This window comes from Streptomyces sp. NPDC033270 (assembly GCF_055576575.1).
The window spans coordinates 8,617-99,230 of the sequence record NZ_JBVIRA010000031.1 but is presented as its reverse complement, the minus strand read 5'-3'; the positions used below and the strand labels follow the sequence as shown (position 1 = coordinate 99,230).

Here is a 90,614-nt window from a genome sequence, read left to right as displayed (position 1 = left end):
GGGGGGGGGGGGGGGGGGGGGGGGGGGGGGGGGGCGGGGGGGGGGGGGGGGGGGGTGGGGCGGGCCCTCCCCCCCCCCCCCCCCCCCCGCGCACGCGTATGCCGCCCTACTCCGCCAGGCGGCGCACCGCGGCGTCGACCCGCTCGTCGGTGGCGGTGAAGGCGATCCGTACGAACCGCTCCCCCGCCGGGCCGTAGAACTCGCCGGGGGCGACGAGGATGCCGCGCTTGGCGAGCTCGCCGACGGTGTCCCAGCAGGGCTCGTCGCGGGTCGCCCAGAGGTAGAGCGACGCCTCGCTGTGCTCGATGCGGAAGCCCGCGGCCTCGAAGGCGCCGCGCAGCGCGGCGCGGCGGCGGGCGTAGCGCGCACGCTGCTCGGCGACATGGGCGGTGTCACCGAGCGCGGCGACGGTGGCGGCCTGGACGGGCGCCGCGATCATCATGCCGCCGTGCTTGCGGATCTGCAGCAGGTCGCCGAGGACCGCGGCGTCGCCGACGAGGAAGGCGGAGCGGTAGCCGGCGAGGTTGGAGCGCTTGGAGAGGGAGTGGACGGCGACGATGCCGTCCGGCGAACCGCCGCAGACGTCCGGGTGGAGCACCGAGACCGGGTCGGCCTCCCAGCCCAGTTCGAGGTAGCACTCGTCGCTGAAGAGCAGCACACCGTGCTCGCGCGCCCAGGCGACCGTGCGGCGCAGCTCGTCGGCGCCCAGCACCCGGCCGGTGGGGTTGGACGGCGAGTTCAGCCAGAGCAGTCGCAGGCCGTCGGGGTCCAGGTCCCAGGGGTCGTCGTAGACGACCGGCTCGGCGCCGGCCAGGCGGGCGCCGACCTCGTAGGTCGGGTAGGCCAGACGCGGGTAGCCGACCTTGTCGCCGGCGCCCAGACCCAGCTGGGTCGGCAGCCAGGCCACCAGCTCCTTGGAGCCGACGACGGGCAGCACGTTGGTGTGCGCCAGGCCCTGGGCGCCCAGGCGCTCGGCGGCCCAGCCGGTGAGCGCGTCACGCAGCTCGGCCGTCCCCCACACCGTCGGATAGCCCGGGCTGTCGGCCGCCGCGGTCAGCGCCTGCTGGATCACGGCGGGAACCGGGTCGACCGGGGTGCCGACGGACAGGTCGACGATCCCGTCGACGTGCGCGGCGGCGGTGGTCTTGTACGGCTCCAGCCGGTCCCACGGGAAGACGGGAAGCCGGTCGCGGAGCGACTCCCGGGAGGATTCGGGCTGGGGGGTGGAGGCTGCGCCCACGGTGCTCTCTTTCTCGGTGGTGCCGGGACGCCCGGCGCATACGCCTCGGTCCCGTACGGCGGAAGGCCGTACGGGACCGAAGCAGGTCGAAGCCGTGCGGCCGGGGCCGTACGGGTCCGGGGCGGCGCCGTGCGACCGCTGACGACGTCGGAGGCCGGAAGGGAGCGGCGAGGCTCCCTTCTGGGCCCTCGGGTCGTTACTGGTTCTGCGGCGGCAGCCCGGCGATGAAGGGGTGGTCGCGCTCGATCAGGCCGAGCTTGCTGGCGCCACCGGGCGAGCCGAGCTCGTCGAAGAACTCCACATTCGCCTTGTAGTAGTCCTTCCACTCCTCCGGGGTGTCGTCCTCGTAGAAGATCGCCTCGACCGGGCAGACCGGCTCACAGGCACCACAGTCGACGCATTCGTCCGGGTGGATGTACAAGGACCGGGAGCCCTCGTAGATGCAGTCGACCGGGCACTCCTCGATGCACGCCTTGTCCTTGACGTCGACACAAGGCTGCGCGATGACGTAGGTCACGCTGTCGTTCCTCCTCGGTAGGGCCGGCGGGACCGATTGGCGGTACCGCCGCTGGGCGCGCGGGAGCGCGGCGTCGTCGATGCCCGCCACCTAGTATCTCCGTTCCCGGGCACGAGACGAACAAGAGGGGCGGTTTGAGCGATGGAATTCCTGGCCGGCGGTCGCGCGGAAGTCCGTATCACCCGTGCTGACGTGGGCAAAAGGGTATCCGTCCGGCGTCGGACGGGGGGTGGGCCCGGGGAGGCGGCGTTCACGGACGCGGTCGGCGTTCTCACATCGTGGGACCAGGGTGTGCTGAGCATCACACGGCGCAGCGGCGAGTGCGTGCGGATCGAGGAATCCTCGCTGGTCGCGGCGAAGGTTGTGCCCGCCGCACCGGCCCGCAGAAAGGTGCCGGCGGCCGGCACCCGGGAGCTCCAGCAGGTCGCGGCCCGCGGTTGGCCGGCTGTCGAGACCGAACGTCTCGGGGAGTGGACGCTACGCGCCTCCGGAGGATTCACCCGCCGGGCCAACTCCGTACTGCCCCTCGGAGACCCCGGCCTCCCGCTGGACGAGGCCCTTCAGCGGGTCGAGCGGTGGTACGGCGACCGCGGGCTGCCGGCGGTGATCGTGGTCGCCACCGGGCGGGCGGACACCGACGAGGAGCTGGCCGCGGAGCTGGCCGGGCGCGGCTGGCGCGACGAGGCGCCCACCAGGGTCCTGATCTCGGCGCTGGCACCGCTCGCGGACACCGAGGCCGACACCACCCGCGTCACGCTGTCGCGGGAGGCGGGCCCGGAGTGGCTGGCCCTGTACAACCGGACCGGCGACGGCGGCGCTCCCACCGAGGCGGCGCGGGCGGTGCTGACCGGCGGCCCCTCGGTGTGGTTCGCCACGGTGCGCGGCGCCGACGGCCGGACGGCGGCGATCGGCCGCCTGGTCGTCGACGGGCGCTGGGCGGGGTTCGCGGCGCTGGAGGTGGACCCGGCACTGCGGCGGCAGGGGCTGGCCACACTGGTGATGGCGGCACTGGCCGAGCGGGCCCTGGACGAGGGGGCCTCCGCGGCGTATCTGCAGGTCGAGGCGGACAACGCGGGCGCCCTGGCGTTCTACGACCGGCTCGGCTTCAGCGACCACCACGGCTACCACTACCGGCGTGCCCTGCCGGGCGGCCGCGACTGACGGAGTACCCCCTATGCCCCAGGAACCCGAGCCGGAACAGGCCGCCCGGGCCGCGCGGCGGCGGCTGTTCGCCGAGGCCGCGCGCGCCAAGGCGCCCGACCTGGCGCTGCTGTGCCTGCTGATCGGCGCCGAGGCCGACCCCGGGCTGGACGAGCGCGGCATCGACGACGTCCAGATCGAGCTGGACCGCCTGGCCGGGCTGCTGCCGTACGCCCCGACCGGTGGCCCGGGCGCCTGGGCCCGCAACCTCGCCGAGCTGCTCGGCACCCGCTGCGGCTTCGGCGGCTCCCCGGCCGACTACCGGCGGCTGGAGTCCTCGCTGCTGCACGAGGTGGTGCGGCGCCGCCGGGGCCTGCCGATCCTGCTGTCGGTGGTGTGGATGGAGGTCGCCCGGCGGGCCGGCGCACCCGTGTACGGGGTGGCGCTGCCGGGGCACTTCGTCGTCGGCTTCGGCGACCCGTACGGGGCGCACGTACTGGCCGATCCGTTCGCGGGCGGGCGGCCGCTCACCGACGACGACGCGGCGCTGCTGGTCGCGGGGGCGACCGGTGGGCGGCTGACCGAGCAGCTGATCGAGCCCGCCGGCCCGCTGGACGTCGTGCTGCGGGTGCTCAACAACATCCGGGCCTGGGCGCAGGCCCGCCCGGAGCACAGCGCGGTGCAGCTGTGGGCGCTGGAGTTGTCGCTGCTGCTGCCGAGCCATCCGGCGCGGCTGCGCCATGAGCGGGCCCGGCTGCTCGTCCAGCGGGGCGAGTTCCTCGCCGGGGCGGCCGAGCTGGAGGAGTACGCGCGGGTGGTGGACGCCGTCGAGCCGGCCGGTGCGGACGCGATCCGCCGCGAGGCCGCCGCGGCCCGCGCCATGCTCAACTGAGCTGCGGCGGCAGGCCCGGCGTGAGCTGGGGAAGCTCCGCACCGGGGGCCCCGGCCGCGAGTCCCGTAAGACGCGTCCGGCGCCGGACGACCAGTACGGTCGCGTCGTCCAGCAGCTGGCCGCCGGTGAAGGACTCCAGGTCGGCGCGGAGGGTGCGGGCCAGCTCGGCCGGTTCCAGACCGGTCCAGCCGGCCAGGCGCTCGGCCAGCGGGTAGAACTCGCCGTCCGCGCCGCGTGCCTCGGTGACGCCGTCGGTGCACAGCACGACCCAGTCGTCCGGCTCCGGGAGGACCCGTGCGGCGCGGCGCGGCTCGCCGCTGAGCGGGCCCAGGCCCAGCGGCAGCCCGCCCTCGCCGTCCCGGCGCTCGTACACCCTGCCCGCACGCACCAGGTAGAACGGGATGTGGCCGCAGGACAGCACCCGGCCCCGGGGCCGGGTGGGGGTGTCGCGCATCTCCATCAGCAGCGCCGTGACGAAGCGCTCGTCGGTGCCCTGCTCGACGGAGCGCGTGTTGTAGCGGGTCAGCGCGCTCTCCATGCGCTCGGCCACCGACTCCAGGGAGCCCTGGTACTGCGCGGCCTCCCGGAACGACGCCAGCACCTCCAGGCCGGCGCCGATCGCCGGCATGCCCTTGCCCTGTACGTCGCCGATCATCAGCCGCAGCCCGTGGGGGGTGTCGATGGCCTCGTAGATGTCGCCGCCGACCCGGGCGCCCTCCTGGGCGGAGACATAGAAGCCGTACGCCTCGACCGGTCCGGCGCTCAGCGGCAGCTCGCGCAGCATCGCCCGCTGCACCGTGTCGGCCACCAGGCTCGTGCGGGCGTGCAGCGCCTCGCGTTGCAGCCGGGTGCGGCACAGCACCAGGGAGAAGACCGCCACCAGGACCGCGCCGAAGATGCCGACGACCCGGCTGGCCGGGGCCCAGTCGGGCACCGTGAAGATGTCGACGTAGGTCAGGCACACCACGAAGACGGCCGCCACCAGGCGCGTGTGGCGGTAGGAGCAGCGCAGCGCGGCGTACAGCGGGGCGATGCCCATGAAGGCCGAGATGTGCAGCTCCGGGCCGGTCGTCGCGTCCAGGACGGTGACGACGAGGATCGCGAGGATCAGCAGCGCGGTGGCGCGGCGATCGCTCGTTGTGCCTCGATTGGCGGCCGTCACACCTCCAGCCTGCGCGAAGCCACCCGGCACCGCACAGGGACGAAGGTCCCGCGCCCGGGGGACGGCCGGAGGGGGCGGGATCGGAGAGGGGGTGTCGTCCCTAGAGCCAGCCCTTGTCGCGTGCCGTGCGGACCGCCTCGGCGCGGTTGCGGGCGCCGGTCTTCTGGATGGCGGTGGAGAGGTAGTTGCGGACCGTGCCCTGGGACAGATGCAGGGCGTGGGCGATCTCGGCGTTGGTGGAGCCGTCGGCGGCCGTCCGCAGCACCTGCCGTTCGCGCTCGGTCAGCGGGCTGGCCCCATCGGCGAGCGCGGCCGCCGCCAGGGCCGGGTCGATGACCCGATCACCGCGCAGCACGCGGCGTACCGCGTCCGCGAGCCGGGCCGCCGGGGCGTCCTTGACCAGGAAGGCGTCGGCGCCGGACTCCATGGCGCGCCGCAGATAGCCGGGGCGGCCGAAGGTGGTGAGGATGACGATCTTCACGGCGGGCAGCGCGGCACGCAGCGCGGCCGCCGCGTCCAGCCCGCTCATGCCGGGCATCTCGATGTCCAGCAACGCCACGTCGACGTCCTGCGCCCGCGCCGCCGGGAGCACCTCGTCCCCGCGGGCCGCCTGTGCGACGACCTCCAGGTCCTCCTCCAGCGACAGCAGCGCGGCCAGCGCCTCCCGGACCATCGACTGGTCCTCGGCCAGCAGCACTCTGATCATGACGGCCAGCTTAGGGCCTGTCCGATGGGTCATCGCCGGGCCCGACCCTGACCCCTCGGACAGGCCCTAGAGCTCCCGGTCCACGGCCCCACCTGTGCCCCGTACCCCCTCGTCGGCTGCAGTCCCGGTCCCGGTCGCGGTCCCGGAAGGCGCGGGGGTGGCCAACGGGACGTAGGCGCGCAGGGCGAAGCCGCGGCCGCGGGGGGCGGGGCCGGTCTCCAGGCGGCCGGCGGCCAGGGCCAGGCGTTCCCGCAGGCCGCTGAGGCCGTTGCCGTCGTGCTGGGCGCGGGGCGGGCCGGCGCCGTCGTCGAGCACCGCCAGGCACAGGGAGCGGCGCTCGTCGGCCTCCCACTCCTCGGTGAGCAGCAGCTCGCAGTGGCGGGCACCGCTGTGCCGTACGACGTTGGTGACGGCCTCGCGCAGTGCCCAGGCCAGCGCGCCCTCCTCGTCGGCCGCGAGCCCGCGGTGCTCGCCCTCCAGCGCGGGGTCGACGGTGAGCGTGACGTCGGCGGTGCGCAGGGCGGCCCGCGCGCCCGCCAGCTCGACGGCGAGCCGGGGGCGGCGGTAGCCGGTGACCGCCTCGCGGACGTCGACCAGCGCCTGTCTGCTGACCCGCTCGATATCGGCGACCTGCTGGGCCGCGTCGGTCGGTTTGTCCGGCAGCATCCGCCCCGCCAGCTCGCTCTTGAGCGTGATCAGGGAGAGCGAGTGGCCCAGGAGGTCGTGCAGATCGCGGGCGAGGCGCAGCCGCTCGTCGTTGGCGGCCAGCCTGGCGACCTCCTCGCGGGCCTCGCGCAGCTGCGCGGTCGTACGGATCAGGTGCTGGACGCCGACCATGGCGAAGCCGCTCAGGAGGCAGGGCAGTGCGTAGGCGAAGAGGTAGATCCGGGTGTGCTCGTAGCGCAGGCCGATCGCCACGAGGGCGGCCGTCAGCGCCGGGATGGCCCAGCGCGACAGCCGGAACGGCAGCGTCACGGCGCAGGCCACACAGACGAAGGTGAACAGCACCAGCCAGTTGGGGCCCAGGGTCGACGACAGCAGCCCGGCGAGCAGCGCGAGGAAGGCCACCATCGCCCGCACCACGGTCGCGCGCAGCGGGGCGTGGACCATGTGCCGGAAGACCAGGGCGAAGTAGACGGCGATGAAGGCCGACAGGCCCGTCCACCCCAGGGCCTCGTCCCGCGCCGACAGCTCGCCTTCGAGCAGCTGGCCGACGGGCCCGGACAGGTACAGGAACCAGATGACGATCCACAGCGACTTGGTCATCGCCTGCCGGCGGTTGCGCGGCGGGGACCCGATCATGACGGGGTTGCGCTCGGTCCCCGGCTCAGTCATCGCCCATCCGGCCTGCTCGCCCCACCATCTACTCATCCGTGATCACGCCGCGCGGGCGTCCTTGCGGTACAGCCAGGCCGCACCACCGGCAAAGAGGACAAGGTAACCGAGGAGGATGGCCATGTCCTTCCCATGGGGGGCGCCGCCGGCCTCCACCGCCGTGCCGAGCGCGGCGTAGGCGTGGGTGGGCAGCCACTCGGCGATGTTCTGCACCCACTGCGGCAGGATCGTCAGCGGCATCCACAGACCGCCGAGGAAGGCCAGCGCGAAGTAGACCAGCATCGATATCGGGCGGACCGCGTCGCCGGTGGCGAGGTAGCCGATGGCGACGCCGAGCGCGGCGAAGACGAAGCTGCCGAGCCAGGTGCCGAGCACGATCGCCGCCCACTGCCAGACCTCCAGTCGGACGCCCTTGACGGCCGCGCCGGCGATCATGACGAGCACGATGGAGGGCAGGCTGACCGTCGCCGCCGCGGCTATCTTCGCGGCGACATAGCCGCGGCCGGGCAGGGCCGTCAGCCGCAGCTGCCGCACCCAGCCCTTCTCGCGCTCCTTGGCGATGCGCTCGCTGTTGCCCAGCAGCACGGCGGTCATGGCGCCGAAGGCCGCCATGGAGACCATGTAGTAGAGCCCCATGTCCAGCTTCATACCGGGGATCGGCTTGCTGTCCGCGCCGCCGGCGATGATCAGATACAGCACCGGCGGATAGATCACCGAGAAGAACATGAACTTCTTGTTCCGCAGGGCACGGATGATCTCCAGCTTGATCAGGGTGGTCATCGGGCCGCCTCCTCGGCGGTGGTGGGGGTCGCGTCGGAAGCCGAGGTGAGGGCGAGGAAGGCCTGCTCCAGGCCGAGGCCGGAGACCTCCAGATGCCGCGGGTAGAGGCCGAGGGCGTACAGGGCGTGGACGGTGGCGTCGGCGTCCTGGGACTGGAGGCGGACCGTCCGCCGGCCGGAGCCCGCGGCCGAGCCGCTGTCGGACATCGCCAGTGAGGTCAGGAACGGCAGGCCGGAGAGGGCGTCGACCTCGACCGGCTCGTCGAGGTCGAAGGTGACCCGGCGGGCACCGGCCCGGGCCTTGATCTCGGCGGCGGTGCCGTCGGCCAGCACCCGGCCGCGGTGCAGCACGATCACCCGGTCGGCGATCTCGTCGGCTTCTTCGAGGTAGTGCGTCGCGAAGAGGACCGTACGGCCCTGCTGGGCCTGCCGGCGCATGGCGCCCCAGAACGTCTGCCGGGCCGAGACGTCCATGCCGGTGGTCGGCTCGTCCAGCACGATCAGGTCGTTGACACCGGCGGTGGCGAGGGCGAAGCGCACCCGCTGCTCCTGGCCGCCGGAGAGCTTGTCGACCATGCGGTCGGCGATGTCGGCGATGCCGGCGGTGGCCATGATCTGGTCGAGGGGGTAGCCGCGCGGGTGCAGATCGCGGGCCAGCCGGACCAGCTCCTTGACCTTGACGCCCTCCATCAGGCCGCCGCTCTGCAGCATCGCGCCGACCCTGCCCTGCTCTATGGCGCGCTGCGGGCTCGTGCCGAACAGGGTCACGCTGCCGGAGTCGGCGGTGCGCAGCCCGAGGAGCAGGTCGAGGGTGGAGGACTTGCCGGCGCCGTTCGGGCCGAGCAGGGCGACGGTCTCGCCCGGATACAGCTCCAGATTCAGGTCGGCCACCGCGCGCACCGCGCCGTAACTCCGGCTGACCTGACGGAAGCTGACCACGGGCGCCCGGCCCGCCTCCTCGGCGGTGGTGGCTGTGGTGGTCGCTGCGGTCGTCATGCTCTTCAGCTTCCGGGATCCGCCCGGCGCGCGGCAGTGCCGATTGTCCGCACTCCGCCATGACATCTGTCATGGGTGAGGCCCCCTAGGGGTCTTTCTCGGGGTGCTGCCGAGAAAACCCCCAGGGGGCCTGTTCACCTGCGGTTTCACGCCGTGGGGCGGTCGGCCGGCGCATGACCGTCGGCCGGTGTGCGGCCTCCCGTCGGCCGGCGGGCGGCCGGCCGCCGGCCGGTGCGTCAGCCCGCGTCCGCTCCGATGGTCTGGATCCGCTCGGCCGGGGTGGTGCCCTGCAGCGCCTTGCCGACCGCGCTGGCCACCTCCTCGACGGTGACCGGCTTCTTGGACCCGTCGCCCTTCGTCAGCAGTACGCCGTTGAAGGTGTCGCCGTAGAGCTCCTTGAGGGCCGGCCGGTCGTAGTACGGCACCAGTTCGCCGTTGCTGCCGATCTTGAAGGACAGGAACTTCGGGATGGACTTCTGCGGGCTGAAGGAGACCGTGTGCGCCGCGTCCGTACGGACCGTCACCAGGCCCAGCATCGCGGGCTCGGCGTACTGCTTCATCGCCTTGTCCACCGCGGCCTTGCTGACCTGCGGCTGCTGGGTGCTGGCGGCGAGCACGACCGGCGTGTCGGTGCCGGTCTCGATGCGATGGCGATAGGCGTCAGCGATCTTCTGCTGGGACGCCTTGACGTCGACGGCCTTGTGGGGCGCGCCGTAGTGCGGCACCGCCTTGCCGTTCTCGAAGGTGATCCCGCCGTCCTCGGCGGCGCCCCCGGCCCCGGCGGCGTTCGCCAGCGCGACCTGCAGCTTCTCGTCATCGACGATCATCGCCGGCTTGGCCGTGCGAGTGCCGCCGAACAGCGACCCGATGACGGAGACCGGGTTGTAGTCCCGGCCGGCCGCGTCGCGGACCGTGGCCTGCGTGTCGACGTCCAGGCCCGCCTTGGCCGGCTGGAGGGTGACGGCCTTGCCGTCCACGGTGAGCTTGAGCGGCGCGGTGCGGCTGTTCTTGAGCGCCGCGTCCAGCTTCTTGACGGCCTCTTCCTTGGTGGTGCCGCCGATGTCGACACCGAGCGCGGTGGTGCCGTTGGGCACGTCGGCGTGGTCGAGCAGCAGACCGGCGCCGTAGGCCACGCCGGCCAGGACCACGACCGCGACACCCACGAGGACGAGCTTGTTGCGGCCCTTCTTGGGCGGGTTGATGGGCTCGGGGATCTTGGGCCGCGGCTTCGGTGCGGCGCTGTCGCCCTCACCGGGCGGGGTGGCCGCGAACGGCGAACGGGGCGACGGACCGTCGGCCCCGGGGGTCGCCGGGATGCCGCTGACCAGAGTGTCGCCGGACACCCGGTCGCGGCCGGCCGGGGCGCCGCCCTGCGGGCCGCCCGCGGGGGCGCTCTTCGCCCCGCGCTTGCCCTTCGGGCCACCGGGCACCGCGGCGGACTGCCCGCCGGGCAGCCCGCCCGAGATACCGCTGCCGGCGCCGAGGCCGCTGCCGGGCCCGGCGAGCGGCGCGGGCGGCTGCGGGGTCAGCTCCGCGGTGTCGTCGCCGATTCCGGGCCTGGCGCCGGTGCCGGCCAGCGGATCGCTGAAGCCGGGCGGGAGGTTGAGCGCGGAGCTGCCGCGGGCCGGGCCGGTCGTCGGACCGCTGGGGCCCGCCGGGGCGTCGAACGGGCTGTGGTCGCGCGCGCGTCCGGTGGGGGCGTCGAACGCCGGCCCGTCATCGGGGCTCGCGCCGTCGAACGGCGAGCCGCCCCGAGGGCCGCCGTGCGCGGCGCCGTCGAACGGCGAGGAGGCGCCGCGCGGACCGCCGTCGAAGGGCGACGCGCCACTGTGCCCGGGACCGCCGTCGAACGGTGCCGCACCGCCCTGCGGGCCCGGCGCGTCGGAGAAGTACGGCAGGTCAGGACGCTGCGGAGACGTGGCGCCCGGGGTTCCGTGCGGCGGGGTGCCACCGCCCGGGGCGGTCGGCGCCGCATGGGACCCGGTGGTCGAGGACGAACCGGACGGACCGCCCTGCGTCTTGCGCGGCGCGAACCAGTCGCTGGTCTTCTCGGACGGACCGCCCGCGGTGGCCTCGTCCGCCGGGGCGTCGGGCCTGGGGGTGTTCGCCGTGCGCTCCGCGCTCCGCTCGGCGCCGCGCACGGGGCGGGTCACTCCGCGGGGCGCGGCGGCACCTCCGGAGGCGGCCGGTCCGTTCCTGCCGGACTCCTCGCCGACCGGCTTGCGCACGACGACCGGCGGGATGGGGCGCGACCCCGGAATGTTGATCTTGATCCGCGTCGTCAGCGTGGTCTCGGTTTTGGGCTCCTCCGGGCGCGCCGCGGCACCGGGCGCCAGCGCCTCGTCGGCGTCTCCCCTGGGCGAGCCGTACGGCGGCGTCCCAGACGGGTACGCGGCTGCGCCACGGCCCTGAGGGCCGGAGGACGAACTGTCAGATTCACGACTCAAAGCAGGTTCTCCCGGTTGGCTCCGCCGCTCGTCAGAGATGTTCCCCGGCCCGAGGCCGAGGGGTGCCCCCAGGGCGGCGCGACGGCGCGCACCACCATACTGTCCGCCGCGGGCGGACACCCGGGGAGCGTACGAAGACCGCCGCCACGGGCGATACCCCCGCGCGCGGGCCGTTCACCCGGACCGGCATGGCATCCGTCCCGGTATGTGCCACGTCATCCGCCAACTCGGCCGTGCCGCAGGCCCGTAGCGCGCACCTGGGCGGCGGTGGCGCAGATCACAGCGGCGAGGATGCCGCCCAGCAGGAAGATGTACGACCCGGCCCCCGGGCTGAAGAGGAAGTCGCCTTCCGGCCGTACCTCGCCGAGCAGCAGGAACACCGTCACCAGCCAGGCCGCACCGGGCGCCAGCACACCGGCCGGCGTGCCGGTCGCCCTGGCTCCCCCGTAGAACAGCCCGCCAACACCGGCCAGCGCCAGCACCAGCCCGCCGGGGAACCAGGCCGCCTGCACCAGCGTTCCGGCGATCGCGACCAGCACGCCGGCGACCAGAAGCAGCACATACAGGCCGATCCGACCGGGTGTCAGCGGTGCGGTCGACGCGGAACCGGCGGTCGGCGCCACGGGGCCGCCGGACCGCGCCGGGGGCCGGGCGCCGGACGTACCGCCCGAACCCGCCCGGGACCGCCGCGCCTTGCCGGCGGACGCGTCGGCGCCCCTCTTGCCGGCGGACGCGCCGCCGTCGCCACCCTTGGCCGTGCTCATTCGGCCACCTCCTCAATCCGGGCACTCTCCTGCATACCCACCATTTCGCCGATACCCGCGAAGAGATCGTCCTCCCTCGCGCCGGCCGGGGCGCCCGCAGCGCCGTGCACCAGCCGATAGTGCTCCGTGGCGAACAGCGGCTGCCCCAGGTCGTTGGAGAGCGCGAAGAACGGCCCGTCGACCGCGATCTGGGTGTAGTGCGCCCGCATCGCCGCGGTCTTCGCGGCCACCTGCGCGGAGTCGCCGGCGATCGACGCGGTGACCTCGGCGTCCGGCACCACGCCGGGCACATCGTCGACGGCGGCGATCCCCGGGAAGCCGCGACCGGCCGCGCGCAGCCGCTCGAAACCCTCCTCGACCACGGAACGGGGGTTGCAGTTCCAGTAGATCTTCGCGATCGCGTGCGCGGCGCCCAGCTCCGGCCGGAAGTCCGCCCGCGCGGCGAGCTCCGCACCCCGCATGGCGACGCGGTGCGCCTGGATGTGATCGGGGTGCCCGTATCCGCCATCCGGGTCATAGGTGACCAGAACCTGCGGACGGACCTCGCGGATGACGGCCACCAGGTCGGCGGCGGCCTCGTCGAGCGGGGCCTGCCAGAAGGAGTCCGGCCGCTCGTTCTGGGGGGCGCCCATCATCCCGGAGTCGCGGTAGCGGCCCGGCCCGCCGAGGAAGCGGTGGTCGCCGACGCCCAGGGCCGTCATCGCGGCGGCCAGCTCGTCCTCGCGGTACGGGCCGAGGGCGTCGTCGCGGTCCGGTGCGAGAGCCGCCAGCTCGGGCGGGATGACCTCGCCCTCCTCGCCGCGCGTGCACGTCACGAGGGTGACCAGCGCGCCCTCGGCCGCGTACTTGGCCATGGTCACGCCGTTGTTGATCGACTCGTCGTCCGGGTGGGCATGGACGAGCAGGAGACGGCGGGCGGGGGCGTCGCGGCGAGGCGCGGTGTCCCTGCCGGAGGCGGTGAGAGGCGACGGGGCGGTCATGCCGACAGCCTACGAGCCGACCGGCCCGCCCCCACCATGCGATCCCGCCCGCCCGCCAGGCAGCCGGGCGAAGCGCGGGCGCGGTGGCGGCGAGCCGGCCCGGAGACGGCTCAGAACTTGATACCGCCGATCATGCTGGCGACATTCGTCGTCAGCGACTTGACCGTCGGCGCGACGGACGAGCTGGCCAGATAGAAGCCCAGCAGCATGCAGACAAAAGCATGCGCGGCCTTCAGTCCGGACTTCTTGACCAGCAAGAAGACGATGATCGCCAGCAGCACCACCGCCGAAATCGAGAGTGCCACGGCGGCTCACCTCCAAGTACACACGGTCCGGTCAGAGTTGATGGTGCACGGACCGTGTCCACGGACCCGTCCACCGGGGTATGCCAAGGGCTCTTTACCCCGTACCCACTACGCGCAAGGGATCATAACTTTCCGCGCTAGCGCATAAGTCGGAGCACAGGAGCAGAGTGGGGGCGCACACGATCTTCACGAGCGCGACCTCGGTGAGCCCCGGCATCCTGCGGCCGGTCCAGCCCTGACCCATCGGACAGGCTTTGGGGCCTGCCGCCGGTCCGACCCCGACCCATCGGACAGGCTCTAGGCTCGGCCCATGACCGGACAGCCTTCGTTTCCGCGGCAGTATGCCCGTACGCAGCGCTTCACCCTGGGCGCACCGCGCGGCTACAGCATCTCCCCCGACGGCACGCGCGTCGCCTTCCTGCGTTCCGCTTCGGGCACCGACCGCAGCCAGCAGTTGTGGGTGCTCGACCTGGAAGAGGGGCGGGAGTTCACGGCCGCCGACCCGCGGGCCCTGTTGGCCGGCGCGCAGGAGAAGCTTCCCCCGCAGGAGCGGGCCCGCCGCGAGCGCAGCCGGGAGAGCTCGGCCGGCATCGTCGGCTACGCGGCGGACTCCGCCGTGGAGTTGGCGGCGTTCTCACTGTCCGGCCGGCTGTTCGTCTCCGAGCTGCGCGCCGGGACCACCCGCGAACTCCCGGTCCAGGGGCCGGTGGTGGACCCCCGCCCCTCGCCCGACGGACGGCATGTCGCCTTCGTGGCCGAGAGCCGGCTGCGGGTGGTCGCGGTGGACGGCACCGCGACGTCGGACGACGGGGCCGCGGCCGGCGGCGCGCGGGCGGACCGGGTGCTGGCCGAGCCCGACGGCCCCGAGGTGACCTGGGGCCTCGCGGAGTTCATCGCGGCCGAGGAGATGGGCCGCTACCGGGGCTTTTGGTGGTCGCCGGGGAGCGACGCGGTGCTGGCCGCGCGGGTCGACGAGGCACCGGTGCGGCGCTGGTGGATCTCCGATCCGGCCCATCCGGACCGTGAACCGGCGCAGGTCGCCTACCCCGCGGCGGGCACCGCCAACGCCGAGGTCACCCTCGCGCTCTTCGGCCTGGACGGCTCGCGCACGGACGTCACCTGGGACACCGGGCGCTACCCCTATCTGGCGCGCGTGCACTGGTCCGCGGCCGGCCCGCCGGTGCTGCTGGTCCAGGCCCGCGACCAGCGCGACCAGCGCTATCTGACCGTCGACACCGCGACCGGCGCGACCCGCACGGTGCACGAGGACGAGGACGAGGCCTGGGTCGAGCCGTTCCCCGGCGTGCCGGCCTGGACGCCGGACGGCCGGCTGGTGCGGATCGCGGACGAGGGCGGCGCACGCAAGCTGTTCGTCGGCGACCGGCCGCTGACCGGGGCGCCGCTGCATGTGCGGGCCGTACTGGACATCGGCGAGGAGGACGTGCTGTTCTCCGCGAGCGGGACCGACATGCACGACATCGGCGTCTACCGCGCCTGGTTCCGCGGCAGCGGCGACCAGGGCGGCTGGGAGCGGGTGGGCCGGCGCCCGTATCCGACGGTGTCCTCCGCGGTGCGCGGCGGCGCGCTGACCGTGCTGTCCCAGACCTCGCTGGAGCGCCCGGGCACCCAGGTGGACGTCATCCGGCTGGATCCCGACGGCGGGGAGAAGACCCTCGCCACGATCGGTTCGTACGCCGAGGAGCCGACGCTGACCGCCCGGCCCCGCCTCGTCCTGGCCGGGGAGCGGGAGATTCCGTGCGCGGTGCTGCTGCCGGGCGGGTATGCGGAGGGCGACGGTCCGCTGCCGGTCCTGATGGACCCGTACGGCGGTCCGCACGGTCAGCGGGTGGTCGCCTCGCACCACGCCCATCTGACCTCCCAGTGGTTCGCCGACCAGGGGTTCGCGGTGATCGTCGCGGACGGCCGGGGCACCCCGGGCCGCTCCCCCGCCTGGGAGAAGTCGGTCTCCCGGCGCCTCGCGGAGTGCGCGCTGGACGACCAGGTCCACGCCCTGCAGGCGCTGGCCGGATCCTTTCCCCTCGACCTGGACCGGGTGGCCATCCGCGGCTGGTCCTTCGGCGGCTACCTCGCCGGGCTCGCCACGCTGCGCCGGCCCGACGTCTTCCACGCCGCGGTGGTGGGCGCACCGGTGACCGATCTGCGCCTGTACGACACCCACTATCAGGAGCGGTACCTCGGCCACCCGGACGAGGAGCCGGCGGTCTACGCGGAGAATTCGCTGATCACGGACGAGGGACTGTCCAAAGCGGTGGAGCCGCACCGTCCGATGCTGATCGTGCACGGCCTCGCGGACGACAACGTGGTCGTGGCGCATTCGCTGCGGCTGTCCTCGGCGCTGCTGGCGGCGGGCCGCCCGCACGAGGTGCTGCCGCTGTCCGGGGTGACCCATATGACACCCCAGGAACAGGTGGCCGAAAACCTGCTGCTGCTCCAGGTCGACTTCCTCAAGCGGTCGTTGGGGATGCGCGTCTGATCACCAGCCGGGCGGGAGGGTGGACGGCGGGGGCGGGGCGTGCGGAGGCCGCGCCGCATCGGGCGCGGAGCCGTACGCCCGTACGCCGTCCGCGTCCGCGGCGGCCTCCGGGACGCCGGGGCGGGCCGCCGCGATCAGCGCGGTCAGCCCGGCGGCCGTCACGAACGCCGCGGTGGCCAGCTCCAGCCGGGCCCCGGCGGGCAGCGCGGCGAGGCGGCCGAACTGCCCGGTGCGTCCGGCGAAGGCGAGCGCCGTGGCGCCGTGCACGGACAGCAGCGCGGCGGCGGTGAGCGCCGCCGGCCGGGCCCAGGACGCCTGGCGCAGCGCGGCGGCCGCGGCCCCCAGGGCCAGCAGCGCGAGGGCCAGCGCATGCCAGTGCACGGGGGGCTGCAGCAGGGCGCCGGAGACCGACGCGTCGCCGAGCAGCCCCTTGCGGTAGACGTCCCCGCCGATCCGCGCCCACCAGTGGACCTCCCATCCGGCGACGGCGGCCCCGGCGGTCCCCAGCAGGACGGCGGCGGCGGTGGCCGCCCCCTTGTGCGGCCGCCCGGGCGGCCCGGCGTCGGCCCCGTGCGGCGCCGTGTGGACGACCCCGTATGCCGAGGAGGCCACCGCCGCCAGCCCGCGCGCCGGGCGCCTCGTATGTCGGCCGGCCCGCCCGCCCCGCCGTCGGTCCGCCGCGACCACCGCGAGCAGCGCGACGGCCAGCGCGAGTTCGACCAGGGCGCTCGCCCGCGCCTGCGCCGTCAGCCCGCCGTCCGGACCCGGCAGCCGGCCCGCGCCCAGGGTCCAGGTCAGGGGGGTGCGCAGCAGGGCGGTGGCGAGGGCGAGGGAGAGCAGCGCGCCGGAGGCCACGGACGAGGGGACCGTGCCGCGCCGCACCGCGACGGCCGTGGCGAGGGCGCCGAGCGCCAGCAGCGGGTCGAGCGGCGAGGTGGCCCAGGCGGTGGACTCCCGGGGCCGGCGGGCGTCCCCGAGCCAGGTCCACCACACGTCCGCGCCATGCCGGGCGACGGCGAGGTCCCGGACGATCCAGCCCGCGCTGAACAGGGCGAGCAACAGGCAGACCAGTGCGCCGGCGCGGCGCGCGCCGTGAGTGAGATCGCGATCCCGCACTGTGGACACGGCCCGCCCCCCGTCCGTGTCGAAGTACCAGGGTCGTCCACGGCGCCCGGTATACGAGGCGTCCACCGCAGGTCTACTCGACTCCCGGCGCCGGGACAACAGCCCCGAACGGAGCAGTGGGCGAAGGGGGACAAAACAGCGACCGGCCGGGGCGCCGAGTGGCGTCCCGGCCGGTCTACGGCACCCGCACGGCCGTACGTTGTTCATCATGGCGCGTCCGTATATCGGTGCTGCGACAGTGAAGTTGCCTTCATGTTAAAGAGGTTGATGGGTATATGTCCCCCATGCCGCATATCCCGCCCATCTGTCAAGCACGCCCTTGCGTCGATCTGCGCAATCTTCGCTCAAGAAGTAGACGACCTGTTCGTAAGCGCACCCGATCCCCTTGACTCCGCCATAAATCACTTGCGAAAGTCCGCTCATCCAGCGGTGCGACTCGGCGCCGCTTCACGTTCCAAGAGAACTCGGCGCGGGGGCACTTCGCGATGACTAGTCCATCCCAGACCGCGGCTACCAGGTCCGACACCCCGGGACCTGGACCCAAGGGTCTGAAGAAGGAAAAGAAGAGCAAGGGCGGTGAGCTCGTCGGCCGATCCCCCGGCCAATTGATGTGGATGCGCTTCAAGCGCGACCGCACGGGCATGATCTGCGGGATCGTCGTGCTGGCTTTCTTCATCATCGCGGCCCTGGCCCCGGTGATCGGCTCGCTGTACGGCAAGGACCCGTACACGCTCTACGGCAACGAAGATCCCAATCTGCTCGACGAGTTCGCCTATCCGGCGGGAGCCAACGGCGGCATCTCACCGGAGCACTGGTTCGGTGTCGAGCCCCAGCTCGGCCGCGATGTGTTCATGATGCTGATCTACGGCATGCGGATGTCGCTGGGCATCTCCGTCGCGGTGACCATCCTGACCGTGGTCACCGGCATCATCATCGGCGTCACGGCGGGCTACGTCGGCGGCAAGGCCGACTACTTCCTCAGCCGGTTGATCGACTTCCTGCTCGCCTTCCCGAGCCAGCTGACCTTCGTGGCCTTCACCCCGATCGTGGTGGCGCTCTTCGTGCCGCCGGGCGACGAGACGCCCACATACGTACGGGTCTGCGCGCTGATCATCGTGCAGTGGTTCCTGGGCTGGATGGGTCTGGCCCGGCTCCTTCGAGGCCAGGTGCTCTCCCTGCGCGAGCGGGAGTTCGTCGAGGCCGCGAAGATCACCGGCGCCTCGCCCTGGCGGATCATCCGCAAGGAGCTGCTGCCGAACGTCGTCACGCCGGTGCTGGTGCAGGGCACGTACATGCTCCCGCTCTTCGTGACCGCCGAGGCGGGTCTGTCCTTCCTCGGTGTCGGCATCATCGAGCCGACCCCCGACTGGGGCCGGCTGTTCCAGGCCGGCGCCCGGTACTACGAGAACGACCCGACCTTCCTGCTCTTCCCCGCCGCGGCCATGCTGATCTTCGTGCTCTGCTTCAACCTTCTCGGAGACTCGGTCCGCGACGCCTTCGACCCCAAGTCCGGGCGCTGATCGTCCACTTGCGGGGGGCTCGCTGTCACCCCCACCTCCCGGGCCTGCCCCGGTTGCTTCGGACAGCACAACTGGACCCCAACTGACAGGCAGGTGCTTGGAACTCATGAACGCACTTTCTACGCGCAGAGCTCGCGCGGTGATCGTGGCCCTCGCGGCCGGATCACTGGCGCTGACCGGCTGCAGTGGCGGCAGCGGCTCCAACAAGGGCAAGGCGCAGTCGGACGCGGACGCCGCGGCCCAGGCCAAGGCGATCCCGATGGGCACCGCCGCCGACTCCGCCGGCCCCGCGGTCGCTGTCAAGGGCGCCCACAAGGGCGGCACCATCCGCGTGTACCAGCGTGACAGCTACAACCACCTCGACCCGGGCCAGATGTACGTCAGCGACATGAAGGCCCTGTCGCAGCTGATCTTCCGCGGCCTGACCTCCTTCAAGCAGGACGACAAGGGCAACACCAAGGTGGTCGGTGACCTGGCCACCGACGCCGGCCAGATGTCCGACGGCGGCAAGACCTGGAAGTACACGCTCAAGGACGGCATCAAGTTCGAGGACGGCAAGCCGATCACCTCGAAGGACATCCGTCACTCGATAGAGCGGCTGTACGCCAAGTTCATCACCGACGGCCCGACCTACGTCCAGACCTGGCTGTCGGGCAGCGGCACGACCTACCGCAAGGCGCTGCCGGAGGGTCCGTACAAGGGCGACCACCTGCCCAAGAGCGTCCTGGACACCCCGGACGACAAGACCGTCATCTTCCACTTCAAGCAGCCGAATTCGCAGCTGCCGTACGCGCTGACGATGCCCGGCTACAGCGTGGTGCCGGACAGCGCCAAGGACACCAAGGACGCCTACGACGTCAAGCCGGTGTGCGCCGGTCCGTACAAGATCGCGTCGTTCAAGTCCGGCAAGTCCATGCAGCTGGTGCGCAACAAGAACTGGGACCCGAAGACGGACCCGATGCGCACCGCGTACCCGGACGGGTACAACATCACCTTCAACCACCAGCCGTCGGACTCCACCAAGCGCCTGATGTCCGACCAGGGCGAGGCCAAGAACGCGGTCAGCTTCACCAACTCGGTGGACCCCACGCTGACCAAGGACGTGCTGACCAACGCCAGCGCGAGCAAGCGCCTGGTGCAGGGCTACCAGCCCTACGTCTGGCAGATGAACATGAACATGGACCGCCTCAAGGACAAGAAGATCCGCGACGCGATCACCTACGCCATGCCGGACCAGCAGATCGTCCGGGTCAACGGCGGCAGCTACGGCGGTGAGATCGCCGGCGGTCTGCTCGCCCCGACCGTGGCGGGCTACAAGAAGGGCTACGACCCCTACGGCAAGCTGTCGCACCCGAACGGCGAGCCGGAGAAGGCCAAGAAGCTTCTCAAGGAGGCCGGCAAGGTGGGCATGAAGCTCGTCTACGCCTACTCCAACACCGAGTCGCGCCAGAAGGAAGCCGTCGTCATCGAGGACGCGCTGACCAAGGCCGGCTTCAACGTCCAGAAGAAGGAGGTCGAGGCGGCCTCCTGGTACGAGCAGATGGGCAAGGTCGACAACGGCTTCGACATCTACATGACCGGCTGGGGCCAGGACTGGGCCGACGCCTCGACCGTCATCCCGCCCTCGTACGACGGCACCACCATCCAGGACGGCGCCTCGAACTACTCCCACATCAACGACAAGCACGTGAACTCCGAGATCGCCCGGATCTCGAAGATCGCCGACGTCAAGAAGGCGACCGAGGAGTGGGAGAAGCTGCACAAGTACATCGTGGAGAAGGTCAACCCGGCGGCGCCGGCCTTCTACACCAAGGTGCTCCAGCTCTACGGCTCGAACATCGGCGGCGCCCGGTACAACCTGGACGTCAGCTACCTCGACCCCAACACGCTGTACCTGAAGAAGTAGCGGTAGCCGCTCAGGCGACCACCTGACGAAGGCACTCCGGACGGCGCGCACACGGCGGAACGCGCGCCCTCCGGGGCCTTTGTCCGCCACCCCTCACGCCCACTGCCGCCGCCGTCCTGAGAGCAGCGAACTGCCATGCTTCAATTCCTACTTCGCCGGACGTTCGGCGCTGTTGTCATCCTTCTTCTGCTCAGTGCCTTCACGTTCTTCGTGTTCTTCGGTGCCGGTGACCCGGCGACGATGTCCTGCGGAAAGAACTGCACCGCGGACAACATCGCACTGATCCACCAGAACCTCGGTCTCGACAAGCCACTGCCGACGCAGTACTGGGACTTCCTCGCCGGCATCTTCACCGGCCGCGACTACACCATCGGGCACTGCGACGCCCCGTGCTTCGGCTACTCGTTCGCCACGAAGCAGGACGTCTGGGCGACGCTGATGGACCGGCTGCCCACCACCGCCTCGCTGGCCATCGGCGGCGTCCTGGTCTTCCTGACCGTCGGCCTGGGTACCGGCCTGCTCGCCGCCTGGAAGCGCGGCTCGTTCGTGGACAAGACGCTCACCTCGATCTCGATGGTGCTGAGCTCGGCGCAGATCTACATCCTCGGCCCGATCGCCCTCGGTCTGTTCGTCTACAGCGGTCTGATGGACTCCCCCAAGTACGTGGAGCTGACCTCGAACCCGGCCGGATGGTTCATGGGCCTGCTGCTCCCGTGGCTGGTGATGTCGACGATCTTCACCGCGCAGTACACCCGTATGTCCCGCTCGACGATGATCGAGCAGCTGCAGGAGGAGCACGTCCGGACGGCCAAGGCCAAGGGCATGTCCGGCTCGTACGTCTTCCTGCGCTATGCCTGGCGCGGTTCGCTGATCCCGATCGTGACCATCCTCGGCATGGACCTCAGCTCGCTGTTCGGCGGCGCGATGATCACCGAGTTCACCTTCCAGCTGGCCGGCGTCGGACGGCTCGCGATCGACTCCGTCACCACCCTCGATCTGCCCATGATCATGGGCGTGCTGATCTTCAGTGCCGCCCTGATCCTGGTGTTCAACATCATCGTGGATGCGACGTACGCCTTCATCGACCCGCGCGTGCGCCTGTCCTAGGAGAGCCTGAAGTGACCACACTCACCAAGACCGAAGGCGCCACAGCGCCGTCCGGGTCCGACCCCTTCCTGTCCGTTCGTGACCTGCAGGTGCGGTTCTCCACCGAGGACGGCATCGTCAAGGCGGTCGACGGTCTCTCCTTCGATCTGGAACGCGGCCAGACGCTCGGCATCGTCGGCGAATCAGGCTCCGGCAAGTCGGTGACCAACCTCTCGATCCTGGGGCTGCACAACCCCAAGGCCACCGAGATCTCGGGCGAGATCACGCTGGACGGCCAGGAGTTGACCGGAGCCAGGGAGAAGACCCTGGAGAAGCTCCGCGGCAACAAGATGGCCATGATCTTCCAGGACGCGCTGACCGCTCTGTCGCCGTACTACACCGTCGGCCGGCAGATCGCCGAGCCGTTCATCAAGCACACCGGCGCCAGCAAGCGCGAGGGCCGGCAGCGCGCCATCGAGATGCTGACCAAGGTCGGCATCCCGCAGCCGACCCTGCGGGTGGACGATTATCCGCACCAGTTCTCCGGCGGTATGCGCCAGCGCGCCATGATCGCCATGGCGCTGGTCTGCAACCCCCAGCTGCTGATCGCCGACGAGCCGACCACCGCCCTCGACGTCACCGTCCAGGCGCAGATCCTCGACCTGCTCAAGGACCTCCAGCAGGAGTTCGGCTCCGCGATCATCCTGATCACCCACGACCTCGGCGTGGTCGCCAACACCGCGGACGACCTGCTGGTGATGTACGCGGGCCGGGCGGTGGAGCGGGGCTCGGTCAAGGAGATCCTCACCCAGCCCCGGCACCCGTACACCTGGGGCCTGCTGAGCTCCATGCCGCGGCTCTCCTCGGACGTCAGCGAGGCGCTGCACCCGATCCCGGGCAGCCCGCCGAGCCTGCTCAACCCGCCGTCGGGCTGCGCCTTCAACCCGCGCTGCGGTTTCACCGGCGAGGTCGGCGGCACCCGGTGCACCGACGAGCGGCCGCTGCTGGAACTGGGGCGGGCCGCGGCCTGCCACCTGAGCGCCGAGCAGAAGCAGACCCTCTTCACCGAGCAGATCAAGCCCCGGCTGGGCTAGGGAGCGACCACCATGGCAGACAACGTCACCCTCCCGGCGCCCCGCGACGCCAAGCCCGCTCCGGGCGAGCCGCTGCTCACCGCCGAGGGCCTCACCAAGCACTTCCCGATCTACGGCGGCTTTCCGTTCAAGCGGAAGGTCGGCGCGGTCCAAGCGGTCGACGGCATCGACCTGACCGTGCACGCCGGCGAGAGCTTCGGCCTGGTCGGCGAGTCGGGCTGCGGCAAGTCCACCACCGGACGGCTGCTCACCCGGCTCATGGAGCCGACCTCCGGCAAGATCACGTATGCGGGTCAGGACATCACCCACGCCAAGCGCAAGCAGCTGGCGCCGGTCCGCTCCGAGATCCAGATGATCTTCCAGGACCCGTACGCCTCGCTCAACCCGCGGCAGACGGTCGGCACCATCATCGGCGGCCCGATGGAGATCAACGGGATCAACCCGCCCGGTGGGCGGGAGAAGCGGATCCGTGAGCTCCTGGAGACCGTGGGTCTGAACCCGGAGCACTACAACCGCTTCCCGCACGAGTTCTCCGGCGGCCAGCGGCAGCGCATCGGTGTGGCCCGGGCGCTGGCCCTGGAGCCGAAGCTGATCGTCGCCGACGAGCCGGTCTCGGCCCTGGACGTCTCCATCCAGGCCCAGGTCGTCAACCTGCTCCAGGACCTCCAGCGCGAGCTGGGCATCGCGTTCCTGTTCATCGCCCACGACCTGGCGATCGTGCGGCACTTCAGCGAGCGGGTCGCGGTGATGTACCTCGGCAAGATCGTCGAGGTGGGCTCCCGCGACGAGATCTACAACCGGCCGCGCCACCCGTACACCCACGCGCTGCTCTCCGCGGTGCCGGAGGCCAAGCTGGTGGAGAGCGAGGAGGAGGAGCGCGAGCGCATCCGGCTCGCCGGCGACGTGCCCTCCCCCGTCAACCCGCCGTCCGGCTGCCGCTTCCGCACCCGCTGCTGGAAGGCGCAGGACAAGTGCGCCACGGAGCCGCCGCCGCTGATCCAGCTCTCCGGCAGCGAGGCCGGCCACCTGACGGCCTGCCACTTCCCGGAGGAGCCGACGACCGCGGCCCGCGACGAGGACATCATCCTCGACCCGGCGCTGGCGGCGATCGAGGACGCTGCTCAGGTAGAGCCTTCGGAGGAGAACGGGCAGACCACCTGACGGATTCACACCGCCGGAACCAGCACAGCCCGGAGTCCGTATCCCCGACAACACACTGTCGGGGATACGGACTTCAGTGCTTCTCCCGCGTTTGTGCGGGCCTCCTCGCACCTGACCCACTGTCAAGAGGAGATGGGTGTAAGAGTCCAGAAAGACCTGTCGGAGACGATATTCACGCAGGCGACGAGAAGCCGGCAGGCCCAACGCAATGTGATGGAGGATCACCATGCGACACCCGAAGATACGCATCAGTGTGCTGACTGCTACTGCAGCCATCGCCTTGCTCTCCGTGCTGACAGCCACCACCGACTCGCCGGGGAGCGGGGTTGAGGCCCGGAAGCACACTCCGAATAACGTCATCGCCTCGAAGTAAGTAAGAGAAAATATTCAAGGGTCCTTGCCTCCATCGGCAAGGACCCTTTTTATGGAACACCACACGGCCACAAGGAGGAAACGTACTCCCGAGAACCGACGGGGAATCTCATGGCATGGTGAACTCCTCGAAGGGTGCGGAGAACTCTTGGGAAGGCAGTTCATCGACTCGTCCGGTCGACACAAGCACTTCACCCGAACCATCGCACAGGACGAAGCTGGGCCAGACACTGACCCCCACATCTCGAACCAGCCTGGACCCGTAGCGCACTGGGACCACGTCACTGAAGGTGGCTACTTCTTCAGCAAATTTCTCGGCAGCTTCTCCCTCTCCGAGGACCACAGAGACGAGACGGGGGCCCGGCACTCGAATTTTCCCCTTTTTCAATTCTGCAGCCTGCGCCCGACATCCCGAGCATTCGGAGGACAGGTAGGCCACAATAAATGGACCCTCCATACCCTCACGAACACCTCTCCCGGAACTGTCTACGAGTTCCGCAACCGGCAGGACGGATCCGGCAGAAACCGCACCCTGTCGCCCCGGAAGACCCTTTTCCTGAATATGCTTGAGAACCACTGTCACCCTGCGGGCGACCGCGAACGAAAACACCAGGGAAGCGAGAGAGAAAAAGAACGCCACGCCCGCCATAGTTTCCATCACACCAATTCCCTCCCAAAGATATTAATCAGGTGGTCGACACAGTAGGCAGCGCTGGCCAGCAGCAGAGCGATCGGAACCCTAATCCAGTCCTGCACCCCGAAGGTCACCGCATGTAGCTGCAATGAGGAAAAGAGGCCGATGATTGCGAGACAGAAGAGCACCACGTTCCGTACCACGTGCCAGACCGTGACTGGATTTTGCGTATCTCCGCCACAACCGCATGACTCCCCGCGCCCCCTAGCCAGAAGCAGGCCAAGGTATGCCGTGAAGACAACCAGCAGCCCGGCAAGGAGCCCGAAGCCGGCCGCGGACGTCGAGTACCAGAGCAGACAACCGCATGCCGATAGCTCGATCACTACGACAGCAACGGCGATGCAGAGAGACCACCCTGAGGCCCTCGAGACGGTGTTGTGCACATGCGACCGAAAAGATGCGAATCCAACGATTTTACTGGTCACGAACGCCGCAAACGTAAGGAACAAGCACACTCTGGCGAAATTAAAAAGGGCATCCATGGCAACCTCGGGAGAAACTCAACAACAGGGAGTCGCGGCCTCTCCGCACTGAGGCCGCGACCCAGCTTCCCTACTCAGCAGGTGCCGGCTCCACACACCAGCCTAGTACCCGTGTCGATGCAGTGGCAGTTGTACTCCATAGGCGTCGGATTATTGGGCATACAGGGAACGTTTTCACACCGCTCCGCACTGGCCGACACGGAAGGGAGCACGGCTCCCGCAATGCGCGAACAGGCCGCACGAATCTTACGCGTCATGAGATTCTCCATTTCTCTTTTGATGAAACCAGTCCGCATATCCTGAATGCGGAAGCTGGAAAGTTCTTGAGAAAGCCTCGAGAACTTCCGAGTGCTCACTCCGCTAACCCATCCGGAGGGCGCGATGTAGCCCCGGAAGGAACCCCTCTCGAGACCGTGGGATTTGTGTCCTCAGCAGCGCCCCCAGTTACACTCGAGGTGCCTCCCTGTATCAATGCAATGACACATGTATGGGAGTTGATGCTGCGGATCGCCAGGGCAGGGAATATTCTGGCACTGATCAGCATAGGCTAATGCAGAAGGCAGTACCGCATTAGCCAGGCGCAGGTACAAGGATCGAATCTTCGCCGGCACGACACTCCTTGAGTGAATTATCCATCCCAGCTGCACGTTTATGAATCCGTGCGACGTTTGAAATATTTCACGTCGACGATTCAGAGCGCAAGGAGTGCAACATGCAGAACACAGACAGATCGGGGAAAGACCACCAGAGGACGCTTGTTGCAGTACAGCGGCATTCCAACGACAGAGAGACGCGATTCCGGATTGCCAGGGTCCGGCCAGTGCGTGATTCGAGAGCATGAGAGCGTGTGCAATCCATCCTGCTGCGTTCACAGGGTGGCTGAGAACGGCGACGCCGCAGTTCCCCGGGCAAGAGGTACGGGTCGCACGGTCATAGTGGCGCTGCGGTGACCGTGAAGCCCACGTCAGCCGCCGACATGGTGACGAAGCTCAAGCTCTCTTCGGGACGGCATCCCCTGTGCCCTCTGAGCTAATCTGAGCAGATGCGAATGCCACGCGTTGAGTACAGTCTCCTGGGGCCCGTACAAATCTGCATGGACGGTGCTGCGGTCGCCCTGACTGGAAAGCAACGTGCTCTGGCCGCAACGCTCTTGCTGGACGCCAATCGCGTGGTGTCCAGCGACCGGATCGCCTTCTGCCTCTGGGGAAGCGCTCTGCCTGCGGCCCCAGCCCCCCGCGTGCGATCGCTGGTAGCGGAGCTCCGGCGCGTCCTGCCTGGGCTCGGGGCTGACCGCATTCGCACCACGAAGCCTGGATACTCGTTGCATGTACTGCCGGGGGAACTGGACATCCTGTCCTTCGACGCAGAGCTCGAACGTGCGAAGAAGTACGTCCGAAGGGGCAGGACAGCCGACTCATTGCAGTCCTACAACAGCGCCCTCTCGCTGTGGCGCGGCGCTCCGCTGGACAACGTCGAGGGTGTGCACTTCAGCACTCAAGCCCAACGGCTCGAAGAGCAATACATATCCGCGTTGGAGGAGCGAGCCCAGGTCAAACTGACTCTAGGGCGAGTCCAGGAAGCCATCGGCGAACTGCGCCAAGTCACCGAGGCAGCGCCTTTTCGTGAATCACCGGTACGCCTGCTCATGCTCGCCCTCCACCGATCGGGGCGAACAGTCGAGGCACTCGAGGTGTATCGGGCGTTCCGGGAATGCCTTGTGCGGGAGCTCGGCATAGAGCCAACTCCCGCGCTGTCAGACGCACAGCAGCGCATCCTTCGCGGCGAGAGCAGTCGGGACGGCATCCCCGCAACGGAATCGGACACCGTCATGCGGCGGCCCACTCCTCGCAATCTTCCCATGGGTCCGCCTCGACTCATCGGTCGCGCCGACGAACTGTCCGTCCTCAACGCTCCGAGTGCTGGGGCTGGCCGTCTCGTGCTGCTCGTCGGTCCCGCCGGGGTTGGCAAGAGCGCGCTGGCCGTCCACTGGGCTCACCGGGTTGCCGAACAGTTCGAGGGTGGGCAACTCTTTCTCGAAATGCGGGGTTTCGATGCCGGACAGCCTTGCTCGCCGGCGGAAGCACTACCGCAACTGCTGCAGTTACTCGGCCATCAGAGCGCAGACATCCCGCTGCACTTTCAGGAACAACTCGCTCTGTACAGATCGAGCCTGGCAGGTAAGAAGTGTCTGATTTTGCTGGACGACGTCGCCGATGCCTCTCAGGTCAGGCCGCTCATACCTGGCAGTCCCGGATGTGTTGTCGTGGTCACCAGTCGGGACCGACTGGGCAGCCTCGTGGCACTGGACGGCGCCGAGCGGCTGACTCTCAAGGTGCTGGGTCCCGACGAGGCTGTCCAGCTCATTGCCCTGCGGGCGGGCTTCGCTCGTGTGCGGCAGGAGCAAGAAGCGACAAGGGGGCTGGCTGACCTGTGCGGAAGGCTGCCACTCTCTCTCTGCATCGTCGGCGCGCAACTGGCGGACCACCCGCATCGCACCATCCAGCAACACACAAGAGAACTTCTTGCGGATGGGCCCCTCAACCGTCTCCAGGTGGATTCCGACAGCCGCGCCGCCGTTCGCCCCGCGCTTGAGATGTCCTACGCCGCTTTGAGTGGAGCAGCTCAGCGCATGCTGCAGTTGTTCTCGATCGTGCCCGGCAGCGACTTGTCGGCTGCCGCAGCTGCAGCACTCGTGGGAACCTCATCAGCCAGAGCTACGGAGCTACTGGACTCCATCGCACGCATTCACCTCGCCACGGAAATCGACGCGCAACGCTACTCCTGTCATGACCTGGTCCTGGAGTACGCACGCGACAAAGCCCAGGAAGCCGGCGCTTCGGACGATGCCGAGGCGGTGCGCCGGCTGTATGACTTCTATCTTCACAGCTTGATCAACGCGAACCGCGCGAGCAGTCTGCATGAGCTGGCGGTACCCTACGGGCCTCCCTCGGACGGTGTGGTACCACAGCGGTTCGAGAACGAGTCTTCGGCCCGCGCATGGATCACTTCCGAGTGGGACAACATTTCAGCAATCATCACCAGCGCGGTCGAACACGGGCCTTATCGCTACACATGGCTCTTCGTCTCGGCCCTTCAGGACGTGTTCCACCACTGGCGCCCGCGGTCCGAATGGATCCATCACGCCGCCCTGGCCCGGTCGACTGCTGAGCGTGAGAACGACTCGATAGGGCAATCTGCGATGCACCGGGCTCTTGCGTCCGCTCTTTGGCGGAACGGAGACCTCCAAGCGGCACTCACCGAATACGATCAGGCTCTGAAGTTCGCCAGGCAAGCAAACTGGCGACAGGGCGAATGTGCCGCCTTGCTGGGATCGGGTGTGGCCCGTAAACAATTGGGAGGCGCTGCGGCCGCTCTGCCGCAGTACCATCAGGCCCTCGAGATCAGCGTGGAGCTTGATGACCGACGCTCCCAGGCAATCGCCCTGAGCAACCTCGCCTCAGCCCACCTGACACTCTGCCGCTTGCAGGAGGCGGAGCAGTTCTTGATGGCCGCCCGCCCCCTCGCACACGCCAGCGGTCACCGTCACCTCGAGGCACTTGTCCTCTCGACCTGGGGCCACGTCCAACAGAAGCTGGCCCTGCTCGAAGAGGCCGCGTGCACCCTCGAGGAGTCGATCGCGGTTGCCCGCAGCATCGGGTCTGCCTACGCCGAAGCTGCCAGTCTCGAGACTCTTGGCCGCGTCCACCATGACGCCGGCCGCTACGATGCAGCCGTGGTCTCATTTGAGCAGGCCCTGGAGATCACCCGCACGGTTGGCAACCTCAACTGCGAAGTCGATGCGCTCGTAGGGCTCTCGGCGACGCGGATGAAACTGGGGGCTCAAACCGCAGCGGCGAAGTGTCTGGCAACCGCTCAGGAGACCGCCGAACGCACTGGCCATGCCACCGGACTCGTAGAAACCCTTCTGGGCCAGGCAGAACTCGCCGAGCACAGCGGCGCCCTCGAAGAGGCGTGGGTACACGCTTCTGAGGCTCTAGCCCTGGCAACCGCGTCGCTGCCACTCGCGCAGCCTCGGGCGCACTACGTCATGGCCCGGGTCCTGCTGGCTCGGGGGGACCCCAACGAGGCGCTCCAACACTGCGAGGCAGCGTTGGCTCTCTGTCGTCGATCACGGCAAAGGCTTTTGCAGGTAAGGGTACTGATCGCTGCCGGCCGGGCTCTGCGGACGCTCGGGCGAACCCCGGAAGCCCGAGCTGCCTGCCACGAAGCTGAAGGCTTGGTCGCCACCCTGGACACTCCAGAACGAACCGAGGTCAAGCACATACTGGACTAGCTGCCCCCCGTGCGCGATCCGTGCGGTTTCCATGCGCATGCTCACGATTCTGAACAGGAAGGAAGAAATACCTGGACCAGCTCAGGGAGATCGCACATGAAGATCCGGGTGCTTGGCTCGGTGAACGTCACATTCCATGGCCGACCGGTGGGGCCGTCGTCGTCGCGAGCCAAGTTGCTGCTCGCGGCCCTCGCATGGCAAGCCAACGAGTTCGTTTCCGACGAGGTCATCATCGATCGGATCTGGGGTGATGACCTCCCTCAACGGCCCAGGGACACGCTCTACACCTGCGCGACCCGACTGCGTAGGTGCCTCGACTCGGCCAACGGCCCAGCCGTAGAAGGGCGGGTGGTACGACACAGAGGCGGCTACTTGTTGGAATGTGACCCTGAAGCGATTGACCTGTATCGGTTCCGACAGTTGGTGGCCGGCGCCCAGTCGGCCGTGCACCAGGGCGATGATCGCGTAGCGTCCGACCTGTTCGGCCGGGCCATTGCCGCCTGGTCCGGAACTGCACTGTGCGACGCGGAGTCCCCTTGGGCTGACCGGGCACGTAGAGCTCTGGAACAGGAGCTCCTGACAGCCCGTATCGGTTGGGCGAAAGCCGGTCTCGGACTGGGACGACAGGCGGAGTTGCTCCCTCACCTCGCCTCCCTTGTCGAGGAGAACCCCTTCGACGAAGCAATAGTCGGCCTCTACATACTGGCGCTGCATCGCGCTGGGCGGCAGAAAGAAGCATGGGAATCCTATTCACTGCACCGATCCCGTCTGATCGAGCAGCTCGGTGAAGAACCGGGTAACGAACTTCAGGAACTGCACCGAACCTTGTTGCTGCGCGAGGACAGCCCCATCGCTCCTCAACGGGATGCCCTGCCGCATCCCCGCCAACTCCCTCCTCCGGTATACCGACTCGACGGACAACGGGACGTCCTGGCTCAGCTGCAGGCAGTACTGCCCTCGGTCTCCCAGGCCGTTTCCCCCGTCGTGATCCAAGGGCCGACAGGGGTGGGGAAGACCACGCTTGCCGTCTATTGGACGCACGAGGTCGTACACCACTTTCCGGACGGACAGCTGTACCTGGATTTCCACGGACACTCCGCGGGAAAGCAAACGACGCCTGGTGATCTGTTGCCCGGACTGCTCATGTCCCTCGGGGTGGCACCCGGTTGGGTGCCTCGTGGGGAACAGGCACAGGCCGCTCTCTACCGGTCGCTGCTGGCGGACCGGAGAATGCTCGTCCTCGTCGACGGTGTGGCGAACCACGCCGACGTACTACCCTTCCTGCCCGGTACCCCAGGAACCATGGTCGTGGTCACGTCGCGCGCCGCCCTTCCGGAGCTAATCGAACGATACGGCGCTCCTCACTTTTCTCTCCTCAACCGCGATACGCCCATACGGCACCGACGTGACACGCGGGCCGACACCATCCAGCAACATGCACTTGGCCAGGCCGACTCCGCGCTCGTCTGAAGACCTAGTCCCGGAATTGCTGGATGGCCGGTGCAGCCGCTCCTGTGCGAAGCGCGGTTCCTGCCCGGCCTCCGGCCACCGTGCCAAGAACCCGACTCAGAGGGAAGTATCCGACCTGCCGCGAGTCGAAGCTGACTGAAAAGTTGTCACCAACTACCACGATTTTTCCAGCTGGGACTCGTCCGCTGGCAAGCGACGACAGGATCGGAACATGCTCCACCGGAATAGGGTCTCCCGGCATCGCCAGCACCCGTTTGATCATCCAGTTTTGTGCCGTGATTCTTCTCCTGCGGTGCATGGCCACGGGCTGGCCCGGCCATACCCCTCGCACCGCAAGCGGAACATTCGCGCACTGCTGCGCCTCGTCCTCGGCGACGACAGACGGGGGCCCGCCGGGTGCCGGGACGGGGATCCCCCAGCGCACCGGCCTCTCGATGACAACCACATCTCCCTTGGAGGGAACAACGCCACGGCGGACGATCACCCTGTCCCCGTGCTCGTAAGCCGGTTGCATACTATTTCCACTCACTGACACGGAAATGAATCTCCTGGACAGATACGTCACGCACCCAGATACCACCGCAAGTGAGATGACGAATGCCCTCATTGACACATCGGGAAACCGCTGGCCGAGAAGTGTCATCAGAAATCGGCTCCCAAAGCCCTGCCCTCACTTGAGCTTCGGTAGCCCGAAGCCTGAAGATTGAACAAGCGGGAGTATTCACCCTTTCGCCTCATCAACGTCGCGTGATCTGCGAATTCGGTCACGCGTCCATCCTCTATCACCGCGATGCTGTCAGCATCTCGTACCGCACCCAACCGGTGTGAGATGAGAATCGTGGTGCGGTTACGCCGATGCCGCTGTAGCGAGCGGTGAACTTCAGCTTCCGCTGCGGCGTCAAGGCCCGACGCCGGCTCATCCAGAATCATCAGATCACGACCCTCCCTGAAAAAGGACCGCGCCAGAGCAAGTCTCTGCCACTGCCCCCCGGAGGGAACAACGCCAGTTTCTGGGTTTTCTTTGTCCGATTCCATGTAGAATACTCTTGACAACAGGGTCGCATATCCACGGGGGAGCCCAGAAAGATATTCGTGGATTCCTGCACACTTAGCCGCCTGTCGGATTTTACCGTCCTCGGCGGCCGCCCCGATATCCCCGAGCGAAACGTTCTCCGACGCTGTCATATCGTACCTCATGAAGTCCTGGAAGACCGCCCCAATCCGCTGACGCAATTCCGCAGGATCCGCGTCCTTTATGTCAACACCGTCCCAAAGAACCGATCCCTTCTGCGGATCGTAGAAGCGGCACAAGAGCTTCACCACAGTTGATTTTCCGGCGCCATTCAAGCCGACCAGTCCGACCGATGCTCCTGCGGGAATGAAGAGGTTGATTCCTCGAAGGATCCAGTCGTGTTCCTCTGAGTAACGGAACCATACGTCTCTCAGTTCGATGCCCTTGCGCAGCGGCGGCAATTGACTGGGGGCCTCTGCGAGCGGAAGGTCGACGGCCGAATCGAGCACAGACCGGTACTGACCGAACATCAACAGAGCCTCATTGATCCTCGCCAGATCGCCTGCCAATGCCGCTAGTGCACTCTGCACCCCAGCCAGGGCTGCCACGAACATCGTCACGCCACCCACCGAAACGGAGCCTGTCCGCGCAGCTTGCACCGCCCAGAGCACTCCGCACCCCGCAACACAAGCCGTAAGTACTGCGATGGCGCCCTCGAGTCTGACCTCGTAGCGATCGACCGCCTTCTTCCTGGCATTCGCACTGCCCCGCTCGACCAGCATGCGGCGTCTCATGAACTCGCCGATTCCGAAGATGCGGACCTCTTTCGCAGCTTCGATACCACTCAGCAGCTGACTGTAGAAGAATTCACGACGCTCGATTGGGCCTACTTCCGCCGCCATCCTGGCGCGCCTCTTGGAAAGAGAAATCTGTCCAATCAAAGCGGGCACGGCTGAAGCAATCACCAATCCTGGAAACGTCGGGTCAAGCATCGCGATTGAAGCCATGAATCCCAGTGAAGTGACCGAATCCCTGACGGCGAACAGACTTCCGTCTACCACCTCGATGGATGACCCTGTGCCAGGCTGTTGTGCCAAACGGAGCCGGTCGAGAAAATTCGGATCCTCGAACCTCCCGACGCCGATAAACTTATTCACTGCGAAGAAGAGTCGAGCACGCGCAAATAGAGGCACCTCTCGGGCAAGGCTGTTGCGCAAATAGCGAATTATATGTGGCGCCAGACCTGCCAGCAGCCCCGCCCCAGCCAGCATTAGGGCATATTTTATCAATTCGCTCCATGGCGCCCCGGACACCAGCCCGTCCAGGACCGCTTTTGTAAACCATGCGGTCAGCACAGGAGCCAGACCTATCAGCAGCGTAATCAGAGCATAAAGACACAATGTACCCGGAGCGGCCGCAAACACGAGAGAGTACGCCCTGGGAATGTTAGCGAAAACATCCGGGACCCGCCGATTCAAGTGCATCATCACCTTCCGGGCGGCTAGCGCCCTCCGCCTTTGCTACCGGAATTCCCGGTCTGTCCACAGAGGCACCCAGAGAATGAAGTGAATCTCTCACCGCGCTTCCCCTTCGACAAGTGGAGCCGCCGGCAGACATCGGATAGATGGGCGTGGTAACCGTCGCCGGAACAATAGGGTGCGCCATCCGGGTTCCAACTGGCTCGCCGGCTGGCCGCCACTTGAGGAGGCTCCTGCCGGCCCGGCCGAGCAGGTGCGAGAGACGCCGCCGTGGCGGGGAATGTTCCCGGCCGCGGCGGCGCTGTCGTTGGCGGGGAGGTGGCGTGGATGCGGATCGGGGAGCTGTCGGCGCGTACGGGTACGCCGCGGCGGCTGTTGCGCTACTACGAGGAGCAGGGGCTGATCGTCGCCGAGCGCTGCGCCAACAGCTACCGCGCCTATGACGCGTTCTGCGTCGACCGGGTGCTGCAGATCCGGGGGCTCCTCGACGCCGGGCTGCCGACCCGGCTCATCAAGCAGATCCTGCCCTGCCTGGACAAGCCCCGGGCCATCCACTTCCCCGACGCGACACCGGAGATGCTCGCCACGCTGGAGCGCGAGCGCGACCGGATGACCGAGCGCATCGAGACGCTGATGCGCAACCGGGACGCCATCGGGGAGTACCTGGAAGTGGTGCGCGGCACGGCTGAGGCCCGGCCCGGCAAAGCGGCCGGGGCACCCCCTGGTGAAGCGGCCTAGGAGGTGTCCGGCGGGTCAGGCCCTAGCGATGCGCCACCGGCCCCGGCTCCGGCCCGTCGGGCAGGCGGTGCTCGCCGTCCGCTCCGTCGGGCAGCCGCCCCTCGCCCGGCACCACCTGGCGCTCCTGTGCGAAGTGGCAGGCCGAGGGGTGCCCCGCCGGGCCGGTCGACTCGCGGAAGTCCGGGGGGACTTCGAGCGGGGGGACGACCTCGGCGCACAGGTCCCGGGCCTTCCAGCAGCGGGTGCGAAAGGGGCAGCCGGACGGCGGGCTGGCGGGTGAGGGCACGTCGCCGGTGAGCAGGATGCGGTCGCGGGCGGCGCGGGAGTCGGGGTCCGGTACGGGCACGGCGGAGAGCAGGGCCTGGGTGTAGGGGTGGGTGGGGTGGTCGTAGATCTGCTCCTCGGTGCCGATCTCGGCGAGCCGCCCCAGGTACATCACCGCGATCCGGTCGGAGATGTGCCGGACGACGGACAGGTCGTGGGCGATGAAGACGTAGGAGAGGTCGAACTCGTCCTGCAACTGCTCCAGGAGGTTGACCACCTGGGCCTGGACGGAGACGTCCAGCGCGGAGACCGGCTCGTCGGCGACGATGATCTCCGGGCGCAGGGCGAGGCCGCGGGCGATACCGATGCGCTGGCGCTGGCCGCCGGAGAACTGGTGCGGATAGCGGTTGATGTACTCGGGGTTGAGCCCCACCACGTCCAGGAGTTCTTGGACCTTGCGGCGGCGGTCTCCCTTGGGGGCCACCTCCGGGTGGATCTCGTAGGGCTCGCCGACGATGTCGCCGACCGTCATCCGGGGGTTCAGGGACGTGTAGGGGTCCTGGAAGACCATCTGGATGTTGCGGCGCACCGCCCTCATCGCCCGGCCCGACAGACGGGTGATGTCCTCGCCGCGGTAGCGGATCCGACCCGCCGTGGGGCGCTCCAGGCCCACCAGCAGCTTGGCGACCGTGGACTTGCCGCAGCCCGACTCCCCGACGATGCCCAGGGTCTCGCCCTTGCGGAGGTCGAAGGAGACCCCGTCGACGGCCTTGACGGCGCCGACCTGCTTCTTGAAGAGCACGCCCCGGGTGAGGGGGAAGTGCTTGACCAGATCGCGGATCTCCAGGAGGGGCTCGCCAGGCGCCGGTCCGGCGCCGGCCGCGGCTCCGCTTACCTCATCGCGCGCCACCGAGGGTCTCCTTCCAGAAGTGGCAGGCACTGGCCCGGCCGGGGCCGGCCTCGTACAGCGGCGGCAGGTCCGTGCGGCAGATGTCCTGCGCCAGCGGGCAGCGCGGGTTGAAGGGGCAGCCCGGCGGGATGGCCGTCAGATTGGGCGGCAGGCCCTTGATCGCGTACAGCCGCTGCCCCTTCTGGTCCAGCCGGGGGATGGAGTCCAGCAGCCCCCGGGTGTACGGGTGGGCGGGCGCACGGTAGAGCTGGTGGACGGGTGCGGTCTCCACGATCCGCCCGGCGTACATCACCGCGATGGTGTCGGCGACATCGGCGACCACGCCCAGGTCATGGGTGATCAGGATCAGCCCCATGGTGAACTCGCGCTGCAGCTCCGCGAGCAGGTCCATGACCTGCGCCTGGACGGTGACGTCCAGCGCGGTGGTCGGCTCGTCGGCGATGATCAGGTCGGGGCCCAGGGCCAGCGCCATCGCGATCATGATGCGCTGGCGCATCCCGCCGGAGAACTGGTGCGGATAGTCCCCCACCCGCGCCCCGGCCGCGGGAATGCCCACCCGCTCCATCAGCTCCACCGCCCGGCCGCGGGCCTCCTTACGGGACATCCCCTCATGGACCTGGAACATCTCCCCCAGCTGCGCCCCGACGCTGAGCACCGGATTCAGCGAGGACAGCGCGTCCTGGAAGATCATCGCCATCTTGGCGCCACGGACCCTGCGCCGCTCGTCCTTGCGCAGCGTCAGCAGATCACGGCCCTGGAAGATGATCTCGCCGCCGGTCACGAAGCCGGGCGGCGAGTCCAGGATGCCCATCACGGCCTGCGCGGTGACGGACTTTCCGGAGCCGGACTCGCCGAGCACCGCCAGCGTCTGGCCCGGCGCGACGCCGAAGCTGACACCGTTGACGGCCTTCGCGATCCCGTCCCGGGTACGGAACTCCACCCGCAGGTCCCGCACGTCGAGCAGAGCGGTGTCGGTGACCGCGCCCGCGCCACCGCCCCCGGCCTCGCCGGCACTGTTCGTCATCTGCCGCCTCCTCAGCGCAACTTGGGGTCGAGGGCGTCGCGCACCGCGTCGCCGAGCATGATGAACGCCAGCACCGTGACGCTCAGCGCGCCCGCCGGCCACAGCAGCATGTGCGGCGCGCTGCGGATGTAGGTGGAGGCCGTGGAGATGTCGATGCCCCAGGAGACGGTGGGGGGCTTGAGGCCCGCGCCCAGGTAGGACAGCGTCGCCTCCAGCGCGATGTACGTACCGAGCGCGATGGTGGCGACGACGATGACCGGCGCCACCGCGTTCGGCGCGATGTGCCGCAGCAGCATCCGCCCGTTGCCGGCGCCCAGCGCGCGGGCGGCCTGGACGTAGTCGTGCTGTTTGGCGGTGACGACGGAGCCGCGGGCGATACGGGAGATCTGCGGCCAGCCGAGCAGCACGATGAAGCCGACCACCGGCCAGACGGTGGTGCTGGTGACGACGGAGAGGAACACCAGGCCGCCGAGGATCACCGGGATGCCGAAGAAGATGTCGGCGAGCCGGGAGAGCAGGGTGTCCGACCAGCCGCCGAAGAAGCCGGCCAGCCCGCCCATCAGGCTGCCCAGCAGCGCGGCACCGGCGGTGGCGCAGACACCGACGGTGATGGAGGCGCGGGCCCCGTAGACCACGCGGGTGTAGACGTCCCTGCCCTGGGTGTCGAAGCCGAAGGGGTGGCCGGGCTGGGAGCCCTGCTGCGCCTTGGCCAGGTCGGCGCGGTAGGGGTTGCCGGTGGCGATCAGCTGCGGCCAGATCGCGATCACCACCAGGAAGAGGATGACCAGCGCGGAGAGCACGAAGACCGGGTTGCGGCGCAGATCGTGCCAGGCGTCGCTCCACAGGCTGCGCGGCTTGCCCGGGGGCACGGGGGCGGGTGGCCCGGCACCGGGCGGCGCGGCGCCCGGCCTCCGTTCCAGCGACTCCGCCTCGCCGATGGCCAGCGCGGCGGAGCCGCCGTCGCCGTGGCCGATGGCTTCCTTGGGGACGTAGGACTCAGGCATAGCGGATCCTCGGGTCGAGGACGGCGTAGAGCAGGTCGACGAGGAGGTTCGCGACGAGGAAGACCAGCACCAGGATCGTCACGAAACCCACGACGGTCGGCGAGTTCTGCCGCAGGATTCCCTGATAGAGCTGGAATCCGACGCCGTGGATGTTGAAGATGCGCTCGGTGACGATCGCGCCGCCCATCAGGGCGCCGATATCGGTACCGATGAATGTGACGACCGGGATCAGTGAATTGCGCAGCAGATGGCGGGTGATGACGCGGCGTTGGGGCAGGCCCTTGGCGACGGCCGTACGGACGTAGTCGGCGCGGGCGTTCTCCGCGATCGAGGTGCGGGTCAGCCGGGTCACATACGCCAGCGAGACCAGCGCCAGCACCAGGCCCGGCAGCAGCATCTCGTTCAGCGGTGCTTCCGGTGCGACCGACGGCGCGGCCCATCCCCACCGCACGCCGAACACGAACTGCAGCAGATAGCCGCTCACGAACGTCGGAATGGACACCACGACGAGCGAGAGCAGCAGCACCGAGGTGTCGATGCCCCGGCCCCGCCGCAGACCGCTGAACACCCCGAGCACGATGCCCACCACCATCTCGATCACGACGGCGACCACCGTCAGCCGCAGCGTGACCGGAAAGGCCGAGGCCATCAGCTCGGTGACCGACTGGCCGTTGAAGGCGGTGCCGAAGTCCCCCCGGAAGATCTGCCCCATGTAGTGCAGGTACTGCTGCCACAGCGGGTGGTCGAGGTAGAGGTCGCGGCGGATCTGCGCGGCGGTGGCGGGGTCCGGCGCCCGGTCGCCGAACATCGCCGCGACGGGGTCGCCCAGCGCGTACACCATGAAGAAGATCAGGAACGTGCTGCCGACGAACACCGGGACCATCTGCAGCAGCCGCCGGATCACATAGCGTCCCACCGGCCCCAACCTCCCTCATCGCGCGGACAGTACGGACGGCGCGGGCGGCGCCGGCAGCGCCCGCGGCTCGCTCAGTTGACCTTGATCTCGTTGTAGACCGGCACGCTGAACGGATTCAGCGACACATTGCTGATCCGGTCCGCATAGCCGCCGCTGCCGTTCTGGTACCACAGCGGAATCGCCGGCATCTGGCGGGCGAGTATCCGCTCCGCGTCCTGGAACTTCGCGACGGCCTCCTTGCTGTCCGTCGCCGCGTTCGCCGCGTTCACCAGCTTGTCGAAGCCGGCGTTGCTGAACTTTCCGTCATTGGCCGAGGAGTTGGTGTAGTACAGCGGCTGCAGAAAGTTCTGGATCAGCGGATAGTCCATCTGCCAGCCGTTGCGGAACGGTCCGGGCATTCCGTTCGCCGCGATCTTGTTCCGGAAATCGGCGAACGTGCCGATCGGATTTCCCACACACGCCTTGTCGTCCCCCAGCGACTTGTTGATGCTGTTGCAGATCGCGTCGACCCAGTCCTTGTGCGATCCGGTGTCGGCGTTGTACGTGATCGTCATCCGGCCGCCGGGCAGCCCGCCGCCTTCCTTGACCAGCGCCCTGGCCTTCGCCGGGTCGAACACGCAGACCTCACCGCACAGCCCCGCCTTGTACCCCCCGTCCGCCCCGAGCACCGGCGAGGTCCAGTCCGTCGCGGGCGTCCGCGTCCGCTGGAAGATCTCCCTGGTGATCTGCTCCCGGTCGATCGCCATCGACAGACCACGGCGCACCTTGTCCTTGCCCGGCTCGCCCCATCCCTTGACGTACATGGGGAAGGCGAGGGTCTGGATGATCCCGGCCGGCTGGTTGATGTACCGCTTGCCCAGATCGGCGTGGACGCTCTTGAGCTGGGCGGCCGGCACATCGTCGACCAGGTCGAGGTTCCCCGCCTGCAGATCGGTGTAGGCGGTGTTGCTGTCCGTGTAGACCCGCAGGTCGATCCCGGCGTTTCGGGCCGGATCGTCACCCGGGTACTTCGCCCATTTCCGCATGCGCAGCACGGACCCCTTGTCGTAGGAGTCCACGACGTACGGGCCGTTGCCGATGGGCCGCTCCAGCCAGGCGTCATGGTCGGTGAAGAACGCCCGCGGCAGCGGCATGAAGGCCGCGTAGCCCAGCGTGTCCGGCCAGCTGGAGAACTTCTGACGGAGTTTCACGGTGAAGGTCCGGTCGTCCTTCACCGCCAGCCCCGACAGGGTCCGGGCGGTGGCCACGCCGTTCTCCGGATGCACCCGGTCGAAGCCGTCGATGTACTGGAAGAACGGCGCGTTCTTCTGCTTGTTGTCCAGCAGCGCCCCGTAGTTCCAGGCGTCCACGAACGACGCGGCGGTGACCTTCTCCCCGTTGCTGAAGGACCAGCCCGGCTTCAGCGTCACCGTGAAGTTCTGCGAATCCCTGGTCTCGATGCGCTCGGCGACGACGTTCTGCGCGGCCCCGGTCCTCGGGTTGTACCGCTTGAGCCCCCGGAACAGCATCTCCAGGACCTTGCCGCCCTGGACCTCGTTGGTGTTCGCCGGCTCCAGGGGATTCTGCGGATCCCCCCACGAGGCGCTGACCACCCCGGCACGGGCCGCGCTCCCCCCACCACAGGCCGTGGCCACGAGGACGACCGCGACGGCGCACGCGCCCCACGTCGCGCGCGTGGCTCCACCCATGGTGCCTCCTCAGCTCCGCGATCAGGCGTAGCCCACATAAGATCGCAAAGTGGGGCGTATCGCACGTTGGGGCTGCTCCGTTTGCGGGGCGCTGCGCTTGGGCTTGCTTCCCACGTTGTCGGCTTTCCCGCCGTGGGGGTTTCGCCTTTTTCGCCTGCGGCGGGCTGGTTGCCGCTGCGCGGGGCGTTTTCGGCAGCGGGTGCGGCCCTCCGGACTCCGTCCTGCGGTCCGCCCCCTCCCGTGAGTGGGGGGAGAGAAGACCGGTGGGGGTGGACGTCAGTGTTCGTGTGCCGGTAGTCGACGGATCAGGTGTGCCCCCACCGGGCCCGTCTTCCCACCCACCCACGGGAGGGGACAGACCGTAGGACGAAGTCCGTAGGGCTGTCACCGCAGCCGACAAACAACCGCCCGCCGCAGGCGCAACGACGCGAAAGCCAGACAAGTCAGCCGCAGCAAAGCGCAGCGGAGGGGCCCGCCGCAGGCGACACGGCGAACAACCACCACGGCGGGAAGGCCGACAACGCGGGAAGCCAACACAAACGCCGCGGGGCGCCCCTCGCATAGAGGGACGCCCCGCGGGAGCCGGACAAGGCCAGCGCCCAGCGTTACCGCTTGGCGCGCGAAGCGGTCCGGCCGCGCTCCTTCTGGTCCAGGACGACCTTGCGGATGCGCACGGCCTCCGGGGTCACCTCGACGCACTCGTCGTCGCGGCAGAACTCCAGGGACTGCTCCAGGGAGAGCTTGCGCGGCGGGACGATCGCCTCGAAGGAGTCGGCCGAGGCCGACCGCATGTTGGTGAGCTTCTTCTCCTTGGTGATGTTCACGTCCATGTCGTCGGCGCGCGAGTTCTCGCCGACGATCATGCCCTCGTACACCTCGGTGCCGGGGTCGGTGAACAGCACGCCGCGCTCCTGCAGGTTGGTCATCGCGAAGGCGGTGACCGCGCCGGAGCGGTCGGCGACGAGCGAGCCGTTGTTACGGGTCGCCAGCGTGCCGAACCACGGCTCGTGGCCCTCGTGGATCGAGTGGGCGATGCCCGTGCCGCGGGTGTTGGTCAGGAACTCCGTACGGAAGCCGATGAGGCCACGGGACGGGACGACGAACTCCATGCGGACCCAGCCGGAGCCGTGGTTGGACATGTTGTCCATGCGGCCCTTGCGGACGCCCATGAGCTGCGTGACGGCGCCCATGTGCTCCTCGGGGACGTCGATGGTCATGCGCTCGACCGGCTCGTACGTCTTGCCGTCGATCTGCTGCGTGACGACCTGCGGCTTGCCGATGGTCAGCTCGAAGCCCTCACGGCGCATCTGCTCGACCAGGATCGCGAGGGCCAGCTCACCGCGGCCCTGCACCTCCCAGGCGTCGGGGCGCTCGGTGTCCAGGACCCGGAGGCTGACGTTACCGATCAGCTCGCGGTCCAGGCGGTCCTTGACCTGGCGGGCGGTGACCTTGCGGTCCTTGACCGCGGCCTTGGCGTCCGCGCCCTTGCCGGTGCCGCCACGGCCGACGAGCGGCGAGGTGTTGGTGCCGATGGTCATCGAGATGGCCGGCTCGTCCACCGTGATCAGCGGCAGCGCGATCGGGTTCTCCGGGTCGGCCAGGGTCTCGCCGATCATGATGTCCGGGATACCGGCCACGGCGCAGATGTCACCGGGGCCCGCGACCTCGGCGGGCTTGCGGGTGAGCGCCTCGGTCATCATCAGCTCGGTGATGCGGACGTTGGCGACCGAGCCGTCGCGCTTGATCCAGGCCACGGTCTGACCCTTGCGCAGCTCGCCCTGCTCGACGCGGAGCAGCGCGATACGGCCGAGGAAGTTGTCCGCGTCGAGGTTGGTGACGTGGGCCTGCAGCGGCGCCGTCTCGTCGTACTCGGGGGCCGGGACGTGCTCCAGGATCGTGGAGAAGAACGGCTCCAGGTTGGTGGAGTCCGCCGGGACCGTGCCGTCCTCCGGCTTGGTCAGCGAGGCGATGCCGTCACGGCCACAGGCGTAGACGATCGGGAACTCGATCTGGTCCTCGTCCGCGTCCAGGTCCAGGAAGAGGTCGTACGTCTCGTTGACGACCTCGTCGATCCGGGAGTCCGGACGGTCCGTCTTGTTGATGCACAGGATGACGGGCAGACGCTGCTGGAGGGCCTTGCGCAGCACGAAGCGGGTCTGCGGGAGCGGGCCCTCGGAGGCGTCCACGAGCAGGACGACCGCGTCCACCATCGACAGACCGCGCTCGACCTCGCCACCGAAGTCGGCGTGGCCGGGGGTGTCGATGATGTTGATCGTGATGACGTCGCCGCCGTCCTTGGGGTGATACTTCACCGCCGTGTTCTTGGCGAGGATCGTGATGCCCTTCTCACGCTCCAGATCGTTCGAGTCCATCATGCGGTCGTCGAGGGACTCGGCGGCGTGCGCGGCGAAGGAGCCGGCCTGCTTGAGCATGGCGTCGACGATGGTCGTCTTGCCGTGGTCGACGTGGGCGACGATGGCGACGTTACGAATGTCGTGGCGGGTGGGCATACTGGCGGCGCTTCTCCCGGAATCGTGGATGGCGACACGTCCATCCGGTACGCGCGCCTGCCGGGCATGACACGCCACGGCCTCACCCCATGGTACGTGGCCGCGGCGGTTATGGCCGCCGCAGCCCAGGTCCACACCATCTGACCTGCGGTTTTTTACCGATTGTTAGCTTTGGGGTGGCCCTTACTTCTTGTAGCCGATGTCCTGGAACCGCGGTGTGGCGAACCCGAAGGCGCCGACGTTGGCGAGCGACTCCTTGGTGGCCACCAGCTCGGGCCGCTGGTAGAGCGGGATCGACCCGGCGGCCGCCCAGATCCGGGCGTCGGCCTGCTCCACCAGCGTGCGCGCGGCGCCCTCGTCCAGCTCGGAGGCGGCCTGGTCGAAGAGCTGGTCGATGTGGTCGGTGCCGACCCGGCTGTAGTTCTGCTCGACGGTCAGCGAGCCGTCGGGCGCCGGCTGCGGCTTGGCGTAGATCGGGCGGGCGTCGGTCGCCGGGTAGGCGGTGCCGGGCCAGGAGTACAGCGCCAGGTCGAAGTCGCCGGAGGCGATGTGGTCCTGGAAGTAGCTGGCGTCGGAGACCCGCTGGAGAGAGGTCTGCACGCCGATCTTGTCGAGCATCGTGGCGATCCGCCGGGCGACGGTGCGCAGCGGCTCGGCGGCCGCGCCGTCGGGCAGGACGAAACGCAGCGTGAGCGGCTTGCCGTTCTTCTTGACGGTGGTGGTGCGGGCCGCCGCCGTGCCGCCGGCCGGGTCCCGGTCGGCGCGGGCGACCGCCGCGCCGTGGGCGTGCCCGGCGTGCCCGGCGACGACGTGGCGGGCGCCGGGGTGGCCACCGGAGCCCGGCAGGTCCACCGGCCGGCCGGTCTCGACCAGCTCGGCGGCGCTCAGCGTCTGCGCCGCGCGCTTGCGGTACCGCTTGTACCTGGCGTACGCGGCGGAGTCGCGGTCGCCGTCCGCCTTCTCCTTCTGCCGGGCGGCCGCCTCCTTGTAGATCGAGGCGCTCTGTCGCAGCAGGGCGGCCCGCTGGATCTCGGAGCCGACCGCGCCGGTGAAGGACAGCGGCGCCTCGGCGGCGGCGGGCCGGGCGCCCGGTTCCTCCGCGCCGCGGGCGGGCGGGCCGGCGTGGCCGGGAGCGGGGCGACCCGGGTTGCGGCCGTCGTTGGCGCCGTCGGCGTCCTCGTCGTAGGCGTCGGTTCCGGCGTCCCGGTCGTCCTCGTAGCCGTCGCGCCCGGGCCCGTCCCCCACCCGGTCGCCGGACGCCGCGCCGTCCTCGTCCCCGGGGCCGTCCGCGCCGCGCCACGCGCCGGGCGCCGGTGCGGCCGCCTTGCCTCCGGCCTGCTGCCGGTCGCCGTCGGACTTCCAGCCGGCGTCGGCGAGCAGCGCCTTGGCCGCCCCGGCATCCTGGTCGCCGAGCGCGTCGCTGTGGTCCTCGTAGCCGCGCTGCCCGGCCATCAGCAGATGGCTGCCCAGCGGCTCGGACGGCAGGTCGAGCGGCTTGAGGACGACATCGGCGAGGGCCTGCCGGTCGATGGCGCGGGCCACCGCGCGGCGCACCCGGTCGTCGGCCAGCGGGCCGCTGCTGCCGTTGAGGGCGAGCTGGGTGTAGGCGGGCTCCAGGGCCTTGTGGAGGGTGTAGCCGCTCAGCGCCGCGCGCTCGGCGGCGTTCTTGGCGCGCTGCCGGTCCTGGGCCCGGCTGCCGTCGGCCTGGGGTCCCGCGTTGCCGGCCGCGGGCTTACGGAGGAAGCCGGGCGCGGCCGGGCCCCGGGCGGAGGCGACCCGCTTCGCGGCGATCTGGTCGACCGCGGCGACGTCGATGGCCCCGGCGGCCAGCGCCGCCGACCGCTTCTCCCCGGGCAGCACCGCCAGCACGATCTTGTCGAGCTTGGCGGGCGCGCCCCACCACGAGGGGTTCCGCGCCAGGACGACCCGCCCCTTGGCGGCGTCCCGCTTCTGGACCAGGAACGGGCCCGCGCCCACCGCGAGCCGCTCGCGCGCGGAGTCGTTGAAGGCGTTGGCGTCGCCCATCACGCTCTTGGGGTAGAGCGGGGTGAACAGCGACCGCCAGTCGGCGTAGGGGCGGGCGAAGGTGACCTTGACCTCCCGGCTGCCCGCGCCCTGCTCGACCTTGCCGATCCGGTCGTAGCCGGCGTTGCGGGCGGTCCAGTACGCGTTGTCCTTGCCGCGCAGCGCCGTCCACTGGGCGACGAAGTCCGCGGCGGTGATCGCGGTGCCGTCGCTCCACCGCGCCTTGGGGTTGATCTTGTAGGTGACGACCTGCTTGGGGTCGCGGGCGCTGACGTCCGCGGCGTCGAGGTAGTCGGCGTTGCGCTGCGGCGCGCCGCCGGCGTCGACGGTGAACATGCTGGGCAGCACCGCACCGGTGATCCGGCTGGTGGTCGCGTCGGCGTCGGCCTGGAAGGCGTTGAGGGTGCCGGGCATCGCGTCGACCGCCCAGCGCAGGGTGCCGCCGTCCCTGAGCTCGCCGCGGGGCGCCGGGGCGATGTCCTGGGACGCCGGGGAGGACGACTGCCCGCCCTCCCCGCTGCATCCGGTGAGGGCCGGCAGCGGGAGCAGCACCCCCGCGGCGGCCAGTGCGGCGATGCGGCGTCCACGGGCCGCGCGGGCCGAGGGGTTGTCGTGGTGGGTCATGACTGTTACCTCCGGGCTCGCCCGCGCGGCGCCGCCGGCGGGCTGGTTCCGGCACACCACGTTCGGCCGACTTTGCGGCTCATCACATCTATGAGCCCCTACTGAAAGCGACCGTTCGGCGCCCGGCCACCCGACACGTCCAAGCCCGCACGAAGGCCACCCGCCCGGCGCAACACGACGGGCCGACAAGGGGTCAGCGGCCGTGCGTACGGCCGTATTTGTCGCCCGCGCCCGTATCGGCGTTCGATCCCCGCCGTCGCACGTGGTAGCCGAAACGCACCGGTTCGAGTCGTAATCGCGCCGCACCCCTTCCCAACGCCTACTGTGACGCGCGACACTCTCGGGCGCATGAGATCGCCCACCACACCTTCAAAAGTGAGGGCACGTTATATGTCTCATCAGGACGAACTGACGGCGGTTGAACGCAGCCTGGACGACCTGGTCCGGTCGGTGGGAAGGCTGGAGGCGCGACTCGGCACCGGCCTGGACGTGCGCCGGGTGCGCAGCGATACCGACCACCTGCGCGAGAGCCTCGCCCTGCTGAAGCAGAGCGCGGCGGCCGGGCCGTCCCGCCGGGGCGGCGCTCCCCCCGCCGTCGAGATGGTGACGATCTCCGACGCCCCCTACGACGCAGCGCTGTGGGCGGGCGCCGAGGACGAGGGACTCGGCTGCCGCAACGGTCATGCGCCCTAGGGGGAGACCCCTGGTGGATGCCCCTTAGGGGGTGTCCTCGCCCCACTCAGACCCCTACCCCGTTGCCGCCCCGACGGAAAGCGTTTGCGGAACCAGCATTTCCGGACGGGGCGCCCTTCCCGGAGACCGACGTTGGCCACTGGCACCGAACCCTCATCGCAAACGGGCGCGAGCGGTGTGCACACTGCCTCGCGCGCCGCCATTCCCGCCCGCCATCTGCGAACCGACCGCTGGTGGCTGGCGCCGGCCGGCACCGCCGCCGGACTGCTCGCGTTCATCGTCTACTCGACCTGGCGGGCGTTCGCGAACGCCGACTACTACGCCGCGCCCTATGTCTCGCCGTTCTACTCGCCGTGCCTGGCGCAGAACTGCCACACCATGCGCGGCGGCCCCAACTGGGAGATCGTCGGCAGCTGGTGGGGCCTGTCCCCGGCACTGCTCATCCTGATCTTCCCGCTGGGCTTCCGGCTGACCTGCTACTACTACCGCAAGGCCTACTACCGCGGCTTCTGGGCCTCGCCGCCGGCCTGCGCGGTCGCCGAACCGCACAAGAAGTACACCGGTGAGACCCGCTTCCCGCTGATCCTGCAGAACGTCCACCGCTACTTCTTCTACTTCGCGGTGCTGGTCGCCGGGGTGCTGACCTACGACACCGCGCTGACCTTCCGCGACGCGCACTACGAGTGGGGCCACATGGGTCTGGGCACCCTGGTCTTCCTCGCCAACATCGTGCTGATCTGGGCGTACACCCTCTCCTGCCACTCCTGCCGGCACATCATCGGCGGCCGGCTGCGGCACTTCTCCAAGCACCCGGTGCGCTACCGGATGTGGGGCTGGGTCGGCAGGCTCAACGAGCGGCACATGCTGCTCGCCTGGTCCTCCCTGATCAGCGTGGCCCTGGCGGACTTCTACGTCTTCCTGCTGGCCAGCGGGGCCTTCTCGGACCCCCGCTTCTTCTGACCGACTTCTGCGACGGCGGCTGCCCCTGCGGCAGCCGTCCCGACGGCAGCTTCTCCAAGGAAAGGTGTGCCCCCGATGGCGCATGTGGACCGGCAGGCATGGGACGTGGTCGTGGTGGGCGCGGGCGGCGCCGGGCTGCGCGCCGCCATCGAGGCCCGCGAGGCCGGTATGCGGACGGCCGTGATCTGCAAGTCCCTGTTCGGCAAGGCCCATACGGTGATGGCCGAGGGCGGTATCGCGGCCAGCATGGGCAACGTCAACGAGCACGACAACTGGCAGGTCCACTTCCGCGACACCATGCGCGGCGGGAAGTTCCTCAACCACTGGCGGATGGCCGAGCTGCACGCCCGCGAAGCACCCGACCGGGTATGGGAGTTGGAGACCTGGGGCGCGCTCTTCGACCGCACGCCCGACGGCCGGATCTCCCAGCGCAACTTCGGCGGCCACGAGTACCCGCGCCTCGCGCACGTCGGCGACCGTACGGGCCTGGAGCTGATCCGCACCCTCCAGCAGAAGATCGTCTCGCTGCAGCAGGAGGACGAGCGGGAGTTCGGCGCCCACGACGCCCGGCTGAAGGTCTTCCAGGAGTGCACCGTCACCCGCGTCCTCAAGGAGCGCGGCCCGGAAGCGGACGGCCGGGTCGCCGGGGCCTTCTGCTACGAGCGGGAGTCCGGCCGCTTCTTCGTCCTGGAGGCCCCCGCGGTGGTGCTGGCCACCGGCGGCATCGGCAAGTCCTTCAAGGTGACGTCGAACTCCTGGGAGTACACCGGCGACGGGCACGCGCTGGCGCTGCTCGCCGGGGCACCGCTGATCAACATGGAGATGGTCCAGTTCCACCCCACCGGCATGGTCTGGCCGCCGTCGGTCAAGGGCATCCTCGTCACCGAGTCCGTACGCGGCGACGGCGGGGTGCTGCGCAACAGCGAGGGCCGGCGCTTCATGTTCGACTACATCCCCGACGTCTTCAAGGAGAAGTACGCCCAGACCGAGGAGGAGGGCGACCGCTGGTACGAGGACCCGGAGACCAACCGCCGCCCGCCCGAGCTGCTGCCCCGCGACGAGGTCGCCCGCGCCATCAACGCCGAGGTCAAGGAGGGGCGCGGCTCCCCGCACGGCGGGGTCTATCTGGACGTCTCGACCCGGATGCCGGCCGAGGTGATCAAGCGCCGGCTGCCGTCGATGCACCACCAGTTCCTGGAGCTGGCGGACGTGGACATCACCGCCGAGCCGATGGAGGTCGGGCCGACCTGCCACTACGTGATGGGCGGGGTCGATGTGGACCCGGACACCGCGGCGGCGACCGGCGTACCGGGCCTGTTCGCGGCCGGTGAGGTCGCCGGCGGGATGCACGGCTCCAACCGGCTGGGCGGCAACTCCCTGTCCGACCTGCTGGTCTTCGGCCGCCGGGCGGGGCTGCACGCGGCCGAGTACACGGCGGCGCTGACCGAGCGGCCCACCGTCGACCCGCTGCAGATCGACGCCGCCGAGGCGGAGGCGCTGCGCCCCTTCAGCGCCGAGGCCGGCGAGGGCGCGGACGGCACCGGGCACGCCAAGGGCCCGGCGGAGAACCCGTACACCCTCCACCAGGAGCTCCAGCTGGCGATGAACGCCCTGGTCGGCATCATCCGCAAGGAGGGCGAGATGTACGAGGCCCTCAAACGGCTCGCGGATCTGCGGGTGCGGGCCCGGCGGGCCGGCGTCGAGGGGCACCGGCAGTACAACCCGGGCTGGCATCTCTCCATGGACCTGCGGAACATGCTGCTGGTCAGCGAGTGTGTGGCCCGGTCCGCGCTGGAGCGCGAGGAGAGCCGGGGCGGGCACACCCGCGACGACTACCCGGCGATGGACCGCAGCTGGCGCAACATCAATCTGGTCTGCCGGCTCGCGGACCCGCAGGGCGACTCCCGGGCCGCGGACCCGGCGCTGGGACAGATCCGGCTCTCCCGGCGGGAGATGCCGCCGATCCGCCGCGATCTGCTGGAGCTGTTCGAGAAGGACGAGCTGGCGAAGTATCTGACGGACGAGGAGCTGAGCCGGTGAGCGAGCAGCAGACGGTATCCGAGGCGGCGGAGGGGCCGGGGAAGTCCGGTGCCTACCAGGCGCACTTCCGGGTGTGGCGGGGCGATACCGGCGGCGGAGGCCTTGAGGACTTCACGGTCGAGGTGCACGACGGCGAGGTGGTGCTGGACATCATCCACCGCCTGCAGGCGACCCAGGCCCCGGATCTCGCGGTGCGCTGGAACTGCAAGGCGGGCAAGTGCGGTTCGTGCAGCGCGGAGGTCAACGGCCGGCCGCGGCTGATGTGCATGACCCGGATGTCGGTGTTCGACCGTACGGAGACGATCACGGTCACGCCGATGCGGGCGTTCCCGGTCATCCGCGACCTGGTCACCGACGTGTCGTTCAACTACACCAAGGCCCGCGAGATCCCCTCGTTCGTGCCGCCCGCGGAGCTGGCGCCCGGCGAGTACCGCATGCAGCAGGAGGACGTGGGCCGCTCGCAGGAGTTCCGCAAGTGCATCGAGTGCTTCCTGTGCCAGGACACCTGCCATGTGGTCCGGGACCACGAGGAGAACAAGGCGGCGTTCGCCGGCCCGCGCTTCCTGATGCGGATCGCCGAGCTCGACATGCATCCGCTGGACGCGGCGCCGGCGTCCGGCATCGACCGCAAGAGCACCGCGCAGGACGAGCACGGGCTGGGCTACTGCAACATCACCAAGTGCTGCACGGAGGTCTGCCCCGAGCACATCAAGATCACCGACAATGCGCTGATCCCGCTGAAGGAGCGCGCCGCGGACCGTAAGTACGACCCGCTGGTGTGGCTCGGGAACAAGATCCGGCGCCGTACGGAATGACCTCCCCGCGGATCGGACGGCGCACGGTGCTCGCGGGCATCGGCGGCCTTCCGCTCGCCGCGGCGGCCGGCGTGCCCGAGTCCGACGACCGGGCCGCCGGCGACGCGAAGGCCCCGGGCGGCGGGCGGCCGACGCTGCTGCGCGGCGCCGATCTGGTGCTCACCATGGACCCCGGTCTCGGCGCGGGCCCCCTGGGCGCGCTGGAGGACGGCGTCGACCTGCTGCTGCGCGACGGCACGATCGCCGCCGTCGGACGGCGCCTGGAGGCACCGCCCGGTGCCCGGGTGCTGGAGACCGGCGGCAGGATCGTGCTGCCGGGTTTCGTGGATCTGCACAACCACCTGTGGCAGTCCAGCATCCGGGGCGGCTGCGCGGACCGGGACCTGAGCGGCTGGCTGTCCGGCTGCAACGGACATGTGCTGTCGAGGATCGGCCCCCGGGACATGTACCGCTTCGTGCGTCTGGCCGCGCTCGACGCTCTCGGCGCGGGCGTCACCACCGTCGTCGACTGGGTCCACCCCCTCCCCTACGACACCGCCGGGGCCTACGTCCGGGCGCTGGACGACGCCGGGGTGCGGTTCGTCTACGCGGCGGCCCAGCACGCCGCCGCCCGGGAGCTGATCCCCCGGGTCAAGAAGGACTTCCTGGACCCGCTGCCGCTGGCCTCCGCGCAGGTGTCGGCGCAGGCCGGGATGTCGGTCCGCGCCGAGCTGCGCCAGTTCCACGAGCTGGCCCGGGAACTGGGCGTGATGCTCAACTGCCATGTGCTGGAGTGCCGCGCGGACCGCGCGGACGATCCGGTCCGCGCGCTGCGGGAGGTCGGCGCCTTCGGCCCGGACCTGCTGATGAACCACGCGGTGCACCTCGACGACCGGGAGGTCGCACTGGCCGGCGAGCACGACGTCCGGGTGGCGCACTGCCCGCTCAGCAACATGCGGCTGGCCTCGGGCATCGCGCCGCTGCCCGCGCTGCACCGGCACGGCGTACGGGCCGGGCTCGGCCACGACGGCGGGACCAACGACACCTCGGACATGTTCAACCTGATGAAGGCGGCGGTCGGCCTCCAGCGGGCCCGGCACGAGGACGCGGGGGTCCATCCGACGATCCCGGCGGTGCTGCGGATGGCGACGCTGGGCGGTGCGGAGTGCATCGGCATGGCCGACCGGGTCGGGTCGCTGACTCCGGGCAAGCGCGCCGACGTCGTCGTCCTGGACCCCGGCACCCTCAACTTCGCCCCGCGCTTCGACTGGACCAGCCAGATCGTGCTCAACGGGCAGCCGCCGAACGTCAGCGAGGTCTTCGTCGACGGGCGGCTGCGCAAGGCGCGCGGTGAGCTGGTGGGGGTGGACACCGCGCGGGTGGTCCGCGAGGCGGAGCGGGCGGCGGCGAACCTGCGCGCCGCCGCCTGACGCCGCCCCGGCGCGGGCCTCAGAACAGACTCAGCAGCGCTTCCGAGGGGTCCATGCCCGTCGACTCCCCGTCGGGCAGGGCGAGTTCGAACCATACGGTCTTGCCGCGCGGGGTGCGGCGGCTGCCCCAGCCCTCGCTGAGCAGACCGACCAGCTGCAGTCCGCGGCCGCCCTCGTCGGTGTCCCGGGCACGGCGGCGGCGCGGCTGGGCGAGATCGGCGTCCCAGACCTCACAGACCAGCGTGCGGTCCAACAGCAGCCGCAGCCGGATCTCTCCGTGGCCGTGCCGCAGCGCGTTCGTCACCAGCTCGCTGACCAGCAGCTCCGCGGTGTCGACCAGCCCCTGCAGGCCCCAGTCCGTCAGCTGGTCGCGGGCCAGCTCACGGGCGCGGGCCACCGAACGGGCCTCCGGCGCGAGGTTCCAGTCGCCCACCGAGTCCTTGGGCAGCCCGTGCACCCGGGCCATCAGCAGCGCGATGTCGTCCTCGCCGTGCGAGGTGTCCAGGGCGCTCAGGACGTGGTCGCAGGCGTCCTCCAGCTGGCGGTCGGCGCCCGACAGCGCCGCCCGGAACGCCTGCAGCCCCTCGTCGAGGGGGTGGTGGCGGGACTCCACCAGCCCGTCCGTGTACAGGGCCAGCAGCGCACCGTCCGGCAGCTCCACCTCGATCTCCTCGAACGGCTCGCCCCCGACGCCCAGCGGCATCCCCGGCGGTACGTCGAGCAGCAGCGCGTCCTCGCCCTCCTCGACCACGACCGGCGGCAGATGCCCGGCGTTGGCGAACGTCGCCCGCCGGGTGACCGGGTCGTAGACGGCGTAGACGCAGGTGGCGAGGTAGACCTCGGAGAGGTCGGCGGTGCGGGCGGAGCGGCCCGGCTCCGGCGCGCCGGCGGCACCGGACCGGCCGCGGGACGCGCGCCCGGCGGACCGGCCGTCGCCGCTGCCGCCGAGCCCGCGGGCGATCTCGTCCAGCGCCGAGAGCACCTCGGCCGGCTCCAGGTCCAGCAGCGCCAGCGTCCTTACGGCGGTGCGCAGTTCACCCATCGCCACGGCGGCGCGCAGCCCGCGGCCCATGACGTCGCCGACGACCAGCGCCGTGCGGTGTCCGGGGAGTTCGATGACGTCGAACCAGTCGCCGCCGACCTCGGTCGCGGTGGTGCCGGGCAGATAGCGGCAGGCGATGTCGAGGCCGGCCGCCTCCGGGTCGCCGGGCGGCAGCAGGCTGCGCTGCAGGATCAGCGCGCGTTCGTGCTCGCGGCGGTAGAGGCGGGCGTTGTCGATACAGACCGCGGCGCGCGCCGCGAGCTCCACGGCCAGGGCGGTGTCGCGTTCCCCGAACGGCTCGCTGCCCTTCGCGCGGGAGAACTGCACCAGCCCGACGACGGTGTCCCTGGCGACCATGGGGACGACGAGCGTGGAGTGCACCACGGCGCCCAGCTCCGGCCCGTCGTCGCTCTCCCGGCCCGGGATGATCTGCGCCTGGGCGGTGCGCAGGGCGGCCGCGCAGGGGGAGTTGAAGGGGTAGCGGTGGACGGCGCCGACGGCGACCGGCGGGTCCTGGGGCGCGCCGCCGGTGGCACTGGCGAACGGGGCGTCGGAGACGGCGCTGGCGAACGCGACCCGGCGCAGCTCGGCACTGCCGTCGCTCATGCCGGGCGGCGCCTCGTCGCCGGACAGCAGGCCCTGGTAGAGGTCCACCGACGCCAGATCGCAGAACTGCGGGACGGCGACGTCCAACAGAGTGCGGGCGGTGGTCTCCAGGTCGAGGGAGTTGCCTATCCGGGCGCCGGCCTCGTTGAGCAGGGCGAGGTTGCGGCGGGCGCTGGCGGCCTCGCGCTCGGCCCGGCGCCGGCCGGTGACGTCGGCGGCCAGCGCCGCGACGCCGATGGGGCGGCCGCTGGCGCCGTGCAGCCGGTAGAGCGACACCGACCAGCGGCGGCGCTCCTCCTCGCCGGGCACCGCCCCCACCAGCTGCATCTCGGTGACCGGTTCACCGGTCTCCAGGACGCGGCGCAGCGCGGCGGTCATCCGCTCGGCCTCGGGGCGCGGCAGGAAGTCGTGCGGGGTGCGGCCGCGGTACTTGGCGGCGGGGCCGCCGAAGACCGTGGCGAAGCGCTCGTTGACCCGCAGCAGCTTCAGGTCCGTGCCGAACAGGGTGAAGCCCATGGGGGATTGACCGAAAACGGCCTGTGAGGCGGCGAGGTCGGTCTCGATGCCGCGCAGCGCCCGGACATCGACGACGATGCAGACCGCGGCGCGCTGCCCGGCCTCGTCGTGGGAGGGCATCACATAGATCTCGGCGAGCCCGTCGGCCGGTCCGCCCTCCGCCCTGCGGTAGGGCACCAGGCCGGTCCACTCGCGGCCGTCGAGGATCTCCGACACCTTGCGGTGCCCGGTCTCGCGGAACTCGCTGGGGACGAACGCCTCGATGGGGTCCTTGCCGATGGCGTAGCGGGCGGGGATGCCGAGCATCTGCTCGGCCCGCTCGCTCCACTGGTCGATCCGCCCGTCGGGGCCGAGCGAGAAGGAGGCCACTCTGATGTAGTCGTAGATCGAGCCGGGCCGGCTGCTCTGCCATACGGGCGGACCGTGCAGGTCGCGGGCGTAGGAACGCCCACCTGGGTCACCGGGCCCGTCCGCACCACCCTGACCCTCGGTCTGTGCGGGTTCTGCCCCGCCAGATGACATCTCGCTCACGAGCCCCGTCCCCTCCAGCTCATCGTGCCCGGACCGGACCAGCCTGAGTATCCAGCACCTCGGCTATCCGGAACACGGTCTTCACGATCACAGCACAGTCTCGATCGCAGGCCATCTACAAAATGTCGATGAAATGGCAACGATCAGGACTCCACATGTCTCCTAACCAGCCACCGACAGCTCGAACCACACTGTCTTGCCACTCTTTCCACGCCGGGTCCCCCAGCGTCGCGAACTGCACGCGACCAGCTGCAATCCGCGCCCGCCCTCGTCGTCCGGGGCGGCTGTGCGCTCCTGCGGCGGGTCGGGCAGCGGATCGGAGACCTCGACGAGCAGCCCGCCGGAGCTCAGCAGCACCATGCGGACGCCGATCGGTCCGCTGGCGTAGCGCAGGGAGTTGGTGACGAGCTCGCTGACGAGTAGTACGGCTACGTCGGTGGCGCCGTTCAGTCCCCAGTCGTCCAGCACCCGGCGGACCATCGTGCGGGCGGTGCGCACCGCGCCGGGGTCGGCCGGAAAGCTCCATTCGGCGATCGGTGAACCGGTGGCCCTGCCGCGCTTGCGGACACTGCCGGAGCCGGGTTCCGGGACGCCTGCCGCTGCGCTGTCGCTCACGCCGATCACATCCCAACCCCGATGGCATCCCCGTCGGATTGCCCGCATTGAAGGGGTCAATCTGGACATACCCGGTATCGAGGTCGAAGTATCGCCGCCAACGGTGCACCGTGCCGCAAATGGCGCATATGGGAACGGTGGGGCTGCGCATGCCCGGCGGGCGGTCATGCGTGCGCGGCGAACGAGCCAAGGCACACGGGGCGCGAGCCAGGGCGGGCGGGCGGCCGCGCGCGCTCAAGCGGATCGCACGCCCGGGATCCCGGCCGTGGCGACCAGCCTGCGCATCGCCTCGGCGACCGCCGGGCGGTCCTGATCCAGCCAGTCGACCTGCGACTCCTCGCCGGGCAGCAGCCAGCGCAGCTCGTCGTGGTCCTGCAGCGGCCGCGGCTCACCGGACGCCAGCCGGGCCGTCCACACCTGCAGGACGTAGCCGGGCCGCAGCACCCACTCCCCGGGGATGCGCTCCCCGACCACCGCCTCGACGCCCAGCTCCTCACGCAGTTCGCGCTCCAGCGCCCGTTCGGGCGTCTCGTCGTCCTCCACCTTGCCGCCGGGCAGCTCCCAGCGGCCGGCCAGCGCGGGCGGTGCGCTGCGGCGTGCGGCCAGCAGCCGCCCGCCCTGGCACACCGCTCCGCCCACTACTACGCGCACCGTCGTCATGCGCGGCAGCCTACGTCCCCCGCCTTCGTCCCGCTTCTCGCCCGCCGCCCCTCAGGTCGCCGCATGGTCGACCTTCTCGACCACGTAGAGCTGCCGCCGGCCCGGCGAATCGAGCCGGTCGGCCACCCGCTCCGCCTCCGCCCGGGTGGCATAGCGGCCGACGCGATACCGGTTGCCCCCTTCGTCCTGGCGGATGACGAGCCAGGGGAGCGCGGCTCCACCCTCGGTCATTGCGCCCCTCCGTCCGCCACACAGCGCGTCGTGACGCGCCCCTCGTCTGCTGATGCCGAAATCGCAATCCGCATATGCCCGAGCGTACGCCCGACCTTTACGCACCGGATATGGATTTACACAAAGAGGTACCGAACCGGCCACCCGCGGGCCCCCGGCGTACCGGAAGCGGCCTGCGAGTGGCCGGTTTCGCCCGAAGAGCCGGGCGTATGTACGAAACTGCGAGGCGTGACGCCAGGCTGACTCAGGCCCCGACGGACGCCTTGGCCCCTTCGGCCTCTCCGGCCGCGTCCGCCGCAGCGGCCTCTTCCTCCGCACGGATCTCGGCCTCGACCTGGACCAGCGACGGGTTGCGCCACGAGCTGCGCACGCCCCAGTAGTAGAAGGCCAGTCCGATCACGGCGACCACGACGATGTCCCAGCCCGCGGGCAGGTAGCCCTTACCGCCGAACTCCTTGCCGCCCATGTACGACACCGCGGCCATGACCAGCAGATACGCCACCATCCAGGCGCCGGCCTTCAGGTGCGGGCGCAGCCCGGCCCACGGCTTGCGGCCCTGGGTCAGCGGCTTGCCGATCTCGTACCAGGCCCAGACCGGCAGTCCGACGGCCATGATCAGGATGACCTTGCCGGTCAGCGGCCAGCGGCCCCAGTACAGGACCAGCGAGCCGAAGACCATCGCGACCGGCGCGATGATCGGCATCACCCGGAGCTTGACCGGGCGGGTGAGGTCCGGCGAGATGCGGCGCAGCGACATCACCGCGACCGGGCCGGTGATGTACGAGATGACGGTGGCGACCGAGACGATCTCGGCGAGCGAGCCCCAGCCGCGGAAGACCGCGAGGAAGAGGAAGGCGATCACGAGGTTGAGCAGCAGCGCCGGGCGCGGCACGCCGGTCTTCTTGTCCACCTTGCCGAAGACGCCGGGCAGATGGCCGTTCTCCTGCACGCCGTGGATCATGCGCGAGGTGGTGGCGGCGTAGATCATGCCGGTGCCGGACGGCGAGACGAAGGCGTCCGCGTACAGCAGCAGCGCCAGCCAGTTCAGGCCCCAGGCGACCGCGAGGTCGGCGAGCGGCGAGTTGTAGCCGAGGCCGGCCCAGCCGCCGCTGGCGCCCAGCTTGTCACCGGGGACCGCCATCAGGAACGCGACCTGCAGCGCGACATAGATGACCAGCGCGATCAGGATCGACCAGACGACGGCCTTGGGCAGCGACTTGCCCGGGTTGCGGGCCTCGCCGGCGAGGTTCAGCGGGGACTGGAAGCCGTTGTAGGCCCAGACGATGCCGGAGACGGCGACCGCGGTGAAGACCGAGCTCCAGCCGTTGGGGGTGAAGCCGCCGTTGCCGGTGATGTTGTCCGTGTCGAAGTGCGCCAGCATCAGCGCGCTGGCGGTCAGCACCGGCACCACGACCTTGAAGACCGTGATCGCGGTGTTGGTCTTCGCGAACAGCGAGATGGCGAACCAGTTGAGGAAGAAGTAGAAGATCAGCAGGACGCTGGCGAGCGCGACACCGGTGCCCGTCAGCTCCTTGCCGTCGTAGAGCGCCTTCGCCCAGCCGAAGTCCCAGGAACTCATGTACTGGACCGAGGCGGTGGCCTCACCGGGGATGACCGAGACGATCGCGATCCAGTTGGCCCAGGCCGCGAGGTAGCCGGCGAGCGAGCCGTGCGAGTACTGGCCGTAGCGGACCATGCCGCCGGCCTTCGGGAACATCGCACCCAGCTCGCTGTAGGTGAGCGCGATGGTGAGCGCGACCAGCGCGCCGATGACCCAGGCCAGGATCGCGGCCGGACCGGCGATGGCGGCGGCCCGCTCGGCCCCGAAGAGCCAGCCGGAGCCGATGATGGACCCGAGGCCCGTCGCGGTCAGGGCGATGGTCCCGAGGGACCGCCGGTAATTCGAATGCGAACCCTGCTCCGCACCCTGGGTTTTCGTCGTGCTCACGTGCTGGTCTCCTGGTCTTCCCCCGTGCCGTGCACAAACTTCGCCATCGTAAGAGCGAATCCGAAGATCGGCTTCCCGCTGCTGGCCAAAACTCCCGCCCAGCTGAGGGTCTGTGAGGTTTCCAACACCAAGATCCAGCCAACATTCACGGGCATATCAGAGCAAAAGGGACATCGGACTGGAGACTGAAAGCCGCCACGGATCCAGTACGGCCGCCGGGAGGGCGAATACGGAGACGGATACGGAGGCGGAGGCGGAGCGGCCACGGCAGGGGCAGAGGCAGGGCCAGGGCAGGGGCAGGGGCAGGGCCAGGGCAGGGGCAGGGGCAGGGCCAGGGCAGGGGCAGGGGCAGGGGGCGGCCTCGCGGGCCGCCCGGCTACTTCACCGGCAGGTGGTAGGCCACCCGATGCCGGTCCGCGAGCGTGACGACATCGGCGGTCTCGACCGGCCGGCGGCCCGCGAAGTACGTACGCGAGACGACCAGCACCGCATGCCCCGGCACCCCGCCCAGCGCCATGGCCTCCTCGGCCAGCGCGGGCCGCGCCCCGACCTCCTCGACGACGTTGTCCACCACCACGTCGATGGCCGCCATCCGCTCGACCACCCCGCGCCCCGCCAGCGGCCCCTCCTCCGGCAGCATCACGGGCGTCCGCCCCGTCACCTCCAGGGGCTCCCAGGACGTGGAGAGCATCGCCGGCTCGCCCTCCGCCCGGAAGACATAGCGGGTGCGCATCACCCTGGCCCCCGGCGGAACGCGCAACCGGGCGGAGACCGTCGAACTGGCCGCCTCCTGCTCGCTGTTGGACTCCCAGGTGCCGCGCACCCGCTCGTCCGTCTGCTCCTGACGGAAGGGCGTACAGCCGCCGACCGCGTGGAATCCGGCCCGGGCGATACGGCGCGGGACGGGCTGCTCGCGCACGTATGTGCCCGAGCCCGAGCGGCCCTCGACCAGGCCCTCGGCCATCAGGACCTTGCGCGCCTCCAGGGCGACGGTGTCCGAGACCCCGTACTCCTCGCGGATACGGGCCTGGGAGGGGAGGCGGGTGTGCGGCGGCAGCACCCCGTCGACGATCTTCTGGCGCAGGTCGCCGGCGACGCGGAGGTACGCGGGCTGCTCACCGAAAGGCACGTGCCCCTCCCAACAGCTTGACAGTCAGCAACAGCGTGGCAACGGCGCGTTGCCGACCGCAACCTTGGGCCAGATATTCACCTGATGTGATGAAACCCAGCTCAGCCACCCGGGGAGCGCGCACGGACCCCACCAGCCCCCTATATCCCCACCTCACCCACACCCCACGCCCCACCTCCCGGAGAGCGCCGCCCGCTCATGTCACGATCGACCCGGACCAGCCCGCAACGGGACCGCCCGGCAGCGGAACCCGCTCCACCGCACGGACCGCTCACCCCACGGCACCGGCCCGGAAGCAGGTGCACCGGAAGGGAAGGAAGGCGCCCATGCCCGCCGAACCCGGCCTCTCCCCCATGCCCGAGGAGTGGCAGCGCGCCCTCGCCGTCGTCGCCCACCCCGACGACCTGGAGTACGGCGCCGCGGCCGCCATCGCCGAATGGACCGCCGCCGGACGCGAGGTCAGCTACCTGCTGGTGACCCGCGGCGAGGCCGGCATCGACGGACTGGCACCCGCGGAGTGCGGGTGCATCCGCGAGGCCGAGCAGCGGGCCGGCGCCGCGCTCGTCGGCGTGCACACCGTGGAGTTCCTCGAAGACCACCACGACGGCGTCATCGAGGCCGGTACGGCGCTGCGTCGCGACCTCTCCGCGGCCATCCGGCGCCACCGCCCCGAGCTGTTGATCACCCTCAACCACCACGACACCTGGGGCGGGGTGGAGTGGAACACCCCGGACCACCGGGTGGTCGGCCGCGCCGTCCTGGACGCGGCGGGCGACGCCGGCAACCGCTGGATCTTCCCCGAGCTGGCCGACGCGCGCGGCCTGGCGCCCTGGAACGGCGTCCGCTGGGTCGCCGTGGCCGGCTCCCCCCACCCCACCCACGCCGCCGAGGTCGGCCCCGACATCGACCGCGCGGTCGCCTCACTGGCGGCGCACGCCACGTACATCAGGGGCCTCGGCGGCCCCGACCAGGACCCGCACAGCTACGCCCGCACCTTCATCGAACAAACCCTGCGCACCGGCGGCGAACGCTACCGGGGCCGCCCGACGACGCTCTTCCAGGTCTTTCCGCGGTAGGGGTGCCCATGAGGCGGGGGCCGCTCACCAAGGCGTGCCACTCGCCCCGGCGTACGTACCGCTTACCTCCGGTACGCACCGCTTACCTCCCACTCTCCGTGGATCAACAGCGGACCGGCCCCACGACCCCCGCAACGAATCCGGCCACCAGCTCCGCCACCTCCTCCGGCCGCTCCAGCGCCAGCGCGTGGGTCCCGTCCACCCCCGCCACGGTCACCTGCGGCTGCGTCCGCGCCAGCTCGTCTCCGCCAAGGACCGCCGTACCCCCGCCGCCATGAACTCGCCGGAAATACCCAACTGCGCCGCCATAGCCGCCTGATACCCGTACACACCGTCCAACGCAGCCACATCGCATCGAAGGGCCGTCCACCCGCCTCCTCCGCGAACTTCCTTACCTCCCCCAGCCGTTCGCGCACAGAGGCGGCGTCCGGACCCACGTACTGCTCCGCCCGCCCCATCCCGTGCCCGTCGAGGTTCACCGCGGCGGGCGTGTCGGCAGCAGCGGTGCGACCCGCTCCCAGTCCGCCAACGTCCGCCCCGCCCCGCCCCATGCAACAACAACACCGCGGAACCAGCCCCGCCGTAATCCCGCACAGCCAGCTCCACCCCATCACCGGCCACACACGTCAGGTCCCCGCTCGGCCCGGCCCCCCTGCCGGTTGGCGGGTCCCGTCGCGGCCGGGCTGGGTGGTCTATCCGTACGAGGAGAGCAGCCGCCCGACGACCGGTCCCAGGAAGCGGGCCGCCAGCCCCGCCCTCCGGCGCCGCCAGGCCTCGCCCCCCCGCCCCGCACCGTCCACGGCGTCCCCGTATCGACGTCGGCAGATGTCCGCCACGAGCTCCCCGGGGGCATCGAGTTCGGTGCCGAGCACGTCGAGGGCCTCGCGTTTGGTGATCAGTCGGCCGTCCCGCAGGGTGATGTGCATCCGGGCCACGGTGAGCACGGCGTAGTCCAGCCAGCCGTCCTGGAGCAGCAGTTCACTGCGCGACGCGGCGAGGCCGGCGAGGCTCTCCCGCAGCTCGGCCACGATGAAGTCGGCGAGTTGACGATCCGTCACCGGGGGCAGCAGTCCGGCGACCGGCCGACCGTGCAGCACCCGCCCGAACGCGTGCAGTTCCCGCCTGGCGACCGGGCTGACCGGCCGGGCGTAGTACTCCCGGTGGGCCCATACCGGATGCTCCCGGGCCGGATCGTCCAGCCCGGCGGCGGGGAGGTACGAGCAGTGCAGCCCGCGCGCGAGCGGCAGCTCCCGCACCAGTCGCTCATGGAGCCCGATCAGCCGCCGCTCCTCCTCGGGGGTGCAGGGCCGGTCGAGCACGGCGACCAGATCGAGGTCGCTGCGGCCGGGACGGTAGTCGGTGCCCTCGGCGATCGAACCGTGGACCCAGAGCGCGGCGAGCGGCACGAAGGGCGGCCCCAGGGCCTCGGCGAACCGGCGGAGGAGTCCGTCGGTGGCCGGGTCCCCGGTCATACCAGGCGCGGCTCCGTCGGGTACGGCGGGTGCGGCAGGCCGTCCGGCGACGGGGTCACCAGGAGCTTCGTCGGCGCTGGTCGTCATAACGGCCCAGTCTGCAGCGACGGGCACTCGGCACTCCATGGCGCGTCGAACCGGAGCGTCGGCCACCGCGCTCCCACCTGCGGGAACGTGGGTTCCGGCGTCGCGTTGTGTACACATGCGACACTCGGTACCCTTGGGCGCATGACACAGCCGCTACCCACAGAGTCCATCCGCGACGTGCGCGCGCACCTCGCCGAGGTCGTGGAGCGTGCCGATCGCGACGACCTGCCCACGGTGATCACGCGCCGAGGCAAGGAGGTCGCCGCCGTCGTCTCCATCGAGGTACTGCGCAAGTACCAGGAGTGGGAAGAGCGCGAGATCAATCGGATCATCGACGAGCGCATGGCCAACCCGGCACCCGGCATCCCGATCGAGGACGTCATGAGGGAGACGCTGGCGCGCAGTGAGTGAGTACCGAACCGTCTTCCGGCCCGAGGCGCAGGCCGAACTCCGGAAGATCCCTCGCGACATGGCGCTGCGCATCCTGGCCAAACTGACCGAGCTGGAGAGCGATCCCCTCGGCTTCAACACGACGGCACTCGTGTCCCAGCCTGACCGCCGCCGCCTGCGTATCGGCGACTACCGCATCATCTACACGATCGGCAACGGGGAACTGGTGATCTGGGTCGTTCACCTCGGACACCGCTCCGCTGTCTACGAGAGCTGATCACCGCTGGCCCCGCGTCAGAAAATCCAGCACCTACGCGGCACAGGGGCGGCGAAGTCAGCACGGAACCAGCACGGGTGGCAGACCTGGTCCGTACAGCCGTAGGACGGGTCATCGCACCGTCGACGATCTCGTGGCCCGGGTCTCACCGAATCGCTACGGTTGAGCCATGACCGCACTGCCCGACTGGATGCGCCCGCCGCGCGCGGAAGGCTGGTTCGCGGAGGACCTGGACCGCCTCCCCGAGGCACCACGCCACACCGAGCACCCGCGGGCACCAGAGTTGGCCGCGAGATGACCATCAAGCTCGATCAGCGCAACCGGCCCGAGCCGGACCTGCTGGTCACGACGGCCGACTTCGACGGTGACCGGACCTGGTTCGCACCCGATGAGGTGCGGCTCGTCATCGAGGTCGTCTCCCCCGAGTCCGCCCACCGGGACCGCACCGTCAAGCTCCGCAAGTACGCCGAGGCCGGCATCCCGCACTACTGGTGCATCGAAGACGAGGACGGCGCACCGGTCGTGCATGTCTACGAGCTCGATGAACCGACCCGTAGGTACGCGCCCGCCGGTATCTTCCGAGGCTCACTCCGGCGTCCGGTGCCCTTCGGGATCAGCCTTGATCTCGACAAGCTGGCGCCGGGCCGGCCGGGCTGACACCGCGAGGCGATTCCCAGTCGGCACCCAGTCGGCACGGGGATGCGAAAGGGTCGGACTGGAGACAGTCCGACCCTTTCCGAGCTGCGTATTCGTCCGCTCAGCGACGGTGTTGCTTCACCCGCTCACACGTTGAACCGGAACTCCACCACATCCCCGTCCTGCATCACATACTCCTTGCCCTCCATGCGGGCCTTGCCGGCGGCGCGGGCGTCGGCTACGGAGCCGGTCTCGACGAGGTCGGCGAAGGAGATGACCTCGGCCTTGATGAAGCCCTTTTGGAAGTCGGTGTGGATGACGCCGGCGGCCTCGGGGGCGGTGGCGCCCTTCTTGATGGTCCAGGCGCGGGTTTCCTTGGGGCCGGCCGTCAGGTAGGTCTGCAGGCCGAGGGTGGTGAAGCCGACGTGGGCGAGGGTGGCCAGGCCCGGTTCGTCCTGGCCGACGGACTGGAGGAGTTCGAGGGCCTCGTCCTCGTCGAGTTCGGCGAGGTCGGCCTCGAGCTTGGCGTTGAGGAAGATCGCCTCGGCGGGGGCGACCAGGGCGCGCTGCTCGTTCTTGAAGTCCTCGTCGGTCAGCTCGTCCTCGTCGACGTTGAAGACGTAGAGGAAGGGCTTGGTGGTGAGGAGGTGCAGGTCGTGCAGGAGTTCCTCGTTGCCGGAGCCCTGGACGATGCCCGCCGAGAAGAGCGTGTCGCCCTTCTCCAGGATGGCCTTGGCCTCTTCGACGGCCTTGACCTTGGGGGCGACGTCCTTCTTGATGCGGGATTCCTTCTGCAGGCGCGGAAGGACCTTCTCGATGGTCTGGAGGTCGGCCAGGATCAGCTCGGTGTTGATGGTCTCGATGTCGTCCTTGGGCGAGACCTTGCCGTCGACGTGGACGACGTTCTCGTCCTTGAAGGCGCGGATGACCTGGCAGATCGCGTCGGATTCGCGGATGTTCGCGAGGAACTTGTTGCCCAGGCCCTCGCCCTCCGAGGCGCCGCGGACGATGCCCGCGATGTCGACGAAGTCGACGGTGGCCGGGAGGATCTTCTGCGAGTCGAAGATCTCGGCGAGCTTGGCGAGGCGGGGGTCGGGGACTCCGACGACGCCGACGTTCGGCTCGATGGTGGCGAACGGGTAGTTGGCCGCCAGCACGTCGTTCTTGGTCAGGGCGTTGAACATGGTCGACTTGCCGACATTGGGCAGACCGACGATTCCGATCGTGAGCGACACTGTGGCGACTCGACTTCCGAAGGCAGAGGTGGTGGGGTGGGCGGCCGCTCCGGGTCCGGGTGCCCGGTCCCGGGAGGGGCCGATCAACCAGTCTACGGGGCGGCCGGGCGCGAGCGGCCGCCACCGGGACCGCGCCCGCGCCCGGCCCCCTCCAGGGCCGCGGCCGGCGTTCGGGCCCCGCTCCGGGCCCCGCGGCGAACGAAGTCCCAAGGTCGGAACAAAGCGCGTGTCCCGTAACCGGTTAATCCCACTTAGCGGCCTACCGTTGGCGAGTGGAGCAACACGAAGCGCGCACCCCCCAGCACGGACCGTCATGGTCCGCACACCCGGCCACCGACACGGGCACCCGGCTCCCGCGCCCCGCGGAGGCCGTGGCCGCCGACCCCGACGACGCCTTTCTCTCCGCGATGCGGGCCTCCGGGTTCGCGTCCGTGCCGGCCTCGGCCCCCCTGCCGGTGCGGGGCCCGGCACAGGCGGGGGCCGCCCGCGGCCCCACCCGGGCGGCCCCGACGCCCCGGGCGCCCGAGCGCGCCGCCGCCCCACCGGAGGGCGCCGAATCCTCGGCCGTCTACCGGGCCCGGCCCCGCCCCGCGGCCGCCCCGGCCACGCTGCTGCCGCACCGGATGCCGGCCGCCAAGCTCACCGGCCTGGGGTGCTGGCTGCTGGCGACGCTGACCCTGCTGGCGTTCGCGTACCTGGACCGGCTGCTCCTGGGCGGCGCGCAGACCCCGTACGGCTTCTTCTTCCTGCTGGTGAGCGTGGCGGCGGCGTTCTGGGTCAGGCCGTACGACCTGATCTGCGCGCCGGTCACCGTGCCGATCGCCTTCGCGGTCGGGGCGCTGCCGATCCAGCACGGCGGGGAGGGGGTCGGCGGGGTGGTGACCGGGGTCTTCACGGTCCTCGCGCTGAACGCCGGCTGGCTCTACGCCGGCACGCTCGTCTGCGCGCTGATCGCCATGGTCCGCCGCGCGCTGGTCATCGCGCGGCGTCGGGCCAGCCGACGGGCGAGTCGACCGCGGAACGGGCAGTACGGGCCGCCGAAGCGGCCGGCCAGGCGGACGGCGGAGCGTGGCGGGCCTCGGACGGGGAGCCGTCCGCGGCGGGTGTCCCACCAGCCCGAGCGGCGTACGCAGCCATCGCGGCCCCCACGATCCCCGCGTTGTTCTGAAGCTGAGCCGGCACGATCTCGGCCCTGATGCCCTCGATCAGCGGCAGGAACTTCTCCGCCTTGCGGCTCACCCCGCCACCGATCACGAACAGCTCGGGCGAGAAGAGCATCTCCAGATGGGCGAGGTACTTGCGCACCCGGCGTGCCCAGTGCTGCCAGCTCAGCTCCTCGTCCTCCTTGGCCTTGGTCGAGGCGCGCTTCTCGGCCTCGTGGCCGTGCAGCTCCAGATGGCCGAGCTCGGTGTTGGGGACGAGGCGGCCGTCGATGAAGAGGGCGCTGCCGATGCCGGTGCCGAGGGTGAGGACGATGACCGTGCCGGCCCGCCCGCGGCCCGCGCCGAAGCGCATCTCCGCCAGGCCGGCCGCGTCCGCGTCGTTGAGGACGGTGACGGGGCAGGTGCCGGACCCGCCGCCCAGCCGGCCGGTGAGCAGCGCGCCGGCGTCGGTGCCGATCCAGCCCTTGTCGACATTGGCGGCGGTCCGGGTCGTACCGCCGGTGACCACGCCGGGGAAGGTCGCGCCGACCGGCCCCGACCACCCGAAGTGCGCCACGACCTGGCCGACGCAGTCCGCGACCGCGTCCGGGGTGGCCGGGTGCGGGGTCAGTACCTTGTAGCGCGCGTCGACGAGCTCGCCGCGCTCCAGATCCACCGGAGCGCCCTTGATGCCCGATCCGCCGATGTCCACACCGAAGACCCTCATGGGAAAAGGCTAGGCGCCGAGGGGGCCGCCCGCCCGGGAGACGGCGGATCCGACCGCGGGTCAGCCCTCGGTGGCCGCCTTCGCCTCGGCCCGCAGGTCGCGGCGCAGCTCCTTGGGCAGGGAGAAGGCGATGGACTCCTCGGCGGCGGTGATGGTCTCGACGTCCTCGTAGCCGCGCTGGGCGAGCCAGTCCAGGACGCCGTGGACGAGGATCTCGGGGACCGAGGCGCCGGAGGTGACGCCGACCGTGCTCACGCCCTCCAGCCAGGTCTCGTCGATCTCCTCGGCGTAGTCGACGAGGTGCGCGTCGCGGGCGCCGGCGCCCAGCGCCACCTCGACGAGGCGGACCGAGTTCGAGGAGTTCTTCGAGCCGACGACGATGACCAGGTCGGCCTCGGCGCCCATCTGCTTCACCGCGGTCTGGCGGTTCTGCGTGGCGTAGCAGATGTCGTCGCTGGGCGGGGAGAGCAGGTTGGGGTAGCGGCCCTTGAGGGCGTCGACGGTCTCCATGGTCTCGTCGACCGAGAGCGTGGTCTGGGAGAGCCAGACGACCTTGTCGGGGTCGCGGACCTCGACGTTGGCGACGTCGTCGGGGCCGTCGACCAGGGTGATGTGCTCGGGAGCCTCGCCGCTGGTGCCGACGACCTCTTCGTGGCCCTCGTGGCCGATCAGGAGGATGTCGTAGTCCTCCTTGGCGTAGCGGATCGCTTCCTTGTGCACCTTGGTGACCAGGGGGCAGGTCGCGTCGATGGTGGCGAGCTTGCCGCGCTCGGCCTCTTCGTGGACGACCGGTGCGACCCCGTGGGCCGAGAAGATGACGATGTTGCCCTCGGGCACCTCTTCGGTCTCCTCGACGAAGATCGCGCCCTTCTTCTCCAGGGTCTTCACGACGTACTTGTTGTGGACGATCTCGTGGCGTACGTAGACGGGGGCGCCGTACTGCTCGAGGGCCTTCTCGACAGCGATCACGGCGCGGTCCACGCCCGCGCAGTAGCCACGGGGGGCGGCGAGCAGGACCTTGCGGCTGGTGGGCGGGCCGGGCGTAGCAGTCATGCGGTCCATCGTAAGGCCGCGCCTGTGCCCCGGAAGATCGCGCCCGTGTCCCAGACTGAGGGCCGGACTTCGCAAGGAGGCATCGGTGGCGTCGCAGCGGCGGACGGGGGAGGCGGGGGCGGGATCGCTGCGGCGGACGCTGACGTTCCGGGACCTGATCGTCTACGGGCTGCTGTTCATCGCCCCGATGGCGCCGGTCGGCATCTTCGGCACGCTGCAGGCGAAGTCGCACGGGGCGATCGTCGTCGTCTACGCGGTGGCGACCCTGGCGATGGCGTTCACGGCGTACTCCTACGCCCTGATGGTGCAGGTCGCCCCGCAGGCCGGTTCGGTCTACACCTACGCCCGGGTGGGGCTGGGCGAGGGCGCGGGCTTCGTCGCCGGGTGGATGGCGATGCTGGACTATCTGCTGATTCCGGCGGTGGCGTATCTGTTCTCCGGGATCGCGCTGCACGCGCTGGTGCCGTCGGTGCACCAGTGGGTGTGGACGGCGCTCGCGGTGGTGGCGACGACGCTGCTGAACCTGTGGGGCGTACAGGTGGCGGCCCGGGTGGGCTTCGCGGTGCTGGCGATGGAGATCGCGGTGCTGGTGGTCTTCGTCGTCGCGGCCGGTTACGCGCTGCTCGTCCACGGGGCGCAGCGGAGCTGGACGGCGCCGTTCACCGGCGAGGGCGCCTTCTCGATGGGCGCGGTGCTGTCGGCGGTGTCGGTCGCGGTGCTGTCCTATCTGGGCTTCGACGCCATCGCGTCGTTCGCGGAGGAGTCCGCGGGAGGCGCGCGGCGGGTGGCGCGGGCGGTGCTCACCTGCCTGGTGGTGGCGGGGGTGCTGTTCGCCGTCCAGACGTATCTGGCGGCGCTGCTCGCCCCGATGCCGGCGGCCGGGCTGGCGGCCGATCCGGGGAGGCAGGGGGACGCCTTCTATGTGACGGCGCAGGCTGCCGCGGGCGAGTGGCTGCAGAAGCTGGTGGCGGCCAGCAAGGCGATCGGGGCGGCGTTCGCGGCGCTGGCGGGGCAGGCGGCGGCCGGGCGGCTGCTGTTCGCGATGGCCCGGGACCGGCGGCTGCCGGGGGCGATGTCGAAGGTGGACGAGGGCAGCGGGGTGCCGCGCCGGGCGCTGCTGGGTGCGGCGGCGGTGACGCTGGTGGCGGCGGTGTGGGCGGCCCGCCGGGACGACGGGCTCGACCAGCTGTCGTCGATCGTCAACGTGGGCGCGCTGACCGCGTTCGGGCTGCTGCACGCGTCGGTGATCGGCTGGTTCCGGATCCGCGAGGGGGCGCGGGAGCCGAGCGTGCCGCGGCATGTGGTGGTGCCGCTGCTGGGGCTCGCCGTGGTGGTCGCGGTGGTCGTGGCGGCGTCCGCGACCGCGCGGATCGTGGGCGGGGTCTGGATGGCGGTGGGGCTGGTGGTGCTGGCGGTGCAGTACGGGGCGCGGGGGCGGGCCGGCGGCGGGGACTGAGGGCGAGGTGGCGGCCGCTGTCGGTGCCCGCCGCTAGTCTCGCTCGTATGGCTGTCTCCACGTCCCCGGAAACGCCGATCCCGGTCGGCGAGGTGTCCCGGCTCATCGGCGGTTGGATCGACCGCCTCGGCGCGGTATGGGTCGAGGGGCAGATCACCCAGCTCTCGCGGCGGCCGGGCGCCGGGGTCGTCTTCCTGACGCTGCGCGATCCCTCGTACGACATCTCGCTGAGCGTGACGTGCTACCGCCAGGTCTTCGACAAGGTCGCCGACGTGATCAGCGAGGGCGCCCGGGTGGTGGTGCACGCCAAGCCGGAGTGGTACGCCCCGCGCGGCCAGCTGTCGCTGCGGGCCGCCGAGATCCGGCCGGTCGGCGTGGGTGAACTCCTCGCCCGGCTGGAGCAGTTGAAGAAGTCGCTGGCGGCGGAGGGGCTCTTCGCCGCGGACCGCAAGAAGCCGCTGCCGTTTCTGCCGCAGCTGATCGGGCTGGTCTGCGGCCGGGCGAGCGCCGCGGAGCGCGACGTCCTGGAGAACGCCCGGCACCGCTGGCCCGCCGTCCGCTTCGCGGTGCGCAACGTCCCCGTGCAGGGCGTGCACGCGGTGCCGCAGGTGATCGCGGCGGTCCAGGAGCTGGACGCGCTGCCCGAGGTGGACGTGATCATCGTGGCGCGCGGGGGCGGCAGCGTGGAGGATCTGCTGCCGTTCTCCGACGAGCAGCTCGTCCGTGCCGTGGGCGCGGCGGCGACGCCGGTCGTCTCGGCGATCGGCCATGAGCCGGACACCCCGCTGCTGGACCTGGTCGCCGATCTGCGCGCCTCGACGCCGACGGACGCGGCGAAGAAGGTGGTGCCGGACGTGGGCGAGGAGCTGACCCGGATCCGGCAGCTGCGGGACCGGGCCTTCCGGGCGGTCGACGGCTTTGTGCAGCGCGAGGAGCGGGGCCTGGCCGCGGCGCTGCACCGGCCCTGCATACAGCGGCCGCAGCGGATGGTCGAGGAGCGCGAGGAGCAGGTCACGGCCCTGCTGGAGCGCGGGCGGCGCACCCTGGGCCATCTGCTGGACCGTGCCGACTCCGAGCTGGCGCACACCCTCGCGCGGGTGGTCGCGCTCTCCCCCAAGGCGACGCTGGAGCGCGGCTACGCGGTGCTGCAGAAGACGGACGGCGCGGCGGTGCGCTCCCCCCAAGAGGTCGGCGCGGACGAGGAGTTGCGGGCCCGGGTGGCCGAGGGCGAATTCAGGGTGCGGGTAAGCGGCGCCGAGGGCGCTGTCACACCTGGCGCATAGGGTGGGAGACATGGCGAAAGCGAAGACGGACGGCCTGGTGGACGCGGGGCAGGACGCGGCCGGCGCACCGGCGCAGGTGGCACCGGTGGACTCCACGCTCGGTTATGAGCAGGCGCGGGACGAGCTGATCGAGGTCGTCCGCAGCCTGGAGGCGGGCGGTACGACGCTGGAGGAGTCGCTGGCGCTGTGGGAGCGCGGGGAGGCGCTGGCGAAGGTCTGTCGCCGCTGGCTGGACGGGGCGCGGGCCCGGCTGGACGCCGCACTGGCGGAGTCGCCGGACGGAGCGGAGGCGGGGGCGGAGAGAGGCGCGGAGCGCCCGTAGGCGCCGCCCGGGGCGTCGCCATCGTCGACACTGCGGGGCCGGACCCTCCAGGCCCTCCGGCCTCCAGCCCCTCCGGCCTCCAGTTCCTCCAGCTCCTCCAGCTCCTCCAGCTCCTCTCGCTCCCCAACCCCCTCCACCTTCCGGAAACCCGCTTCCGAATCACGGAAACGCGCTACCCTCACACGTGAACCAGATCACAATCATCCGAATTTAGTTGAAACTTAATCTATCCGGATTACAGTGGTTTCGAACCTGATCCCACCCGACTCACCGAGGTGCCCTTATGTCTCTCGCCCTTGACGCCGCCGCCCAGGACCTCCTCTTCCGCGAGGCCCAGACCGCCAACACGTTCACGGACGAGCCGGTGACGGACGAGCAGGTCCAGGCGATCTACGACCTGGTGAAGTTCGGCCCGACCGCCTTCAACCAGTCCTCGCTGCGGATAACCCTGGTCCGTTCGCAGGAGGCCCGCGAGCGCCTGGTACAGCACGCCATGGGCGCCAACGGCCCGAAGACGCTGAGCGCGCCGCTGACCGCGATCCTCTCGGTCGACCTGGACTTCCACGAGCACCTGCCGCGGCTCTTCCCGGCCCTCCCGGACATCAAGGACACCTACTTCGCCGAGGCCGCCGCCCGCGAGGTCGCCGGCACCCAGAACGCCACCCTCCAGGCCGGCTACTTCATCGTCGGCATCCGCGCCGCCGGCCTGGCCGCGGGCCCGATGACCGGCTTCGACTTCACCGGCGTCGACAAGGAGTTCTTCGGCGACGGCAAGCAGAAGTCGTTCCTGATCATCAACATCGGCAAGCCCGGCGCCGACGCGTTCTTCCCGCGCTCGCCGCGCCTGGGCTTCGACGAGGCCGTCACCAGCGTCTGAGCCCATCCGGCCAGGACCGCCGACGTCCGAGCACACCGGACAACGCCCCGGCAACGACGAGGCCGCCGCACCCGCGTGGGTGCGGCGGCCTCGTCGCGTACCGGGCTCCGGCTGGTCCGAGCCCGCCCGGCCCCTGGCTCGTTCAGCCCTTCTTGGCCACGAGTGCGGCCGCCAGGTCCGCGAGCCGCCCGTAGGGCGCGGTGCCGGTGACGACCGTGGTCACCCCCGACTCCTCACGGACCAGCGCCCGGTACTTCTCGCCCTGGTAGCGGTCCCACTTCTTGCTGCCGACGGCCTGCTTGCCCGCGACCTTCGTGGCGCCGAGGGTGACGTCCTTGATGAAGTCCTTCGCGGTCGCGTCGCTCTGCTCGACGGACGCGTACTGCTGCTCGGGGTCGAGCATGCCCAGATGCCAGGCGCCGCCCTTGCCGTCGTCGGACGCCTTGTACGAGACCGAGGTGGCGCGCCAGGTCTTGGGCAGCCCCTCGGGCGCCGCGACCGGGTAGGGCGCCGCCCTGCGGGCCGTGATGAGCTCGACGCGGTAGTCGACCCTCTTGACCGCGCCCATCTCCGCGTCGGCGCTGTCGTCGTGCGGGATGAAGAAGTAGATCGCCCCGACCAGGACGCCGATCACCGCCAGCGACAGGACCATGTCCCGCACCGTTTGCCTGCCTCGCATACCTGCCACGCCCCTATGGTCCCCCATGCCGGCGGCCGAGCCGACAGGCCCCCTGGTGACGGCCGTCACCTGCACAAACGCCCGGGCTCCGGCCTCCCCCGACGCCGCTCATGCGAAGGGCCCCCTGCTCAATTTGGCGACCTGGAGATAAGGTCATACCTACCCTCATCCTCACGGCCGTCGCCGTTCAGAAAGGTGCGCTCGATGACCGAGCATCATCTCCCGTCCCAACTCGAGGTCAGCCCCGAGGCCCCGGATCGCAACCTCGCCCTGGAGCTCGTACGGGTCACCGAGGCCGGCGCCATGGCCTCGGGCCGCTGGGTGGGCCGGGGCGACAAGAACGGTGCGGACGGCGCCGCGGTCAAGGCGATGCGCGCCCTGATCCACACCGTCTCGATGAACGGCGTGGTGGTCATCGGGGAGGGCGAGAAGGACAACGCCCCGATGCTCTACAACGGCGAGCGCGTCGGCGACGGGACCGGCCCGGAGTGCGACGTGGCCGTCGACCCGGTGGACGGTACGACGCTGACCGCCAAGGGCATGGCGAACGCGGTCTCCGTGATGGCGGTCGCCGAGCGCGGCTCGATGTTCGACCCGTCCGCGGTCTTCTACATGGACAAGCTGGCGACCGGCCCGGAGGCGGCGGACTTCGTCGACATCACGGCCCCGGTGGCGGTGAACATCAAGCGGATCGCCAAGGCGAAGAAGTCCGCCGTCGAGGACGTCACCGTGGTCATCCTGGACCGGCCCCGCCACGAGGGCCTGGTCAAGGAGGTCCGGGAGGCCGGGGCCCGGATCAAGTTCATCGCCGACGGAGATGTCGCCGGCGCGATCATGGCGGCCCGCGAGGGCACCGGCGTCGACCTGCTGCTGGGCATCGGCGGTACGCCCGAGGGGATCATCGCGGCCTGTGCGCTGAAGTGTCTGGGCGGCTCCTTCCAGGGGAAGCTGTGGCCCAAGGACGACGAGGAGCGCGAGCGCGCCCTGGCGGCCGGGCACGACCTGGACAAGGTGCTCCAGATCGAGGACCTGGTCCAGGGCGACAACGTCTTCTTCGTCGCCACCGGCATCACCGACGGAGAGCTGCTGCGCGGCGTCCGATACCGCGCCGAGAACGCCTACACCCAGTCCCTGGTGATGCGGTCCAAGTCCGGCACCATCCGGCAGATCGACTCCCAGCACCGGCTGTCGAAGCTGCGCGCGTACAGCTCGGTTGACTTCGAGCGCCCCAGCTGACGACGCCCCGGTGACACGCACTTCGCCCCCGTCGGAGAAGCTCCGGCGGGGGCGAAGTGGCCCATACGGTCCCGGCGGTCAGCCCGCGGCGGGGATATGGGCCGTGCGCTGCAGCTCGGACTCGCGGCGCCGTCGCCGGGTCAGCACGACCCGGCGTTCGGCCGCGGTCAGACCGCCCCACACGCCGTACGGTTCCGGCTGGAGCAGCGCATGCTCCCGGCACTCGACCATCACCGGACAGCGGGCACAGACCCGCTTCGCGGCTTCTTCCCTGGCCAGCCGCGCGGCGGTGGGCTCCTTGGACGGGGCGAAGAACAGCCCGGCTTCGTCCCGGCGGCACACCGCCTCCGAATGCCAGGGGCCGGCCTCGTCGCGCGCAGGCACTCGCGGGGACGGAACGACAGCGGCATCCTGCAGGGGCTGATGCGGTAGCAGCACGGTCTACTCCTGACGACGGCTTCGGCGAGAGAAATCACCCTTGCCCGTCTCGCTGCGCACGGCCTTTTTCCGCACCCCGCAGCCGTACGAGAGACGATGCACCAGCCCTACCCACGGTGCGCACGCTTATGCACACCGTGGCGATCGTGCGGAAACGAGACTTCGCGAAAACGCGAAAATAGCCCGCCGCCCGCCCTCCGGCCCCCGCGAGGGAGCCGCTTGCCGCCCGGCCCCTTCACGGGCCGTCGGCCGTCAGCCGCCCAGCCCCTTGCGGAAGCGGTCCCGGCGCTCGCGCCGGTCGGCGTGTATCCGTATGTGCCGCTCCCACTGCTCCTCTCGCAACCGCTGATGGCGCTCGCGGTGCTCCTCGCGCAGCTGCCGGCGCATCTCCCGGTGCCCCTCGCGCAGCCGGTCGCGCAGATCGCTGACCCAGGCGCCGCGCTTCGGCCTGGCCTCCACGTTGCCCAGCACGGCATAGCCGTTGACCAGGAGCTGCGGGGCGTCGGCGTCCTCCGCCTCGTTCGTGTGGATCTCGAAGTTCCCCAGCACGCCGGATCCGCTGCTGCGCAGCGTGACGTTCTCCGGGACCCGGATCTCCACACTGCCGAAGATCGCCGTGACGTTGATCTGGACCTGCTGCTGCGGGAAGACCGCCTCGGTCAGATCGATCTCGACGCTGCCGAAGATCGCGACCGCGTTGATCCGCGCGGGGACCCGCCAGCGCCCCTTGCGGACGGAGGCGCTGAAGATCGCGACGAGGTTCTGGTCCGGGGCCGGGCCGCCGGGCTCGGCCGCATACGTCCCCGGGCCCGCCGGCTGCGCGCCGGCGCCGTCCGCCACGGGCAGGTCCCGGATGACGGGCTCCAGCTCGCCCATGGTCTTGGCGCGGTAGACCGTGTCGATCCGCTCGGCGTGCTCCTCGGGGTCCAGCCGCCCCTCCGCCAGCGCCTCGCGCAGGATCCCGGCGATCCGGTCGCGGTCCGCGTCGGACGCCCGCATGTCGGCCTCGGCCACCGGCGCGGCCGCCGGCTTGGTCAGCTCCACCGGCTGCGGCTCGGGCCGCCGCTCCGGCCGCGGGTCATGCTCCTGAAGCGGTCCGGGCGGGGTCTCGGGGCCCGGTCGTCCCCCGTTGTCTGCATCCACCGCCCCAGCGTACCGAAACGCGATAGATCGCGACTAGGGTCTGTCCGATGAGTCATGGCCGGACCGGCCGCCGACTGAGCCCTACCTCACAGCGGCGTCCGCCGGTCGGGGTTCTACGCTGTTCAGGCGCTGCCGTAGATGCCAGCCGGACCCCTCCGAGTAAGGAATGACCTTCGATGCCGGAATTCGCCTACACCGACCTTCTCCCCGTAGGTGAGGACAACACCCCGTACCGACTCGTCACCTCGGAGGGCGTGAGCACCTTCGAGGCCGACGGCCGTACGTTCCTCAAGGTGGAGCCGGAGGCGCTGCGCAAGCTGGCCGCCGAGGCGATGCACGACATCTCGCACTACCTGCGCCCGGCCCACCTCGCCCAGCTCCGCAAGATCCTGGACGACCCCGAGGCCAGCGCCAACGACCGCTTCGTCGCGCTCGACCTGCTCAAGAACGCCAACATCGCGGCGGCCGGCGTGCTGCCCATGTGCCAGGACACCGGCACCGCGATCGTGATGGGCAAGCGCGGCCAGCACGTCCTGACCGAGGGCGGCGACGAGGAAGCCCTCTCCCGCGGCATCTACGACGCCTACACCCAGCTGAACCTGCGCTACTCGCAGATGGCCCCGCTGACGATGTGGGACGAGAAGAACACCGGCTCCAACCTCCCGGCGCAGATCGAGCTGTACGCGACCGACGGCGGCGCCTACAAGTTCCTGTTCATGGCCAAGGGCGGCGGCAGCGCCAACAAGTCCTTCCTCTTCCAGGAGACCAAGGCGGTCCTCAACGAGGCCTCCATGATGAAGTTCCTGGAGCAGAAGATCCGTTCGCTGGGCACGGCCGCCTGCCCGCCGTACCACCTGGCGATCGTCGTCGGCGGCACGTCGGCCGAGTACGCCCTCAAGACCGCCAAGTACGCCTCCGCGCACTACCTGGACGAGCTCCCCGCCGAGGGCTCCCCGACGGGCCACGGCTTCCGTGACAAGGAGCTGGAGGAGAAGGTCTTCGAGCTGACCCAGAAGATCGGCATCGGCGCGCAGTTCGGCGGCAAGTACTTCTGCCACGACGTCCGCGTCGTCCGCCTGCCCCGCCACGGCGCGTCCTGCCCGGTCGCCATCGCCGTCTCCTGCTCCGCCGACCGCCAGGCCGTCGCGAAGATCACCGCCGAGGGCGTCTTCCTGGAGCAGCTGGAGACCGACCCGGCCCGCTTCCTTCCCGAGACCACCGACGCCGAACTGACCGAGGGCGCGGGCCCCGACCTCGACGCGATCGCCGTCGACCTCGACCGCCCGATGGACGACGTCCTGGCCGAGCTGACCAAGCACCCGGTCAAGACCCGTCTGTCGCTCACCGGCACGCTGGTCGTCGCCCGCGACATCGCCCACGCCAAGATCAAGGAACGCCTGGACGCCGGCGAGGGGATGCCGGAGTACCTCAAGAACCACCCGGTCTACTACGCGGGCCCGGCCAAGACCCCCGAGGGCTACGCCTCCGGCTCCTTCGGCCCGACGACGGCGGGCCGTATGGACGCCTACGTCGAGCAGTTCCAGGCGGCCGGCGGCTCCAAGGTCATGCTGGCCAAGGGCAACCGCTCCCAGCAGGTCACCGACGCCTGCGCCGCGCACGGCGGCTTCTACCTCGGCTCCATCGGCGGGCCGGCCGCGCGCCTGGCCCAGGACTGCATCAAGAAGGTCGAGGTCCTGGAGTACGAGGAGCTCGGCATGGAAGCCGTCTGGAAGATCGAGGTCGAGGACTTCCCCGCCTTCATCGTCGTCGACGACAAGGGCAACGACTTCTTCCAGGACCCGGCCCCGGCGCCGACATTCACCAGCATCCCGGTGCGCCGGGCCGACTGACCCGACGAAGCGCGCCGCGGCACGAACGGCCACCCTCCACGCCGAGTGGGCGGTGGCCGTTCCGCTTCCGGCGCACCGGCCCCCTGAATCGGCAGACCGTTCGAACTGCCCCTGCGTCCGTGCGCCGTTAGGTGAGCGGATTTCGGGATCCGGGAACAGATCGGGGGGCCCGGGTACTGAAACAGGTATGAGCGAAAACGACTTCGGCAGCGTCGACGGCCTCGGTGACACCCCCGGCCCCGGCGGCTCCACCGCCTTCCGGATCGAGCACGACTCCATGGGCGAGGTGCGGGTGCCCGCGCACGCCAAGTGGCGGGCGCAGACGCAGCGCGCGGTGGAGAACTTCCCGATCTCCGGGCAGCGGCTGGAGCGGGCGCACATCGAGGCGCTGGCCCGTATCAAGGGGGCGGCCGCCAAGGTCAACGGCGAGCTGGGGGTGCTGGACAAGGACATCGCCGAGGCCGTTCAGGGGGCCGCCGCCGCGGTCGCGGAGGGCCGGTGGGACGAACACTTCCCGATCGACGTGTTCCAGACGGGGTCCGGGACGTCGTCGAACATGAACACCAACGAGGTCATCGCGACGCTGGCGAGCGAGCGGCTGGGCCGGGACGTGCACCCCAACGATCACGTCAACGCCAGTCAGTCGTCCAATGACGTCTTTCCGTCGTCGATCCATATCGCGGCGACCTCCGCCGTGCTGAACGACCTCGTTCCGGCGCTGGAGCATCTGGCGGCGGCGTTCGAGCGGAAGGCGGCGGAGTTCGCGGACGTGGTGAAGTCCGGGCGGACGCATCTGATGGATGCGACGCCGGTGACGCTGGGGCAGGAGTTCGGGGGGTATGCGGCCCAGGTCCGGTACGGCGTGGAGCGGCTGCGGGCCTCGTTGCCGCGGCTGGCGGAACTGCCGCTGGGCGGTACGGCGGTGGGCACGGGCATCAACACGCCGCCCGGATTCTCGGCGGCGGTGATCGCCGAGGTGGCGCGGGCCACGGGGCTGCCGCTGACGGAGGCGCGCGACCACTTCGAGGCGCAGGGGGCGCGCGACGGCATCGTGGAGACCAGCGGCCAGCTGCGGACCATCGGCGTGGGGCTGACGAAGATCGCCAACGATCTGCGGTGGATGGCCTCGGGGCCGCGGACCGGGCTCGCGGAGATCGCGCTGCCGGATCTGCAGCCGGGGTCGTCGATCATGCCGGGGAAGGTCAACCCGGTGATTCCCGAGGCGGTGCTGATGGTGGCGGCGCAGGTCACCGGAAACGACGCGACGGTGGCCGCGGCCGGGGCGGCCGGCAATTTCGAGTTGAACGTGATGCTGCCGGTCATCGCCAGGAATGTGCTGGAGTCCATCCGACTGATCGGGAACGTGGCGCGGCTGCTGGCGGACCGTACGGTCGACGGGATCACGGCGAACGTCGAACGGGCGCGGGAGTACGCGGAGTCGTCGCCGTCGGTCGTCACTCCGCTCAACAAGTACCTCGGGTACGAGGAGGCCGCGAAGGTCGCGAAGAAGTCGCTGGCCGAGCGGAAGACCATTCGCCAGGTGGTCATCGAGGGCGGGTACGTCGAGCACGGGCTGCTGACCGAAGAGCAGTTGGACGAGGCGCTGGACGTGCTGCGGATGACCCGTCCGTAACACGCGTTCGCCGCGCCGCGTAGCGCGCGGCCGCGGCGCACCCCGTAGCGCGCGTCGCCGGCGCCCGTTCGTTACGGCGCGCGCGGCGCGCGTTACCGCGCTCGTAACGCCGGGTGCGGCTCACGTCACGGCGGCCGTAATCCCGCGCCTCTAAGATCTGCGCATGACAGCGGACATGGTGGACACGACGGAAGGCGAAACGGCCGGCGAAGGCGGAACGGCCGGGGCGAGGCGCGCGACGGACGGCGCGGCGGCGGGGCGCTGGGCCGCGGGGGAGCACATCCTGTGGCGCTATCGCGACAACGCCCATCCCGAGCAGTTCCACATCTGCCGTCCGATGACCGTGGTCCAGGACACCCCGGAGCTGTTCGCGGCGTGGATGGCGCCCGGCACCCCCTGCGTCAAGCCGGTGCTCGCCGACGGCACGCCCGTGCACCGCGAACCACTGTCCACCCGCTACACCAAACCCCGCCGGACCGTCCGCGACCAGTGGTTCGGCACGGGGGTGCTGAAGCTGGCGCGGCCCGGCGACCCCTGGTCGGTGTGGCTGTTCTGGGAGCGTGGCTGGCAGTTCAAGAACTGGTACGTCAACCTGGAGGAGCCGCGGCGCCGTTGGGCCGGCGGCATTGACTCCGAGGACCACTTCCTCGACCTCTGCGTCTACCCCGACCGGCACTGGGAGTGGCGGGACGAGGACGAGTTCGCGCAGGCGCAGCGGGACGGGCTGATGACGCCCGCCCGGGCCGCCGAGGTCAGATCGGCCGGACGGGCGGCGATCGCCCAGATCTCGGCCTGGCGAGGGCCCTTCGCAGACGGGTGGGAGGACTGGCGGCCCGATCCGGCCTGGGGCGTCCCGGGACTGCCCGAGGACTGGGACCGTGCGCCGGAACGTTTGCGGTCGTGAGGGTGTGAAGTGAATCGACGGGAGTGAAGGGGGCGAACCGTGGAAAGGTGCGCCTATGGGCAAAGCTGTTTCCCGCCATGCGAGAAGCGGGGCCGAGCCCCCTTGCTGCGCCCTGGGGCTTCAAACGTAGGATCGTCCTCCGCAAGCCTGCACAGGCGCAACTCCAGAACGGGAAAACGAACTTGACCGCGGTCACAGGAGGGGCGAGGTCGTGAGCGCGAAGAGCTACGACGGGTACGAGGGTCTGAACCGGTTAGCACTGGACCGGGCCGGTCAGGCCGAGGCGTTCGACGCGATCGGTGACCGGTATGACGACGCCTTCCCCCACAAGGAGGGCCAGCTCGCCTCGGGCGCCTGGCTGGCCGGTGCCCTGCCGGCCGGCTCGCGCATCCTGGACCTCGGATGCGGGACGGGCCTGCCGACCGCCCGTCAGTTGTCGGAGGCCGGGCACCGCGTCGTCGGTGTCGACCTCTCGCCCTCGATGGTCAAGCTGGCCCGGGACAACGTCCCCGGTGCGGAGTTCCACCGGCTGGACATCGCCGATCTGCGCGGCGGCCGGCTCGGCGGGGCCGGTTCTTTCGACGGAATCGCGGCTTATTTCTCCCTGCTGATGCTGCCTCGTGCCGAAATCCCTTACGCACTGGGCATGCTGCATGATCTGCTACGCCCCGAGGGGCTGCTCGCCCTGTCGATGGTCGAGGCGGATGTGGACGACTTCACGATTCCGTTCCTGGGCAACTCGATCCGGGTATCGGGTTACCTGCGGGACGACCTGCGCCGGGTCGTGCACGACGCGGGTTTCGACGTCGTCGGGGAGGATGCCTACGCATACGCCCCGGCGAGTACGGACGTACCACCCGAGATCCAGCTCTTTCTGCACCTGCGAAGCGCCTGAGACGCAGCGCGTCGAGCGCGCAGCCCCGGACGGATGGAATCCCACGCGTGACGGAGCACCCCACCTCCCACGAATTGCGGCGGTCGGCCTCGACCGCCGCGCCCTCGGCGTCCCCTGCGCGGGGGCCGGGCGGGACGGCGCCGCTCGGCGCGGTCCCCGACCCGCGCAGCGCCCTGCAGCAGCCCGCCGCGACCGGGGTCAGCCCGGTGCCGGGCAGCGGCTTCGCGGTGCGCGGCGGTGACGACCTCGGCCTGTCCGGTGCCGCCGTCACGGCCTCGGCGGGTCCGCCGGCCGGCCGTGCCGGGAACTTCGGGCACGCCGACGACGAGCCGGTCGCGGACCATGGTGCGGCGCGGGACGGCGCCGCCATCCCGTACGGGGAGGCGTACGGCGACTCATACGGGGAGGTGGCCATGCCGGCGAGCGGGCGGGAAGGCGGCGTGCCGGACGCGGGGCGGGAGACGGCCCGGGCCGGGCGGCGGATGCCGGGCGCGGTGAACCGCGCCGGGGCACCGGAGTCGGGCGAGGAGCCGCACCACGGGCAGCGTCCGCGGGAGAAGGGCGTCGGGCGGCCGCGCGAGGGCGGCGGACCCGATGGTGGTGGCCGGTCGCGGCCGCGGGGCGGCGATCCGTCGCTGACGGCGGCCGGGGAGGCCACCGGGCCGCAGGTACCGGCTCCCGCGGGCCCGCCGGAGAGTCTGCCGCCCGCTCCGCTGCCGCCGGCTCCCCCGGCGCGCTCGGCGCACCCGGGCGAGAGCGGTGAGGTGGCGGCGGCCCGGCAGGCGGGCGGCGACCGGCTGCGGTTCATCGGGGCGGCGACGCGGCGGATCGCCCGCGGCATAGACCTCGACGAGATCGTGCTCGGCCTGTGCCGGGCGACGGTGCCGACGTTCGCCGACGCGATCCTGGTCTATCTGCGCGATCCGCTGCCGGTGGGCGACGAGCGTCCGACCGGCCCGGTGGTGCTGCGGCTGCGGCGCACCGACCGGATTCCGGAGGAGCCGGACACCAACGGCGGCCGGCTGCCGATGCTGCCCGCGCAGCCCGATCTGGGGCCGGCGATGGGCGGCAGCGCCGCGGAGCTGGCGGAGGTGCGGCCCGGCGGTCCGCTGGCCGAGGTGCTGCGGGGCGTACGGCCGCTGTTCGGCGAGGCGCAGGCGGCGCGTACGGCGCTGCCCGAGCTGCTGGGGCCCGATCCGCGGCTGCCCGGCGGGCACCGGGTGATCCTGGCGCCGCTGCGCGGCCGGCGGCGGGTGATCGGTGCGGCGGTGTTCCTGCGGCGCCCGGACCGGCCGGCGTTCGAACCGGACGATCTGCTGGTGGCGGCGCAGCTGGCGACGCACACCGCGCTGGGTGTGGACAAGGCGGTGCTCTACGGCCGCGAGGCGTATATCGCCGACGCGCTGCAGCGCACGATGCTGCCCGATTCGCTGCCGCAGCCGACCGGGGTCCGGCTGGCCAGCCGCTATCTGCCGGCCGCCGAGACGGCCCGGGTGGGCGGCGACTGGTACGACGCGATCCCGCTGCCGGGCAGCCGGGTGGCGTTGGTGGTCGGCGATGTCATGGGGCACTCGATGACCTCGGCCGCGATCATGGGCCAGCTGCGGACCACCGCGCAGACCCTGGCGGGGTTGGACCTGCCGCCGCAGGAGGTGCTGCACCACCTCGACGAGCAGGCCCAGCGGCTGGGCACGGACCGGATGGCGACCTGCATGTACGCGGTCTACGACCCGGTGGCGCACCGGATCACCATCGCCAACGCGGGCCATCCGCCGCCGGTGATGCTGCACCGCGGCGGGCGTGCCGAGGTGCTGCGGGTGCCGTCGGGCGCGCCGATCGGCGTCGGCGGGGTGGACTTCGAGGCGGTGGAGCTGGACGCCCCGGCCGGTGCCACGCTGGTCCTGTACACCGACGGCCTGGTCGAGTCGCGCATCCGCGACGTGTGGACCGGTATCGAGCAGCTGCGGGAGCGGCTGGCGGAGACGGCGCGGCTGACGGGCCCTCATCCGCCGCCGCTGGAGCCGCTGTGCGACGAGGTGCTGGACATGCTGGGGCCCGGCGACCGCGATGACGACATCGCGCTGCTGGCGGCCCGGTTCGACGGGATCGCGCCGAGCGATGTCGCGTACTGGTATCTGGATCCGAAGGCGCAGACGGCGGGGCAGGCGCGCCGGCTGGCCCGCCGGGCACTGGCGCGCTGGGGCCTGGAGGAGCTGACCGACCAACTGGAGCTGCTGGTCAGCGAGGTGGTGACGAACGCGGTGCGGTACGCGGAGCGGCCGATCACGCTGCGGTTGCTGCGTACGGACGTGCTGCGCTGCGAGGTCGGCGACGATGTCCCGCAGCTTCCGCGGCTGCGCCAGGCCCGGCCGTCGGACGAGGGCGGGCGGGGCCTGTACCTCGTCAACCGGATGGCGCGGCGCTGGGGCGCGACCCGTCTGAGCATGGGAAAGGTCGTCTGGTTCGAGCTGTCGATGCCGCCGGGGTCGGTGCGCCGCTGACGTCCGGCGGGCGCCCGGCCCGCATCCCACATGTTGGACCCCGTCTGAGATCGGACGGGGTCCAACTCTTGCCGACATGCCGTCGGAGGCGTTGACTGCTTGGGTGGGCAAAAGGGACCTACTACACCTACCGCCCCGACACCCCAGTCGAATGGGAGGCATTTCCACCCATGACCAGCACCGCTCGCGACGTCCCGCGCACGACGACCAACGCCGGGGTCCCGGTGGAGAGCGACGAGCACTCGCTCACCGTCGGGCGCGACGGCCCGATCCTGCTGCACGACCACTACCTGATCGAGAAGATGGCCCAGTTCAACCGCGAGCGGGTCCCCGAACGGGTGGTGCACGCCAAGGGCTCGGGCGCGTACGGCACCTTCGAGGTCACCAACGACGTCAGCCAGTTCACCAAGGCGATCGTCTTCCAGCCCGGCAAGCAGACCGAGATGCTGGCCCGCTTCTCCACCGTGGCCGGTGAACAGGGCAGCCCGGACACCTGGCGCGACCCGCGCGGCTTCGCGCTCAAGTTCTACACGGAGGACGGCAACTACGACCTGGTCGGCAACAACACGCCGGTCTTCTTCGTCCGCGACACGATCAAGTTCCAGGACTTCATCCGCTCCCAGAAGCGGCGGCCGGACAACGGCCTGCGCGACAACGACATGCAGTGGGACTTCTGGACGCTGTCCCCGGAGTCCGCGCACATGGTCACCTGGCTGATGGGCGACCGCGGTATCCCCAGGACCTACCGCCACATGAACGGCTACGGCTCCCACACCTACATGTGGATCAACCAGAGCGGTCAGCGGTTCTGGATCAAGTACCACTTCAAGACCGACCAGGGCATCGACTTCCTCACCCAGGAGGAGGCCGACCGCCTCGCCGGGTCGGACCCCGACGCGCACCGGCGCGATCTGTACGAGGCGATCGAGGGCGGAAACCACCCCTCGTGGACGCTGTATGTGCAGGTCATGCCGTTCGAGGACGCGGCGGACTACCGCTTCAACCCGTTCGATCTGACCAAGGTGTGGCCGCACGGGGACTACCCGCTGATCGAGGTCGGCCGGATGACCCTCAACAAGAACCCGGACGACTTCTTCATCCACATCGAGCAGGCCGCGTTCGAACCCAGCAACCTCATCCCCGGCATCAGCGTCTCGCCCGACAAGATGCTGCTCGGCCGGATCTTCTCCTACCCGGACACCCACCGGTACCGCATCGGCCCCAACTACACCCAGCTGCCGCCGAACCGGCCGCATGTCCCGGTGCACTCCTACGCCAAGGACGGCCCGATGCGCTTCGACCCCGCCCGGGTGAGCGCGCCGTACGCGCCGAACTCCAAGGGCGGGCCGGCCGCCGACCCCGAGCGCTTCGACCGGGCCGCCGGCTGGGAGACCGCCGGCGAGATGGTCCGCGACGCGTACTCGCTGCGCGCGGACGACGACGACTTCGGCCAGCCGGGCACGATGGTCCGCGAGGTCCTGGACGACGCCGCCCGCGCTCGCCTCGTCGACAACGTCTCCGGCCATCTGCGCAACGGCGTCAGCACTCCGGTGCTGGAGCGCGCGGTTCAGTACTGGCGCAACATCGACAAGAGCGTGGGCGACCGGATCGCCAAGAAGGTGAACGGGGGCTGAGCGCCACAAGCGCCGGCCGGAGCGCCCGCACACGCACCGCGGCCCCCGCCCATCGAGGCGGGGGCCGCGGTGTGTGCGCGCACGGCGTGCGGCGTCAGTGGAAGCCGGGCAGGCTGTTGGGCTCGGTGCCGCCGGTGTCCTGCCCGGTGCCGCCGTCCGTCGTCCCGCCGTCGGTGGTGTCACCGCCGGTCGTGCCGCCGGTCGGCGGGCCGGACGAGGAGTCGCTCGGGGAGGGACGGCCGGACGGCCGGCCGGACTCGGACTGCGACGGGCTGCTGGTCGGCGTCCGGGTCGGCGTCGGCGTACCGCTGGGTGTGCCGGACGGCGTCGGGGTCGACGAGGGGGTGTTGCTCGGCGTGGGCGTGCTGGTCGGGGGCACCCCGGCGCCGAGGTCGGTGTCGAGGTCGAAGTCCGCGCCGGTGTCGCCGCCGAGCACGTCCTCGTTGTACGCCGCCCACACCTGGGCCGGGTAGCCGCCGCCGTTGACCCGGCCGCCGCCTCCGGTGCCCTTGAGGGTGACCTGGGCGCCGCCCTTGGGGGACTCGCCGAACATGCCCACAGCGGTGACCAGCTTGGGCGTGTAGCCCACGAACCACGCCGACTTGTTGTCGTCGGAGGTGCCGGTCTTGCCGACCGCGTGGTAGGCGGTGTTCTTCACGGCGGAGGTGGCCGTGCCGTCGTTGACCACGCCCGCGAGGACGGAGGTGATGGTGTCGGCGGTGGTGCGGCTGAGGACCTGTTCGCCGATCGGGTCCTTCAGCTGCTGTTCGGTGTCGACGCCGTCGACGGGGTGCACGGCCTTGGTCACCAGCGTCGGGGTGACCTTCTTGCCGTGGTTGTCGAGGGTGGCGTAGGCCGCGGCCATCTGGAGCGGGCTGGCGCCCATGGAGCCCAGCGTCATGGCGGGCCGGGCCTCCATCTTGGAGCCGTCCATGCCCAGGCTCACCGCGGTCTTCTTGACCTTCTCCAGCCCGACGTCCTGGCCCATCTGCGCGAAGACCGCGTTGACGGAGTTGTTGGTCGCCGTCTGGACGCTGATCTTGCCGAACTCCTGCTCGTCCTCGTTGGGCGGCGCGAAGGGGATGGTGCCGCCCACGACCGGGCGGCGGTTGCGGCCGTCGTAGATCGTGTTCGGGTTGATCGGCAGGTGGTCCTGGGTGACCGCGTTGTTCTCCATCGCCGAGGCGAGGATCAGCGGCTTGAACGTGGACGCCGGCTGGTAGTCGGAGCGCGTGGCGTTGTTGGTGTAGTGCTTGGGGTAGCCCTCGCCGCCGTACATCGCCACGACGTGGCCGGTCTTGGGGTCCACCGAGGTGGCGCCGAGCTGGGCGTCCGCGTCCACCTTGCGGCTCTTGGGCTTGAGGTCGGCGGTCAGCTTGTGCTGTACGGCCTTCTCCAGCGCCTTCTGCTTGTCCTTCTCGATCCCGAGGGTGACCGTCCAGCCGCCGCGCTCGAACTGCTTCTCGTCCACGCCCTGCGCGAAGAGCTCACGCTTGGCCTCGTCGACGATGTAGCTCGTCTGGCCGGTCAGACCGGGCAGCGGCTTGGGGTCCTTGGGCACCTGGAAGTGCTGCTTGGCGCGCTCCTCCTTGGAGAGCCAGTGCATCTCGACCATGTTGTCGAGGGTGTAGGCCCAACGCTCCTTGACCCGCTTCTGGCCGTCCTTGGTCGCCCGCGCCCAGTCGTACTGGTTCGGCGCCTGGAGCAGCGAGGCGAGGTAGGCGCCCTGCGAGACGGTGAGCTTCTCGACGTCCACGCCGTAGTAGGCCTGCGCGGCGGCCTGGATGCCGTAGGCGCCGCGGCCGTAGTAGCTGGTGTTGATGTAGCCGGCGAGGATCTTGTCCTTGCCCAGCTTGTTGTCCACCTTGAGCGAGATGACGATCTCCTGGAGCTTGCGGCTGACCGTCTGCTCCTGGCTCAGGTAGTAGTTCTTGACGTACTGCTGGGTGATCGTCGAGCCACCCTGCTTGCCGTGGCCCAGCAGGGTGTTGAGGATGCCGCGTGCGGTGCCCTTCAGGTCGACGCCGGAGTCGTCGAAGAAGGTCTTGTTCTCCGCGGCGACGAAGGTGTACTGGACGTCCTTGGGTATCCGTTCGAGCGGGACGCTCTCGCGGTTGAGCTCGCCGACCCGGGCCATGACCTTGCCATCGGCGTACTTGAAGACGTTGCTCTGCAACTGGGCGTCCTTGTTGCCCTCGTCGGGCACCTCGACGTACAGGTACAGTCCGACGAAGCCGAGGATGCCCAACAGGCACACCCCGAGGAAGGTTCCGAGGATCTTCTTCCAGGTGAAGAGGCGGCGTATACCGGACTTCCTCTGTTTCGGTTTGGTCCGGCGGGCGCTCCCCTGTCGCGCCCTTCTCGCTTCCGCTCGGCCCATCGCTTCGACAACTCCAGTCGTTCCGCCCCCAGCTAACTCAGCTGTTGAAGCTAACACCGCATCTGTCAACAAATACTCATCGATCAAGGCTTTTCCTGGCGTGACAAACAGCACCCACGCCGACGGAACCCCAAGGTGGGTGTTCTGCGTCGCCCCCGCTTCACCTGCGGACTTACCGGCGATCGACCCCCTGCGCACCGGTGGACACCCCGCCCACCCCAGGGTTAAAGTGTTATCACTTTGCTAGACCGGCGACATCACCGATTGCGGCGGACATCACGTGCCGCATCCGGAGGAACGGGGATCTTCATGACCGACCAGACAACGGCCGAGCCCACCACCGGCCCCGACGGCGAGCTCGCGGTGGACGCTCCCGAGATGCCGCGCCCGCAGGTCCGCGAGACCCCGGCGCACAGCATCCCGGGAGGCCTCGCCCTGCTGCTGACCGTGCTCGGGGTGGGGCTCGGCATCGCCGCGATCATCGTCGGCGGCGTCCTCGGCAACGCCGGCCACCACGCGGTCGGCGTGCCGCTGGTCATCGCCGGCATCCTGGTGCTGCTCGGCTCCTTCTTCTGCATGACCGGCGTGAAGATGGTCGCGCCCGGCGAGGCCCGGGTCATCCAGCTCTTCGGCCGGTACGTCGGCACGATCCGCACCGACGGCCTGCGCTGGGTCAACCCGCTGACCACCGCCCGCAAGATCTCCACCCGGGTGCGCAACCACGAGACCGCGGTCCTGAAGGTCAACGACGCCTACGGCAACCCGATCGAGCTGGCCTCGATCGTCGTCTGGCAGGTCGAGGACACCGCCCAGGCGCTGTTCGAGGTCGACGACTTCCTGGAGTTCGTCGCCACCCAGACCGAGGCGGCCGTCCGGCACATCGCGATCGAGTACCCCTATGACGCGCACGACGAGGAGGCCCTGTCGCTGCGTGGCAACGCCGAGGAGATCACCGAGAAGCTCGCCCTGGAGCTGACCGCCCGGGTCCAGGCCGCCGGCGTACGGATCATCGAGTCCCGCTTCAGCCACCTCGCCTACGCCCCCGAGATCGCCTCCGCGATGCTCCAGCGCCAGCAGGCCGGTGCGGTGGTCGCGGCCCGCCAGCAGATCGTCGAGGGCGCGGTCGGCATGGTCGAGATGGCGCTGGACCGGATCAGCGAGCAGGGCATCGTCGAGCTGGACGAGGAGCGCAAGGCGGCCATGGTCAGCAATCTGATGGTGGTGCTCTGCGGCGACCGGGCCGCCCAGCCGGTCCTGAACACGGGCTCGCTCTACCAGTGAGCGAGCGCAGCGAGCGCAGCGAGCGCACCGTCGACAGGTGCGCGCCGAGCGAATGTGAGGCCGGGCGAAGCGAGGCTTCGGCATGAGCGCCGACACTCCCGAGGGGTCCGGCACCGAAGGCGAGCCGGCCCCCGCGCGACGGCCGCAGCGGCGCAAACAGGTGCTGCTGCGGCTGGACCCGCTGATCCATGACGCGCTGGCCCGTTGGGCCGACGACGAGTTGCGCAGCGCCAACGCGCAGATCGAGTTCCTGCTGCGCAAGGCGCTGTCGGAGGCGGGGCGGCTGCCCCGGGGGGCGGGGGCGATCCCGCGGCGCGGGCGGCCGCCCAAGGCGCCGGAGCCGGACCCGCCCCAGGGCTGAGCCCGCCATCGGCGCGCCGGACACCGCACCCGGCGGTGTCCCGCCCTCCCCCCGAAGGCCGTACCCCACCACTGAACACCGCGTCTATACATCGTGCGTATACACCTCGTGTAGAGTGCTCGGCATGCCCACAGGACACCCAGGGCGATGCCCCCTGCCCGCACTCCCGGAGGCCCGCGGATGACCCCGGCCGGTTCCCTGCTCGACGCCCGCGCGCTGCACAAGGCGTACGGCTCCACCCCCGCTCTCGACGGCGCGGACTTCTCCATCCACCCGGGCGAGGTCGTCGCCGTCATGGGCCCCTCCGGCTCCGGCAAGTCGACCCTGCTGCACTGCCTGGCCGGGATCATCGCCCCCGACTCCGGCACCGTCCGCTACGGCGAGCGCGAACTGACCGCCATGAACGACGCCCAACGCAGCGCCCTGCGCCGCACCGACTTCGGCTTCGTCTTCCAATTCGGCCAACTCGTACCGGAGTTGACCGCCCTGGAGAACGTCGCACTACCCCTGCGACTGAACGGCACCAAACGAAGCGAAGCCGAACGGCAGGCCCGCACCTGGCTGGAGCGCCTGGAGGTCGACGACGTCCGGGACAAGCGGCCCGGCGAGGTCTCCGGCGGACAGGGCCAGCGGATCGCCGTCGCCCGGGCACTGGCCGGCACGCCCCGGGTGGTCTTCGCCGACGAGCCCACCGGCGCCCTGGACTCGCTCAACGGCGAGCGGGTGATGACCCTGCTGACCGAGGCCGCCCGCGACACCCGGGCCGCCGTCGTCCTGGTCACCCACGAGGCCCGGGTCGCCGCCTACTCCGACCGGGAGATCGTCGTCCGCGACGGCGTGGCCCGGGAGACGGCGGGCGCGGCATGAGGGCCCGCAGCCTTGCCATGGGCGTACGCTTCGCGGCCGGCGGCGGCCGCGAGGGCTGGGTCCGTACGGTCCTGACGGCCCTCGGGGTGGGGCTGGGGGTGATGCTGCTGCTCGGCGCCGCGTCGATCCCGCAGATCCTCGACGCCCGCCAGCAGCGCGGCGACGCCCGGGTGGCGGTCGCCGGCGAGCGGCCGATCGAGCGCTCCGGGTCGACCCTGCTCTACGCCGAGGCCCAGACGTCCTTCCGCGGCCAGTCGGTCAGGGGCGTGCTGCTGCGCCCCGACGGGCCCGGCGCCCCCACTCCCCCCGGCGTACGCGAACTGCCGCGCGACGGCGAGATGGTGGTCTCCCCCGCGCTCGCGGAGCTGCTCGCGGCACCGGAGGGGAAGCTGCTGCGCGAGCGGCTGCGCTTCACCACCGCCGGCACCATCGGCGAGCCGGGCCTGGTCGGGCCGGGCGAGCTGGCGTACTACGCGGTCAGCGACGCCCTGACCACCGAGCACGGCGCCTTCCGCATCGACGGCTTCGGAAGCCGGACGGTGCCCGAGGCGATGGATCCGGTACTGCTGGTACTGATCATCGTGGCCTGTGTGGTGCTGCTGATGCCGGTGGCCATCTTCATCGCCACCGCGGTCCGCTTCGGCGGCGAGCGGCGCGACCGGCGGCTGGCGGCGCTGCGGCTGATCGGCGCCGACATCCGGACGGTGCGCTGGACGGCCGCCGGGGAGGCGCTGTTCGGCGCGGTCTGCGGGCTGCTGCTGGGCACCGCGATGTTCCTGGCCGTACGGCAGGCGGCCGGCGCGGTCACCGTCTGGGACGTCAACGCCTTCCCCGGCGATCTGACGCCGGCCCCGGCCCTGGCGGCGCTGGTCGCCGTCGCCGTCCCGCTCTGCGCCGTCGGCGTCACCCTCTTCGCGCTGCGCGGGGTGGCCATCGAACCGCTGGGCGTGGTGCGCAACAGCGTCGGGCGGCGGCGCCGGCTGTGGTGGCGGCTGCCGCTGCCGCTCGTGGGCATCGCCGTGCTGCTGTCCAACGGGCGGGTAGGCGGCGACGACACAGCGGTCAACCCGTATCTGATCGCGGGCGGCGCGGTGCTGGTGCTGTTCGGCATCACGCTGCTGCTGCCCTGGTTCGTCGAGGCGGTGGTGGGGCGCCTCACCGGCGGCCCGGTGCCCTGGCAGCTGGCCACCCGCCGGCTCCAGCTGGGCAGCGGAGCGGCGGCCCGCGCGGTCAGCGGCATCACCGTCGCGGTCGCCGGCGCCATCGCGCTGCAGCTGTTCTTCTCCGCGATCCAGCACGACTTCCTGAAGGTCACCGGGCAGGATCCCACCCGGGCGCAGCTGAGCGTGGCGCTGCCGTCCCACGACGTCGCCACGGTCCGGAAGATGATCGGCGAGTTCCGCCGCACCGAGGGCGTACGCGGCGTCATCGCGACCATCGAGTCCTCCGCCTCCCGGCCCGGCCCGGTGCGCAAGGGCGAGGACTTCGCCCCGACCACCCAGGTCACCGTCGGCGACTGCCCCACCCTGGGCGAGCTGGCGCACACCGGCTCCTGCAAGGACGGCGACGTCTTCGTCGTCAAGGACAGCAACGGCATGGTCGAGAGCGACTACATCTTCCAGACCGCGCGGCCCGGCGCCCGGGTGCTGCTGAACCGGGACGTGCGCACCGGCGAACCCGGCGGCGCCCCGCGGCTGTGGACCATCCCGAAGTCCGCCCGCGTCGTCGACTCCCGCAAGGACCCCTCGGGCCAGATGGCCTTCGGCATCTTCGCGACCCCGGGCGCCCTGGACACCGCCGCGCTGGACGACCCGACGGCCCGCGCGATGGTCAAGACCGCTCCGGGGGTCACCGACGCCGCCGAGTACGTACGCAACACCGCCGCCCGGATCGACCCGCTGATGGCCGTCCACACGCTGCAGGACCTGGAGCGCGACAAGCAGTTCTCCAGTGTGCGCACCGGGCTGCTGATCGCCGCCACCGCGACGCTGGCGCTGATCGCCGCCAGCATGCTGGTGACGACGCTGGAGCAACTGCGCGAGCGGCGCCGGCTGCTGTCGGTGCTGGTGGCCTTCGGCACCCGGCGGGCGACGCTCGGCTGGTCGGTGCTGTGGCAGACCGCGGTCCCCGTCGCCCTGGGGCTCGCCCTGGCGCTGGCGGGCGGCGCCGGGCTGGGCGTGGCGCTGCTGAGGATGGCGGGCAAGTCGGCCTTCGACTGGTCGGTGGTCTGGCCGCTGCCCGCGGCCGGTGCCGCGCTCGTGGTGCTGGTCACCCTCTTCAGCCTGCCGCCGCTGTGGCGGATGATGCGCTCCGACGGGCTGCGGACGGAGTGAGCGGCGTGGGGGGGGGGGGGGGGGGGGGGGGGGGGGGGGGGGGAGGGGCGCGTCGTTCCGTGCTCCACCCCACCCACCCCCCCCCACCACGCCTCCC

At 70.5% G+C, this 90,614-nt stretch carries 71 protein-coding genes and 2 pseudogenes; 36 read left to right on the top strand and 37 right to left on the bottom strand.

The window, feature by feature from the left end; genetic code table 11:
• Positions 1 to 106: 106 nt before the first annotated feature.
• Complete coding sequence (gene dapC, locus ACZ5XZ_RS33255; RefSeq protein ID WP_468984917.1) at positions 107 to 1,240, bottom strand: succinyldiaminopimelate transaminase; 1,134 nt, start codon at positions 1,238 to 1,240, stop codon at positions 107 to 109.
• A 196-nt stretch (positions 1,241 to 1,436) separates the two neighbouring features.
• Positions 1,437 to 1,757 carry a ferredoxin gene (gene fdxA / locus ACZ5XZ_RS33250; RefSeq protein WP_187811607.1) on the bottom strand — a complete coding sequence of 107 codons (321 nt, stop codon included), beginning with the start codon at positions 1,755 to 1,757 and terminating at the stop codon, positions 1,437 to 1,439.
• 141 nt (positions 1,758 to 1,898) lie between these two features.
• Here fdxA and ACZ5XZ_RS33245 point away from each other — a divergent pair, with 141 nt between their 5' ends.
• Both ACZ5XZ_RS33245 and ACZ5XZ_RS33240 read left to right on the top strand, forming a co-directional pair.
• Positions 1,899 to 2,918: a GNAT family N-acetyltransferase gene (locus tag ACZ5XZ_RS33245; protein ID WP_468984915.1), complete on the top strand. Its 1,020-nt coding sequence runs from the start codon at positions 1,899 to 1,901 to the stop codon at positions 2,916 to 2,918.
• A gap of 13 nt (positions 2,919 to 2,931) precedes the next feature.
• On the top strand, positions 2,932 to 3,789 hold the full coding sequence (locus ACZ5XZ_RS33240; RefSeq protein ID WP_468984913.1) for a transglutaminase family protein: 858 nt from the start codon (positions 2,932 to 2,934) through the stop codon (positions 3,787 to 3,789).
• On the opposite strand, the gene ACZ5XZ_RS33235 is transcribed toward ACZ5XZ_RS33240, so the two are convergent.
• The 9 genes from ACZ5XZ_RS33235 to ACZ5XZ_RS33195 all read right to left on the bottom strand — a co-directional run bounded on the left by ACZ5XZ_RS33235 (position 3,782) and on the right by ACZ5XZ_RS33195 (position 13,263).
• Complete coding sequence (locus ACZ5XZ_RS33235; protein WP_468984911.1) at positions 3,782 to 4,951, bottom strand: PP2C family protein-serine/threonine phosphatase; 1,170 nt, start codon at positions 4,949 to 4,951, stop codon at positions 3,782 to 3,784. The genes ACZ5XZ_RS33240 and ACZ5XZ_RS33235 overlap by 8 nt on opposite strands.
• A 100-nt stretch (positions 4,952 to 5,051) precedes the next feature.
• Entirely contained in the window at positions 5,052 to 5,657 is a 606-nt protein-coding gene (locus ACZ5XZ_RS33230) for a response regulator transcription factor (protein ID WP_468984909.1), read from the bottom strand.
• A gap of 66 nt (positions 5,658 to 5,723) precedes the next feature.
• A complete protein-coding gene (locus tag ACZ5XZ_RS33225; protein WP_468984907.1) occupies positions 5,724 to 6,992 on the bottom strand; it encodes a sensor histidine kinase in 1,269 nt (422 codons plus the stop codon).
• 42 nt (positions 6,993 to 7,034) lie between these two features.
• Positions 7,035 to 7,772 (bottom strand): ABC transporter permease, encoded by a 738-nt coding sequence (locus ACZ5XZ_RS33220; RefSeq protein WP_468984905.1) that lies wholly within the window; start codon positions 7,770 to 7,772, stop codon positions 7,035 to 7,037.
• Positions 7,769 to 8,767: an ABC transporter ATP-binding protein gene (locus ACZ5XZ_RS33215; protein WP_468984902.1), complete on the bottom strand. Its 999-nt coding sequence runs from the start codon at positions 8,765 to 8,767 to the stop codon at positions 7,769 to 7,771. Before ACZ5XZ_RS33215 ends, ACZ5XZ_RS33220 begins: the two co-directional genes overlap by 4 nt.
• Before the next feature lie 236 nt (positions 8,768 to 9,003).
• Positions 9,004 to 11,214 carry a hypothetical protein gene (locus ACZ5XZ_RS33210; protein WP_468984900.1) on the bottom strand — a complete coding sequence of 737 codons (2,211 nt, stop codon included), beginning with the start codon at positions 11,212 to 11,214 and terminating at the stop codon, positions 9,004 to 9,006.
• A gap of 215 nt (positions 11,215 to 11,429) precedes the next feature.
• Positions 11,430 to 11,978, bottom strand: coding sequence for a DUF6113 family protein (locus ACZ5XZ_RS33205; protein WP_468984897.1), 549 nt, complete (start codon positions 11,976 to 11,978; stop codon positions 11,430 to 11,432).
• Complete coding sequence (gene mshB, locus ACZ5XZ_RS33200; RefSeq protein WP_468984895.1) at positions 11,975 to 12,958, bottom strand: N-acetyl-1-D-myo-inositol-2-amino-2-deoxy-alpha-D-glucopyranoside deacetylase; 984 nt, start codon at positions 12,956 to 12,958, stop codon at positions 11,975 to 11,977. The genes ACZ5XZ_RS33205 and mshB overlap by 4 nt, the downstream gene beginning before the upstream one ends.
• A gap of 110 nt (positions 12,959 to 13,068) precedes the next feature.
• Positions 13,069 to 13,263: a hypothetical protein gene (locus ACZ5XZ_RS33195; protein WP_384432225.1), complete on the bottom strand. Its 195-nt coding sequence runs from the start codon at positions 13,261 to 13,263 to the stop codon at positions 13,069 to 13,071.
• Between the two features lie 310 nt (positions 13,264 to 13,573).
• Between ACZ5XZ_RS33195 and ACZ5XZ_RS33190 the strand changes: the two genes are divergently transcribed.
• Positions 13,574 to 15,757, top strand: a complete 2,184-nt coding sequence (locus ACZ5XZ_RS33190; protein ID WP_468984892.1) for a S9 family peptidase — start codon at positions 13,574 to 13,576, stop codon at positions 15,755 to 15,757.
• On the opposite strand, the gene ACZ5XZ_RS33185 is transcribed toward ACZ5XZ_RS33190, so the two are convergent.
• On the bottom strand, positions 15,758 to 16,882 hold the full coding sequence (locus tag ACZ5XZ_RS33185; RefSeq protein ID WP_468984889.1) for a hypothetical protein: 1,125 nt from the start codon (positions 16,880 to 16,882) through the stop codon (positions 15,758 to 15,760).
• A 485-nt stretch (positions 16,883 to 17,367) separates the two neighbouring features.
• On the opposite strand from ACZ5XZ_RS33185, the gene ACZ5XZ_RS33180 reads away from it, so the two are divergent.
• From ACZ5XZ_RS33180 to ACZ5XZ_RS33160, 5 genes are all read left to right on the top strand, one after another.
• Positions 17,368 to 18,402 (top strand): ABC transporter permease, encoded by a 1,035-nt coding sequence (locus tag ACZ5XZ_RS33180; protein WP_468984887.1) that lies wholly within the window; start codon positions 17,368 to 17,370, stop codon positions 18,400 to 18,402.
• Positions 18,403 to 18,508: 106 nt separating this feature from the next.
• The gene (locus ACZ5XZ_RS33175; protein ID WP_468984884.1) at positions 18,509 to 20,308 is read left to right on the top strand and encodes an ABC transporter substrate-binding protein; all 1,800 of its coding nucleotides are present in this window, start codon (positions 18,509 to 18,511) and stop codon (positions 20,306 to 20,308) included.
• Positions 20,309 to 20,443: 135 nt separating this feature from the next.
• On the top strand, positions 20,444 to 21,415 hold the full coding sequence (locus ACZ5XZ_RS33170) for an ABC transporter permease (RefSeq protein WP_468984881.1): 972 nt from the start codon (positions 20,444 to 20,446) through the stop codon (positions 21,413 to 21,415).
• An 11-nt stretch (positions 21,416 to 21,426) separates the two neighbouring features.
• A complete protein-coding gene (locus ACZ5XZ_RS33165) occupies positions 21,427 to 22,488 on the top strand; it encodes an ABC transporter ATP-binding protein (RefSeq protein ID WP_468984879.1) in 1,062 nt (353 codons plus the stop codon).
• Positions 22,489 to 22,500: 12 nt separating this feature from the next.
• A complete protein-coding gene (locus ACZ5XZ_RS33160) occupies positions 22,501 to 23,649 on the top strand; it encodes an ABC transporter ATP-binding protein (RefSeq protein ID WP_468984877.1) in 1,149 nt (382 codons plus the stop codon).
• Between the two features lie 481 nt (positions 23,650 to 24,130).
• Here ACZ5XZ_RS33160 and ACZ5XZ_RS33155 read toward each other — a convergent pair whose 3' ends face one another.
• Both ACZ5XZ_RS33155 and ACZ5XZ_RS33150 read right to left on the bottom strand, forming a co-directional pair.
• Positions 24,131 to 24,679, bottom strand: coding sequence for a TlpA family protein disulfide reductase (locus ACZ5XZ_RS33155; RefSeq protein WP_468984875.1), 549 nt, complete (start codon positions 24,677 to 24,679; stop codon positions 24,131 to 24,133).
• Positions 24,679 to 25,197: a MauE/DoxX family redox-associated membrane protein gene (locus ACZ5XZ_RS33150; RefSeq protein WP_468984874.1), complete on the bottom strand. Its 519-nt coding sequence runs from the start codon at positions 25,195 to 25,197 to the stop codon at positions 24,679 to 24,681. The genes ACZ5XZ_RS33155 and ACZ5XZ_RS33150 overlap by 1 nt, the downstream gene beginning before the upstream one ends.
• A gap of 1,093 nt (positions 25,198 to 26,290) precedes the next feature.
• Between ACZ5XZ_RS33150 and ACZ5XZ_RS33145 the strand changes: the two genes are divergently transcribed.
• Together ACZ5XZ_RS33145 and ACZ5XZ_RS33140 are read left to right on the top strand one after the other, a co-directional pair.
• A complete protein-coding gene (locus ACZ5XZ_RS33145; protein WP_468984872.1) occupies positions 26,291 to 29,491 on the top strand; it encodes an AfsR/SARP family transcriptional regulator in 3,201 nt (1,066 codons plus the stop codon).
• Between the two features lie 96 nt (positions 29,492 to 29,587).
• Positions 29,588 to 30,961, top strand: a complete 1,374-nt coding sequence (locus tag ACZ5XZ_RS33140; RefSeq protein ID WP_468984870.1) for an AfsR/SARP family transcriptional regulator — start codon at positions 29,588 to 29,590, stop codon at positions 30,959 to 30,961.
• Positions 30,962 to 30,965: 4 nt separating this feature from the next.
• Here the strand turns inward: ACZ5XZ_RS33140 and ACZ5XZ_RS33135 are convergent, their stop codons facing one another.
• Both ACZ5XZ_RS33135 and ACZ5XZ_RS33130 read right to left on the bottom strand, forming a co-directional pair.
• On the bottom strand, positions 30,966 to 31,568 hold the full coding sequence (locus ACZ5XZ_RS33135; protein ID WP_468984928.1) for a S26 family signal peptidase: 603 nt from the start codon (positions 31,566 to 31,568) through the stop codon (positions 30,966 to 30,968).
• A 35-nt stretch (positions 31,569 to 31,603) separates the two neighbouring features.
• Positions 31,604 to 33,328: an ABC transporter ATP-binding protein gene (locus tag ACZ5XZ_RS33130; protein ID WP_468984868.1), complete on the bottom strand. Its 1,725-nt coding sequence runs from the start codon at positions 33,326 to 33,328 to the stop codon at positions 31,604 to 31,606.
• A gap of 450 nt (positions 33,329 to 33,778) precedes the next feature.
• Here ACZ5XZ_RS33130 and ACZ5XZ_RS33125 point away from each other — a divergent pair, with 450 nt between their 5' ends.
• The gene (locus ACZ5XZ_RS33125) at positions 33,779 to 34,189 is read left to right on the top strand and encodes a MerR family transcriptional regulator (RefSeq protein ID WP_468984866.1); all 411 of its coding nucleotides are present in this window, start codon (positions 33,779 to 33,781) and stop codon (positions 34,187 to 34,189) included.
• Positions 34,190 to 34,211: 22 nt separating this feature from the next.
• Here ACZ5XZ_RS33125 and ACZ5XZ_RS33120 read toward each other — a convergent pair whose 3' ends face one another.
• The 7 genes from ACZ5XZ_RS33120 to ACZ5XZ_RS33090 all read right to left on the bottom strand — a co-directional run bounded on the left by ACZ5XZ_RS33120 (position 34,212) and on the right by ACZ5XZ_RS33090 (position 45,154).
• On the bottom strand, positions 34,212 to 35,363 hold the full coding sequence (locus ACZ5XZ_RS33120; protein ID WP_468984864.1) for an ABC transporter ATP-binding protein: 1,152 nt from the start codon (positions 35,361 to 35,363) through the stop codon (positions 34,212 to 34,214).
• Positions 35,350 to 36,387, bottom strand: a complete 1,038-nt coding sequence (locus ACZ5XZ_RS33115; protein WP_468984861.1) for an ABC transporter ATP-binding protein — start codon at positions 36,385 to 36,387, stop codon at positions 35,350 to 35,352. The genes ACZ5XZ_RS33120 and ACZ5XZ_RS33115 overlap by 14 nt, the downstream gene beginning before the upstream one ends.
• 11 nt (positions 36,388 to 36,398) lie before the next feature.
• Positions 36,399 to 37,391, bottom strand: a complete 993-nt coding sequence (locus ACZ5XZ_RS33110; RefSeq protein WP_468984859.1) for an ABC transporter permease — start codon at positions 37,389 to 37,391, stop codon at positions 36,399 to 36,401.
• Entirely contained in the window at positions 37,384 to 38,307 is a 924-nt protein-coding gene (locus tag ACZ5XZ_RS33105; RefSeq protein ID WP_384432258.1) for an ABC transporter permease, read from the bottom strand. The genes ACZ5XZ_RS33110 and ACZ5XZ_RS33105 overlap by 8 nt, the downstream gene beginning before the upstream one ends.
• A 71-nt stretch (positions 38,308 to 38,378) precedes the next feature.
• Positions 38,379 to 39,995 carry a peptide ABC transporter substrate-binding protein gene (locus ACZ5XZ_RS33100; RefSeq protein WP_468984856.1) on the bottom strand — a complete coding sequence of 539 codons (1,617 nt, stop codon included), beginning with the start codon at positions 39,993 to 39,995 and terminating at the stop codon, positions 38,379 to 38,381.
• A gap of 605 nt (positions 39,996 to 40,600) precedes the next feature.
• On the bottom strand, positions 40,601 to 42,505 hold the full coding sequence (gene typA, locus ACZ5XZ_RS33095) for a translational GTPase TypA (protein ID WP_468984853.1): 1,905 nt from the start codon (positions 42,503 to 42,505) through the stop codon (positions 40,601 to 40,603).
• A gap of 183 nt (positions 42,506 to 42,688) precedes the next feature.
• Positions 42,689 to 45,154, bottom strand: coding sequence for an ABC transporter family substrate-binding protein (locus tag ACZ5XZ_RS33090; RefSeq protein ID WP_468984850.1), 2,466 nt, complete (start codon positions 45,152 to 45,154; stop codon positions 42,689 to 42,691).
• 390 nt (positions 45,155 to 45,544) lie between these two features.
• Here ACZ5XZ_RS33090 and ACZ5XZ_RS33085 point away from each other — a divergent pair, with 390 nt between their 5' ends.
• The 5 genes from ACZ5XZ_RS33085 to ACZ5XZ_RS33065 all read left to right on the top strand — a co-directional run bounded on the left by ACZ5XZ_RS33085 (position 45,545) and on the right by ACZ5XZ_RS33065 (position 51,071).
• The gene (locus tag ACZ5XZ_RS33085) at positions 45,545 to 45,847 is read left to right on the top strand and encodes a hypothetical protein (RefSeq protein ID WP_384432269.1); all 303 of its coding nucleotides are present in this window, start codon (positions 45,545 to 45,547) and stop codon (positions 45,845 to 45,847) included.
• Between the two features lie 132 nt (positions 45,848 to 45,979).
• Positions 45,980 to 46,807, top strand: a complete 828-nt coding sequence (locus tag ACZ5XZ_RS33080; RefSeq protein WP_384432271.1) for a hypothetical protein — start codon at positions 45,980 to 45,982, stop codon at positions 46,805 to 46,807.
• A 75-nt stretch (positions 46,808 to 46,882) separates the two neighbouring features.
• A complete protein-coding gene (locus ACZ5XZ_RS33075; protein ID WP_468984847.1) occupies positions 46,883 to 48,847 on the top strand; it encodes a fumarate reductase/succinate dehydrogenase flavoprotein subunit in 1,965 nt (654 codons plus the stop codon).
• On the top strand, positions 48,844 to 49,662 hold the full coding sequence (locus ACZ5XZ_RS33070) for a succinate dehydrogenase/fumarate reductase iron-sulfur subunit (protein ID WP_468984845.1): 819 nt from the start codon (positions 48,844 to 48,846) through the stop codon (positions 49,660 to 49,662). The genes ACZ5XZ_RS33075 and ACZ5XZ_RS33070 overlap by 4 nt, the downstream gene beginning before the upstream one ends.
• Positions 49,626 to 51,071 (top strand): amidohydrolase family protein, encoded by a 1,446-nt coding sequence (locus ACZ5XZ_RS33065; protein WP_468984842.1) that lies wholly within the window; start codon positions 49,626 to 49,628, stop codon positions 51,069 to 51,071. The genes ACZ5XZ_RS33070 and ACZ5XZ_RS33065 overlap by 37 nt, the downstream gene beginning before the upstream one ends.
• A gap of 19 nt (positions 51,072 to 51,090) precedes the next feature.
• Here the strand turns inward: ACZ5XZ_RS33065 and ACZ5XZ_RS33060 are convergent, their stop codons facing one another.
• The 6 genes from ACZ5XZ_RS33060 to ACZ5XZ_RS33035 form a co-directional block, all read right to left on the bottom strand.
• A complete protein-coding gene (locus ACZ5XZ_RS33060; protein WP_468984926.1) occupies positions 51,091 to 53,757 on the bottom strand; it encodes a SpoIIE family protein phosphatase in 2,667 nt (888 codons plus the stop codon).
• Between the two features lie 171 nt (positions 53,758 to 53,928).
• Complete coding sequence (locus ACZ5XZ_RS33055; protein WP_468984840.1) at positions 53,929 to 54,390, bottom strand: ATP-binding protein; 462 nt, start codon at positions 54,388 to 54,390, stop codon at positions 53,929 to 53,931.
• A gap of 225 nt (positions 54,391 to 54,615) precedes the next feature.
• Positions 54,616 to 55,041 (bottom strand): (deoxy)nucleoside triphosphate pyrophosphohydrolase, encoded by a 426-nt coding sequence (locus ACZ5XZ_RS33050; RefSeq protein ID WP_468984838.1) that lies wholly within the window; start codon positions 55,039 to 55,041, stop codon positions 54,616 to 54,618.
• Between the two features lie 51 nt (positions 55,042 to 55,092).
• Positions 55,093 to 55,272, bottom strand: coding sequence for an SPOR domain-containing protein (locus tag ACZ5XZ_RS33045; RefSeq protein ID WP_468984835.1), 180 nt, complete (start codon positions 55,270 to 55,272; stop codon positions 55,093 to 55,095).
• A 244-nt stretch (positions 55,273 to 55,516) separates the two neighbouring features.
• Positions 55,517 to 57,220: an APC family permease gene (locus ACZ5XZ_RS33040; RefSeq protein WP_468984833.1), complete on the bottom strand. Its 1,704-nt coding sequence runs from the start codon at positions 57,218 to 57,220 to the stop codon at positions 55,517 to 55,519.
• A 376-nt stretch (positions 57,221 to 57,596) separates the two neighbouring features.
• Positions 57,597 to 58,349, bottom strand: a complete 753-nt coding sequence (locus ACZ5XZ_RS33035) for a GntR family transcriptional regulator (protein ID WP_468984831.1) — start codon at positions 58,347 to 58,349, stop codon at positions 57,597 to 57,599.
• Positions 58,350 to 58,675: 326 nt separating this feature from the next.
• Here ACZ5XZ_RS33035 and ACZ5XZ_RS33030 point away from each other — a divergent pair, with 326 nt between their 5' ends.
• Positions 58,676 to 59,425: a PIG-L deacetylase family protein gene (locus ACZ5XZ_RS33030; RefSeq protein ID WP_468984830.1), complete on the top strand. Its 750-nt coding sequence runs from the start codon at positions 58,676 to 58,678 to the stop codon at positions 59,423 to 59,425.
• Between the two features lie 692 nt (positions 59,426 to 60,117).
• On the opposite strand, the gene ACZ5XZ_RS33025 is transcribed toward ACZ5XZ_RS33030, so the two are convergent.
• Positions 60,118 to 60,897, bottom strand: a complete 780-nt coding sequence (locus tag ACZ5XZ_RS33025) for a nucleotidyltransferase domain-containing protein (protein WP_468984827.1) — start codon at positions 60,895 to 60,897, stop codon at positions 60,118 to 60,120.
• A 228-nt stretch (positions 60,898 to 61,125) separates the two neighbouring features.
• Between ACZ5XZ_RS33025 and ACZ5XZ_RS33020 the strand changes: the two genes are divergently transcribed.
• The 3 genes and pseudogenes from ACZ5XZ_RS33020 to ACZ5XZ_RS33010 all read left to right on the top strand — a co-directional run bounded on the left by ACZ5XZ_RS33020 (position 61,126) and on the right by ACZ5XZ_RS33010 (position 62,308).
• Complete coding sequence (locus tag ACZ5XZ_RS33020) at positions 61,126 to 61,395, top strand: type II toxin-antitoxin system Phd/YefM family antitoxin (RefSeq protein WP_468984825.1); 270 nt, start codon at positions 61,126 to 61,128, stop codon at positions 61,393 to 61,395.
• Positions 61,388 to 61,651, top strand: a complete 264-nt coding sequence (locus ACZ5XZ_RS33015; protein ID WP_468984824.1) for a type II toxin-antitoxin system RelE family toxin — start codon at positions 61,388 to 61,390, stop codon at positions 61,649 to 61,651. The genes ACZ5XZ_RS33020 and ACZ5XZ_RS33015 overlap by 8 nt, the downstream gene beginning before the upstream one ends.
• A gap of 169 nt (positions 61,652 to 61,820) precedes the next feature.
• Positions 61,821 to 62,308: pseudogene (locus ACZ5XZ_RS33010) on the top strand (Uma2 family endonuclease).
• 125 nt (positions 62,309 to 62,433) lie between these two features.
• Here ACZ5XZ_RS33010 and ychF read toward each other — a convergent pair.
• Entirely contained in the window at positions 62,434 to 63,522 is a 1,089-nt protein-coding gene (gene ychF, locus ACZ5XZ_RS33005; protein WP_468984822.1) for a redox-regulated ATPase YchF, read from the bottom strand.
• A 407-nt stretch (positions 63,523 to 63,929) separates the two neighbouring features.
• Here ychF and ACZ5XZ_RS33000 point away from each other — a divergent pair, with 407 nt between their 5' ends.
• Positions 63,930 to 64,718 carry a DUF6542 domain-containing protein gene (locus ACZ5XZ_RS33000; protein WP_468984923.1) on the top strand — a complete coding sequence of 263 codons (789 nt, stop codon included), beginning with the start codon at positions 63,930 to 63,932 and terminating at the stop codon, positions 64,716 to 64,718.
• Here ACZ5XZ_RS33000 and ppgK read toward each other — a convergent pair.
• Positions 64,651 to 65,391, bottom strand: a pseudogene (gene ppgK / locus ACZ5XZ_RS32995) (polyphosphate--glucose phosphotransferase); the annotation flags it as partial. The gene ACZ5XZ_RS33000 and the pseudogene ppgK overlap by 68 nt on opposite strands.
• 60 nt (positions 65,392 to 65,451) lie before the next feature.
• Positions 65,452 to 66,444, bottom strand: a complete 993-nt coding sequence (locus tag ACZ5XZ_RS32990) for a 4-hydroxy-3-methylbut-2-enyl diphosphate reductase (protein ID WP_468984820.1) — start codon at positions 66,442 to 66,444, stop codon at positions 65,452 to 65,454.
• An 85-nt stretch (positions 66,445 to 66,529) separates the two neighbouring features.
• Between ACZ5XZ_RS32990 and ACZ5XZ_RS32985 the strand changes: the two genes are divergently transcribed.
• The 4 genes from ACZ5XZ_RS32985 (at position 66,530) to ACZ5XZ_RS32970 (ending at position 70,382) form a co-directional block, all read left to right on the top strand.
• The gene (locus tag ACZ5XZ_RS32985) at positions 66,530 to 67,900 is read left to right on the top strand and encodes an APC family permease (RefSeq protein WP_468984818.1); all 1,371 of its coding nucleotides are present in this window, start codon (positions 66,530 to 66,532) and stop codon (positions 67,898 to 67,900) included.
• Positions 67,901 to 67,947: 47 nt separating this feature from the next.
• Positions 67,948 to 69,183: an exodeoxyribonuclease VII large subunit gene (gene xseA / locus ACZ5XZ_RS32980; protein ID WP_384492211.1), complete on the top strand. Its 1,236-nt coding sequence runs from the start codon at positions 67,948 to 67,950 to the stop codon at positions 69,181 to 69,183.
• Positions 69,184 to 69,193: 10 nt separating this feature from the next.
• Positions 69,194 to 69,505 (top strand): exodeoxyribonuclease VII small subunit, encoded by a 312-nt coding sequence (locus tag ACZ5XZ_RS32975; RefSeq protein WP_468984816.1) that lies wholly within the window; start codon positions 69,194 to 69,196, stop codon positions 69,503 to 69,505.
• Positions 69,506 to 69,788: 283 nt separating this feature from the next.
• Positions 69,789 to 70,382 carry a malonic semialdehyde reductase gene (locus ACZ5XZ_RS32970; protein ID WP_468984815.1) on the top strand — a complete coding sequence of 198 codons (594 nt, stop codon included), beginning with the start codon at positions 69,789 to 69,791 and terminating at the stop codon, positions 70,380 to 70,382.
• Between the two features lie 142 nt (positions 70,383 to 70,524).
• Here the strand turns inward: ACZ5XZ_RS32970 and ACZ5XZ_RS32965 are convergent, their stop codons facing one another.
• Positions 70,525 to 71,061 carry a DUF4245 domain-containing protein gene (locus tag ACZ5XZ_RS32965; RefSeq protein WP_468984921.1) on the bottom strand — a complete coding sequence of 179 codons (537 nt, stop codon included), beginning with the start codon at positions 71,059 to 71,061 and terminating at the stop codon, positions 70,525 to 70,527.
• 204 nt (positions 71,062 to 71,265) lie between these two features.
• Here ACZ5XZ_RS32965 and glpX point away from each other — a divergent pair, with 204 nt between their 5' ends.
• Positions 71,266 to 72,297 carry a class II fructose-bisphosphatase gene (gene glpX, locus ACZ5XZ_RS32960; RefSeq protein ID WP_235445352.1) on the top strand — a complete coding sequence of 344 codons (1,032 nt, stop codon included), beginning with the start codon at positions 71,266 to 71,268 and terminating at the stop codon, positions 72,295 to 72,297.
• 78 nt (positions 72,298 to 72,375) lie between these two features.
• Here the strand turns inward: glpX and ACZ5XZ_RS32955 are convergent, their stop codons facing one another.
• Positions 72,376 to 72,735 carry a WhiB family transcriptional regulator gene (locus ACZ5XZ_RS32955; RefSeq protein WP_384432330.1) on the bottom strand — a complete coding sequence of 120 codons (360 nt, stop codon included), beginning with the start codon at positions 72,733 to 72,735 and terminating at the stop codon, positions 72,376 to 72,378.
• A gap of 252 nt (positions 72,736 to 72,987) precedes the next feature.
• On the bottom strand, positions 72,988 to 73,878 hold the full coding sequence (locus ACZ5XZ_RS32950) for a DUF1707 SHOCT-like domain-containing protein (RefSeq protein WP_468984813.1): 891 nt from the start codon (positions 73,876 to 73,878) through the stop codon (positions 72,988 to 72,990).
• A gap of 176 nt (positions 73,879 to 74,054) precedes the next feature.
• Here ACZ5XZ_RS32950 and ACZ5XZ_RS32945 point away from each other — a divergent pair, with 176 nt between their 5' ends.
• The 6 genes from ACZ5XZ_RS32945 to ACZ5XZ_RS32920 all read left to right on the top strand — a co-directional run bounded on the left by ACZ5XZ_RS32945 (position 74,055) and on the right by ACZ5XZ_RS32920 (position 83,295).
• The gene (locus ACZ5XZ_RS32945) at positions 74,055 to 75,728 is read left to right on the top strand and encodes a fumarate hydratase (RefSeq protein ID WP_468984810.1); all 1,674 of its coding nucleotides are present in this window, start codon (positions 74,055 to 74,057) and stop codon (positions 75,726 to 75,728) included.
• Positions 75,729 to 75,915: 187 nt separating this feature from the next.
• Positions 75,916 to 77,361 (top strand): class II fumarate hydratase, encoded by a 1,446-nt coding sequence (locus tag ACZ5XZ_RS32940; protein WP_468984808.1) that lies wholly within the window; start codon positions 75,916 to 75,918, stop codon positions 77,359 to 77,361.
• 163 nt (positions 77,362 to 77,524) lie between these two features.
• Positions 77,525 to 78,265, top strand: a complete 741-nt coding sequence (gene fomD, locus ACZ5XZ_RS32935) for a cytidylyl-2-hydroxypropylphosphonate hydrolase (protein WP_468984807.1) — start codon at positions 77,525 to 77,527, stop codon at positions 78,263 to 78,265.
• 211 nt (positions 78,266 to 78,476) lie between these two features.
• On the top strand, positions 78,477 to 79,160 hold the full coding sequence (locus ACZ5XZ_RS32930; protein ID WP_384432342.1) for a class I SAM-dependent DNA methyltransferase: 684 nt from the start codon (positions 78,477 to 78,479) through the stop codon (positions 79,158 to 79,160).
• Between the two features lie 47 nt (positions 79,161 to 79,207).
• Positions 79,208 to 81,661 carry a SpoIIE family protein phosphatase gene (locus ACZ5XZ_RS32925; RefSeq protein ID WP_468984805.1) on the top strand — a complete coding sequence of 818 codons (2,454 nt, stop codon included), beginning with the start codon at positions 79,208 to 79,210 and terminating at the stop codon, positions 81,659 to 81,661.
• A gap of 170 nt (positions 81,662 to 81,831) precedes the next feature.
• On the top strand, positions 81,832 to 83,295 hold the full coding sequence (locus tag ACZ5XZ_RS32920; protein WP_468984803.1) for a catalase: 1,464 nt from the start codon (positions 81,832 to 81,834) through the stop codon (positions 83,293 to 83,295).
• Positions 83,296 to 83,389: 94 nt separating this feature from the next.
• On the opposite strand, the gene ACZ5XZ_RS32915 is transcribed toward ACZ5XZ_RS32920, so the two are convergent.
• Entirely contained in the window at positions 83,390 to 85,675 is a 2,286-nt protein-coding gene (locus tag ACZ5XZ_RS32915; protein ID WP_468984801.1) for a transglycosylase domain-containing protein, read from the bottom strand.
• 309 nt (positions 85,676 to 85,984) lie between these two features.
• Between ACZ5XZ_RS32915 and ACZ5XZ_RS32910 the strand changes: the two genes are divergently transcribed.
• The 4 genes from ACZ5XZ_RS32910 (at position 85,985) to ACZ5XZ_RS32895 (ending at position 90,517) form a co-directional block, all read left to right on the top strand.
• On the top strand, positions 85,985 to 86,956 hold the full coding sequence (locus tag ACZ5XZ_RS32910) for an SPFH domain-containing protein (RefSeq protein ID WP_468984798.1): 972 nt from the start codon (positions 85,985 to 85,987) through the stop codon (positions 86,954 to 86,956).
• 82 nt (positions 86,957 to 87,038) lie between these two features.
• Positions 87,039 to 87,317: a type II toxin-antitoxin system antitoxin gene (locus ACZ5XZ_RS32905; RefSeq protein WP_468984797.1), complete on the top strand. Its 279-nt coding sequence runs from the start codon at positions 87,039 to 87,041 to the stop codon at positions 87,315 to 87,317.
• 180 nt (positions 87,318 to 87,497) lie between these two features.
• Positions 87,498 to 88,184 (top strand): ABC transporter ATP-binding protein, encoded by a 687-nt coding sequence (locus tag ACZ5XZ_RS32900; RefSeq protein ID WP_468984795.1) that lies wholly within the window; start codon positions 87,498 to 87,500, stop codon positions 88,182 to 88,184.
• Positions 88,181 to 90,517: an FtsX-like permease family protein gene (locus ACZ5XZ_RS32895; protein WP_468984793.1), complete on the top strand. Its 2,337-nt coding sequence runs from the start codon at positions 88,181 to 88,183 to the stop codon at positions 90,515 to 90,517. The genes ACZ5XZ_RS32900 and ACZ5XZ_RS32895 overlap by 4 nt, the downstream gene beginning before the upstream one ends.
• Positions 90,518 to 90,614 lie beyond the last annotated feature (97 nt).

Bases quoted from the DNA above. Each gene is read 5' to 3' on its own strand.
- typA (WP_468984853.1), bottom strand. From the start codon at position 42,505: ATGCCCACCCGCCACGACATTCGTAACGTCGCCATCGTCGCCCACGTC.
- ACZ5XZ_RS32920 (WP_468984803.1), top strand. From the start codon at position 81,832: ATGACCAGCACCGCTCGCGACGTCCCGCGCACGACGACCAACGCCGGG.
- ACZ5XZ_RS33215 (WP_468984902.1), bottom strand. From the start codon at position 8,767: ATGACGACCGCAGCGACCACCACAGCCACCACCGCCGAGGAGGCGGGC.
- fomD (WP_468984807.1), top strand. From the start codon at position 77,525: ATGACAGCGGACATGGTGGACACGACGGAAGGCGAAACGGCCGGCGAA.
- ACZ5XZ_RS33020 (WP_468984825.1), top strand. From the start codon at position 61,126: ATGACACAGCCGCTACCCACAGAGTCCATCCGCGACGTGCGCGCGCAC.
- ACZ5XZ_RS33135 (WP_468984928.1), bottom strand. From the start codon at position 31,568: ATGAGGGCATTCGTCATCTCACTTGCGGTGGTATCTGGGTGCGTGACG.
- ACZ5XZ_RS33175 (WP_468984884.1), top strand. From the start codon at position 18,509: ATGAACGCACTTTCTACGCGCAGAGCTCGCGCGGTGATCGTGGCCCTC.
- ACZ5XZ_RS33045 (WP_468984835.1), bottom strand. From the start codon at position 55,272: ATGACCGAGGGTGGAGCCGCGCTCCCCTGGCTCGTCATCCGCCAGGAC.
- ACZ5XZ_RS33160 (WP_468984877.1), top strand. From the start codon at position 22,501: ATGGCAGACAACGTCACCCTCCCGGCGCCCCGCGACGCCAAGCCCGCT.
- ACZ5XZ_RS32910 (WP_468984798.1), top strand. From the start codon at position 85,985: ATGACCGACCAGACAACGGCCGAGCCCACCACCGGCCCCGACGGCGAG.
- ACZ5XZ_RS32940 (WP_468984808.1), top strand. From the start codon at position 75,916: ATGAGCGAAAACGACTTCGGCAGCGTCGACGGCCTCGGTGACACCCCC.
- ACZ5XZ_RS32945 (WP_468984810.1), top strand. From the start codon at position 74,055: ATGCCGGAATTCGCCTACACCGACCTTCTCCCCGTAGGTGAGGACAAC.
- ACZ5XZ_RS32990 (WP_468984820.1), bottom strand. From the start codon at position 66,444: ATGACTGCTACGCCCGGCCCGCCCACCAGCCGCAAGGTCCTGCTCGCC.
- ACZ5XZ_RS32970 (WP_468984815.1), top strand. From the start codon at position 69,789: ATGTCTCTCGCCCTTGACGCCGCCGCCCAGGACCTCCTCTTCCGCGAG.
- ACZ5XZ_RS33000 (WP_468984923.1), top strand. From the start codon at position 63,930: ATGCGGGCCTCCGGGTTCGCGTCCGTGCCGGCCTCGGCCCCCCTGCCG.
- ACZ5XZ_RS33090 (WP_468984850.1), bottom strand. From the start codon at position 45,154: ATGACCCACCACGACAACCCCTCGGCCCGCGCGGCCCGTGGACGCCGC.
- ACZ5XZ_RS32905 (WP_468984797.1), top strand. From the start codon at position 87,039: ATGAGCGCCGACACTCCCGAGGGGTCCGGCACCGAAGGCGAGCCGGCC.
- ACZ5XZ_RS32915 (WP_468984801.1), bottom strand. From the start codon at position 85,675: ATGGGCCGAGCGGAAGCGAGAAGGGCGCGACAGGGGAGCGCCCGCCGG.
- ACZ5XZ_RS32975 (WP_468984816.1), top strand. From the start codon at position 69,194: ATGGCGAAAGCGAAGACGGACGGCCTGGTGGACGCGGGGCAGGACGCG.
- ACZ5XZ_RS33180 (WP_468984887.1), top strand. From the start codon at position 17,368: ATGACTAGTCCATCCCAGACCGCGGCTACCAGGTCCGACACCCCGGGA.
- ACZ5XZ_RS33145 (WP_468984872.1), top strand. From the start codon at position 26,291: ATGGACGGTGCTGCGGTCGCCCTGACTGGAAAGCAACGTGCTCTGGCC.
- ACZ5XZ_RS33150 (WP_468984874.1), bottom strand. From the start codon at position 25,197: ATGGATGCCCTTTTTAATTTCGCCAGAGTGTGCTTGTTCCTTACGTTT.
- ACZ5XZ_RS32900 (WP_468984795.1), top strand. From the start codon at position 87,498: ATGACCCCGGCCGGTTCCCTGCTCGACGCCCGCGCGCTGCACAAGGCG.
- ACZ5XZ_RS33245 (WP_468984915.1), top strand. From the start codon at position 1,899: ATGGAATTCCTGGCCGGCGGTCGCGCGGAAGTCCGTATCACCCGTGCT.
- ACZ5XZ_RS32895 (WP_468984793.1), top strand. From the start codon at position 88,181: ATGAGGGCCCGCAGCCTTGCCATGGGCGTACGCTTCGCGGCCGGCGGC.
- ACZ5XZ_RS32965 (WP_468984921.1), bottom strand. From the start codon at position 71,061: ATGCGAGGCAGGCAAACGGTGCGGGACATGGTCCTGTCGCTGGCGGTG.
- ACZ5XZ_RS33190 (WP_468984892.1), top strand. From the start codon at position 13,574: ATGACCGGACAGCCTTCGTTTCCGCGGCAGTATGCCCGTACGCAGCGC.
- ACZ5XZ_RS33075 (WP_468984847.1), top strand. From the start codon at position 46,883: ATGGCGCATGTGGACCGGCAGGCATGGGACGTGGTCGTGGTGGGCGCG.
- xseA (WP_384492211.1), top strand. From the start codon at position 67,948: ATGGCTGTCTCCACGTCCCCGGAAACGCCGATCCCGGTCGGCGAGGTG.
- ACZ5XZ_RS33155 (WP_468984875.1), bottom strand. From the start codon at position 24,679: ATGGAAACTATGGCGGGCGTGGCGTTCTTTTTCTCTCTCGCTTCCCTG.
- ACZ5XZ_RS33025 (WP_468984827.1), bottom strand. From the start codon at position 60,897: ATGACCGGGGACCCGGCCACCGACGGACTCCTCCGCCGGTTCGCCGAG.
- ACZ5XZ_RS33125 (WP_468984866.1), top strand. From the start codon at position 33,779: ATGCGGATCGGGGAGCTGTCGGCGCGTACGGGTACGCCGCGGCGGCTG.
- ACZ5XZ_RS33085 (WP_384432269.1), top strand. From the start codon at position 45,545: ATGTCTCATCAGGACGAACTGACGGCGGTTGAACGCAGCCTGGACGAC.
- ACZ5XZ_RS33030 (WP_468984830.1), top strand. From the start codon at position 58,676: ATGCCCGCCGAACCCGGCCTCTCCCCCATGCCCGAGGAGTGGCAGCGC.
- ACZ5XZ_RS33170 (WP_468984881.1), top strand. From the start codon at position 20,444: ATGCTTCAATTCCTACTTCGCCGGACGTTCGGCGCTGTTGTCATCCTT.
- ACZ5XZ_RS33100 (WP_468984856.1), bottom strand. From the start codon at position 39,995: ATGGGTGGAGCCACGCGCGCGACGTGGGGCGCGTGCGCCGTCGCGGTC.
- mshB (WP_468984895.1), bottom strand. From the start codon at position 12,958: ATGACCGCCCCGTCGCCTCTCACCGCCTCCGGCAGGGACACCGCGCCT.
- ACZ5XZ_RS33060 (WP_468984926.1), bottom strand. From the start codon at position 53,757: ATGTCATCTGGCGGGGCAGAACCCGCACAGACCGAGGGTCAGGGTGGT.
- ACZ5XZ_RS33220 (WP_468984905.1), bottom strand. From the start codon at position 7,772: ATGACCACCCTGATCAAGCTGGAGATCATCCGTGCCCTGCGGAACAAG.
- glpX (WP_235445352.1), top strand. From the start codon at position 71,266: ATGACCGAGCATCATCTCCCGTCCCAACTCGAGGTCAGCCCCGAGGCC.
- ACZ5XZ_RS33140 (WP_468984870.1), top strand. From the start codon at position 29,588: ATGAAGATCCGGGTGCTTGGCTCGGTGAACGTCACATTCCATGGCCGA.
- ACZ5XZ_RS33115 (WP_468984861.1), bottom strand. From the start codon at position 36,387: ATGACGAACAGTGCCGGCGAGGCCGGGGGCGGTGGCGCGGGCGCGGTC.
- ACZ5XZ_RS33230 (WP_468984909.1), bottom strand. From the start codon at position 5,657: ATGATCAGAGTGCTGCTGGCCGAGGACCAGTCGATGGTCCGGGAGGCG.
- ACZ5XZ_RS33205 (WP_468984897.1), bottom strand. From the start codon at position 11,978: ATGAGCACGGCCAAGGGTGGCGACGGCGGCGCGTCCGCCGGCAAGAGG.
- ACZ5XZ_RS33050 (WP_468984838.1), bottom strand. From the start codon at position 55,041: ATGACGACGGTGCGCGTAGTAGTGGGCGGAGCGGTGTGCCAGGGCGGG.
- ACZ5XZ_RS33110 (WP_468984859.1), bottom strand. From the start codon at position 37,391: ATGCCTGAGTCCTACGTCCCCAAGGAAGCCATCGGCCACGGCGACGGC.
- ACZ5XZ_RS33240 (WP_468984913.1), top strand. From the start codon at position 2,932: ATGCCCCAGGAACCCGAGCCGGAACAGGCCGCCCGGGCCGCGCGGCGG.
- ACZ5XZ_RS33225 (WP_468984907.1), bottom strand. From the start codon at position 6,992: ATGACTGAGCCGGGGACCGAGCGCAACCCCGTCATGATCGGGTCCCCG.